The sequence below is a fragment of the Streptomyces sp. SID8352 genome (assembly GCF_009862265.1).
Classification (GTDB): Bacteria; Actinomycetota; Actinomycetes; order Streptomycetales; family Streptomycetaceae; genus Streptomyces.
On sequence record NZ_WWGX01000043.1, the window covers coordinates 56,061 to 170,068 of the forward strand.

General features: G+C 75.0%; 95 protein-coding genes, 3 pseudogenes and 1 riboswitch (2 of these 99 cut by a window edge). Of the genes and pseudogenes, 38 read left to right on the forward strand and 60 right to left on the reverse strand.

Features of this window, described 5'->3' with window-relative positions; translation table 11 throughout:
* Together GTY84_RS34950 and GTY84_RS34955 are read right to left on the reverse strand one after the other, a co-directional pair.
* On the reverse strand, positions 1-446 hold the 5' portion of the coding sequence (locus tag GTY84_RS34950) for a transposase (protein WP_345943435.1). The gene continues 85 nt to the left of window position 1, outside the view; the window shows 446 of its 531 coding nt (coding positions 1-446); the start codon lies at positions 444-446; its stop codon lies beyond the left edge, outside the window.
* 55 nt (positions 447-501) lie between these two features.
* Positions 502-660, reverse strand: a pseudogene (locus GTY84_RS34955) (hypothetical protein); the annotation flags it as partial.
* Between the two features lie 208 nt (positions 661-868).
* On the opposite strand from GTY84_RS34955, the gene GTY84_RS14760 reads away from it, so the two are divergent.
* Genes GTY84_RS14760 through GTY84_RS14770 form a run of 3 tightly spaced genes read left to right on the forward strand, consistent with a single transcriptional unit; the run spans position 869 to position 3,416 of the window.
* Positions 869-1,615 (forward strand): ATP-binding cassette domain-containing protein, encoded by a 747-nt coding sequence (locus GTY84_RS14760; protein ID WP_161226717.1) that lies wholly within the window; start codon positions 869-871, stop codon positions 1,613-1,615.
* Positions 1,612-2,862: a hypothetical protein gene (locus GTY84_RS14765; RefSeq protein WP_161226718.1), complete on the forward strand. Its 1,251-nt coding sequence runs from the start codon at positions 1,612-1,614 to the stop codon at positions 2,860-2,862. Before GTY84_RS14760 ends, GTY84_RS14765 begins: the two co-directional genes overlap by 4 nt.
* Positions 2,859-3,416: a hypothetical protein gene (locus GTY84_RS14770; protein WP_161226719.1), complete on the forward strand. Its 558-nt coding sequence runs from the start codon at positions 2,859-2,861 to the stop codon at positions 3,414-3,416. The genes GTY84_RS14765 and GTY84_RS14770 overlap by 4 nt, the downstream gene beginning before the upstream one ends.
* A gap of 874 nt (positions 3,417-4,290) precedes the next feature.
* On the opposite strand, the gene GTY84_RS14775 is transcribed toward GTY84_RS14770, so the two are convergent.
* Positions 4,291-5,166, reverse strand: a complete 876-nt coding sequence (locus GTY84_RS14775; RefSeq protein ID WP_161226720.1) for an undecaprenyl-diphosphate phosphatase — start codon at positions 5,164-5,166, stop codon at positions 4,291-4,293.
* A gap of 234 nt (positions 5,167-5,400) precedes the next feature.
* Positions 5,401-6,249 (reverse strand): TVP38/TMEM64 family protein, encoded by an 849-nt coding sequence (locus tag GTY84_RS14780; RefSeq protein ID WP_161226721.1) that lies wholly within the window; start codon positions 6,247-6,249, stop codon positions 5,401-5,403.
* A gap of 250 nt (positions 6,250-6,499) precedes the next feature.
* Here GTY84_RS14780 and GTY84_RS14785 point away from each other — a divergent pair, with 250 nt between their 5' ends.
* Positions 6,500-7,345, forward strand: coding sequence for a fused MFS/spermidine synthase (locus tag GTY84_RS14785; RefSeq protein WP_161226722.1), 846 nt, complete (start codon positions 6,500-6,502; stop codon positions 7,343-7,345).
* A 104-nt stretch (positions 7,346-7,449) separates the two neighbouring features.
* Here GTY84_RS14785 and GTY84_RS14790 read toward each other — a convergent pair whose 3' ends face one another.
* Positions 7,450-8,523, reverse strand: coding sequence for a hypothetical protein (locus GTY84_RS14790; protein ID WP_161226723.1), 1,074 nt, complete (start codon positions 8,521-8,523; stop codon positions 7,450-7,452).
* 104 nt (positions 8,524-8,627) lie between these two features.
* Complete coding sequence (locus GTY84_RS14795; RefSeq protein ID WP_161226724.1) at positions 8,628-9,617, reverse strand: hypothetical protein; 990 nt, start codon at positions 9,615-9,617, stop codon at positions 8,628-8,630.
* An 85-nt stretch (positions 9,618-9,702) separates the two neighbouring features.
* Here GTY84_RS14795 and GTY84_RS14800 point away from each other — a divergent pair, with 85 nt between their 5' ends.
* Together GTY84_RS14800 and GTY84_RS14805 are read left to right on the forward strand one after the other, a co-directional pair.
* Positions 9,703-10,158, forward strand: a complete 456-nt coding sequence (locus tag GTY84_RS14800) for a DUF4442 domain-containing protein (protein WP_161226953.1) — start codon at positions 9,703-9,705, stop codon at positions 10,156-10,158.
* A 91-nt stretch (positions 10,159-10,249) separates the two neighbouring features.
* A complete protein-coding gene (locus GTY84_RS14805) occupies positions 10,250-10,900 on the forward strand; it encodes a DedA family protein (RefSeq protein ID WP_161226725.1) in 651 nt (216 codons plus the stop codon).
* Between the two features lie 54 nt (positions 10,901-10,954).
* Here the strand turns inward: GTY84_RS14805 and GTY84_RS14810 are convergent, their stop codons facing one another.
* Positions 10,955-11,482: a gamma carbonic anhydrase family protein gene (locus tag GTY84_RS14810; protein ID WP_161226726.1), complete on the reverse strand. Its 528-nt coding sequence runs from the start codon at positions 11,480-11,482 to the stop codon at positions 10,955-10,957.
* Between the two features lie 107 nt (positions 11,483-11,589).
* On the opposite strand from GTY84_RS14810, the gene GTY84_RS14815 reads away from it, so the two are divergent.
* Positions 11,590-12,414, forward strand: a complete 825-nt coding sequence (locus GTY84_RS14815; protein ID WP_345943436.1) for an acyltransferase — start codon at positions 11,590-11,592, stop codon at positions 12,412-12,414.
* Between the two features lie 559 nt (positions 12,415-12,973).
* Positions 12,974-13,549, forward strand: coding sequence for a YbaK/EbsC family protein (locus GTY84_RS14820; protein ID WP_161226727.1), 576 nt, complete (start codon positions 12,974-12,976; stop codon positions 13,547-13,549).
* Positions 13,550-13,647: 98 nt separating this feature from the next.
* On the opposite strand, the gene GTY84_RS14825 is transcribed toward GTY84_RS14820, so the two are convergent.
* Positions 13,648-14,457, reverse strand: coding sequence for a DUF4232 domain-containing protein (locus GTY84_RS14825; RefSeq protein WP_161226728.1), 810 nt, complete (start codon positions 14,455-14,457; stop codon positions 13,648-13,650).
* Between the two features lie 181 nt (positions 14,458-14,638).
* Here GTY84_RS14825 and GTY84_RS14830 point away from each other — a divergent pair, with 181 nt between their 5' ends.
* Positions 14,639-16,930: a helix-turn-helix domain-containing protein gene (locus GTY84_RS14830; RefSeq protein WP_161226729.1), complete on the forward strand. Its 2,292-nt coding sequence runs from the start codon at positions 14,639-14,641 to the stop codon at positions 16,928-16,930.
* Positions 16,931-17,407: 477 nt separating this feature from the next.
* Here GTY84_RS14830 and GTY84_RS14835 read toward each other — a convergent pair whose 3' ends face one another.
* Positions 17,408-17,818 carry a CoA-binding protein gene (locus GTY84_RS14835; RefSeq protein WP_161226730.1) on the reverse strand — a complete coding sequence of 137 codons (411 nt, stop codon included), beginning with the start codon at positions 17,816-17,818 and terminating at the stop codon, positions 17,408-17,410.
* A 119-nt stretch (positions 17,819-17,937) separates the two neighbouring features.
* Here GTY84_RS14835 and GTY84_RS14840 point away from each other — a divergent pair, with 119 nt between their 5' ends.
* The 4 genes from GTY84_RS14840 to GTY84_RS14855 all read left to right on the forward strand — a co-directional run bounded on the left by GTY84_RS14840 (position 17,938) and on the right by GTY84_RS14855 (position 23,705).
* Positions 17,938-18,648, forward strand: a complete 711-nt coding sequence (locus GTY84_RS14840) for a hypothetical protein (RefSeq protein WP_161226731.1) — start codon at positions 17,938-17,940, stop codon at positions 18,646-18,648.
* 53 nt (positions 18,649-18,701) lie between these two features.
* Positions 18,702-19,328: a YigZ family protein gene (locus GTY84_RS14845; RefSeq protein WP_161226732.1), complete on the forward strand. Its 627-nt coding sequence runs from the start codon at positions 18,702-18,704 to the stop codon at positions 19,326-19,328.
* A 223-nt stretch (positions 19,329-19,551) separates the two neighbouring features.
* Complete coding sequence (locus GTY84_RS14850) at positions 19,552-20,715, forward strand: exonuclease SbcCD subunit D (RefSeq protein ID WP_161226733.1); 1,164 nt, start codon at positions 19,552-19,554, stop codon at positions 20,713-20,715.
* On the forward strand, positions 20,712-23,705 hold the full coding sequence (locus GTY84_RS14855) for an SMC family ATPase (protein ID WP_161226734.1): 2,994 nt from the start codon (positions 20,712-20,714) through the stop codon (positions 23,703-23,705). Before GTY84_RS14850 ends, GTY84_RS14855 begins: the two co-directional genes overlap by 4 nt.
* Before the next feature lie 216 nt (positions 23,706-23,921).
* Here GTY84_RS14855 and GTY84_RS14860 read toward each other — a convergent pair whose 3' ends face one another.
* Positions 23,922-25,610, reverse strand: a complete 1,689-nt coding sequence (locus GTY84_RS14860; protein ID WP_161226735.1) for a DUF885 domain-containing protein — start codon at positions 25,608-25,610, stop codon at positions 23,922-23,924.
* 100 nt (positions 25,611-25,710) lie between these two features.
* Positions 25,711-26,193, reverse strand: a complete 483-nt coding sequence (locus tag GTY84_RS14865) for an Lrp/AsnC family transcriptional regulator (protein ID WP_161226736.1) — start codon at positions 26,191-26,193, stop codon at positions 25,711-25,713.
* Between the two features lie 60 nt (positions 26,194-26,253).
* Here GTY84_RS14865 and GTY84_RS14870 point away from each other — a divergent pair, with 60 nt between their 5' ends.
* Positions 26,254-27,534, forward strand: a complete 1,281-nt coding sequence (locus GTY84_RS14870; RefSeq protein WP_161226737.1) for a PLP-dependent transferase — start codon at positions 26,254-26,256, stop codon at positions 27,532-27,534.
* Between the two features lie 279 nt (positions 27,535-27,813).
* On the opposite strand, the pseudogene GTY84_RS14875 reads toward GTY84_RS14870, so the two are convergent.
* From GTY84_RS14875 to GTY84_RS14895, 5 genes and pseudogenes are all read right to left on the reverse strand, one after another.
* A pseudogene (locus GTY84_RS14875) lies at positions 27,814-28,896 on the reverse strand (GNAT family N-acetyltransferase); the annotation flags it as partial.
* A 723-nt stretch (positions 28,897-29,619) separates the two neighbouring features.
* A pseudogene (locus GTY84_RS14880) lies at positions 29,620-30,783 on the reverse strand (alkaline phosphatase D family protein); the annotation flags it as partial.
* Between the two features lie 93 nt (positions 30,784-30,876).
* Positions 30,877-31,371, reverse strand: coding sequence for a MarR family transcriptional regulator (locus tag GTY84_RS14885; protein WP_237532280.1), 495 nt, complete (start codon positions 31,369-31,371; stop codon positions 30,877-30,879).
* Between the two features lie 450 nt (positions 31,372-31,821).
* Entirely contained in the window at positions 31,822-33,312 is a 1,491-nt protein-coding gene (locus tag GTY84_RS14890; RefSeq protein ID WP_161226739.1) for a PLP-dependent aminotransferase family protein, read from the reverse strand.
* A 335-nt stretch (positions 33,313-33,647) separates the two neighbouring features.
* Positions 33,648-34,538: an alpha/beta fold hydrolase gene (locus GTY84_RS14895; RefSeq protein ID WP_161226740.1), complete on the reverse strand. Its 891-nt coding sequence runs from the start codon at positions 34,536-34,538 to the stop codon at positions 33,648-33,650.
* 314 nt (positions 34,539-34,852) lie between these two features.
* On the opposite strand from GTY84_RS14895, the gene GTY84_RS14900 reads away from it, so the two are divergent.
* Positions 34,853-35,614, forward strand: coding sequence for a GntR family transcriptional regulator (locus GTY84_RS14900; RefSeq protein WP_161226741.1), 762 nt, complete (start codon positions 34,853-34,855; stop codon positions 35,612-35,614).
* A 1,528-nt stretch (positions 35,615-37,142) separates the two neighbouring features.
* Here GTY84_RS14900 and GTY84_RS14905 read toward each other — a convergent pair.
* The 3 genes from GTY84_RS14905 to GTY84_RS14915 form a co-directional block, all read right to left on the reverse strand.
* Complete coding sequence (locus GTY84_RS14905; RefSeq protein ID WP_161226742.1) at positions 37,143-38,297, reverse strand: ROK family transcriptional regulator; 1,155 nt, start codon at positions 38,295-38,297, stop codon at positions 37,143-37,145.
* A 101-nt stretch (positions 38,298-38,398) separates the two neighbouring features.
* On the reverse strand, positions 38,399-39,061 hold the full coding sequence (locus tag GTY84_RS14910) for a response regulator transcription factor (RefSeq protein ID WP_161226743.1): 663 nt from the start codon (positions 39,059-39,061) through the stop codon (positions 38,399-38,401).
* A 14-nt stretch (positions 39,062-39,075) separates the two neighbouring features.
* On the reverse strand, positions 39,076-40,245 hold the full coding sequence (locus tag GTY84_RS14915; RefSeq protein ID WP_161226744.1) for a histidine kinase: 1,170 nt from the start codon (positions 40,243-40,245) through the stop codon (positions 39,076-39,078).
* Between the two features lie 108 nt (positions 40,246-40,353).
* Here GTY84_RS14915 and GTY84_RS14920 point away from each other — a divergent pair, with 108 nt between their 5' ends.
* From GTY84_RS14920 to GTY84_RS14930, 3 genes are all read left to right on the forward strand, one after another.
* Complete coding sequence (locus GTY84_RS14920; RefSeq protein ID WP_161226745.1) at positions 40,354-41,274, forward strand: ATP-binding cassette domain-containing protein; 921 nt, start codon at positions 40,354-40,356, stop codon at positions 41,272-41,274.
* 2 nt (positions 41,275-41,276) lie between these two features.
* Complete coding sequence (locus tag GTY84_RS14925) at positions 41,277-42,002, forward strand: ABC transporter permease (protein WP_161226746.1); 726 nt, start codon at positions 41,277-41,279, stop codon at positions 42,000-42,002.
* A gap of 68 nt (positions 42,003-42,070) precedes the next feature.
* Entirely contained in the window at positions 42,071-42,511 is a 441-nt protein-coding gene (locus GTY84_RS14930; protein WP_161226747.1) for a hypothetical protein, read from the forward strand.
* 61 nt (positions 42,512-42,572) lie between these two features.
* Here GTY84_RS14930 and mug read toward each other — a convergent pair whose 3' ends face one another.
* The 11 genes from mug to GTY84_RS14985 all read right to left on the reverse strand — a co-directional run bounded on the left by mug (position 42,573) and on the right by GTY84_RS14985 (position 55,846).
* The gene (gene mug, locus GTY84_RS14935; protein ID WP_161226955.1) at positions 42,573-43,124 is read right to left on the reverse strand and encodes a G/U mismatch-specific DNA glycosylase; all 552 of its coding nucleotides are present in this window, start codon (positions 43,122-43,124) and stop codon (positions 42,573-42,575) included.
* Positions 43,121-44,563 carry an adenylosuccinate lyase gene (purB, locus tag GTY84_RS14940; RefSeq protein WP_161226748.1) on the reverse strand — a complete coding sequence of 481 codons (1,443 nt, stop codon included), beginning with the start codon at positions 44,561-44,563 and terminating at the stop codon, positions 43,121-43,123. The genes mug and purB overlap by 4 nt, the downstream gene beginning before the upstream one ends.
* Positions 44,564-45,127: 564 nt before the next feature.
* Positions 45,128-45,910, reverse strand: coding sequence for an SGNH/GDSL hydrolase family protein (locus GTY84_RS14945; protein WP_161226749.1), 783 nt, complete (start codon positions 45,908-45,910; stop codon positions 45,128-45,130).
* 567 nt (positions 45,911-46,477) lie between these two features.
* Positions 46,478-47,491, reverse strand: coding sequence for a hemolysin family protein (locus GTY84_RS14950; RefSeq protein WP_161226750.1), 1,014 nt, complete (start codon positions 47,489-47,491; stop codon positions 46,478-46,480).
* Positions 47,488-48,984, reverse strand: coding sequence for a hemolysin family protein (locus GTY84_RS14955; RefSeq protein WP_161226751.1), 1,497 nt, complete (start codon positions 48,982-48,984; stop codon positions 47,488-47,490). The genes GTY84_RS14950 and GTY84_RS14955 overlap by 4 nt, the downstream gene beginning before the upstream one ends.
* 70 nt (positions 48,985-49,054) lie before the next feature.
* Positions 49,055-49,510, reverse strand: coding sequence for a GNAT family N-acetyltransferase (locus GTY84_RS14960; RefSeq protein ID WP_161226752.1), 456 nt, complete (start codon positions 49,508-49,510; stop codon positions 49,055-49,057).
* A 209-nt stretch (positions 49,511-49,719) separates the two neighbouring features.
* Positions 49,720-50,262: a methylated-DNA--[protein]-cysteine S-methyltransferase gene (locus GTY84_RS14965; protein ID WP_161226753.1), complete on the reverse strand. Its 543-nt coding sequence runs from the start codon at positions 50,260-50,262 to the stop codon at positions 49,720-49,722.
* A gap of 130 nt (positions 50,263-50,392) precedes the next feature.
* Positions 50,393-51,622, reverse strand: a complete 1,230-nt coding sequence (locus GTY84_RS14970) for a galactosyltransferase-related protein (protein ID WP_161226754.1) — start codon at positions 51,620-51,622, stop codon at positions 50,393-50,395.
* A 119-nt stretch (positions 51,623-51,741) separates the two neighbouring features.
* Positions 51,742-52,413 (reverse strand): HAD family phosphatase, encoded by a 672-nt coding sequence (locus GTY84_RS14975; RefSeq protein WP_161226755.1) that lies wholly within the window; start codon positions 52,411-52,413, stop codon positions 51,742-51,744.
* 48 nt (positions 52,414-52,461) lie between these two features.
* A complete protein-coding gene (locus GTY84_RS14980) occupies positions 52,462-54,099 on the reverse strand; it encodes an MFS transporter (protein ID WP_161226756.1) in 1,638 nt (545 codons plus the stop codon).
* A gap of 271 nt (positions 54,100-54,370) precedes the next feature.
* Complete coding sequence (locus GTY84_RS14985) at positions 54,371-55,846, reverse strand: amidase family protein (protein WP_161226757.1); 1,476 nt, start codon at positions 55,844-55,846, stop codon at positions 54,371-54,373.
* A 551-nt stretch (positions 55,847-56,397) separates the two neighbouring features.
* Between GTY84_RS14985 and GTY84_RS14990 the strand changes: the two genes are divergently transcribed.
* The 6 genes from GTY84_RS14990 to GTY84_RS15015 all read left to right on the forward strand — a co-directional run bounded on the left by GTY84_RS14990 (position 56,398) and on the right by GTY84_RS15015 (position 63,038).
* Entirely contained in the window at positions 56,398-57,687 is a 1,290-nt protein-coding gene (locus GTY84_RS14990; protein ID WP_161226758.1) for a transposase, read from the forward strand.
* 326 nt (positions 57,688-58,013) lie between these two features.
* On the forward strand, positions 58,014-59,051 hold the full coding sequence (locus GTY84_RS14995) for a 50S ribosomal protein L11 methyltransferase (protein ID WP_237532282.1): 1,038 nt from the start codon (positions 58,014-58,016) through the stop codon (positions 59,049-59,051).
* A 202-nt stretch (positions 59,052-59,253) separates the two neighbouring features.
* Entirely contained in the window at positions 59,254-60,675 is a 1,422-nt protein-coding gene (locus GTY84_RS15000; protein ID WP_161226759.1) for an iron-containing redox enzyme family protein, read from the forward strand.
* The gene (locus GTY84_RS15005; RefSeq protein ID WP_161226760.1) at positions 60,663-60,998 is read left to right on the forward strand and encodes a Rieske 2Fe-2S domain-containing protein; all 336 of its coding nucleotides are present in this window, start codon (positions 60,663-60,665) and stop codon (positions 60,996-60,998) included. The genes GTY84_RS15000 and GTY84_RS15005 overlap by 13 nt, the downstream gene beginning before the upstream one ends.
* 49 nt (positions 60,999-61,047) lie before the next feature.
* Entirely contained in the window at positions 61,048-62,370 is a 1,323-nt protein-coding gene (locus GTY84_RS15010) for an ATP-grasp domain-containing protein (protein ID WP_161226761.1), read from the forward strand.
* Positions 62,367-63,038, forward strand: a complete 672-nt coding sequence (locus tag GTY84_RS15015; RefSeq protein WP_161226762.1) for a LysE family transporter — start codon at positions 62,367-62,369, stop codon at positions 63,036-63,038. Before GTY84_RS15010 ends, GTY84_RS15015 begins: the two co-directional genes overlap by 4 nt.
* A gap of 224 nt (positions 63,039-63,262) precedes the next feature.
* On the opposite strand, the gene GTY84_RS15020 is transcribed toward GTY84_RS15015, so the two are convergent.
* From GTY84_RS15020 to bioB, 6 genes are all read right to left on the reverse strand, one after another.
* Positions 63,263-64,150 (reverse strand): Ada metal-binding domain-containing protein, encoded by an 888-nt coding sequence (locus tag GTY84_RS15020; protein ID WP_237532283.1) that lies wholly within the window; start codon positions 64,148-64,150, stop codon positions 63,263-63,265.
* Positions 64,147-64,716 carry an RNA polymerase sigma factor gene (locus GTY84_RS15025; RefSeq protein ID WP_345943437.1) on the reverse strand — a complete coding sequence of 190 codons (570 nt, stop codon included), beginning with the start codon at positions 64,714-64,716 and terminating at the stop codon, positions 64,147-64,149. Before GTY84_RS15025 ends, GTY84_RS15020 begins: the two co-directional genes overlap by 4 nt.
* Positions 64,717-64,954: 238 nt before the next feature.
* Positions 64,955-65,644: a class I SAM-dependent methyltransferase gene (locus tag GTY84_RS15030; protein ID WP_161226764.1), complete on the reverse strand. Its 690-nt coding sequence runs from the start codon at positions 65,642-65,644 to the stop codon at positions 64,955-64,957.
* 675 nt (positions 65,645-66,319) lie between these two features.
* A complete protein-coding gene (gene bioD / locus GTY84_RS15035) occupies positions 66,320-67,036 on the reverse strand; it encodes a dethiobiotin synthase (RefSeq protein WP_161226765.1) in 717 nt (238 codons plus the stop codon).
* A gap of 1 nt (position 67,037) precedes the next feature.
* Positions 67,038-68,324 carry an adenosylmethionine--8-amino-7-oxononanoate transaminase gene (locus tag GTY84_RS15040; protein WP_161226766.1) on the reverse strand — a complete coding sequence of 429 codons (1,287 nt, stop codon included), beginning with the start codon at positions 68,322-68,324 and terminating at the stop codon, positions 67,038-67,040.
* A complete protein-coding gene (gene bioB / locus GTY84_RS15045; RefSeq protein ID WP_161226767.1) occupies positions 68,317-69,678 on the reverse strand; it encodes a biotin synthase BioB in 1,362 nt (453 codons plus the stop codon). Before bioB ends, GTY84_RS15040 begins: the two co-directional genes overlap by 8 nt.
* 152 nt (positions 69,679-69,830) lie before the next feature.
* On the opposite strand from bioB, the gene GTY84_RS15050 reads away from it, so the two are divergent.
* Positions 69,831-70,958: an 8-amino-7-oxononanoate synthase gene (locus GTY84_RS15050; protein WP_161226768.1), complete on the forward strand. Its 1,128-nt coding sequence runs from the start codon at positions 69,831-69,833 to the stop codon at positions 70,956-70,958.
* 68 nt (positions 70,959-71,026) lie between these two features.
* Here GTY84_RS15050 and GTY84_RS15055 read toward each other — a convergent pair whose 3' ends face one another.
* Together GTY84_RS15055 and GTY84_RS15060 are read right to left on the reverse strand one after the other, a co-directional pair.
* The gene (locus GTY84_RS15055; protein ID WP_161226958.1) at positions 71,027-71,257 is read right to left on the reverse strand and encodes a DUF397 domain-containing protein; all 231 of its coding nucleotides are present in this window, start codon (positions 71,255-71,257) and stop codon (positions 71,027-71,029) included.
* A 21-nt stretch (positions 71,258-71,278) separates the two neighbouring features.
* Positions 71,279-72,139, reverse strand: coding sequence for a helix-turn-helix transcriptional regulator (locus GTY84_RS15060; protein ID WP_161226769.1), 861 nt, complete (start codon positions 72,137-72,139; stop codon positions 71,279-71,281).
* A gap of 213 nt (positions 72,140-72,352) precedes the next feature.
* On the opposite strand from GTY84_RS15060, the gene GTY84_RS15065 reads away from it, so the two are divergent.
* Positions 72,353-72,838, forward strand: coding sequence for an ATP-binding protein (locus GTY84_RS15065; RefSeq protein WP_161226770.1), 486 nt, complete (start codon positions 72,353-72,355; stop codon positions 72,836-72,838).
* Positions 72,839-73,244: 406 nt separating this feature from the next.
* On the opposite strand, the gene GTY84_RS15070 is transcribed toward GTY84_RS15065, so the two are convergent.
* Positions 73,245-73,718, reverse strand: a complete 474-nt coding sequence (locus tag GTY84_RS15070) for a C40 family peptidase (protein WP_161226771.1) — start codon at positions 73,716-73,718, stop codon at positions 73,245-73,247.
* Positions 73,719-73,753: 35 nt separating this feature from the next.
* A riboswitch (cyclic di-AMP (ydaO/yuaA leader) is annotated at positions 73,754-73,815 on the reverse strand.
* A complete protein-coding gene (locus tag GTY84_RS15075; RefSeq protein ID WP_161226772.1) occupies positions 73,801-73,974 on the reverse strand; it encodes a hypothetical protein in 174 nt (57 codons plus the stop codon). (Overlaps the previous riboswitch by 15 nt.)
* A gap of 458 nt (positions 73,975-74,432) precedes the next feature.
* On the opposite strand from GTY84_RS15075, the gene GTY84_RS15080 reads away from it, so the two are divergent.
* Positions 74,433-76,115: an alpha/beta hydrolase gene (locus GTY84_RS15080; RefSeq protein WP_161226773.1), complete on the forward strand. Its 1,683-nt coding sequence runs from the start codon at positions 74,433-74,435 to the stop codon at positions 76,113-76,115.
* Positions 76,116-76,193: 78 nt separating this feature from the next.
* On the opposite strand, the gene GTY84_RS15085 is transcribed toward GTY84_RS15080, so the two are convergent.
* The gene (locus tag GTY84_RS15085; protein ID WP_345943439.1) at positions 76,194-76,997 is read right to left on the reverse strand and encodes a lysophospholipid acyltransferase family protein; all 804 of its coding nucleotides are present in this window, start codon (positions 76,995-76,997) and stop codon (positions 76,194-76,196) included.
* A 293-nt stretch (positions 76,998-77,290) separates the two neighbouring features.
* Between GTY84_RS15085 and GTY84_RS15090 the strand changes: the two genes are divergently transcribed.
* Positions 77,291-78,721 (forward strand): helix-turn-helix transcriptional regulator, encoded by a 1,431-nt coding sequence (locus GTY84_RS15090; protein WP_237532284.1) that lies wholly within the window; start codon positions 77,291-77,293, stop codon positions 78,719-78,721.
* A gap of 229 nt (positions 78,722-78,950) precedes the next feature.
* Positions 78,951-82,157 (forward strand): M20/M25/M40 family metallo-hydrolase, encoded by a 3,207-nt coding sequence (locus GTY84_RS15095; RefSeq protein WP_161226775.1) that lies wholly within the window; start codon positions 78,951-78,953, stop codon positions 82,155-82,157.
* A gap of 124 nt (positions 82,158-82,281) precedes the next feature.
* On the opposite strand, the gene proP is transcribed toward GTY84_RS15095, so the two are convergent.
* Positions 82,282-83,718 carry a glycine betaine/L-proline transporter ProP gene (gene proP, locus GTY84_RS15100; RefSeq protein ID WP_161226959.1) on the reverse strand — a complete coding sequence of 479 codons (1,437 nt, stop codon included), beginning with the start codon at positions 83,716-83,718 and terminating at the stop codon, positions 82,282-82,284.
* 294 nt (positions 83,719-84,012) lie between these two features.
* Here proP and GTY84_RS15105 point away from each other — a divergent pair, with 294 nt between their 5' ends.
* The gene (locus tag GTY84_RS15105; protein ID WP_161226776.1) at positions 84,013-84,468 is read left to right on the forward strand and encodes an RpiB/LacA/LacB family sugar-phosphate isomerase; all 456 of its coding nucleotides are present in this window, start codon (positions 84,013-84,015) and stop codon (positions 84,466-84,468) included.
* Positions 84,469-85,118: 650 nt separating this feature from the next.
* Here GTY84_RS15105 and rocD read toward each other — a convergent pair.
* From rocD to GTY84_RS15120, 3 genes are all read right to left on the reverse strand, one after another.
* Positions 85,119-86,339 carry an ornithine--oxo-acid transaminase gene (rocD, locus tag GTY84_RS15110; protein WP_161226777.1) on the reverse strand — a complete coding sequence of 407 codons (1,221 nt, stop codon included), beginning with the start codon at positions 86,337-86,339 and terminating at the stop codon, positions 85,119-85,121.
* Positions 86,336-87,190: a dimethylargininase gene (ddaH, locus tag GTY84_RS15115; RefSeq protein WP_161226778.1), complete on the reverse strand. Its 855-nt coding sequence runs from the start codon at positions 87,188-87,190 to the stop codon at positions 86,336-86,338. The genes rocD and ddaH overlap by 4 nt, the downstream gene beginning before the upstream one ends.
* Before the next feature lie 95 nt (positions 87,191-87,285).
* Positions 87,286-87,819, reverse strand: coding sequence for an Lrp/AsnC family transcriptional regulator (locus GTY84_RS15120; protein WP_161226779.1), 534 nt, complete (start codon positions 87,817-87,819; stop codon positions 87,286-87,288).
* Positions 87,820-87,968: 149 nt separating this feature from the next.
* Here GTY84_RS15120 and GTY84_RS15125 point away from each other — a divergent pair, with 149 nt between their 5' ends.
* From GTY84_RS15125 to GTY84_RS15140, 4 genes are read left to right on the forward strand one after another with little or no spacing between them, the layout of a single operon-like run.
* Positions 87,969-88,757, forward strand: coding sequence for a LytTR family DNA-binding domain-containing protein (locus GTY84_RS15125; protein ID WP_161226780.1), 789 nt, complete (start codon positions 87,969-87,971; stop codon positions 88,755-88,757).
* Between the two features lie 3 nt (positions 88,758-88,760).
* Entirely contained in the window at positions 88,761-89,156 is a 396-nt protein-coding gene (locus GTY84_RS15130; RefSeq protein ID WP_161226781.1) for a hypothetical protein, read from the forward strand.
* 52 nt (positions 89,157-89,208) lie between these two features.
* Positions 89,209-90,969, forward strand: coding sequence for a cation acetate symporter (locus tag GTY84_RS15135; protein WP_161226782.1), 1,761 nt, complete (start codon positions 89,209-89,211; stop codon positions 90,967-90,969).
* Complete coding sequence (locus GTY84_RS15140; protein ID WP_161226783.1) at positions 90,966-92,171, forward strand: histidine kinase; 1,206 nt, start codon at positions 90,966-90,968, stop codon at positions 92,169-92,171. Before GTY84_RS15135 ends, GTY84_RS15140 begins: the two co-directional genes overlap by 4 nt.
* Positions 92,172-92,196: 25 nt before the next feature.
* Here GTY84_RS15140 and GTY84_RS33010 read toward each other — a convergent pair whose 3' ends face one another.
* The 5 genes from GTY84_RS33010 to GTY84_RS15160 form a co-directional block, all read right to left on the reverse strand.
* On the reverse strand, positions 92,197-92,367 hold the full coding sequence (locus tag GTY84_RS33010; protein WP_202551150.1) for a hypothetical protein: 171 nt from the start codon (positions 92,365-92,367) through the stop codon (positions 92,197-92,199).
* 148 nt (positions 92,368-92,515) lie between these two features.
* Positions 92,516-93,466, reverse strand: coding sequence for a cytochrome c oxidase assembly protein (locus GTY84_RS15145; protein ID WP_161226784.1), 951 nt, complete (start codon positions 93,464-93,466; stop codon positions 92,516-92,518).
* Positions 93,467-93,649: 183 nt separating this feature from the next.
* Positions 93,650-94,675 (reverse strand): 6-phosphofructokinase, encoded by a 1,026-nt coding sequence (locus tag GTY84_RS15150; protein ID WP_161226785.1) that lies wholly within the window; start codon positions 94,673-94,675, stop codon positions 93,650-93,652.
* Between the two features lie 218 nt (positions 94,676-94,893).
* Entirely contained in the window at positions 94,894-95,622 is a 729-nt protein-coding gene (locus GTY84_RS15155) for a glutamine amidotransferase (RefSeq protein WP_161226786.1), read from the reverse strand.
* A 25-nt stretch (positions 95,623-95,647) separates the two neighbouring features.
* On the reverse strand, positions 95,648-96,886 hold the full coding sequence (locus tag GTY84_RS15160) for a MurT ligase domain-containing protein (protein ID WP_161226787.1): 1,239 nt from the start codon (positions 96,884-96,886) through the stop codon (positions 95,648-95,650).
* A gap of 168 nt (positions 96,887-97,054) precedes the next feature.
* On the opposite strand from GTY84_RS15160, the gene def reads away from it, so the two are divergent.
* The gene (gene def / locus GTY84_RS15165; protein ID WP_161226788.1) at positions 97,055-97,606 is read left to right on the forward strand and encodes a peptide deformylase; all 552 of its coding nucleotides are present in this window, start codon (positions 97,055-97,057) and stop codon (positions 97,604-97,606) included.
* Positions 97,607-97,814: 208 nt separating this feature from the next.
* On the opposite strand, the gene GTY84_RS15170 is transcribed toward def, so the two are convergent.
* Complete coding sequence (locus GTY84_RS15170) at positions 97,815-98,471, reverse strand: TetR family transcriptional regulator (RefSeq protein ID WP_161226789.1); 657 nt, start codon at positions 98,469-98,471, stop codon at positions 97,815-97,817.
* Positions 98,472-98,644: 173 nt separating this feature from the next.
* On the opposite strand from GTY84_RS15170, the gene GTY84_RS15175 reads away from it, so the two are divergent.
* Positions 98,645-99,871: an acyl-CoA dehydrogenase family protein gene (locus tag GTY84_RS15175; protein WP_161226960.1), complete on the forward strand. Its 1,227-nt coding sequence runs from the start codon at positions 98,645-98,647 to the stop codon at positions 99,869-99,871.
* A gap of 27 nt (positions 99,872-99,898) precedes the next feature.
* On the opposite strand, the gene GTY84_RS15180 is transcribed toward GTY84_RS15175, so the two are convergent.
* The 5 genes from GTY84_RS15180 to GTY84_RS15200 form a co-directional block, all read right to left on the reverse strand.
* Positions 99,899-101,113, reverse strand: coding sequence for a cytochrome P450 (locus GTY84_RS15180; RefSeq protein WP_161226790.1), 1,215 nt, complete (start codon positions 101,111-101,113; stop codon positions 99,899-99,901).
* Positions 101,114-101,964: 851 nt separating this feature from the next.
* Positions 101,965-102,201 carry a DUF6213 family protein gene (locus tag GTY84_RS15185; protein ID WP_161226791.1) on the reverse strand — a complete coding sequence of 79 codons (237 nt, stop codon included), beginning with the start codon at positions 102,199-102,201 and terminating at the stop codon, positions 101,965-101,967.
* Positions 102,202-102,228: 27 nt separating this feature from the next.
* Entirely contained in the window at positions 102,229-103,614 is a 1,386-nt protein-coding gene (locus tag GTY84_RS15190; RefSeq protein ID WP_161226792.1) for an NADP-dependent succinic semialdehyde dehydrogenase, read from the reverse strand.
* Positions 103,615-103,694: 80 nt separating this feature from the next.
* Positions 103,695-104,156, reverse strand: a complete 462-nt coding sequence (locus GTY84_RS15195) for an NUDIX domain-containing protein (protein ID WP_161226793.1) — start codon at positions 104,154-104,156, stop codon at positions 103,695-103,697.
* Positions 104,153-105,691, reverse strand: a complete 1,539-nt coding sequence (locus GTY84_RS15200; protein WP_161226794.1) for an ATP-dependent DNA ligase — start codon at positions 105,689-105,691, stop codon at positions 104,153-104,155. Before GTY84_RS15200 ends, GTY84_RS15195 begins: the two co-directional genes overlap by 4 nt.
* A 342-nt stretch (positions 105,692-106,033) precedes the next feature.
* Between GTY84_RS15200 and GTY84_RS15205 the strand changes: the two genes are divergently transcribed.
* The gene (locus GTY84_RS15205) at positions 106,034-106,624 is read left to right on the forward strand and encodes an XRE family transcriptional regulator (RefSeq protein WP_161226795.1); all 591 of its coding nucleotides are present in this window, start codon (positions 106,034-106,036) and stop codon (positions 106,622-106,624) included.
* Positions 106,625-107,137: 513 nt separating this feature from the next.
* Positions 107,138-107,332, forward strand: a complete 195-nt coding sequence (locus GTY84_RS15210; RefSeq protein WP_161226796.1) for a hypothetical protein — start codon at positions 107,138-107,140, stop codon at positions 107,330-107,332.
* A gap of 12 nt (positions 107,333-107,344) precedes the next feature.
* Here the strand turns inward: GTY84_RS15210 and GTY84_RS15215 are convergent, their stop codons facing one another.
* The 4 genes from GTY84_RS15215 to GTY84_RS15230 all read right to left on the reverse strand — a co-directional run.
* Positions 107,345-107,794, reverse strand: coding sequence for a DUF779 domain-containing protein (locus tag GTY84_RS15215; protein ID WP_161226797.1), 450 nt, complete (start codon positions 107,792-107,794; stop codon positions 107,345-107,347).
* Between the two features lie 116 nt (positions 107,795-107,910).
* Complete coding sequence (locus GTY84_RS15220) at positions 107,911-108,294, reverse strand: luciferase family protein (protein ID WP_161226798.1); 384 nt, start codon at positions 108,292-108,294, stop codon at positions 107,911-107,913.
* 338 nt (positions 108,295-108,632) lie between these two features.
* On the reverse strand, positions 108,633-110,663 hold the full coding sequence (locus tag GTY84_RS15225) for a hypothetical protein (protein ID WP_237532285.1): 2,031 nt from the start codon (positions 110,661-110,663) through the stop codon (positions 108,633-108,635).
* Positions 110,660-114,008, reverse strand: partial view of a DUF5682 family protein gene (locus tag GTY84_RS15230; protein ID WP_345943440.1) — the 3' portion only. 620 nt of this gene lie beyond the right edge of the window; 3,349 of the gene's 3,969 nt are visible here — the last part of the coding sequence; its start codon lies off the right edge, out of view — the gene reads right to left on this strand; its stop codon occupies positions 110,660-110,662. Before GTY84_RS15230 ends, GTY84_RS15225 begins: the two co-directional genes overlap by 4 nt.

The window sequence follows — 114,008 nt, forward strand, 5'->3', positions numbered from 1 at the left end:
GAGCACATCGAGACATGGCTGCGCGACCGCAAGATCCGCGGCATCGCAGACCTCGTCGGCTCACCGCGGCGGATCGCCGCCGCGGTCTGGTGGACCGTCAGCAGCGCAATGGGGAGCTCGTTCACCAGCTCCGGTTCACGCTCCAACGCCGCGGATTTCTCAAGCGGTTGAGACCGCGGCCGGTTGATCTGGCGAGTGCGGTCGCGCGTCGGGTCGGTGCGTCGGCCGGTCCGGGTGCGCAGGGCCACGGTGATCTCGTCGCCGGGTTGCAGCCGGCCCAGGTCGCGGCGCACGCGAGCCTGGCCGACGATGACGGAGACGTCCTTGGTGTCCGTCTTGCTCTCGCCCTGGTAGGAGGCCGAAGCAGGGCGCAAGGTCGGACGGGTGACGTAGGCCATCGACTGGTCGTGCCCCAGCGGCAACCCGATCAGCGGGATGGGCTCCACCGTGGTTGAGGTTCACCGCCCACAGCACATCGTCATCGACTGCCATGACGTCCCCGATCGGTTCCAGCAGGGTCGGCTCGTCGCTCAGGATCCGGCGGGACAGCAGCCGTTCGCCGTCCGAGTCGATCACCACGCAGTGGTGATGTTCCTTGTGGATGCCGAATCCGGCCCATGTTCGGGGATGCCTGCCTCCGTCGGCTCGCCGCGCGTTCACGGCTCAGCAGACAACTTCGCCGACGTTGCCCCATGCAGAGGCCGAGTCGTATCTCACGATGGGCTGTCGGGCCGTCGCGGGGCTCAGGGCGGCCAAGCGCTTCCAGCGGTCTCGCGGCGACAGCAGGACAGCCATACCCGGAGCATCTGGGCCCCGCTGATCTTACGAGTGACCAGTTCGAACTTACGACAAGAAAGTAGGGCCGCCCATGACTCTCACCTTCCGTGAATGCACCTTCCGCTATCGGGGAAGTCGTGACGTCATCCAGGGTCTCAATCTGGCCTTCGCCTCCGGAGCCACCGTTCTTCTCGGACCCAATGGAGCAGGCAAGAGCACGCTGCTGTCGCTCGGGGCGAGCGCCCTGCGCCCACGGTCCGGAGACGTGACGTTCGACGGCCTGAGCCCATGGAACCGCAAACAGTCCGCGGCCTACCGCGCGGCAGTGGCGTGGCTTCCGCAGAAGCCCTCGTTCCTCTCGGGGATGACCTGCCGTCAGCACGTCACCTATGCGGGATGGCTCAAGGGCATGACGCAGCGCGACGCGTCGAGCGCGTCCGGCGAGGCGCTGGAACGTGTGGGCCTCGCCAGGCAAGCGGACCGGAAGATCAGTGATCTGTCCGGCGGGCAGCAGCAGCGTGTCGCAATCGCTCAGGCCCTCGTCCATCGCGCCAAGGTCCTGCTCCTTGACGAACCCACCGTTGGCCTCGATCCGAAACAGCGAAGATCTTTTCTCCAGCTCATCGCTTCGCTGCGGAACGAAACACATGTGGTTGTCTCCACCCATGACATCGCCGACATCAGCGAAGTCTTCAGCGACGTCGTAGTATTCAATGCCGGAAAGGTCCTGTTCAATGGACCTGTTCCTTCGTTTCTCGCCTGTTCGGGCACCCAAATTCACTCGGAACGCGCTGCGGAATACGCCTACACCGCTGTCCTCGAAGGAGGATTCCGGTGATCATCCAGCATCAACTGCGGCGTTCGGCGGCTCCATGGGTCATCCTGCCGGCCGCCCTGTTCGTATATCTGTATATGCAGAGTGCGGTATTCACCGTTCCGTCCCGCTATGGAGTCGAGTCGGGCGAGAGCACGATCTATGCTCTCGCCGCGATCGCTCCGGCTGTCGCCGCGTGCGCCGCGTGGGATTCAGGCCGTATACGGCCCGTGCGGCACATGTTGACCACATCCGCACGGTCGCGATGGTCGCTGATCCTGTTCATCGGTACTCCCATCGCCGCACTGGGAGCCGCTCTTCTCGTGCTCGCCGTCGTGCTGGCATGGATCAACACCGGAGTGCTTCCTTCCGGAGCCGGATGGACCGCGCTGGTGCATATGTTCGTTGTCCCTGCCGAGTGGGCTGTGATCGGTTGGTACGTCGGCGGACGTCTCCCCAGGAGCTTTGCCGCGCCGGCCGCGGCAGCCCTGTGCTGGGCTTGGCTGACGATGCCACACGCCATGTCCAACGCATGGCTGAGACACCTCGGCGGGTTCATCGACGGAACATCCACCATCACCGAAGTCCACCGGCCCGAGATCTATTTCGTGCCATGGGCCGTCACCGGCTGCTTTGTGGCTGCCGCATGGCTCCTCACCCGTACCGGCTCCCGCCGTGTCTTCCTCCCTGCCGGTGCAGGTGCCGCAGCAGCGGCACTCCTCGTCGGACACACCGCAGTCAGCGGATGGGGCTACGGCAACCCGGCAAGCATCCGTGCCGTTGATTCCCTATGCTCCGGAACCGACCCGCAGATCTGCGTTCCGCCTGAGTACCGTTCCTATATTCCGCAGATCCGCCGCAGCACCCAAGGCCCACTCGGCGCTCTGGTCGCCGCCGGCGTCACACGTCCGAAGCGGATGGAAATCCTCTCGCCGTCGGTGAAGCCCGCACCGGGCGTATGGCGGCTGCACTGGTCACTTCCTGCCGTTCATCAGCAGGCCGCCTACCACACGGCAGCTGATGTCATGGCAATATCGGCTGTCGAGGGAACGGCGGCCCAGCACGGAAAGCAGTCCTGCGCAGGCCCGTCCGCTCCGGAACTCGTGTGGGCCACTGCTGTTGCAGGCGACAGGGAGGCGGTACGCCGGGGAACCGCTCCGCAGTTGTGGAGCCTGGTAGGTCCAGTCCTCGACGAGCCAGTGAAACAGCAGTCCGCCTGGTTCACGCAGCAGGTTCTCAACCACGCCTGCCCAGTGCAGGGAGCGCGATGAGGCTCTATGTGATATCAGTGCGGAAATGGTGGACCACGGCGGTAGCCGTCATCTTTATGGCGGTGGTATGTCAGCTTTCCGGCAAGAGCAGTATCGAGTTGCCCGCACTCAACGGCAGTGGCGTCACTCCCTTGGCCTACTTCACTCCCCTGCTGGTGTCTTCCGCGGTCCTCTACTGTCTCAACCGGCGCGCAGATCACATCGAGAGGACCGCCGCGGTCGCTGTCGCTGTGATCGATGCGGCCTTCGTGGCATTCGTCTTCGCTCTGTGTCTGACAGCCGGTTTCGTCACGGGCTTCGACACCGCCCGCAACGTCATACTGCTGACCTGCATCGGCATCCTGGTCGCCCAGGTGGGCAACAGCGCATCAGGTATCGCCACGGGCATGATGCTGCTGATCGCCGGCGTCGTCGCGGGACGTGGCCCGGCAGGAAGCCACGCCTGGTGGGCGGTGGTCCTGTATCCGTCGAGCAGTGTTCCCGCGTGGTCCCTGACCGCGGTACTGCTGGCAGCCGCGGGCATCCGTTCCGTCAAATCCTCCGGGAAGCCGTAGCCCTTCCTCCGAGGCCACCGGGAACCTCAACGGGCCATGCCGGGCCCGTACCAGCCGGGCCTTCGTCGCCCAGGCCACCGATTCCGGGCAAACCGTGAACCGGCCAGGCGGGAGTCGGCCCTTCGAGTCGTACTGACCGGACCTCGGCGACGAAACAGGTAGACCCGCACGTCTATGGGTGCAGTCCTGGCCGGCCGGACTTCTTCGGTGGAAGAGGTGCGGCGGGATCGGCGGGTGACTCGGAGAATCCGTGCCGGAAGGCCTTCCGTGGATATGTCCATGGCAATCCACAGGACGAGAGCCCCGGCCCGGTCTGCTGCCCGGCTGCGGCGCGGAGTCTCGGTGGTCGCTCTCGGAGCGTCCGGCAGCCTGGCTCTTGGCACCGCGCGGACCTCGGCACGCCGCGGTCCGCGCGGTGCCGGGTTCTGAGCGGACCGGATCATGGCGACGCGCCTCGGCTGCCAGTCCTGACGCTCGGTGGCGCAGTACGCCGACGGGCCCGGGTACCGTCTGTACTCGGCCGCTGTGGTCCGGGGGGTGCCCGGCATCGGATTCATGGCCGACGCTGCACTGCAGCGCACCCTGCCTGCCGCTTCGCGGCGAGACGCGGCTCTGATCGACTTCACGAGGTATGGGGGCCGGTGCCGCTGGAGCTGGGCCGGACATGACCTCGGGCCGACCCGCTCCACCTTCTGCCCGGATGGGCCCGCACGGCCGTGCGGCCCCATCCGCGTCATCCCTTGCTCTGCGGACGCACGCGCCCCGGGGGAGTGCGTCCCGCCTCCCCGGTGGGAGACGAATGGGACGTGATCATGGCGTGCTGACGCGGTCGGACGCTGGGAAGCGCCGGATGGCGCTGCACGTGTGCACTGCGTCAGCCCGCGGACTCCGCCGCGTGCGGGCTCAGCGCACCCGTCGCGATCAGCGCGAGGATCACGACGCCCAGCGCCACGCGGTACCAGACGAACGGCATGAAGCTCTTGGTGGAGATGAACTTCATGAACCACGCGATGACCGCGTACCCGGAGGCGAAGGCGACGATCGTCGCGAACAGCGTCGGTCCCCAGGACACATGGCCGCTGCCCATGGCGTCCTTCAGCTCGAACAGCCCGGAGGCCAGCACCGCGGGGATCGCCAGCAGGAACGAGTACCGGGCGGCGGCCTCGCGGCGGTAGCCCATGAACAGGCCGCCGCTGATGGTCGCTCCGGAGCGGGAGACGCCCGGGATCAGCGCCATCGCCTGGCAGGCGCCGTAGATCAGGCCGTCGCGCACGCCGATGTCGGTCAGCTCCTTGCGCCGCCGGGGCGCGCGGTGCCGGCCGCCCTGCTCGTCCCGGGCCGCGAGCCGGTCCGCGACGCCGATGACCACACCGACGACGATCAGCATCGTCGCGGTCAGCCGCAGATCGCGGAACGGGCCCTCGATCTGGTCCTTGAGGGTCAGGCCGAGCACCCCGATCGGGATGGAGCCGACGATCACCAGCCAGCCCATCCGGGCGTCCGGGTCGCGGCGCATCGAGCGGTCGGTGAGCGAACGCGTCCAGGCGGCGAGGATGCGTCCGATGTCCTTGCGGAAGTAGATGAGGACGGCGGCCTCGGTGCCGATCTGGGTGATGGCCGTGAAGGCCGCCCCGGGGTCGTGCCAGCCGGAGAACGCCGCGGTCAGCCGCAGGTGCGCGCTGGAGGAGACGGGAAGGAACTCGGTCAGCCCCTGGACGAGTCCGAGGACGAGGGATTCAAACCAAGACATGGAGTTAAGGAGTCCAAGTGCCGATCGAGGAGCGAAGACGACGGGCACACCCGGACGGCGTACAAGCGTGCGCCCAGGCGTGTCGAGGGGCAGCGTAGCGCCCGAAAGTAAAGACGGGGCCACAGGGGTGAACGGGCCCTGCGGCCCCCTGCCCGGCCCGGTCCCCGGCCGCCGTCCGGAGCGTGCCGGGCGCGGCCGTCAGCGCCCGCGTCGCCATCCGTGACCGCGCGGCCGTCAGCGCCCGCGCAGCCGGTGCCGCTTGCGCCAGGCCACCACGGCACCGGCGATGCCCGGCAGCGCGATGCAGGCCAGCGCGATCAGGAAGGCGGGGGAGGTCGGTGCCGAGGCGCGGGCCCCGGCGACCACGTAGGCGGCGGTGTTCGGCACCGAGCCGAGTGCCGTGGCCAGCAGGAACGGCAGCAGGCCCATCCGCGAGACGGCCGCGCAGTAGTTGACCGCGACGAAGGGCACGCCCGGGAAGAGCCGCGCCGCCAGCACCGAACGGAAGCCGTGCCTGCTGAGCTGCCCATCCGCTGCCCTCAGCCACCGGCCCCGCAGCAGCGGACGCAGCGCCTCCTGGCCCAGGACCCGGCCCAGGCAGAAGGCGGTCCCGGCGCCGAGCACCGTACCCGCGAGGGCGGCGGCCAGGCCCAGCTGCGAGGCGAACAGGGCCCCGGCGGCCAGGTTCAGCAGCGGGCGCGGCACGAAGGCCACGGTGCACAGCCCGTACGCCACCGCGTAGGCCAGGGCGGCGGCGGCTCCGCCGAGGTGCGGTGGCCAGCCCCGGGTCAGCATGTCCTGCGGCTGGTACAGCACCACGGCGGTGGCGGCCGACGCGAGCAGGACGACGAGCAGCGACAGCCGGGACCACGGGGAGAGCAGTGCTCTCGTCACCCGGGCGGCGGCGCCGGCGGACGCCCCGGCACACGGTCCCGTGACGGCGGCGGGGCCCGCGGTGGTGACGGCGCTTCCGGCGGTGCCGGTCATCGTCGCCGTGATGGTCGTGGTGACGGAGAACCCCGTCCCGGCGGTCCGGGAAGAGACCGCGGCGGTGCCCCCAGAGCGGGTGGTGGCATCGAGCATCCGGTGACAGTAGCCGACATCCGTGTGTGATCGCCGTATGGTGCCGCGCCGCAACCGTTCCGCCGCGCCGCCGCGCGCCCCCTGTGCCGCGCCCGTCCCACCCCGCCCCGCGCCGCCTGCTCCGTCTGCGCCGCGCCGCCCCGTCTCGCGCTGCCTGCTCCGCCCCGCCCCGCGTCCCCCGCCCCGCGCAGCCCCCCGGCGTCCCTGCCCTCCCCGCCGCGCTCCCGGCCCGCCCCGGCACAATGGCCCGGTGAACGAAGCCGTGCCCGTCTCCCTCGTCACCGGACAGGGGACCGTCAAGCTGATGCCCGACGTCGACCGCGAGCGGGCCTGGCTGCTCACCGTCGACGGTGCCCCGCAGTCCTACGTGGACCTGGACGACCCGGAGCACCTGGAGTTCGAGTACACCCGCCGGATCGGGCACGCCCTGGACGTCCTCGCCGCACCGGGCCGCCCGCTGGACGTGCTGCACCTCGGTGGCGGCGCGCTCACCCTGCCCCGGTACGTGGCCGCCACCCGGCCCGGCTCCCGGCAGGACGTGGTCGAGGCCGACGGAGGACTGCTCGGCCTCGTCCTGGAGCATCTGCCGCTGCCGGAGGGCGCGGGTGTCACCGCGCACGCCGCCGACGCCCGAGCCTGGCTGGAGGAGGCCCCGGACGACTCGGCCGACGTGATCGTCGCCGATGTCTTCGGGGGCTCGCGGGTACCGGCGTCGCTCGCCTCGGCCGGATACGCCCGCGCGGCGGCACGGGTGCTGCGGAGCGGCGGGGTGTACCTGGCCAACCTCGCGGACCAGGCGCCGTTCGGCTTCCTGCGGTCCCAACTCGCCGGTTTCGCCCAGCTCTTCGCGGAGGTGGTGGTCGTGGCGGAACCGGGGGTGCTGCGCGGCCGCCGGTTCGGCAACGCCGTGGTCCTGGCCTCCCGGCAGCCCCTGGACACGGCCGCGCTGGCCCGGTGCTGCGCGGCCGACGCCTTCCCGGCCCGGGTCGTGCACGGACCGGCCCTGCGGGAACTGGTCGGGGGCGCCCGGCCGGTGCGGGACGAGGACGCGCGGCCCTCGCCCCCGCCGCCGGACGGGGCGTTCGGCATCGGCTGACGGGGCGGCGGGGCCGGACGGGGCGCGGGCGCGGGCGGACTTGCCGCCGGTCCACGGTCGACGGTCCGCGGCGTCCGGAGCGCCGGTCCGGACGCGTACGGGGGCTATCCCTCCGTCGGGGGCTCCTCGGTCAGCCGCACCGTGCTCAGGATCTTCTGGACCGTCTCGTCCGGCACCTCGTCGGTGACGCCCTTGGCGCCGTACAGGTTCCAGGTGACGAAGTCGCCCGCGCCGTTCTTGAAGGCGAAGGTGGTGGCCTTGCCCTCGCTGTCGCACTTCCCCTTCTGGGGGGTGCCCTCGGAGTGGGCCGTGATCACGCTGCCCTCGATGCCGGAGGCGGTGGTGTAGGGCTTGGCCTTGCCGTACTTGACGCTCTTCTTGTCCGGCTGGGTGTAACCGCCGTAGATCCACCACGGCACCCGGGTCTCGGCGGCCATGTCGGTGTCCTTGGCGCCGTTCTCGCCGCGGGTGCCCGCGGTGGCGAGCGCGGTGTTCTCCTTGCGGCCGTCCTTGTTCTCGTCCGCCGAACACCACTTGGACTTGAGGTAGGCGGGCGCGGTGACGCTGGTGCGCTCCGTCTTGCCCTTCTCCTCCCACTCGAAGCCGACGCTGGTGTCGGGCGTCTCGATCTCCCAGTCGGCGGGCACGTCGAAGAGGGTGCCGAAGCGCGGGTTGGCGACGACCTTCCAGCCGGGGACGGTCGCCTCCAGCTCGCCGTCCCCCCGCTCGCTGTCGCCGCCGCGCGGGTTGCCGCCGGAGACCGGCGCGCTCGGATCCGGCGACTCCTGCGAAGGGGACGCCGAGCCGGTCGCCGATCCGCTCGCGACGGGCTTGGGGTCCTTGCCGTCGTCGGCCTTGTCGTCCTTGTCGCCGCCCAGCACCAGGAAACCGGTGACACCCGCCGCCACGACCACGGCGAGGGAGGCCACGACGGCCACCAGCCTGGTCCGGTTCCTCCCGCCGCCGCCGCCGTCGCCGCTCCCGCCGCCGACGACGGTGGGCGGCTGCGGGGTGCCCGGCGCCTGCGGAGCGCCCCACTGCGGCTGCTGCCCATAGGGGTTCGGCTGCTGGTAACCGGGCTGCTGGTACGGATTCGGCTGCTGGTATCCCGGCTGCTGGTACGGGTTGTTCTGCTGCGGGTTCTGCTCGCCCCCGGGCGGCTGCTGTCCTGGCCACATGCCCAGCACCCTAGTGGGGCCCGGGAAACGATTCGGTCACCGGCCCTTGTCAGGGACGTACCGAAACCGGGGGCGTACGGGTGCCCCCGGCCGCCCCGGCGCGGTCAGGTCTCCGACGGCGTGTACTCCCGCACGGTGGCGGCGATCCGCCGGACCGTGCCGTCGGGCACCTCGTCGCCGACCCCGGCGGCGCCGGTGAAGGACCAGGACACCAGGGCGCCGTCCCCGCTCCGGAAGGCGAAGGTCGTGGCCTTGCCCTCGGTGCCGCACCGGCCCTTCTTCGGCGCGCCCGCGGAGCGCGAGGTGGCGATGCTGCCGGTGATGCCGGAGGTGGTGGTGAAGGAGGAGACCGGGCCGGTCGTGACGGCCCCGCGGTCGGGCTGGGCGTACGAGCCGAAGACCCACTCCGAGGAGTCGTGCCGCGCGATCTCCTCGGTGGTGCGGGCGTCCTTGTTGCCGCGGGTCCCCGCCGCGGCCAGCCCCGTGTGCTCGACGCGGCCGTCGCGGTCGGCGTCCTCGCCGCACCACTTCTCCTTGAGCACAGCCGGCGCCTTCATGCCGACGAGCATCTTCTCGTCGGGGTCCTGGTCGTCCGTGACCCAGCTGACCCAGGTGACCGGCTTGAGCGCCCAGGCGGCCGGCACGTCGAAGGCGACGCCGAGAGCGGGGTTGACCACCGTCTTCCAGCCGTCGACCGTCGGGCGCGGCCCGTCGTCGCCGTCCCGGCGGTCGTCGGCGGCAGGCGACGCGGACGCCGGCGGCTCCGGCGCCGCCGAGGAGGAGGCGGGCGGGGCCGGATCGGCCCGGTCGTCCCCGCCACCGCCCAGCAGGACGATCCCGGTCACCGAGGCGGCGACCACGACGGCCGCCGCGGCGACGGTGGCGATCACGCCGGTCCGCCCGCCTCCCGGCCGGGAGGGACCGCCGCCGGCCGGGGGAGCGGTGGTGGCCGCGGGGACGGCGGTGACCGTGGGCGCGTTCCAGGGGGCGGGTCCCCCTCCGGCGGGGGGAGGGGGCTGCTGCTGGTATCCGGGCTGGTGGTACGGGTTGGGCCGTCCCGGCCCCCCGGCGGACGACTGCTCTCCTGGCCACATGGGCGGCAAGCATACGGTGATCACCGGTCCGCGCCGGCCCGCGGATGCTACTCACTGGTAACATGTCGTCATGAGCGCAGACCAGATGTCGATCGGCGAGCTGCTCGCCGCCACGGTGCCCATGGTGCGGACCCTGGGCCTGGAGTACCTGGAGACCACCCCGGAGCGGGCGGTCCTCGCCCTGCCCGACCGGAGCGAGTACCGCAACCACGTGGGCGGCCCGCACGCCGGGGCCATGTTCACCCTCGGCGAGTCCGCCAGCGGTGCCGTCGTACTGGCCGCCTTCGGGGACCAGCTCTCCCGGGCCGTCCCGCTGCCGGTCAACGCCGAGATCGCGTTCAGGAGGATCGCCCTGGGGCCCGTCACCGCGACCGCCACGCTCGGCCGCCCGGCGGCCGAGGTCGTCGCGGAGCTGGACGAGGGCAGCCGCCCGGAGTTCCCGGTGAGCGTCGCGATCCGCCGCGAGGACGGCACGGTGACCGGGGAGATGACGGTGACGTGGACCCTCCGGCCCAGCGAGCGGGCCGAGGCGACCCGGTAGGCTTTCTCGGGAGACGCCCGGACCAGGGCGCACCCCGGGAAGCGGCGCGCCGCGCCCGGAGCGGAGGGCACGCGAATCGGAGGGGGCTGCGTTGCACGTCCAGGAATGGCTCGACACGGTTCCCGCGGCGGCCGTCTACGCCGTCGTCGGCCTGGTCATCGGTCTGGAGAGCCTGGGCATCCCCCTGCCGGGCGAGATCATCCTGGTCTCGGCGGCGCTCCTCTCCTCCCAGCACGGCGGGATCGACCCGTTCGTCCTGGGCGCCTGCGCCACCGCCGGCGCGATCATCGGCGACTCCATCGGCTACGCCATCGGACGCAAGGGCGGCCGGCCCCTGCTGGCCTGGCTCGGCCGGAAGTTCCCGAAACACTTCAGCGAGGGGCACATCGCCACCGCCGAGCGGTCCTTCCAGAAGTGGGGCATGTGGGCCGTCTTCTTCGGCCGCTTCGTCGCCCTGCTGCGCATCTTCGCCGGTCCGCTGGCCGGTGTGCTGCGCATGCCCTACTGGAAGTTCCTGACCGCCAACATCCTGGGCGGCATCCTCTGGGCGGGCGGCACCACGGCCGTCATCTACTACCTCGGCGTCGTCGCGGAGTCCTGGCTCAAGCGCTTCTCCTGGCTGGGCCTGGTGGCCGCGGTCGCCATCGGCATCGGCTCCATGCTGATCGTCAAGCGCAAGGCGGCCAAGGCGCAGTCCGCCCAGCGGCAGCCCGAGACGGAGCCGGTCGCGGCCGGCGACTGAACCCGGCCGTTCAACGCTGCGGCGGGGCAAGGGTCCGGCGCACCGGCCGCACGCTCAACCGTGGAGCGCCCGGTGCTCCCGCGCCAGTTCCCCGTAAGCCGTGCCGTTGCGCGTGATCCCCTCGCGCTCCTCGGCGGTCAGCTCCCGGCGGACCTTCGCGGGCACCCCGGCCACCAGCGACCCCGGCGGCACCCGCATCCCCTGCGGCACCAGCGCCTGCGCCGCGACCAGCGAACCCGCGCCGATCTCCGCGCCGTTGAGCACCGTGGCGCCCATGCCGATCAGGCAGTCGTCCCCGACGGACGCGCCGTGCACCACCGCGTTGTGCCCGATCGACACCCGCTCCCCGACCGTCACCGGGAAACCGGGATCGGCGTGCAGGGTGCAGTTGTCCTGCACGTTGCTGTCCGCGCCGACGGAGATCCGCTCCGTGTCGCCCCGCAGCACCGCCCCGTACCAGACGCTCGTCCCCCGGCCCAGCGTCACGTCGCCGAGGACGGACGAGGTCGGTGCCAGGAAGGCGGCCGCGGCCACCTCGGGCCGCTTGCCGCCGATCGCGCCGATCAACGCCTTGTGGGTCATGCGTACCTCCCGTTCGGATGATGCACGGCACCGTACGCCACCCCGTGGGGTGAAGATCACAGGAGTCCGGCACCGCGCCCGGAGCGGGCCCTGAGTACGGTGAGCGGGTGCCCAAGCGGAAGAACACGTTCTCGTCCTGGCCGAGCCGTCTCGCGCAGCGGGCCGTCCACGCGGGCTGGGACTGGGTGCGGCGCACCGGTTCCGTCACCGCCGAGCACCCCGGCCGCCTCCGCTTCGGCGCGCTGGGCACCGGCACCCGGCTCGCCTTCCCCCTCGGCACCGTCTTCGGCGAACCCTGGATCCACCTCGGTGCCCACTGCGTCATCGGGGAGCAGGTCACCCTGACCGCCGGTCTGATGCCCGACCTCGACCTCGGCCCCGAGCCGATCCTGCGCGTCGGCGACGGGGTCGTCCTGGGCCGGGGCAGCCATGTCATCGCGGACACCTCGGTCACCATCGGCAGCGACTGCTACATCGGCCCCTACGTCTACGTGACCTCCACCAACCACTCCTACGACGACCCCCACCAGCCCATCGGCAAGCAGTGGCCCCGGATGGAACCGGTGGAGATCGGCCCCGGCTGCTGGATCGGCACCGGCGCGGTCGTCCTGCCCGGCGCCCGGATCGGACGGAACGTGGTGGTCGCCGCCGGGGCCGTGGTGCGGGGCACGGTCCCCGACCACGCGGTGGTGGCGGGCGCCCCGGCCCGTGTCGTACGGCGCTGGACGCCGGACGGGGGCTGGCGGCCGCCGCTGCGGACCCCGGCGCCGGTGCCGCTGCCGGAGGGGATCACCCCGGAGCAGTTGCGGGCGCTGTCGGCGCTGGAGGAGGGCGCGGCGGCGGACGTGCCCTCCACCACCGCTCCCGCCGCGCCGGACGCCCGGGGCGGGGGGAAGGCGGCGGGGTCGGCGGAACCGACGGCGGACGACTGACCGAGGCCGGCGGAACCGGCGGCGGACGGCTGACCGGGGCCGCCTCGGGCCGAACCGGGGCTGCCTCGGGCCGGGCGGGGACCGCCTGGGCCGACCAGGTCATTCCGGGTCGGGCGGGCGCGCCCTGAGACGAACCGGACCGCCTCTGGCCGGGCGGGCCCGCCTTGAATCGACCGGGAACCGCCCGGGCGGCGCCGTGCCCCCGCTCCCGCCCCGCGTCCCCGCACTCGCTCCCGTTCCAGGGGACCTCCGCGCTCGTCGTCGCTCCGGTGCGCCTGCGTCACCGGCTCCTGCGGCGGGCCCGGACCTCCCCGTTCGGGTCGACCTCGGCTTCGCCGGGTCCCCCGCGGTCCCGTCTCCCGTCCACGCCGCAGGGCGCCCGGCTCCCGGTCCGGCTCCGGGTGCCCGCCCGGTCCGCGCCGCCCCCGCCCCGACTCCGCCCCGCCCGGGCCCGCCAGGTCCGCTCCCGGCTCCGGGCGTCCGGGGCCGCGCGGTCGTCGTGGCGCCCGTCCCCTGAGACGGCGGGCCGTCCGAGGGCGCCGGTTGCTAGCGTGCGGCCATGCGCGCACCCATCGGTGACTTCGACCACGCCACGCCCGTCCCGGACTGCCTCGACGAACTGACCGCCCCGGTCGCCACCGCCGTGCGCGGCTGGAGCGGCGCCGTCCCGGTGGAGCGGATCCTCTACGTCGACACCGACCCGCGGTGGGCCGACACCGCCGTCTTCGTCGAGCACTACGGCCGCGACCTGCTGGAGCGGTCCGCGAACTGCGTGGTGGTGGCCGGCCGGCGCGGCGGCGGGACCACGCTCGCCGCCTGCGTGGTGCTCTCCACCACCCGGGTCGACGTCAACGGGGTCGCGCGCCGCACGCTCGGAGCCCGCAAGGCGTCCTTCGCCCCGATGGACACGGCCACCGGCGAGAGCGGCATGGAGTACGGCGGCATCACGCCCGTCGGCCTGCCCGACGGCTGGCCGGTCCTGGTGGACTCGGCCGTCGTCGACCTGCCCTACGTCCTCGTCGGCAGCGGTCGCCGCCGGGGCAAGCTCCTGGTGCCGGGCAAGGCCCTCGCGGAACTGCCGGGCGCGGAGGTGGTCGACGGGCTCGGGGTGCCCCTGGCTCCCCCTGAGGGCTGAGCACCGGGCCGCCCGGCGTGCCCCGGGGCGGGCGGACGGTCCCGGACCGGGGTGGGCGGACGGCCGTGGCCCCGTCCGGTGACGCTCCCGAGGGGCCACTACCGCTGCCGGGTGTCGGCCTGCCGCATCGAGGCGACGGCGCCGTCCACCGTCGAGTCGTACAGGCCGAGCCGGGGGACGGAGACGCGGACCCGGGAGCCGAGGGGGACGCTGCGGATGTCGGCGGCGGCCATGTGCGCCGGGCTCAGCAGGATGTTCATCTCGTTGACACGCTTCCGGGCGCCGCTGGCCCTCCCGCCGGGGGCCAGGTCGAGGACGGCGTACGCCTTCGCACCCGCGGGCAGGGCGTGATCCGGGCCGCCGATGCCCCCGGGGACCAGGGGCCGGAGGTTGCGCTCCCGCCCGGAGCCGCCCCGGTTGCCGAGGCCGACGTCGGGGATCTGGTCCAGGACGCACGCGGTGGTCCCGGTGTTGGCCACCTCGATGATCCGCCGCGACCCGTCCGGGCGGACGTTCAGGGCGAGTTGCCCCATGGTGCAGGAGTCCTCCAGGGGGCCCTCCTCCGCGTTGCCCGCCGTGTCGTCCGCCGGGGAGCCGTTCGACGCCTCGGGCGCCCTCGTGCCGAGGAGCGCCTGCGGGCTCCGGCCCCGGCCGTCGTCGGGAGTCTCCCCGGCGGAGGACGGGCCGTCCGGCTCCGGTGTCCCGACCGGGGGTACGGAGGGGCCCGGCTCCGCTTCCACCGTGTCGGCCACGGAGGCGGAGGCGCTCGTGCCGGCCGCGGAGGCACTTCCCTCCGGCCGGACCGGGGCGGAGACCGACCCGTCGCCGCCCGAACAGGCGGTGAGACCCAGGGCCAGGGCCGCGGCGGTGACGGCGAGCGGGACGCGGCGCTGAGGTCGGGTAGGCATGAGAGGTCCTCAAGGGGTGTGGGGGAAGACCGGATTCAGGTCAACTCCACCACCGGGTGCCGCGCCGTCACCAGGAAGTCGCACCGGCAGAAGTACGGTCCTGCATACTTCTGCCGGACCCGGAACCCGCCCGCGCGCGCCCGGGGACGCACCGGCCACGGCACTCACGGGAGACCGCACGATGAGCACCGGCACCGCCGATTCCGCCCGCGGGGAGTTCGCGTCGCTGCTGCGCGGCCTGCGCGGGCGGGCCGGGCTCAGCCAGGAGGAACTGGCCCACCGGGCCGGACTGAGCGTGCGGGCGGTCGCCGACATGGAACGCGGACGGACCCGGGGCCCGCAGCGCCGCACGGTGGCCGCGCTGGTGGCGGCGCTCGCGCCCGGCGAGGCCGGGGCCGAGGCGCTGGAGCGCGCCGCCGCCGGGGGCCGGCCCCGCCCGAGGGCGACCCCCGCGGCACCCGCCGGGCTGCGACTGCCGCGCGACGTGGGGGACTTCACCGCCCGCGACGCGGATCTCGCCCGGCTGCGCGCGCTGGCCGTCGACCCCGGCACCGGGGACCCGCCGGTGGTCCTGGTCACCGGCCAGCCGGGGCTGGGCAAGACGGCCTTCGCGGTGCGGGCCGCCCACGGCCTCGCAGAGCGCTACCCCGACGGACAGCTCGCCGTCGACCTGCACGGCACGCGGACGCCCCCGGCGGACCCGCGCGAGGTCCTCTTGGTGCTCCTGCGGGCGTGCGGGATCGCCGAGAACACCGTGCCGCAGGACACCGAGGGCCGCGCGGACCTGTTCAGGACCGTGGCCGCGGAGCGGAGGATGCTGCTGCTCCTCGACGACGCCGCCGACGAGGACCAGCTCCGGCCGCTGCTGCCCGCCGCCGGTCCGGTGCTGACCCTGGTCACCAGCCGCAACGCCCTCACCGGGCTGGAGGGCGCGCACCGCTTCTCGCTCGGGGTGCTGCGCCGAGAGGAGTCCGTCGCCCTGTTCAGCCGGGTCATCGGTCCGGAGCGGGTGGCGGCCGAGGCGCAGGCGGCGCGTGATCTGGCCGATCTGTGCGGGCAGTTGCCGCTGGCGGTGCGGATCGCCGCCCAGCGGCTGGCGGCCCGGCCGCAGGAGCGGCTCGCCCGGCTCGCGGCCCAACTCGCCGATGAGGGAAGGCGGCTGGACGCCCTGCGGGCCGGGGACCTCCAGGTGCGGGCGACGTTCGCCCTCTCCTACGGGCTGCTGGACCCCCTGGCGCGGCGGGTGCTGCGGCGCGCCACGCTGGCCGCCGGTCCCGACTTCTCCCCGCAGACCGCCGCGCTGCTCGCGGGGACGACGCTGCGGGAGGCCGAGCGGTGCGCGGAGGAACTGGCCGACCGGGGGCTGCTGCAACCGGACCCGGCCGCCGAGCGCTACCGCTTCCACGACCTGCTCCGCCTGTTCGCCGCCGAGCAGTTGGCCGAGGACGACCCCGCCGGACTCGCCCGGGCCCAGGAGACCACCGCCCTCTGGACCCTGGCGCGCGCCACCGCGGCGGCGCTCCACTTCGACCCCGAGCGCTCCCCGGCCGGTGACCCGGACCGGGCCACCGCGCCCCACGGGACCGAGGAGGCGCGAAGCTGGCTGGAGGAGGAGCGGGCGCAGTGGCTCGACGCCCTGGGCCGGGCGCTCGCCGACGGGCACCACCGGGAGGTCCTGGACACGGCGGAGGCCATGCACTGGTTCTCGGACCGCGCCCAGGAGTGGGAGCAGTGGGCGCGGGTGTTCCTCGACTCGGTGGCCGCCGCCCGGGCGCTGGGCAGCAGGAGGGACGAGGCCGTCCACCTCAACTACCTTGCCTGGGCATACAACCTGTGCGTCCGCGACCCCGCCTCCGGGCTGGCCACGGCCCGGGCGGCGCTGGCCGTGGCGCGCGAGGTGGGCGACCTCCTCCAGGAAGGCTGGGCCCACGGGTACGGGGCGGGCGCGCTGCAGCGGCTCGGGCGCCACGAGGAGGCGGAGACGTGGCTGGAGGAGTCCGCCGACTGCCACCGCCGGAACCCCGCGCCGCAGGCCCGGCTGGCGGAGCTGTCCACGCTCAACGCGCTGGGCGCGCATCTGCGGTCCATGGGGCGGGCCGGGGAGGCGCTGGACCTCCACCGGCGCAGCGAGGCACTGTGCCGGGTCGGGATCCCCGGTCAGTCCGCCGAACTCCTGGCGCTCTACCGGGACAACACGTTCCACCACCTCGCCCGCGACCTCGGCGGGCTGGAGCGCTGGGCGGAGGCGGAGCCGCTGCTGCGCCGCGCCCTGGTCGGCTTCGAGACGGCCGGGATGGCCGCGTGGAGCGAGCCGGTCCGCCTCGACCTCGCCATCACCCTGCGGCGGCTGGGCCGTTCGGCGGAGGCCCGCGCGATGCTGGAGGCGGCCCGCCGGGGGCTGGCCGAGCAGAGCCATCCCCGGCAGGCGGAGGCCGAACTGGAGCTGATGGAGGCGATCAGGTCCGGTTCCTGACCCGGGCCGTCCTCCCCGCCGCCGGGCGGCCCCCGGGCCCCGGAGCCGGCTCCGGAGCCGGCCCCGGAGGCCGTCGCCCTCCGCGGTGCCGGGCGGGACCGGAGCGCGGGCCCTCGCGGACCGTGCCGTGCCGGGGCGGGCGAGGGCACGGCACGGCCCACGGGGCGAGCCGGACCGGGGGGGCTCAGCGCGAGCCGGACCGGGCCGATGGTGGTGCGCACGCCCGGCGGTCGCCCCGGTCCGGGCCGTCCTCGCCGCGCCGCGCCGCGCCGCGCCGCGGCGACGGACACCGGACGGCCGGGCCGTCCCGCCCGCCGTGCCGGTACCCCGTCACCGGAACGGCCCCCGGTCACCAGCCCGCTTCGGCCGCCGGTCCCCTCGCCCACCGGGTCCCGCGAGCCGCCCGTCCGCCCGCGCCTGCCCACCCCTGAACACCGTCCGCGGACGCCCGTCCCCGGGCCAGGGGACTCCCCGGGGTCACCCGTCCAGGCGGGGGATCTCGATGGCGGGGCAGCGGTCCATGACCATCTCCAGCCCGGCCGCGCGGGTCCGGTCGTAGGCGGCCCCGTCGACCACCCCGAGCTGGAACCAGACCGCGCGGGCGCCCTTGGCCACCGCCCCGTCGGCCACCGCGCCGGCCTGCTCGCTGTTGACGAACACGTCCACCACGTCGACGTCGAACGGGATCTCCGCCAGCGAGGCGTACCCCCGCTCGCCGTGCACCGTCTCCGCCTTGGGATGCACGGGCACGACCCGCTTGCCGAAGCGCTGGAGCACCTCCGCGACGCCGTACGCCGCGCGCTGCCGGTTGGACGACAGGCCGACGACGGCCCAGGTGTCGCCCAGCCCGGTCAGAATCCTGCGGACGGTCGCCTCATCGCCGTACACGTGCGGCCTCCTCGTATGTCGCGGACGGCACCGGTTCGTCCCGTCCCCACCCCGGACAACCGACGGCACGGTGCGGGGATTCCCGCGCGCCGTGCCCCCGGGGCGCCTACGCTCGGCACGTGCTGCGCATCATCGACGCCCGGAGCGGGGAGCCGGTTCCCGCCGCCCCCGCCCGCCGTGCCCCGACCCGCGTCATGGCCCACGTGCCGGACGGCGATCCCACCGGCCTGCGGGTGCTGCTCGTGGCGGACCTCCTGGTCCGTGCCCTGGAACTGGGCGGCACCCCCGTGTGGGCGGTGCTCCCGCCCGGCGCGCGGCCCCGCCCGGACGCGACCCGGCTGGGCGTCCGGCCCTTCGAGGACGGCGCGGACGGCGCCCCCGACGGGACCCGCACGCTCCATGTCGCGGCGGAGGGAGCCGCGCCCCCGGACGGCCCCGTCGTCGCGGTCGCCCCCGTCCGGGCGGCCGACCCGGACCCGTCGGCCGCCGCCGATCCGGACGCCCTGCGGGCGGCCCTGCTCCGACGCCACCACCACACGCCCCTGGAGCTCGGCGCGGACGCACTCGACACGGCCCGCGGCGCGCTGCTGGACCGGCGCCGGGCCGTCGCCGACTGGGCCCGCCACCCCTCGCGCCCCGTTCCGGACACCGTGCGCGAGCGGCTCCGCGCCGCCTGGAACGACGACCTGGACGCCCCCGGCGTCCTCGCCGTCCTGACCGAGACCGCCGCCGACCCCGGCCTCCCGGAGGGCGCCCGTTTCGAGATCCACGCCCACGCCGACCGCTTCCTCGGCCTCGGGCTGACCGCCGCCGTCGGCACCCCGCCGTGACCCCGCCCGACCGCGCCGTGGGGGGCCCGGCGGCGGACGCATAGGCTGGGCGGATGCAGGACGAGTACCGGACGGTCGCCCGCGCGGGCGTGCACGAGACCGAGATCAACCGCTCGCGCTTCCTCTGCGCCCTCGCCCCCGCGGCCACCGAGGAGGAGGCCCAGGCGTTCATCGCGGGGGTGCGCAGGGAGCACGCCGCCGCCACCCACAATTGCTGGGCCTACGTCATCGGCGCCGACGCCTCCGTGCAGAGGGCCAGCGACGACGGAGAGCCCGGCGGCACCGCGGGCGTCCCCATGCTCCAGATGCTGCTGCGCCGCGACATGCGGTACGTCGTCGCCGTCGTCACCCGCTACTACGGGGGCGTCAAGCTCGGCGCGGGCGGTCTGATCCGCGCCTACGGCGGCGCCGTCGGGGAGGCCCTGGACGATCTGGGCACCCTCACCCGCCGCCGGTTCCGCCTGGCCACGGTGACCGTCGACCACCAGCGGGCCGGGAAGCTCCAGAACGACCTGCGCGCCACCGGACGCACCGTGCGCAACGTCCGCTACGCCGAGGACGTCACCCTGGAGATCGGGCTGCCCGACGCCGACGTGGACGCCTTCCGCGGCTGGCTGGCGGACGCCACGGCGGGCACCGCCACGTTCGAACCGGGCGGCGAGGCGTACGGCGACGCATGAGACCCGCCGTCCCCGCGCGGCCCGCCTCCCGCCCGGAAGGTGCCGGTCGGCCCGAGGGAAACCCCGAAACGGGACGGATTCGGGCAAAGTCCCCGTGTGTGCGGGGAGAGGGCCGCGGAGGCACTAGCGTGGTCGGGGGCCGGCTCCCAGCCGGTCCGGCGGACGGACGCGGCCGACGGCGGCCGGGAGCGGTGGGGGCGGACATGCGGGGCGGAGCGTACCGGTGAGACTGCTGCACACGTCCGACTGGCATCTGGGCCGGTCGTTCCACAGGGTGAACATGCTCGAAGCCCAGGCCGGATTCATCGGCCATCTGATCGCCACCGCGCGCGAGCGCGAGGTGGACGCCGTCGTCGTCTCCGGCGACGTGTACGACCGCGCGGTGCCGCCGCTCGCCGCCGTCGAGCTGTTCGACGACGCCCTGCACCGGCTGGCCGCGCTCGGGGTGCCCACGGTGCTGATCTCCGGCAACCACGACTCCGCCCGCCGCCTCGGCGTCGGCGCCGGGCTCATCGACCGGGCCGGCATCCACCTGCGCACAGACCCGGCCGGCTGCGGCACCCCCGTCGTGCTGCGCGACCCCCACGGCGACGTCGCCCTCTACGGGCTGCCCTACCTCGAACCAGCCCTGGTGAAGGACGAGTTCGGCGTCGAACGGGCGGGGCACGAGGCGGTGCTCCGGGCCGCCATGGACCGGGTCCGCGCAGACCTCGCCACCCGGGCGCCCGGCACCCGCTCCGTCGTCCTCGCCCACGCCTTCGTCACCGGCGGAGAGACCAGCGACAGCGAACGGGACATCACCGCAGGAGGCGTCGCCTCCGTGCCCGCCTCCGTCTTCGACGGCGTCGACTACGCCGCCCTCGGCCATCTGCACGGCTCCCAGAGCGTCACCGACCGCGTCCGCTACTCCGGCTCCCCGCTGGCCTACTCCTTCTCCGAGCACCGGCAGCGCAAGAGCGTGTGGATCGTGGACCTCGGCGCCGACGGCTCCGTCACCGCCGACCGCGTCGACTGCCCCGTCCCCCGGAGGCTGGCCCGGCTGCGCGGCACCCTGGAGTCCCTGCTCACCGACCCCGCCCTGGAGCGGCACCGGCCGGACTGGGTCGAGGCCACCCTCACCGACCCGGTGCGCCCCGCCGAACCCATGGCCCGCCTCACCACCCGCTTCCCCCACACCCTCGCCCTCGTCTTCGACCCCGAACGCGCCTTTGACGACCCGGCCGTCAGCTACGCCCGGCGTCTCGCGGACCGTGACGACCAGCAGATCGCGGAGGACTTCGTGGCGCACGTCCGCGGCACCGGACCCGACGACCTCGAACGCGCCGTGCTGCGCGACGCGTTCGACGCCGTACGCGCCGACGAGACCCTGAAGGAGACGACCGGGTGAGACTGCACCGACTGGACCTCACCGCCTTCGGGCCCTTCGGCGCCACGCAGAGCGTCGACTTCGGCGCCCTGTCCTCGGCCGGGTTGTTCCTGCTGCACGGCCCCACCGGCGCCGGCAAGACCTCCGTCCTGGACGCCGTCTGCTACGCGCTCTACGGGGCGGTGCCCGGCGCCCGCCAGAACGGCCAGGGCATGACCCTGCGCAGCGACCACGCCGCCCCCGGCAGCCGCACCGAGGTCCGCCTCGACCTCACCGTCGCCGGGCGACGCCTGGAGATCACCCGGCAGCCGCCCTGGGAGCGCCCCAAGAAGCGCGGCGCGGGCACCACGGTCGACAAGGCCCAGAGCCTGCTGCGCGAGTACGACGCGACCGCCGGTACCTGGCGCGCCCTCAGCCGCTCCCACCAGGAGATCGGGGAGGAGATCACCCAACTCCTCGGCATGAGCCGGGAGCAGTTCTGCCAGGTCGTCCTGCTGCCCCAGGGCGACTTCGCCCGGTTCCTGCGCGCCGACGCCGAGGCCCGCGGCAAGCTGCTCGGCAGGCTCTTCGACACCCGCCGCTTCGCCGAGGTGGAGAAGCGGCTCGCCGAGCGCCGCCGGGCCGGTGAGGCCAGGATCCGCGAGGGCGACGCCGGACTCCTGGCCGACGCCCACCGCATGCAGCAGGCCGCCGACGGGGCCATGGAACTCCCCGAACTGGCCGCCGGGGAGCCCGGACTGGCCGAGGCGGTGCTCGCCGCGGCCGCCGTCGCCCGCACCACCGTCGCCGAACGGGTCACCCTCGCGCGGTGCCGGCTCACGGCCGCCGAGACCGACGCGGCCGACGCCGACCGGGAGGCGACGGCCGCCCGCGAACTCGACCGGCTGCAAAGGAGGTTCGCCGAGGCCGAGGAGCGCGCGGCGCGGCTCGCCGAACGGGCCGGGGAGTACGAGGCCGACCAACGGCGCCTGGAGCGGGGCCGAAAGGCCCGGGAGGTGGCCCCCGCGCTCGACCTCAGGACCCGCGCCGAGGAGGAGCACCGGCGGGCCGCCGCCGCCGAGACCGCCGCCCGCGCACCGCTCCCCGCCGACCTCGCGGACGCCGGGGCCGACGGGCTGGCCGCCGCCGCCCGCCGGACCGCCGAGGAACTCGGCGGCCTGGAGTCCGCCCGTCGTGCCGAGGCCCGTCTCACCGAACTGGCCGCGGAACGCGCGGAACTGGACCGCCAGGAGCGTGCCGACGAGGAGGCCCTGGACGAGGCGGACGCCTGGCTGGCCGACTGGGAGGAGACCCGCGCCGCGCTGCGCGCCCGTGTCGACGCCGCCCAGGAGGCGGTCACCCGCGCCGAACGGCTCGACGCCCAGCGGGAGCCCGCGAGGCGGCAGCTGACGGCCGCCCGGGAGCGCGACCGGCTCACCGCCGGGGCCGACGAGGCCCGCGTCCGGGCCCTCGGCCTGGCCGAGGACGCCACCCGCGCCCGCGAGCACTGGCTCGACCTCAAGGAGCGGCGGCTGCGCGGCGCAGCCGCCGAACTCGCCGCCCAACTCGCCGACGGCGCCCCCTGCGCGGTCTGCGGGGCGACCGAACACCCCGCCCCCGCCCGCAGGGACACCGGACACGTCGGCCGGGAGGCCGAGGAGGCCGCCCTCGCCGCCCACCAGGCCGCCGAGCGCCTCCGCGACGAGGCCGAACGGCACCGCGGCACCCTCCGTGAGGCCCTCGCCGCCGCCACCGCCGAGGCCGGCGACGCCTCCGCCGCCCACCTGGCCGAAGAGGCGGACGCACTGGAGCGGGCCCACGCGAGGGCCCGCGCCGAGGCATCCGGACTGCGTCCCGCCCAGGAGGCGCTGGCCCGGGCCGAGGCGGAGCGGGAACGGCGGACCGGGGCACGCCAGTCGGCCGCCGTCCGTACCGCCACCCGGATCGGCACCCGCGACCGGATCGACCGCGAACAGGACGCCCTGGAAAGCGAGTTGGCCGAGGCCCGGGGCACCGCCGACAGCGTCGCCGCGCGCGCCGCGAGCCTGGAGCGGCGCGCCGCCCTGCTCACCGGCGCGGCCGACGCGGTCCGCTCCGCCGCCGACGCCGCCGCACGCCTCAAGGACGCCGACGCCCGCCTCGCGCACGCCGCCTACCGGGCCGGGTTCACCACCCCGGAGGAGGCCGCCGGGGCCCTGCTGGACGACGCCGCCCACCGCGAGACCCAGCACCGCCTGGACGCCATGCGGACCGAGGAGGCCGCCGTCCGCGCGATCCGCACCGACCCGGCCACCGCCGCCGCCGCGCTCCGCCCCCCGGCCGACCCCGCCGCCGCCGAACGGGCCGCGGCCGACGCGGGCCGCCGGCTGCGCGAGGCCGCATCCGGCCACGACGCCGTCGTCCGCTCCCACACCGAGCTATGTGCCCTGTCGGAGCGGGCCGCGACCGCCGCGCGGCTCCTCGCCCCGCTGCGCGAGGAGTACGACCGGGCGGCCCGGCTCGCCGCCCTCGCGGCCGGCACCTCGGCCGACAACGACCGCCGGATGCGCCTGGAGTCCTACGTCCTGGCCGCGCGGCTGGAGCAGGTCGCCGCCGCCGCGACCGCGCGGCTGCGGCGCATGTCGGCCGGGCGCTACACCCTCGTCCACTCCGACGACCGCAGCGGACGCGGGCGCAGCGGCCTCGGACTGCACGTCGTGGACGCCTGGACCGGGCGCGAGCGGGACACGGCGACCCTGTCCGGCGGCGAGACCTTCTTCGCCTCCCTGGCCCTGGCCCTCGGCCTCGCCGACGTCGTCACCGACGAGGCGGGCGGGGTCCGGCTGGACACCCTCTTCATCGACGAGGGCTTCGGCAGCCTCGACGACCAGACTCTCGACGAGGTCCTCGACGTGCTCGACTCCCTGCGCGAACGGGACCGGAGCGTCGGCATCGTCAGCCATGTGGCCGATCTCCGGCGCCGGGTGCACGCCCGGCTGGAGGTGGTGAAGGGGCGGTCGGGTTCGACGCTGCGCCTGCACGGGACCGGCTGAGCCGCACCCACCGGGCCCACGGCGGCCCGGCCCCCGACGCCCCCCCGTGCGGCGTGCCGTCGTCGAGGCGTGCCCGTCGTGCGGCGGACGGGCCCCCGGTGGGGAGCCGCGGCGCCGGGAGCCGCGGCGCCGGGCCCGGGTCGGGCGGGGGCCGCGACCGCCGGGCCCGGGTCGGTGTCCGTCGGCACCGACCCGGGGCGGGGAGCGGACGCCGGGTCAGAGACCGGCCAGTTCGTCCACCAGGTCGTCCAGGCCCAGCGACCCCAGCGACAGCGCCGCCATGTGCCAGGACTTCGCGTCGAACGCGTCCCCGTGCCGCTCCCGGGCCTTCTCCCGGCCCAGCAGCCACGCCCGCTCGCCCAGCTTGTAGCCGATCGCCTGGCCCGGGATGGTCAGGTACCGGGTCATCTCGCTCTCCACGAAGTCCGCCGGACGGCTGCTGTGCGCGCCGAAGAACTCCTGCGCCAGCTCCGGCGTCCAGCGCTCGCCCGGGTGGAACGGCGAGTCCGCCGGGATCTCCAGCCCCACGTGCATGCCGATGTCCACGATGACCCGGGCCGCCCGCATCATCTGCGCGTCCAGGTAGCCGAGCCGCTGCTCCGCGTCGGTCAGGAAACCCAGCTCGTCCATCAGCCGCTCCGCGTAGAGCGCCCAGCCCTCCGCGTTGGCACTGACCATGCCGACCGACGCCTGGTAGCGCGAGAGGTCCTCGGCCACGTGCGCCCACTGCGCGAGCTGGAGGTGATGGCCCGGCACGCCCTCGTGGTACCAGGTGGAAACCAGGTCGTAGACCGGGAAGCGGGTCTGGCCCATCGTCGGCAGCCAGGTGCGGCCCGGACGGGAGAAGTCCTCCGACGGCGCCGTGTAGTAGGGCGCGGCGGCGCCCCCGGGCGGGGCGATGCGCGACTCCACCCGGCGCACCCGCTCCGCCAGCTCGAAGTGGGTGCCGTCCAGCGCCTCGATGGCCTGGTCCATGAGGCCCTGCAGCCACTCGCGGACCTCCTCGACGCCCTCGATGTGCCGGCCGTGCTCGTCCAGGTGCGCCAGCGCCACCCACGGGGTCTCGGCACCGGGCAGGATCTTCTCCGCCTCCTGCCGCATCTCGCCCAGCAGGCGGTGGTACTCGGCCCAGCCGTACGCGTACGCCTCGTCCAGGTCCAGGTCGGTGCCGTTGTAGTAGCGCGACCAGCGGGCGTACCGCTCGCGGCCCACCGTGTCGGGGGCGTCCCGGACGGCGGGCGCGTACACGTCCCGCATCCAGTCCCGCAGCTCGGCCACGGCGGCGCCGGCGCCCCGCGCCGCCCCGTCCAGCTCCGCGCGCAGCGCCTCGGGGCCGTCGGCCGCGAAGTCCTCGAACCAGCTCCGGCCCCCGCCCGTGTCGGCCCACTCGTCGAGCTGCTCGACGAAGGTCGCGGTCGGACGCGGGCCCGCGTGCAGGCCGCGCTCCAGGCCCAGCGCCAGCGACTCGCGGTAGCCCGCCAGCGCCGCCGGCACGCCCCGCAGGCGCTCCGCGATCCGGGACCAGTCCTCGTCGGTCCCGGCCGGTGTCACCGTGAACACCTCACGGACGTAGTGCGCGGCGGTGCCCATGTTGCCGACCGAGCGCAGCCCCTCGCCCGCCTCGTGGACCGCGATCTCGGCGGTCAGCCGCTCCCGCAGCAGCCGGGCGCAGCGGCGCTCCACGTCGCTGTCGCCGCCGGGACGCCGCTCCGCCTCGGCGAGCCGGGCCAGCGTGTCCCGGGCGAGCCGGGCGACGGCCTCCTGACCGGCGGGGGAGAGGTCGGGCAGACGGCCGGAACTCTCGGCCACACCGAGGTACGTACCGGTGACCGGGTCGAGGGCGATGAGTTCGTCGACATAGGCGTCGGCGACCTCGCGGGGCAGCGGGGTCTTGGTCTCTGACATGCGAACATCCTCGTACGGATACCGGTGCCGCGTCAGCCCGCAATCCCCCGCGCCGGGGCGGGGGCGGCCGGATTTCGCTACGGGCGTGGCCGCCCCGGACTCAGGAGGCGGCCCCGGGCGGCAGCAGCGGGCCGCACTCCCACTGCTGGAAGATCAGCCGCGTCTCGACCCGCGCCACCTCCCGCCGGGAGGTGAACTCGTCCAGCACCAGCCGCTGGAGGTCCGCCATGTCCGCCACCGCGACATGGACCAGGTAGTCGTCCGGACCGGTGAGGTGGAAGACCGTGCGGGACTCGGGGAGCGCCCGGACGCGGTCCACGAACGGCCCGACCAGCTCCCGCCGGTGCGGACGCACCTGCACCGACAGCAGCGCCTGGAGCCCGCGCCCCAGCTTCGCCGGGTCCAGCTCCAGCCGGTGGCCGAGGATCACCCCCGCCCGCCGCAGCCGTGCCACCCGGTCCAGACAGGTCGACGGGGCGACCCCGACCCGGGCGGCGAGATCCCGGTAGGTGGTCCGGGCGTCGTTCTGCAGCAGCCGCAGCAGATGCAGGTCCACCGGGTCCAGTACGACGGATTCGCCCATCCGGCGAACGTAGCACGGCAGAGAGGCTCGAAGACCCGTTCATTGTTCACCCTTCGGGCCATGGACTCTGCGAGCATGCCCACGTCACCATCCGCCGACGTACGCGCCCCCGCTCCCGGAAGCAGGGCGCTGGCCACCGAGGCGGTGCACGCCGGCCGCGACGACCTCGCCGGCCAGGGGCTGCACGCCCCGCCCATCGACCTGTCCACCACCTACCCCTCCCACGACAGCCGTGGCGAGGCCGCCCGCGTCGACGCCTTCGCCGCAACCGGCGCCGACCCGGACGGCCCGCCCGTCTACGGGCGCCTGGGCAACCCCACGGTCGCCCGCTTCGAGACCGCGCTCGCCCGGCTGGAGGGCACCGAGGCGTCGGTCGCCTTCGCCAGCGGCATGGCCGCGCTCAGCGCCGTCCTGCTGGTACGCGCCTCGATGGGGCTGCGGCACGTCGTCGCCGTGCGCCCGCTGTACGGGTGCAGCGACCACCTGCTCACCGCCGGGCTGCTCGGCTCCGAGGTCACCTGGACGGACCCGGCGGGCATCGCGGAGGCGCTGCGCCCGGACACCGGGCTGGTGATCGTCGAGTCCCCGGCCAATCCCACGCTGGCCGAGGTGGATCTGCGGGCCGTCGCCCATGCCTGCGGCTCGGTGCCGCTGCTCGTGGACAACACCTTCGCCACCCCCGTCCTCCAGCGGCCCGCCGGGGACGGCGCCCGGCTGGTCCTGCACAGCGCCACCAAGTACCTGGGCGGCCACGGCGACGTGCTCGCCGGGGTCGTGGCCTGCGACGAGGAGTTCGCCGGGCGGCTGCGGCTGGTCCGTTTCGCCACCGGCGGCGTCCTGCACCCGCTGGCGGGATACCTGCTGCTGCGCGGGCTGTCCACGTTGCCGGTACGGGTCCGGGCCGCCTCGGCCAACGCCGCCGAACTCGTCCGGCGGCTCACCGGCGACCCGCGCGTCACCCGCGTGCACTACCCGCGCGTCGGCGGCGCCATGGTCTCGTTCGAGGTGCGCGGGGACCCGCACGAGGTCATCGCCGGGGTCCGGCTGATCACCCCGGCCGTGAGCCTCGGCAGCGTCGACACCCTCATCCAGCACCCGGCGTCCATCAGCCACCGCATCGTGGACGCCGACGACCGCAGGGGGGCCGGGGTGAGCGACCGGCTGCTGCGGATGTCGGTGGGGTTGGAGGACGTCGACGACCTGTGGGCCGACCTCGACCGTGCCCTGGGGGAGCGGCCCGGTGCCGGGGCGGGGGCCGGGACGACGTCCGGCGCGGAGGCCGGGCGCGGTGCCGGGGCTCCCGGGGCGGTGGCGAGCGGAGCCCGGGGCGGCAGGGGCTGACGGCGGCGGGTGGGACCGGCCCCCGGGCGGGGACGGCCCCCGGGCGGGGACGACGGGCCCTCCGCCCCCGCCCGCCGCGTGGAGGGCGGGACCACGGCACCGGCTGCCGGTGGTGAGGCGGACCATGGGGCCGGTGGCCGGTGGCCGGTGGGCCCGGCGCCGCGCGGGGTGCTTGCGGGCGGCTCGGCGGACGGACCGCCGAGCGCCGTGGGTGCGGTGGGCGGACGGCCCGGGCGGCGGCGGCCGGGGCCCCGGCGGTACGGCGCCGCCGCGGGCCGGTCAGGGCAGCGTCCAGGCGCTGTCGGCCCGTTCCTCCGCCCTCACCGCCGGTACACCGTCCAGACGGGCGGTGATCACCAGGGTTCCTTCCTCCAGTTGGTAGTCCAGGGGGAGGCCCAGCCCGCGCATCGCCGCGACCATGCCGGTGTTGGTCGCCCGCGTCACCGCGTACACCGCGCCGCAGCCCGACTCGATGGCCAACGCCACCAGTCGGCGCAGGAGTTCGCCCCCGACGCCCCGCCGCTGCCAGTCGTCCTCGACGAGCAGGGCGATCTCCGTCTCGTCGCCGTCCCACAGCAGGTGGCCGAGGGCGACGATCCGTCCGGAGGCGGTCCGCGCGGCCAGGGTGCGGCCGTGGCGCGGGCCCAGCAGATGGTCCAGGTACCGGTCGGCGTCCCCGGCCGGACCGTGGTAGCGGCCGCGCAGCGTCTCCGGCGAGCACCGCTCGTGCATCGCCCGGGCCGCCCGCAGATCGCGGCCGTCGGCGTGCCGGACGGTGACGCCGCCGTCCTCGGGCGGCGGCACCTCCCGGCCGGGGCCACCGCGCCGGCCGAGCCGGGCGTCCAGCCCGACCAGTGCCCTCGCCCGCGCGAACTCGGTCGGCGTGAACGGGGGACGGGGCCGTTCGACGCTTATCACTCCGCCCCCGGGCGTCCGCAACCGCATCAGCGTGTCCTCCAACGTCCCCTCCTCCGGAATGCCGCCGTCCTGCCCGGTCTCGGCCCCGGGCTCCGACCGGACGGTGCAGCGGCCGAGCAACTGCCTGAGGGCGACGGGAAGTTCCGCGCCGTCCAGCGCGGTGCGCGCCGCAAGGCCCAGGACCCGGGTCGGGGCGTCCACCAGATCGTGGGTGTCGGCCCGCTCCGTCCAGGTGTCCTGGCCGCCCGCCGCCGCGACCGCCGTGGTCAGCTCGGCGCCCGAGAGCGCGGCCGGCGCGCGGAGCAGGAACTCGTCGACGGTGCCCTCGGCCAGCGGGTGCGTCTGGAGGCCGAGGATGTCGACCTCCCGTTCGGCCAGCACCGCGCACAGGGCGGCGAGTGACCCCGGGGCGTCCTCGACCGTCGTCCGCACCCGCCACAGCACCCGGTCACCGGGCGGTACGGGCGCGGAGGGCGTGAACTCCTCGTACGGGACCGGGAAGCCGGGGGCGGAGGCGTCCCGCGGGGCGTGCGCCGCTCGGGGCGCGGGGGTGCGGGCGGGGGAGGGTACGTGCGGGGGCGTCACGGAGGGAGCGGGTGGGAACGTGCGGGCGGACGGGGCGGGGAGCCCGGACGTACCCGAGCCCGAGCCCGGGGCCCGGCTCCCGCCCTGGCCCGTGACCAGGGCGGGAGCCGACTCCGGGGCGGCGCCCTGGGCCGTGCGGGGAAGCCCGCCCCCGGGGGTCCCGGGTGCGCTCCTCCGGGCGGCTCCGGGGGCGTCCTCCGCGCCGCGCGCCGCCCGGGTGCCGCCCGCCGACGTCCCGGGCAGTCCGCCCCGGCGGCCGTCGGCCGGTGGGCGGAGTTCCGGCTCGCTCACGGGGGGCGCGTTGCCCGAGCGGCGTGTCCGCCGTGTGCGCAGACCCGCCGTGGCGGCCAGGGCGATCACGGAGGCGGCGAGCATGGCGGGAACCCCGGGGCCGTGCTCGAACAACTGGGCCACGGCGTTCGTCACGTCGGACATGTCTCGACTCATGCACCTACTGTGCGGGAGGCGTGTTGCGCGATCACTAAGCCTCTGTGACCGATGGGTAAAAACCGGCCGACCCACCGCGCACCGGAGGATGACGCCGGTGCGCGGCACTTCCCCCAGCGTACGCGAGTCCTCCGGACCGACCCGGCCCGGCCGCAGGACCTGGGTGAACAGGACGGTGCCGTCCTGTTCGCGCGCCCGCACCGCCAACTCCCCGCTCTCACCGCCGATCCGTACCTCGCCGGAGGACTGGTGGCCGTCCGAGGGCGGGACGTCGGCCGCGGCGGGCGCCTTGACGAACACCCGCTCCGGCCCGAAAGTGCCGTCCAGCGCGCTCGCCGGGAACGCGCCCGCGTTCAGCGGCCCGGTGACGAACTCCAAGAAGGGCTCGAAGTCGGTGAAGGCCGCGCGAGACGGCTGATAATGCTGCGCCGAGGTGTGGTGCACGTCCGTCGTCAGCCACACCGTGCCCGTGATCCGCCGGCGCTCGATGAACCGCAGCAACTCCGCGATCTGCGGCTCCCGCCCCAGCGGCGCCCCCGGATCACCCTGGGCGACCGCCTCCACGTGCGCCCCGCCCTCTGCGGCGTCGGGCACCACCGGGCCGAGCGGCAGATCCGCCGCGATCACCTTCCACACGGCCCGCGACCGTGACAACCCGGCCTTCGGCCATTGCGGTTGCTCGCGTCCCAGGATGCCCTGCGGATCGGTCCGCCGGTCGCCCGGCGAGGTGGCGTTGCGGTAGGTGCACATGTCCAGGACGAAGACGTCCGGCAACGGCGCCCGGCGCAGCACCCGGTACATCCGCCCCTGACGCGCGCCGGAGCGGAGCCCCGGGAGCGGGAAGTACTCCCCGAACGCCCGCCGGACCCGGGACCCCAGCAGATCCACGCTCCTGACCGTGCAGCGGTCGTCCGTGTCGGCGATCCGCCGGCCCGGGTACCAGTTGTTCCGCATCTCGTGGTCGTCCCACTGGACGATCGACGGCACCTGGGCGTTGAAGGCCCTCAGACGAGTGTCCAGCAGGTTGTGGCGGAAGGCGCCGCGGTACTCGTCCGGGGTCTCGGCGACCTCGGACTTCTCCTCGGTGGTGATGTTCCGCCGGACGCCGCCGCCGGGCAGCGCCTGTGTCGCCGTGAACGGGCCGTCGGCGTACACGGTGTCGCCGCTGAACGGGAAGAAGTCCGGGTCCGGCGCGTGCATCGACGCGAAGATGCGGTATCCGCCGTGGTCCGGGCTGATGCCCCGGCCCTGCCCGGCCGGATCGCCGGACCACACGAAAAGCACCCCGTCGCGCCGCCGCGGCAAGGGCGCGAGCGGCGGCGGGAACGTCACCGCGGAACCGGGCCCGGTGGTGGGCGCCGACGATGGTGCGCGTCGTGCTCGTGGCGCTCGTCATGCGGGGGTGGTTTCTCCGTCGGCGGTGAGGTGGGTGGTGATGCGCTGCTGGTTCTGGACGAGACGCAGGCAGAGGTGGCGGAGCTGGTGGAGTTCGGTGTCGGTGAATCCGTCGAACAGCGCCGCCATCGCCTTCTGCGTCGGTGTCCGGAAGTCGTTCAGCCACGCCAGGCCGGCGGGGGTGATGCGGGCGACGACGGACCTGCGGTCCTCGGGGTCGGGGGCGCGCCGTACGAGTCCCTGGCATTCGAGCGTGTCGACCAGGCCGGTGGCGTTGCGGGCGGTCATGCCACCGGAGCGCGCGAGGTCGCCGGGACGCGCGCCGGCCGCCCCGAGAGCGCGCAGCCGGATCAGGACGTCGACGGCTCCGGCGCTGAGTCCCCGGCCTTCCGAGCCATGGGCGCGGAGCCGCTCGACGGACCGGTGCGCGGCACGCGCGGCGGCCGCCGCCTCCAGACGGAGAGTGTCGTCTCCTGCCGTGAACTCGGCCATCGATGCGCGGGCTTGGGAATCATGGAGCAGTCCGTCCGCGTCACGGACGAGCTCAACGGAATTAGTTACGTGCTTCATAATGAAGTAATACCGAGTCTCTTGGGTCCGGGTCAAGAGGGAAGATGTACTCGGGGATGGTGTCCGGGGGCGGAGCCCGTCCTCGGGTGGCCGACGCCTTCCCCGGTCGGGGCAAGAGGAAGCCGGCCCGGAGGGCAACGGTGCACATGGGCGCGGCTGTCGGGGGTGTGCTTGCTTGCGCGTGCCGTCCCGCCCTGCCGCCTGCCTCCCCGGGGGTTGGGCGAATCGTTGTGACGGGGCGTGGCCCGGATGGTGCGCCGGGCAGCGGCGGCCCGGCGCGTGCGCGGGGGCGGAGCCGGGTCGCCGGAGCCGGACGGCGCGAGGCCGGGAGGGGGAGAGCGTCCGGTCGGCCCCGGCGGGCCGCGCCTTCCGTCAGGCGTCCCCGTCGCGCACGGCCCGCGCCATCTCCCGTACTCCCGAGCGGATGAGTGCCGGGGACCGGTGCGCGTACCCCAGCACCAGCCGCGTCCGCCCGTCGGAGCCGCCCGGGTCGTTGGAGCGGCCGGGGGCTCGCGCTCCGGCCGAGTCCGGGTGGGCGTACGACGACAGCGGGCGGACCGCGATCCCGGCGGCGGCAGCCCGCGTCAGGAACCGCCCCTCGGGGCCCCAGCGCTCGGGAAACGTCGCGATGGCGTGCAGCCCCGCGGCGATCCCGGAGACCTCCGTGCCGGGGAAGTGCTCCTCCAGCGCCCCGGCGAGCGCGTCGCGCCGCTCCCGGTAGGCGCGCTTGCAGCGGCGCAACTGCCGGTCGTAGTCCCCGCGTTCCACGAACCGTGCGAACACCGCCTGGTCCAGCGAGGGATGACCGAGGTCCATGGTCCGCTTGCGTTCCACGACGGCCTCCGCCAGCGAATCCGGCACCAGCAGCCAGCCGAGACGCAGGCCGGGTGCCAGGGACTTGCTGACCGAACCGGTGTAGGCGACGTGCTCCGGGTCGAGCCCTTGGAGGGCGCCCACCGGGGAACGGTCGTAGCGGAAGTCGCCGTCGTAGTCGTCCTCCAGCACGACGCCGTCCACCGACCGTGCCCAGTCGAGGAGTTGGGCCCGGCGCCGGGCGGAGTAGGCGATGCCGGTGGGAAACTGGTGGGCGGGTGTCGTCACCACGGCCCGTACCCCCGAGTCCAGCAGCGGGCCGAGGGCGAGTCCCTCCGCGTCCAGCGGCAGCGGCATGGCGCGCACCCCCGCCGCCGCGTAGAGCGAGACGTGCTGCGGGCTGCCGGGGTCCTCCACCCCGACGACGGTCGTGCCTCGCCCGTACAGCACGCTGCCGAGCAGGGCCGACGCCTGGGCCACCCCGGACACCACCACGACGCGCTCCGGATCCGCCACCACGCCCCGGCGCCGCGAGAGGAGCCCGGCCAGGGCCGTGCGCAGCCGGGGCAGCCCCCGGGGGTCGGGATAGCCGAGGTCGTCGTGCGGCAGCTCCGCCAGCACGTCGCGCTGCGCCGCGACCCACGCCGAACGGGGGAACAGCGACAGGTCCGGGGTCCCCGGCACGAAGTCGCCCGCGGTGCCCGGGGTGCGCGGGGCGAGGTCACGCACCGGGGGCGGTGCGGCGGCGCGTACCGCGTCACCCACCCACGTACCGGCACCCCGCCCACTGCGCAGATACCCCTCGGCGGTCAACTGCTCGTACGCCTCCGTCACCAGTCCGCGAGAGACGCCCAGGTCGGCGGCGAGATCCCGGCTGGACGGCAGCCGGGTGCCGGACGCCAGCCGGCCCGCGCGCACCGCCTCCCGCAGCGCCTCCCTGAGCGCGCGGCCCCGCGAGCGCGCGGGCGCGGAGGCGGCGGGCAGCAGCAGTTCCCAGGCGGGCGCGGGTCCGGGGTGAGGCGCGGCAGCCGTCGGTGCCGGGCGCGTCATCGGCGCCGGGGGCGCCGGGGGTGCTGAAGGTGCCGGAGGCTGTTCGGGAGCGCGCGGCTCGTCCGGGTCCGGCATCATCCGCGAGGTCCCCCGAAGTTCGGAGCGGCACGATTCCACCGCCCCACCCTAGAGACCCGGAGCGGAGCCGGGCCTCCGGCCGGGTGGTGGAAGCCTGCCGGGGGTGGCGGGGCCGCCGTCCGGCGGGTCCTGCGGCCCCGGTCCGGGCCGGGTTCCGGGGCGGGCGCCGCGTCGTGGACCGCGTGGACATCCCCGTCCGTCCCCTCGCGCGGGCCCGCGCCGCGGTCAAGACCCCGACGCTCTCTCCCCGGTCGCCCCTACGGGGCTCCGGCCGCACGGAGCGCGCCGTCCGCCGGGGCTCCGGCGTCCTGTGCCCGGCTGCCGTCCAGGATGACGCGGGAGACCAGCGCCGGGTCGTCGCTCATCGGGACATGGCCGCAGCCGGGCAGCCGCACCAGCCGGGCGAGCGGCATGATCCGCTTGGCGCGCACCCCCTGTCGGGGCGGCAGCACCCGGTCCCGGGCGCCCCACGCCACCGTGACCGGAACGTCCCGCACGTCGTCGGTGAACAGTGTGTGCCGCCCCGCCCGCAGCGTCTCGAAGAACCCCTCGGTGTGGGCCAGCGCCAGCGTGTCCGCCACCACCGCGTCGGCGGAACGGCGGCCCGGCCGGGCGTGGACGGTGGAGGTGAGGACCACGCGCCCGGCCACCGTCCGGGACAGCCTCTCGACCAGGGGGAGGGGCACCCGCTCGGCGATCCTCCGCATCCCGGTCAGGAGGCCCGCTGCGTAGCGCCACTCGGCGGGTGTCCAGAATCCGCCCGGGGACAGGGCCGTGACGGACCGGGCGGCACCGTCCCGGCCGAGTGTCAGGGCCAGCAGCCCGCCCAGTGAATTGCCGGCCACATGCGGGCGGTCCAGTTCCAGCGCCTCGCAGAACGCCCGGAGCACCGCGACCGTCGTCGGCAGGTCGTACGGCAGCCCGTGGGGCAGGGCGGGCGACCCGCCGCATCCCGGCAGGTCAACCGCGATCACTTCGCGCTCGGTGGCGAGGATGTCGGCCACCGGGTCCCACGCCTGGCGGTGGTGGCCTATGCCGTGCAGCAGGAGCAGCGGCTCACCGGCGCCACGGCGGGTGTACGCCAGTGCGACGTCGCGCGGGCCGTGTCGGGTCGGAACCACGAACGAAACAGTGGTGGAATAGGGCATGGCGCTCCTTGCCGGTACGCGCTGACGCTGACGACTGCTGTGCGGAACAGGGTGTCAGCAGGGGCTACCGATCGGTAGCCCTCATGTCCCGCGTCACCGGTTCCGGGGGCCCGTTCGGGATGGTGACACCCGGGCGGCCCCGTGCGAACAGCCCGTGAACGCTTCATCGCATGGCGCCGATATGGAGCCGAACCGGTCCAGGATTGGTCTTGACCAAGGGTGTGGTGCGCTTTATCGTCGCAGATAAGTGCAACAACCTTTAATAAAGAAGGGCGCCAAATGGGCGCCGAAGCAGGGCGATTGCGGAGGACAGGGTGGGGACCACGCAGTTGGAAGCGGTCGCGGAGCCGAAGTACTGGCATCTGCGAACCGTGCTGACAGAGGCACTGGAGTCGGAGTTCTCGGTGGGCGAGATCCTGCCCAACGAACGCGACCTCGCCGCACGCTACGGTGTCGCTCGCGCCACCCTCCGCCAGGCCCTGGAGCAGCTCGAACTAGAGGGCAGGCTCCAGCGCCGCCGCGGTGTCGGCACGACCGTCGCCCCGCCGCGCGTGGGCGTGGCGGTCGGCAGCGAGCAGCACGCCTGGCCGGGCATGCCCGGTGACGGCTGGGAACCGGCGGACTCCGAGCTCGCGGTGCCGCCCGCCCACGTCGCCGCCGCGCTGGACATCGACGGGAGCGCGCTCGTCCACACCGTCCGCCGCTTCCGGGTCTCGCACGGCCAGCCCGTCGCGGTGGAGGTGCTGTACATCCCGTCGCCGTCCGTGCCCGAGCTCTCGGCCATCGACGCGCCGTCCGGACCGGTCCGCGCCCGGGCCGTCCTGCGCGAACTGCACCGCCTGGCCCTGGAACGCCAGGAGAACGCGGTCGAGTTGGGCTCCGCCGGCGCCGATGACGCGAAGGCCCTGGACCGGCTGCCGGGTGCGCCCGTCCTCATGGTCACCACCCGGTACCTGACCGCCGGCCGCACCGCCGCACTCTCCGTCGCCACCTACCGTGCCGACACCTGCCGGCTGACCTTCGGGGAGTCGGGCGGCCTGGAGATCCACCACGGCCCGGAGGCCCGCGCGTCCTGAGCTCGCGCGGACCGACACCCGCCCGGATTGGCCCCTCGGGGAATCGCACGGCCCGGAGAACACCACGGCCCACGTCCACGCGTCCTGAGCTCGCGCGGACCGCTCGGCCCGGCAGCCCTCCGGCTCCCTCGACCCACCCGGCTCCCGGCTCCGGAACCCCGGGGCCGGGGAAGAGCCCGACCGGTCCGGTGACCGGCCCCGGCACGTACGTCATTTCGTACTCCGGCTTGGCGTACTCCCGGCCCTTGTGCGGGGGCATCCCTCCTCCGAGGGGTGCCCCGCACGCATGTGCCGGGTGCCCCACACGTGTTTCGCCCGCTGCCGGACCTGCTCCGTCTTCCTCCACCGCTCGGCGCGTTCCCCCTGCCGTGCCCGTCGTCCCTTGGCGCAGGTCGGTGCCGTCCTGCCTCGGCGGCTCCCTCCGTACGTACCGGCCGCGTCCGTGCGGGAAGGGGCGGGGGAGCCTGGGTAGGCGGGTAGGCGGGCGACTGGGCGAGTGGGACGACGGCGCGTGCTGCCGTCAGCTCCGGGCCCCCGTCTTCTCTCGGTGGCCCACACATGCCTGTCGGGGCGCCCTACGCCGGTCTCCTCCCCGGGTGGCCGCTCCGGCCGGGCGAGAATGCGGGTGAGAGCAGCGAGGTGCCGGACGTTCGCTCCGGCCCCTGCGATTCCCCTGCGCTTCCCCTGGGTGGCCCCCGCAGAGCCCGGCAGGGGCCCCTGAGCCGTTCCGCCCGCACCGTTGGTGTTCGGGGGCCGGGGATGCTCCACGGCGGCTCCGTGGCCCTTCTGCGCGATTCCTGAACAGACCCCGGTTCGGCCCGTGACCACCGCCGCGCCGTGCGCTGTCCCGCCTCATCCCGGCAGGGGTGCCGTGGCGTACTTCCCTCCGCGCCGACGGCGTCTCGACCGGTGCCGCCCCGTGGAGCCAGGGATCGCTCTCGGCTCCCGAACCGAACCGGCGCATCAACCATCCCCGCACCGGCTCCGCACCACCCCCCGCACCGGCCTGCTTCGCTCCTGGGCCGAGGCGCGCCGGGTCCGGAACCAGTCGAGCGTCCGCTCCCGGAGGGAGGCCACTCAGGCCGTGCGGCTCGGCTCCGCGTGGGCGGGGACCGGGAGAGGGCCGGTGGAGCGGCCGTGACCGGCCCCGGCGTGGTGCCATGGCCAAGTTGCCACCCATACCCTGCACGGTCCTACCAGTACCCATGCCGGGCCTGAGGTCCTGTGTCACCCCCCCGAAGCGGGACTCGCGATGCCTGGGCCAAGCCGCGCACCAGTCCCCTCACGGGTGGGGGCCGCCCCCGTCGCGGACCGGCGGCCTCTCGACACCCACACGACCCCATCCCGACCGGACATGGCTCCGTCTCGGTAACCGTCCCGCCGTGGTCCCGTCGCAGCTCGGCGCAGGTGCCGTGTCGCCGGCGAGATGAGTGGCGAGCGGCGTGCACCGGGCCACCGGCCCGGCAGCGCTGCCGGGCCTGGCAGCGGTGTCGGGCCGGCACACCGCCTCGGCTCCGGCGCCCGTCGCTCAGCGCCGGGCCGTCGCTCCTCCCACCGCGAACAACTGCTCCTCGACATGGTCCAGGGCCAGCCGCAGCGCCCCGGTCGCCACCGCCGCCTCCCCGAGCATCGACAGGGTGACCCGTGGCGGACGCAGGCAGAAACGCGCCAGCTCCTCCCGCAACGGCCCCAGTACTCCGTCCAGACCCGCTGCCCAGCCGCCCACGACGACCAGCTCGGGGTCGAGTGCCAGCACCAGCGCCGCCACATCGTGCACCAGACGCTGCAGGAAGCGCTCCACGGCCGCCTGAGCCCTCTGGTCGCCCCCACGGGCGTCCTTGAACACCTGGGCCACCGCCTGCTCGTCCAGCGGATGGAGCGGCTCGTCCGTGGTGGACAGCAGTGTCTCCGGCGTCACCCCCCGTCCCAGCAGGTGCAGCGCCCCGATCTCGCCGGCCGCCCCGCCGTACCCCCGGTGCAGCCGTCCGCCGATCAGCGCCCCGGCGCCCGGACTCAGCCCGGCCAGCACGAACACCACGTCGTTGGACTCGGTGGCCGCGCCCTTCCAGTGCTCGGCGACCGCCGCCGCGTTGGCGTCGTTCTCCACCAGCACCGGGCACTTGAAGGAACGGCTCAGCCGCTCACCCAAGGGCAGCCCCGACCACTCGGGCAGCGCGGTGCTCAACCGCACCATGCCGTCCGCCTCGACGATGCCGGGCGTCGCCGCCCCCACCGCGCGCAACGAACCCCTCGGCACACCCGCCCGGCGCAGCAGCTCCGCGACCGCCGTGCGCAGCCGCTCCAGCCGCTCGTCGGCCGTGGCCGTCACATCGACCTCCTTGGCCTGCGCGCCGATCACCCGCCCGTCCAGCCCGGACAGCAGCGCGGCCACCCGGTGCGGGCCGATCTCCAGACCCAGCAGATGCCCCGCCTCCGCCCGGAAGCGGAACCGTCGCGCGGGCCGTCCCTGCCTCCGGGCCGTGCCCTCGTCGGGCGCCGTCTCCACCACGAGGCCGGATTCGATCAGCCCCTCGACGACCCCCTCGACGGTCGGCCGCGACAGACCCGTCACCCGGGTGATCTCGGTGAGCGTCGCACAGTCCGTGGTCCGCAAGGCGTGCAGCACCACGGCGGAATTGATCCTTCGCAGCAACGACGGATCTCCGCCGGTCAGCCCTCCCAACGTCCGTCCTCCCAGCTCGTGCGCGTGTTGGCCGGATGGTACTCGTCCCGCACCACCCCGGCGAGTGCCGGACCGGCCGTGCTGCGGGTACCCCGCCTGCCTCATCCCGGTGAAACGAATCCCGACTCGTAGGCGGCGATGACCGCCTGGGTGCGGTCCCGGGCCCCCAACTTGGCCAGAACCGAACTCACATGGGACTTCACCGTCTCCGCGCCGACCACCAGCCGGGAGGCGATCTCCGCATTCGACAACCCGCGTGCCATCAGCCGCAGAACCTCACCCTCCCGCTCCGTCAGACGCGCCCGCTCCAGCCGTGCACGGGCCGCCCGATTGCCCCCGCCCTCGCCGTACTCCGCGGCCAGTCGCCGTACCGAGGCGGGGAACAGCAGCGACTCGCCCTCCGCGACCAGCCGTACCGCGTGCACGATCTCGGTCGGCCGGGCACGCTTCAGCAGAAACCCGTCGGCCCCCGCACGCAGTGCCTCGTACACATACTCGTCGTTCTCGAAGGTCGTCACCACAAGAATCTTCGGCGGCTCGGGAACCGTCCGCAGCAGCGCGCGGGTCGCCTCGATCCCGTCCATCAGGGGCATGCGCACATCCATGGCCACCACATCGGGTCGCTTCTGCCGCACCAGGGGAATGACCGCCGCCCCGTCCGCCGCCTCACCGACGACCTCCATGTCCGGCTGTGCCTCCAGCACCGCTCGCAGACCAGCGCGGACGAGGGGCTCGTCGTCGACGAGAAGTACGGTGACCGGCATCCGGTCAGCGTAGATCAGCCGAGCGGCAGCTCCACACGGACTTGCCATTCCCCGTCCCCGTCCGGTCCTGCCAGCGTCCTCCCTCCCAGCATCGCGGCCCGCTCGCGTATGCCCCGCAACCCGCTGCCGCCCCGGCCCGAGCCCGGTCGGCCCTCGGGCAGCGGATTGCGTACCTCCAGATGGACCCGGTCGTGGTCCGCCCGCACCCGGACCCTCACGGGCACCGGACCCGCGTGCCGGAGCACATTGGTCAGTGCCTCCTGGAGGATGCGGTATCCCTCGCGGGAGACCGGCCCCGGCACCCTCGCCAGAACGCCCGTCACCTCGGCGTCGACCGAGGCCCCCGAGGCGCGGGCCGACTGGAGGAGACGGTCCGCGTCCGCGAGCGTCGGTCTCCCGGTCGCCGGCCGCTCCACCTCCCTCAGCACGGCGAGGACCCGCTCCAGATCCTCCAGCGCCGCCCGGCCCGTCTCCTCGATGGCGACCAGCGCCCGCTCGGTGAACTCCCGGCTGTTCGCCGCGCGGGCCGCGCCGGCCTGCACCACCGCGACGGTCAGCGCGTGACCGATGGAGTCGTGCAGTTCGCGCGCGATGCGATTGCGTTCGAGGAGCTGCTCGGTGCGTGCCTCCAGGGTGGTGAGCCGCTCGACCGGGGAAGGACCGAGGAGCCGGAGGGCCAGCTCGGTGATCAACCGGCCCGAACCGACGACCACCGCGCCGAGCACCACCAGCGGCAGTGGAGAGAGCAGCGCGTACCACCCGTGATGGCCCGGGACGGGGAAGAGGGAGCCGTCGGCCCGCCCTCCGCCCCGTGCCAGGGTCAGCAGATCGACCGTGAGCAGCGGCAACTGGACGGTGAGCAGCGCGACGAAGAAGCCGAGGAACAGCCGGATTTCCAGCCAGACGACGGTCCGTCCCCGATCGCCCCAGGTGACGGACGGCATGGCCACGATCCTTCCGTCGGCGCCGTCGGGCCGGTGACCGGTCAGCAACAACCGTGCCTGCATTCCCTCGATCATCCGGGCGGCCGGGACGAGCCCCGCCGCCGCCAGCACCGCCACGGAGGCCAGGGCCCAGCCGTCGGCCACGTACATCCACATGGCGGGCCACACGACGGCCAGGAACAGATGCAGCCACCGCGTGTACGTCACCGCCCGGCGAAACGGGCGCAGCAAGTCGGACATGGCCACATCGTTCCAGCCGCCGCCGGGGCCGGTCCTCCCCCGCCGGGGGGAGACGATCCCCTCCGGCGGGGGAGGACCCGGTCGGCCCGGGGCGGCCACGCTGAAGCCATGAAAGACATCGATGTGCGGCACCTCAGCAAGGACTACGGCGGCCGACGAGCCGTCGACGACCTCACCTTCACCGTGCGGCCCGGCCGTGTCACCGGATTCCTCGGACCCAACGGCGCGGGGAAGTCCAGCACGATGCGGCTCGTGCTGGGCCTCGACCATCCCACCTCCGGCACCGCCACCGTCGGAGGCCGCCCCTACGCCACGCTCCGCGAGCCCCTGCGGCATGTGGGCGCCCTGCTGGACGCGGGCGCCGCGCACGGTTCCCGCACCGGACGGGACCATCTGCGTGTCCTGGCGGCGAGCAACCGCCTCTCCGTACGCCGGGTGGACGAGGTCATGGAGGAGACCGGGATCGCCCGGGTGGCCTGCCGCCGGATACGGACGTACTCGCTGGGCATGCGTCAGCGGCTGGGCATGGCCGCCGCCCTGCTCGGGGACCCGGAGGTGGTGATGCTGGACGAGCCCTCCAACGGACTCGACCCCGAGGGCATCGTCTGGATCCGAGAACTGCTGCGCCGGCTCGCCGCCGAGGGCCGCACGGTCCTGGTCTCCAGCCACCTCATGAACGAGACCGCGTCGTTCGCCGACCATCTGGTGATCCTCGGTCGGGGCAGCCTGCTGGCCGACACACCGTTGCGGGACTTCATCGACGCACGGGTGCGCCCCAGCGTCCGTGTCCGCACCTCCGACGCACCGGCCTTGAAGGAAGTTCTCGCCCGCCATGGCCACGTTGCCGTGGAACACTCCGACGGGTACTGGACCGTGCCCGACGCCCGAGCGGACGACATCGGCCCGGCCGTGTCGGCCGCGAGGGTGCCGATCCTCGAACTGACGTCGGACGGCGGGACCTTGGAGCAGGCGTATCTCGACCTGACTGCCGCCGAAGCAGAGTTCACCGCACGTCCACGGAAGGCCTGACCATGGAGTTCACGCCTGTCCTCCGCTCCGAGGGGCTCAAGCTCCTCACCCTGCGCTCTCCGAGAGGAAACCTGCTGGCTCTGTTCGTCGTCACTGTCGTCTTCTCCGCCCTCGCCGCCTCCTCGGACACCTCCGCACCGGACTTCGATCCGCTGTTCACCGCCCTGTCCGGGGTCCTGCCCGGCCAGATGGCGGCCATGGCCTTCGGGACCGTGGCCGTGTCATCCGAGTACCACGGCAACGGCATACGGACCTCCCTGGCCGCCGTTCCCCGTCGTGGCCGTTGGCTCGGGGCGAAGCTGCTGGTCGTCGCCGCGCCGGTGCTGGCGGTGGGGCTGCTCGCGGCGCTCGCCGCCCTGCTCGTGGCCCGGTCCGTCCTCGGCCCGGCGGCGTCGACGCTCACCGTGGGGGAGCAGATACGCGGAGCCGTTGGCTGCGGCGTCTACTTCACCCTGATAGCCCTGCTCGCGGCCGGGCTCACGGTGCTGTTCCGCAGCGGCGTGGCCACGCTGTCCGTTCTGATCCCCTTCATCCTCATCGTCTCCTTCGTGGTCGGCGACGTGGTCGGCGGTGTCGTCGGATACCTGCCCGACCGAGCGGGACAGGTCGTCATCCATCAGACGTCCATGGGGGCTCCGGGTCCCTGGACGGGCCTCGCCGTGACAGCGTTGTGGGCCGCCGCGGCACTGGCCACCGGGGCGTGGAGGCTGCACCGGCGGGATGCGTGACGGAGGTGGGAGGGGGCCGGGCACTGATGATCCGCCACTTGTCAGTGCCGGGCGGTTTACTGGAGGACATGGACATCGCGCGGCACCTCGCCCTCATCGACGAGCTGTGCTTCCGCCCCTTCCCGGCGGAACACGGCCCGGAGGGCGAGGGGGAGCGCGTGCCCGGCGGGTTCGCCGTCGTGCTGGCGAGCAGCCAGGACCTGTGTACCCGGGATCCGGCGGAGCGCGCACCGACGGTGGGCGAGTACGAGACGCACCGGGACGCCTTGCGGGAGCACCTGGCCGGGCGATGGGGGGAGACGGACCCGTGGAACCTGCAGACGGTCCTGCTGCGGACCGAGCGGGAGGAGATACCGGAGCCCTGGGCCGGTCTCTGCGCCCATGCCCGCATGGCCCATCTGTGGGCGGTGGAGGGCACCGGTCGCTGGGTCGCGCTGGCGGTGGCCGACCGGGATCCGGCGGACGAGGTGCGGCTGCTGGCCGTGGTCACGGAGATCGACCCGCCCTGACCCGGCCGGCCGGGGAGGCAGCAGAGGCGGCTGGCCGAGCGGTGCGCACGGGAGCGGAGGGTCAGGATGTGGCCTCTGCCGCGGCGCGCAGCCTGGCGTACTCCTCCGCCATCGTCTCGGCCGTCCAGTGGGCGTTCAGACCGCTGGGGTTGGGCAGTACCCACACCCGGGTGCCACCGATCGTCCGGTTCTGCGGGCCGATCTTGGCGTGACGGTCGTCGAAGGCCACCCGGTACGCGGTCACGCCCACCACGGCCAGCCAGCGGGGGCGCAGCCGCGTCACCCTCCGAGTCAGCGACCGGCCGCCCTCGCGGTACTCCTCGGTGGTCAGCTCGTCGGCCCGTGCGCTCGCCCGCGCCACGACATTGGTGATGCCGAGCCCGTACGACAGCAGTTCGCCCTGCTCGGAGGGTTGGAGCAGTCGGGGAGTGAATCCGGACCGGTGGAGGACCGGCCAGAAGCGGTTGCCGGGGCGGGCGAAGTGGTGGCCTGTCGCGGCGGTCATCAGCCCGGGGTTGATGCCGCAGAAGAGCACGTGGAGGCCGTCCGCGACGACGTCCGGCACGAGACGGTCGCGGGCGGCCTCCAGTTCGGCGCGGGTGAACCGGGTCAGAGGATAGCCCCGGGGGTGTATCCGGCGGCTTCGGGGCACTGCTTGACGATCTCCTCGATCCGTCCGACGACGGTGTCGACCTGGGCGGCGGCGGCGCCGGTGAACGAGAGCTTGTCGGCCATCAGGGAGTCCAGCGCGGCGCGGTCCAGGGGGAGGCGCTCATCGGCGGCCAGCTTGTCCAGCAGTTCGTTGCGCTCGGCGCCCTGCTCCCGCATGGCGAGCGCGCAGGCGACGGCATTCTCCTTGATCGCCTCGTGTGCCACCTCGCGGCCGACACCCGCGCGCACCGCGCCCATCAGGACCTTGGTGGTGGCGAGGAAGGGAAGGTAGCGGTCCAGCTCACGGGCGACGACGGCGGGGAAGGCGCCGAACTCGTCGAGCACGGTCAGGAAGGTCTCCAGGAGACCGTCCAGGGCGAAGAAGGCGTCGGGCAGGGCGACGCGGCGCACCACGGAGCAGGAGACGTCGCCCTCGTTCCACTGGTCGCCCGCCAGCTCGCCGGTCATCGAGGCGTAGCCGCGCAGGATCACCATGAGGCCGTTGACGCGCTCGCAGGAGCGGGTGTTCATCTTGTGCGGCATCGCGGAGGAGCCGACCTGGCCGGGCTTGAAGCCCTCGGTGACCAGCTCGTGCCCGGCCATCAGCCGGATGGTCTTCGCAAGCGAGGACGGTGCCGCCGCGAGCTGCACCAGCGCGGTGACGACCTCGTAGTCCAGCGAGCGGGGGTAGACCTGGCCGACCGAGGTGAAGGCCTGGGAGAAGCCGAGGTGTGCCGCGATCCGCTGCTCCAGCTCCGCCAGCTTGCCGGCGTCGCCACCGAGCAGGTCCAGCATGTCCTGGGCGGTGCCGACGGGGCCCTTGATGCCGCGCAGCGGATAGCGGCCGAGCAGTTCCTCCACCCGGCCGTGGGCGACGAGCAGCTCGTCGGCGGCGGTGGCGAAGCGCTTGCCGAGGGTCGTGGCCTGGGCAGCCACGTTGTGCGAGCGCCCGGCCATGACCAGCTCGCCGTATTCGCCCGCCAGCTTTCCGAGTCGCGCCAGGACGGCCACGGAGCGGTCGCGGATCAGCTCGAGGGAGAGCCGGATCTGCAGCTGCTCGACGTTCTCCGTCAGGTCGCGGGAGGTCATGCCCTTGTGGACGTGCTCGTGCCCGGCGAGGTCGTTGAACTCCTCGATGCGGGCCTTCACATCGTGCCGCGTGACCTTCTCGCGCTCTGCGATGGAGGCCAGGTCGACCTGGTCGAGGACGCGCTCGTAGTCGGTGAGAGCGGCGTCGGGCACCTCGATGCCCAGGTCCTTCTGGGCCCGCAGCACGGCGAGCCAGAGCCGGCGCTCCAGCCTCACCTTCTGCTCGGGGGACCAGAGCGTGGCGAGCTCGGTGGAGGCGTAGCGTCCGGCGAGGACGTTCGGGATGCGGGGCTTGGCGGGAGCGGAAGTCACGGGTACGGAGTTTACCCGGCGCCCCCGGCGACGCCGAACCGTCCACCCGGTCCGGAAAGCCCAGGTCGGGCGCCTTCCGGACGAGGCTCCCCGGGGCTCGCGCGTGATGTGTGGGGGAGGACGGGCCGCAGTCCCGGCGGGGGGCCGGGGCGCGGGACTCCGCGAGGACCGGTGCCGCGGGCGTGGACGCACAGCGGGAGGGGCTCACCCGTCGGAGCGGTGCGTCGGTGGAGACGACGGCCGTGCGGCGACGGCACCTGACGTCGGTGCCGCCTGTGCGCGCCGAGGTGGGACGGAACCGAGCGCGGTCTTCGGGCAGGGCGACGGCTCCGGTTCCGTCCGGCGGGCCGACCCGGGACGGGGCACAGCAGGGTCCGGGGCCCGGGCCACCGCCGGGGGCGGAGCGCGGTCGATCCGGGCCGGTTTCGGCGGTGCGGCCGGGGGCGGCGTCGTGGTGCGGGCCCGTGCCCGTCGCCCACCTGCCCGGGGTCGGCCGATGGTCCGGTCGCCGGGGCCGTTGGCAGGGGTGGGGGCGCGTGCTGTTGGGTTGGGGGTGCGGTGGGATCAGGGCGCCCGGTCCTCGTAGGGCAGCAGGTCCGGGCGTTTGGGCGGGAGACCGTCGCCCGAGGAGCGGCCGGTCAGCCGTCGGCCGATCCACGGCAGCAGGTGCTGCCGGGCGAACCGGGCGTCGGAGGTACGGCGGTCGAGCCAGCCTGGCGGCGGGGACGGGGGCATCGGGGTGTGCCATCCGTCGTCCTCCGGCGGGTAGCCGAGCGTCTGCCACACGGCCTCCGCGACCCGGCGGTGCCCCTCGGCGGTCAGATGGAGCCGGTCCACGTCCCAGAGCCGGGGGTCGGCCAGTGAGGGGGCCCCGTAGAGGTCGACGACCAGGGCGCCGTGTCGCGTGGACAGCTCGTCGATGATGGTGAAGAGGGACTCCATGCGTGGCCGGAAGCGTTCCAGCACCGGACCCCGGCGGCCGGGGCTGCGCATCAGCACCAGGTGCTCGCAGCTCGGTGCCAGCCGCTCCACGGCCTCGGTGAGGAGGTCGCGTACCCGGACCATGTCGCACTTGGGGCGCAGGGTGTCGTTCAGCCCGCCGACCAGGGTGACGACGTCGGCGCGCATCGCCGCCGCGGTGTCCACCTGCTCCTCGACGATCTGCCCGATGAGCTTGCCGCGCACCGCGAGGTTGGCGTACCGGAAGCCGGGGGCGCGGGCGGCCATCCGCGCGGCCAGGAGATCGGCCCAGCCCCGGTAGGAACCGTCGGGCAGCAGGTCCGACATGCCCTCGGTGAAGGAGTCGCCGACGGCGACCAGGCTGGTGTGGGTGGGGTTCGTCTGCATCGCGTCAGCGATGGTAACCCGATGGCATACCCGCCGGTAGGTCGCCCTGGTCCGGCTCCGGTACGACTCCCTTCCGGCCCTGGTCGGGCCTGCGGGTAGCCACCCGGCGCCCGTCCCGAGGCACCGAGGCCCCGGGGTCCGGTCGGGATCGGAGCGGCGCGGGTCCGTCCTCGGGCCGGTCGCCGGTTCGATCGCGGTCCTGTCGCGATCCGCCCCCGTTTCGGTCCGGTCCGGGTCGACCGTCGGCCTCGACCGCCGTTCTTGCCTCCGGCCCGGGGGACAGGGGCCCGGCTGTCCCCTCGTCCCGTCCCTTGCACATCTGAGCCCGGCGTGAACACCCACTCGCCATCTGTTCACGGATTCCGCCAGGCAGGACGTGCGCCCCGCCGTCCCAAGAACCGTCGGCCGCCCCGGTGGGCAGCGAGCCCTGGCCGTTCCGTCTGTCCGCGTCCGGCCACGGCACGGCCACAGCTCGACCGGGCGACCGTGCACCCGCCCCGGATCCGGCGCGCCCCGAGGGGTACCGCTCCGTAGCCGGTACCCCCGCCCTCCTCCGGCTCGCCCGGGTCACACGGGGCGGCCGAACAGTTCGCGGAGCACGTCCTCCATGGTCACCAGTCCGGCCAGCCGGCCGTCCGCGCCCAGTACCGCCGCCAGATGGGTGCGGCTGCCCCGCATCGCCGTGAGGACGTCGTCCAGCGGGGTGTTCTCCCGGACCCGGGCGATGGGGCGCATGTCCTGCGGACGGAAGGGTCGATCGCGCGGTGCCGCGTCCAGGGCGTCCTTCACATGCAGGTAGCCGACGATCCGGAGCCCGTCGTCCACCACCGGGAACCGGGAGAACCGTGTCTCCGCCGACAGCCGCTCCAGCCGCTCCGGGGTGATGCCCACCCGTGCCTGCACCACCCGTTCCAGGGGCAGTACCACGTCGCGCACCGGGCGGCGACCCAGTTCCAGGGCGTCGTACAGTCGCTCGCGCGCACGGTCGTCGATCAGCCCGGCCTCGCCCGCGTCCTTGACGATCTCGGCCAGTTCGGCGTCCGTGAAGGTGGCCGAGACCTCGCTCTTCGCCTCGACGCGCAACAACCGGAGCAGTCCGTTGGCGAAGGAGTTCACCGTGAAGATGACCGGGCGCAGAGCCCGGGACAGGGCCACCAGGGGCGGGCCGAGGAGCAGGGCGCTGCGCACCGGTTCGGCCAGGGCGATGTTCTTCGGCACCATCTCGCCGAACAGCATGTGCAGATAGGTCGCCAGGGTCAGCGCGATCACGAACGACACCGCGTGTCCCGCGCCCGGGGGTACGCCCGCCGCGTGGAAGACCGGTTCCAGCAGCCGTGCGATCGCCGGTTCGGCCACGATGCCGAGGACCAGGGTGCACAGGGTGATGCCGAGCTGGGCCGCCGCCAACAGCGCGGAGACGTGCTCCAGTCCCCACAGCACCCGCACGGCCCGCCGGTCGCCCTCCTCGGCGTACGGCTCGACCTGGCTGCGCCGTACGGAGATCAGGGCGAACTCGGCGCCCACGAAGAAGGCGTTGACCACGAGGGTCGCCAGTCCGATCAGCAGTTGTACGACCGTCACCGTTCCCCCTCCCCGTCATGGAACGCGGCGCCGTCCGGACCGCCCCGGGAGCGGCCGACGCGGAGGCCACCGGACCCCGCGCCACCGGGCCCGGTACCGCCCGACCTCCTGCCACCCGATCCGGTCCCGCCGGGGCCCGTTCCCCCGGGCCCCGTTCCCTCGGATCCTGTTCCCTCGGACCCCGTTCCCCCGGGTGGCGCGTGCAGCAGCACCACGGCCGCCCGGTGGCCCGACGCGTCCTCAACCTCCAGCCGCCACCCGGCCACCTCGACGTCGTCCCCTACCTCGGGGATGCGTCCCAGCTCGGCCGCGACCAGCCCGGCGACCGTCTCGTACGGCCCCTCCGGCACCCGCAGCCCCAGGCGCGCGAGCCGGTCCACCCGGGCCGAGCCGTCGGCCCGGTACAGGGCACGGCCCCGTTCGTCCGCGCCGGCCGCGGCAAGCTCCGGGGTCTCGTGCGGATCGTGCTCGTCGCGCACCTCCCCGACGACCTCCTCGACGATGTCCTCCAGCGTGGCCACGCCCGCCGTGCCGCCGTACTCGTCGATCACCACGGCCATCGTGCGACGCCCGGAGAGCCGGTCGAGGAGCCGGTCGACGGTGAGCGTGCCCGGGACGAGCAGCGGCTCCCGCATCAGGTCCGCGACGGGGGTGAGGGGCCGCCGCTCGGCGGGCACCGCGAGGACGTCCTTGATGTGCACCGTGCCGACCACCGAGTCCAGCCCGCCCCGGTGCACCGGGAACCGGGACAGCCCCGTCGCCCGGGTCGCGTTCGCCACGTCCTCGCAGGTCGCGTCCGCGTCCAGGGCGACCACCTGGACGCGCGGGGTCATCACGTTCTCGGCGGTCAGGTCGGCCAGGTTGAGGGTGCGCACGAAGAGTTCGGCGGTGTCCGCCTCCAGCGCGCCCTCCTTGGCGGAGTGGCGGGCGAGGGCGGCGAGTTCCCGGGGGCCGCGCGCGGACTCCAGTTCCTCGGCGGGCTCCACCCCGAACCGCCGCACCACCCGGTTGGCGGTGTTGTTCAGATGGCCGATGAAGGGCCGGAACGCCGCGCTGAACCAGCGCTGGGGGCCGCCGACCCGCCGGGCCACCGCCAGCGGGGCGGAGATCGCCCAGTTCTTCGGCACCAGCTCGCCGACGATCATCAGGAAGACGGTCGACAGTGCGGTGCCCAGGACCAGGGCCAGCGAGGAGGCGAGCGAGGGCGACGCGCCGAGGGACTTCAGCGGCCCCGCGAGCAGCGCCGCCACCGACGGCTCCGCGAGCATGCCGACCACCAGATTGGTGACGGTGATGCCCAACTGCGCCCCGGAGAGCTGGAACGTCAGGTTCCGTACGCCCTTCAGCGCGCTGGCCGCGCCGCGTTCCCCCCGTTCGGCGGCCCGCTCCAGCTCGCCGCGTTCGACCGTGGTCAGGGAGAACTCGGCGGCGACGAACCCGCCGCACGCCAGCGAGAGCAGGATGGCCAACAGCAGCAGGAGCACCTCGGTCATCGCCTCACCTCGGCTCCATGATCGGCCAGGTGGCCGGGGTCCGCTCGGTGTCGTGGGCCCGGATGCCGTCTCATGTGCCGGTGCGCACCGCCTCTCCGTCGGCCGGGGACAGCGGTCGCACCCAGCGCCGCCACCGCTCCTGCGGCGCATACCCGGCGGCCCGCCAGGCATGCTCGGCCCGTTCGTTGCGCACCAGCACCATGGCGTCCGCGCGACGCCCGCCGAGCCGGACGAAGCGTTCCTCCGCGGCGGCCAGCAGGGAACTGCCGATGCCCCGGCGGCGGTGCTCGGGGTGGACCGCGAGCCGGTACAGGTGGCAGCGCCGGCCGTCGAAGCCCGCGATCACGGTGCCGAGCGGTGCGCCGCCGCGGTCGGCCAGGAGCAGGGACCCGGGGTCGCGGCCGATCAGGCGTTCCACCCCGGCGCGGTCGTCGCTGATGCTGGTGCCCGCGGCGGCCGTCTTCCAGAAGGCCGGTACGGCGTCCAGGTCGTCGGGGCCGGCAGGGTGTATGCGCAGTTCGCTCATGCGGCGATCCCACCATTCGCGTCGGACGGCCCGTCCTGATTTCCGGTATGCGGACATCGGTGCACGACCGTGGCGCGCGAGCCGGACCGTGGGCCCGGGGGCCGGGGCCCGGAAGGCGGGCGGGGCCGGTTCCCGGGTGCAGGCGGGGGAGCGCGGGGGACGGCGGCCGCCGGGCCGGTGCGACGGACCGCACCGGCCCGGCGGCGGTGTCAGAACAGCCGTGAGGCGCTCTCCGCGTCGGGCTCCTCCAGGGCGAGCAGTGCCCGCTTGCGGGCCAGACCGCCCGCGTACCCGGTGAGGGAGCCGTCGGCGCCGACGACCCGGTGGCAGGGGACCAGCACGCAGAGCGGGTTGGAGCCCACCGCCCAACCGACGCGCTGGGCGAGGAGCGGATCACCGAGTCGGCGGGCGATGCCCCCGTACGTCGTGGTCCCGCCCCGGGGAACCGCGCCGACGAGGTCCCAGACGGCGTGCTGGAAGGTGTCGCCCTCCGCCGCGAGGGGCAGCGCGAACGCCGTGCGGCGCCGGGTGAGGTACTCCCGGAGCTGCGCCGACGCCTCGGCGAGCAGGGCGTCCTCCTGCTCCGCGACCGCGGGCCCGAAGGTCTCCCGGGCGGGCCGGCGGACGTGGTCCGCGAAGTACAGGCCGGTGAGGGCCGGGCCGCGGGCCACCACGGTGAGGGGGCCGAGCGCCGAGTCGGTGACGGTGTGCCGGGGGTCCGGCCGCCGGGCGTCCGTGAGGGGGATGTCCATGGTGGTCCTGGGGGTGCGGGGAGAGGGGGACGGAGAAGGGAGGTACGGGGGAGACGGAGGTACGGGGGACGGAGGTACGGGCAGGGCGGGCCGCCGGGGGACGCGTGTTCCCGGACGGCCGGACGGGTGCTCAGGCCCCGGCGAGGTGCGCGGCGTTCCGGTCGAGGCGGCCGAAGTCGGCGTCGCAGGGCCAGCTGCAGAATCCCGCGCGCTCGACCTCCTCGTAGAAGGGGGTGCCGTCGTCGCCCCGGTGGGCCGCCCGGTCGTGGTGGAGGTGGACCAGGGGGTCGCGGTGGCGGTCCATCGGGCCGTACCGTTCCGCGCGCCACACGAAGTCCTGGTCCTCGCCGCCCCAGCCGCAGAACCGCTCGTCCATGCCGCCGATCCGGGTGAACAGGTCCTCGCGCAGCCATACGCAGCCGCCGGGGGGCCGGCGCAGGTGGACGCCCCGCAGCCGCTCCTGGCCGGGCTCGGGCGCTCCTTCCAGACAGCGGGTGCGGACGGCCCGGACGCTGGCGGCGGGGTCGAGGAAGAGCAGGTCCTCGAAGGGCCAGTGGGCCTGGGTGCCGGGCCGCCGGAACCGCTCGACGGCGCGGGCGACGAAGTCGCGGTCGACCAGGATGTCCCCGTCCAGGACGCACACCAGCTCGGCGGGGCGCGCCCCGTGGACCACGCCGACGTTCACCGTCCAGGACTTGTTGAACCGGCCGGGGTCGGGTGCGAACACATGGCTGTCGCAGGCGGGGGCGAACAGGTCGCGGTGGCGGGGCACGGAGTCGCTCTCCACCACGACGACGCGGTAGCGCTCGCGGGGGTGCGACTGGTCCGCGAGCGCGTTGAGGACCGCCGCAAGGTTGCGGAGCCGTCCGGTGGCCCCGGCCGGGGCGCGGAACGGGATGACCACGGCGGCGTCCACGGGGTGGGTGTCGCGGTGCGGCGCGCCCGCGAGGGAGCCGAGCAGGGCGGCCGGGCCCGGGGCCTCCCCGGCGGGCTCGGCGAGGGCCGGGTCACCGGGCTGGACGATCAGCCGGGACAGCGACTCGGTGCGGGCGGCGGCGGCCCGCAGCCCGTCCACCGCCGGACCCCCGCCACCGGGGCCGCCCAGCAGTTCGGTGAGCCTGCCGGTGAGCGCCGCCGCGGCTGCGTCGTCGGCGGGGTCCTTGGCGAGCCGGTCTGCGGCGGCCCGGACCAGGGCGTCGTCCACGGCGCCGAGCGCCCGCGCGGCGGCGTGGTGGGCGTCGGCGGACCAGTCCCAGTAGTCGGGGGCGACCGCCCGTGAGACCGGGTCGTGGACCAGGACCAGGCTGCCGGTGAGCGCGGTGGCGAGCACGGCGGGGTCGGACGGGCGGGCGGCGGACATGGCGGGCTCTCCCAGCGGTGTCGGACGGATGCGGTGGCACGGGGACCGGAGCCCCGGCGCCGCGGGGGCGGACCGGAGCGACCGGGCGGGGGAGCCGGTCCGGGCCCCGGCGGGCGGGATCAGCCGGCGTCGGCCGTCCGGGCCCAGCGCACCGGCGTGAGGTCGGGCAGGATCAGGTCGGCCCGGGCGAGGTCGGCCGCGTCGTGCGTGGTGGTGAGGGCGACGCAGCGCAGACCGGCGGTCGAGGCGGCCCGCACTCCGGCCGGGGCGTCCTCGAAGGCGACGCCGTCGGCGGGGTGGACGCCGAGTGCCTCGCAGGCGGCCAGATAGCCCTGCGGGTCGGGCTTGCCGGCGCTCACGTCCTCCGCGGTGACGATGACCTGGAACAGCTCCGCGCCGCCCACATGGCCGAGCAGTTCCACCGCGTGCTCGCGCAGCCCGGAGGTGACCACCGCCAGCGGCACGCCCCGGCCGCTGAGGTCGGCGAGCAGTTCGGCGGCGCCCGGGACGGCGAACGGGGGCGGGCTGTCGGGACCCATCAGATAGCCGCAGGCCTCCTCGAAGAGTTCGTCGACGGTGTGCCCCGGGAAGCGGTGGACGTGGTCCGCGAGGGCCTCCTGCCCGCGTCGTCCGACGAAGGTCGCCAGCAGCGCGTCGTCGCAGGGCAGCCCGTGGGTGGTGAACAGGCGCGTCCACGCGGCACGGCTGCGGTGCTCGGTGGCCACCAGTGTGCCGTCCAGGTCGAACAGCGCGGCCTTGGCCTGGAGGTGGTGGAGTTCGGGCTTGGTCATGGCGGGTCCTTCGTGGGTCGTTCGTCGGTGGAGTGCCGGGACGGCCGGTCAGTCCGCGGAGGGGGTGGCCCGGCCGGGTGGCTCCTTGGTGGTGAACACCGCGGTGGCCGGACCGGTTGCGGCACCCGTGTTCCCCGGCCCGGGGAGCCCGTCGGCGCCGGGGTCCGCGGCCGCCGCCCCGCCGGAGGTCCCCGTTCCGCCGGAGACCTCCGTTCCGCCGACGGCACCCGCCCCGCCAGAGACCACCGCCCCGTCGGCGGCCGTCGCGCCCTCGTCGCCGGGAGCCGCGGCGACGGCCCGCAGCGCGGCGAGGGCGCACAGGGCGGTGATGACGGCGAGCCCGGCGCAGGTGAGCGTCCAGGCCATGGCGGGCCCGGCCCAGGAACTGCGGCCGAGCCACGGGTAGGCGGCCCCGAAGAGGGCGACGCCGGTGACCCCGACGACGGTGGACAGGGTGTTGACGGTGCCGCTGAGCGTCGCCGCGTAGCGGGGCGGGACGGCGGTGGTGAGCACGTTGAGCAGCGATGTGTGGGTGAGCCCGAGGCCGAAGCCGCCGACGCAGAGCACGGCGGTGAGCGGCCAGACGGCGGTGCCCGTACCGGCGGGCACGACGGGGGCGAGGGCGTAGGCGGCGGTGAGCAGGACGCAGCCGGCGAACGGGAGGAGGCGGGCGACGGACCGCGGGGACCGGCCGAGGACGGGACCGGCGAGGCCGAAGGCCAGTACCCAGCCGAGCGGGACGAGCCCGGCCTGCCAGGCCGGGAGGCCGAGTTCCCGCTGGAGGTGCAGGGAGAGCAGGTAGAGCATGGCGATATAGGCCAGCGTGGTGCCCGCGTAGGCCGCCAGCGACCAGCGCACGATGGGGGCGGCGAGCGGGCGCAGGTCGAGCGCGGGCCGGCCGCCGCGGGCGATGACCCGGCGCTCGGTCCGCACGAGCTGGGCGGCCAGCGGCACGGCTGCGGCCAGCAGCACCCAGATCCAGTCGGGCCGCTCCAGGCTGAGCGGGATGAGGACCGCGAGGGTGGCGGCGGCGAGCAGCACGGTGCCGGGGACGTCGTTGTCGCGCCGCCCGGCGGGGGCGTCGGCCGGATCCGGGCGGTCGTGGGGGAGCAGGGCCACGCCCATCAGCAGCACCAGGACGCCGATGGGGCCGTTGAGGAGGAACACGGCACGCCAGCCGGTGCCGAGCAGGTCGGCGGAGACGATGGTGCCGCCGAGTACCTGCCCGAGCGCGGCGCCGCCGGAGAGGGTGACGGCGTTCCAGCCCAGGGCGCGGGCACGGCCGGACCCGGTGAACCAGCGGTGGATGCCGACCAGGACCTGGGAGGTCATCAGGGCGGTCGCGGCGCCCTGGACGCAGCGGCCCGCGATCAGGACACCGGTCCCCGTGGCGAGTCCGCAGGCGAGGGAGGCGAGGGTGAACAGGGCGAGGCCCCACAGGTAGACCCGGCGCACCCCGTGGTGCTCGCCGAGCCGGGCCGCCGGGGCGAGGAGCACGGCGGAGCACAGCGCGTAGGAGGTGACCATGAGGGTCAGCTCGGAACTGCCCACGTCGAGGTCGGTGCTGATGGCGGGCGCGGCCAGATTGACGATCGCCAGGTCGATGTTGGCCATCGCCTGCCCGATCAGCAGGACCAGCAGGGCACTCCCGCCGGGTCCGGCGCGCCCGCCGGTGGTCGCTCGCACACTGTCTCCCCTCTGGACGGCCTCCCGTCGGGGAGGCCCGCTTCACGGGGTGGAACACCGGCCGCCCCGGTCCGGTTGCGCCGGGCCCCGGCCGGCGGCACGCGACCGCGCCCACGGTATCCGGCCGTGGGGCGGGCCACCTCGGAGCCGTGAGGGGGGCGCCCCGGGGCCGTGAAGGCGGGGCACCCCACCGCACGGGGCACCGCACCACGCGGCATCCCACGGCACCCCACTCCCCGCGCGCCGCACCGGACCGGCCGATGGGCCCGGGTCAGGCCGCCGCGGCGTCCAGGTCGAGGTCCCGGTAGGACGCGGCCCAGGGGAGGCGGGCCTCCAGCGCGGCGGAGGCGCGGATGACGAGGGCGTCCTCGCGTCGGCGGGCGGCGATCTGGAGGCCGACGGGGACGCCGTTGGCCGCCCGGCCGACCGGCACGGAGGCGGCGGGGCTGCCGATCAGGTTGAAGGGACTGGTGAGGGACCAGCCGACGAAGGGGTCGACGGCCTGGCCCTCGACGCTGCTGGGCCCGACGGTGTCGCGCCCGTCGGAGTTGGGGATGCCGGAGACGCAGTTCACCGGGCTGACCACGAGGGAGTACCGGTCGAAGAGTTCCTCGAAGGCGTACAGCACCCGGGTGCGCTTGAGGTCCTCCAGCCGGAACTCCACGGCGCCGAGCGCGTCGCCGACCCGGATGGAGTCGAGGTAGCCCCGGTCGATGGAGCCCGCGTAGTCGCCCAGCAGGTCGATGCCGTTCTCGCGGGAGATGGCGGCGGACTCGGCGTGGGCGACGGACAGGTAGCGGCGCCAGGTCGTGGTCAGCTCGGCGTGCGGCAGGGGCAGCCGGAAGTCGACCTCCTCGACCGTGGCGCCCGCGTCGCGCAGCGCGGGCAGCGCGGCCCTGACGGCGGCCTCGACCTCGGGCTCCACGGGGTAGCCGCCGAGGTCGGGGCTGTAGGCGACGGTGAGCCCGGTGAGGTCGCCGTGGAGTTCTTCGGTGAGCCGGCCGGCGGACGGGAAGGAGTACGGGTCGTAGGGATGGGCGCCGGACATCAGGTCGACGCCGAGGGCGGCGTCCGCGACGGTGCGGGCGAGGGGGGCGTAGCAGATCATCGGGTTGAGGCGGCGGAACGCGTTGGGCCTGGCCGGGACGGGGACCCGGCCGAAGGACGGCATCAGGGCGAAGACCCCGCAGAAGGCCGCGGGGACCCGCAGCGACCCCCCGCCGTCCGAACCCTGGGCGAGCGGCACCATGCCGGCGGCGACGGCGGCGGCGCTGCCGCCCGACGAACCCCCCGCGTTCATGGCCGGGTTGAAGGGGGTGGAGGCGGGGCCGTGGAGGGCGCTGTCGGTGGTGGCCTTGAAGCCGAACTCGGGGGTGTTGGTCTTGCCCACGACGATCGCCCCGGCCTCTTCCAGCCGCTCGACGCAGAGGACGGTCTCCTGCGGGACGTCCTCGGCGAAGACCAGGGAGCCCCGTCCCGTCCGGACGCCGGCCACGGGGTCGAGATCCTTCACCCCGATCGGCACCCCGTGGAGCGGACCCAGTTCTGCGCCCGCGGTGACGGCGCGCTCGGCGGCGGCGGCGCGCTCCAGGGCGCGTTCGGCGCAGACGGTCACGAAGGCGTTGACGGCGGGGTTGGTCTTCTCGATCCGGTCCAGCGCCGCTCGCACCGCCTCGACCGGGGAGACCTCCCGCCGGCGGACGGCCGCGGCGAGTCCGGTGGCGCTCAGTTCGGTGGTTTCGCTCATCTCACGCCTCGCACTGATTCGTCGGATGCCCCTTGTCGAGCCGGCGTGAGGGGGAACACCGGGCGCGGCCCCCCGGTTGCGGGCGGCACGGTCCCCGGCTCCCGGACTGCGGGCGGCGCGGGGCGCGACCGGGAGCCGGAGCGGGCGCCGGTGCCGTCCCGGCCTCCCCGGTGGGCGGCCCGGGGCGGGGTTACCGCACGCTGGGTGGTCGACTAGTGTCCTTGCGGAGTTCTAGGTCTAGACCTATCGGAGATCCGGTCATGGTTCTTGTACCCAGCACCCCGGTCGCTCCGCCGGCCATCCCGCCGGCCCCTGGCGACCCGCCCGTCCCGGCCACCGCACCCGCTCCGGCCGCCCCACCCGTCCCGGGCCCCTCCACCGCTCCGGTCACCGCACCGGTCCCGGGCGCCCCCACCACTCCGGCGGGCACCCCCTCCGCCCCGCTGCGCACCCCCGCCGCAGCGCCCGGTCCGTTACCCGCCCCCGCACCCCCCGCACTCCCCTCGACCGCCCCGGACGCCACCGGCGGGGTCGGCGGGGCCGGCGCGGTCGTGCGGGAGGGCGCGGCGCGGGCGGGGGGCTCCTCGGCGGGCATCGGGGCCCCGCCCGTCCTCCCCGGTGCCGCCGGGGAGGAGGGCACCCCCGGCGTACCGGACCCACCGGGCGTCCGCCTTCTCCCACCGGCCGTCCCACCGGCCACCCCGCCCGAGGCCCCCTCCACGGGCCCGTCCGCCGTCCCTCCCGGCGGAGCCGAGGGCCCCCGCCCCCACCTGCTGGGGCTGCTGGGGCGGCACTTCACCCGTGCCGAGTCCAGGGACCGGGCGCTGGCCTACGTCCGCGCCCTGCTGGCCGATCCCACCCGGGGCAGCGCGGCGGAGATAGCGGAACGGACCGGGGCCGACAGCGCGTGGAGCACCCAGAGACTGCTCACCCGCACGGTCTGGGACGCCGACCTGCTGCGCGACAGCCTCCGCGCCCATGTCGTGTCGCTCCTGGGCGCGTCCGGACCGTACGCGGTGCTCCGCCGCCACGAACGGACCCGGGTGGGGACGGGAGTCGTCGCGGTCGGCCCCGGCCGGTCCCGGACGGCGGGCCGGGACCGGGGCATCCAGGTCGCGGCCCTGCTCTGCTACGTCTCACGGGACGCGGGCGCCCTGATCGACCGGGAGCTGTACCTGCCGCCCAACTGGACCTCGGACCCGGCGCGCTCGGCAAGGGCCGGGGTGCCGCCGGAGCGGCTGGGCCGCCGCAGCATGGCGGAGCTGGGCCGGGAGATGCTGGAGCGCGCCCTCGCGGCCGAGGTGCCCGTCGGATGGGTGGTCGGAGGCCCGGACTTCGCCGACCCGGCGCTGCGCCAGTGGCTGTGCGTCCGGCGGCTGCCGTTCTGTGTCGAGCTGCCCCAGCTCCCCCGCCCGGGTGAGGAGCCGGAGACCGCGCCGATGAGGGCGGAGCCCGGCCGGGAGGAGAGCTGGCAGTTGCTCGGCCGGGGCCTGGGGCCGGCCTACGGGCAGCCGGCACCGGGGTTCCGGCTGACCCTGCTGGCCCGCCGCCGTCCCTCGGGGCGGACCACGCGCTTCCTGCTCCACGCGCCCGGCACCACCCCGGAGACCGCCGCGGCCCGCGGAGCGGCGGCAGCCGCCGCCACGGCCGGCCGGGCGGTCGGGGAGGCCGACACCCGGGCCGGGCTGAGCAGCCATCAGGTGCGCCGCTGGGTGGCCTGGTACCGGCACACCACCCTGGCGATGGCCGCGGCCGCGCTCCGGCTGGAGGACGCCCCCGGCAGCGCCGCCCCGAGGGCCCCCGGAAACGGCCGTCCGGCCCCCGACGACCCGGACCGGTGAATTCCCTTTCCGTCCGGAACCCCGGCCCCCGCACGCAAGTACCGTTCCCTTCCGGGTGTGCTTGCTGCTCCGAGCGGGTGCGTGCTCTAATCGATCGCGGCGGAAATCCAGCAACACGGTGGGAATCCCACCGTATTCCGCCCCCGTATCTGCTCTGCCGAATCCATTCGGTGCCGGGAATGCCTTCTGTTCGCATGCGGACCCCCTCGATGAACTCCGAATGACATTTCGGAGGGAATGAGGGTTCCCTTTGGGGCCGCGCGGTCCCGGCGTCTGTGCACGCGTGTCTCGACAAGACTGTTCCTACCAGGAGTCTGCGAAGTGACATGCCCCAATTGACGAGTGTGACCGGTCTGACGGCCGAGGGAGAGGTCCGGCTGGCCCTGGCCGGGCTGCGCGCCCGGGCCCAGGAGCTGAGCAGGGTGGCGGAGGCGACGGCCAGGGTCCTGGCCGCGCCGGAAGGTCTGTCGACGGAGGTCCCGGCCTTCCGGGAGTTCGCTCGGGAGTCGGTGCCGCGCTGGCACTTCGCCATGCTCAACGACCACGAGCGCAACGACGCGCTGGCCACCGCCCTGGAGCGGGTCGTCCCGCAGGACGGCACGGTGCTGGACATCGGCGCCGGCACGGGTCTGCTGGCCATGATGGCGGTGCGGGCCGGCGCCCGCCACGTCTACAGCTGCGAGACCAATCCGCTGATGGTCGAGGTGGCCCGGCAGGTGGTGGCGGCCGAGGGCTACGCCGACCGGGTCACCGTGCTGCCCTGCCGCTCCGACGAACTGGTGGTCGGCCGGGACCTGCCCCGCCGGGCGGACGCGCTGGTCTCCGAGATCGTGGACTGCGGCCTCATCGGCGAGGGCATCCTGCCCTCCGTCCGCCACGCGCGCCGCGAACTGCTCGCCCCCGACGGGGTGATGCTCCCGCGGAGGGCCCGGCTGCTCGGATCCCTGCTGCACAGCGAGAACGCGATGAACCTCAACCGGGTCGGCCGGGTCGGCGGGTTCGACGTGTCACGGCTCAACGTCTTCGCCACGCCCGGCCACTTCCCGTTCCGGCTGCACACCTGGCCGCACCGCACCCTCTCGGACCCGGTCGAGCTGCTCTCCTTCGACTTCACCGAGGGCCCCCTCGGGCCGGGCCGCCGCGCCCTGGCGATCCCCGCGCGCGAGTCCGGGACCGTGCACGCGATGGTCGCCTGGTTCGAACTCGACCTGGGCGGCGGGGTGATCCTGCGCAACTCGCCGGAGAACGTGGGCTCCCACTGGATGCAGGCGCTGATCCCGCTCGCCGAGCCCGTCGAGGCCGTGGCCGGGACCACCGTCCCCCTCGACCTCGTCTGGAGCGAGACCCGCCTCTCCCTCGCGTGAGACCCGGGGCCGCGCCGCCCCGCCGCCCTCCCGGACCCGGAGCGCCGGGCCGGGCCCGCGGCCCCGGCGAGACCCCGCTCCGGGCGCGCCCGCCACCCGCGCGACGCCCCCGACCGCGACGCCCCCGACCGCACCGCGCGCGACCCCGGCGCCCGGCCGCCAGGCCCGCGCCCCCACCGACCAGCGGAAGGCAGACCCGACCATGGCGCACGCATCTGCTCCGTTCCAGCCGTTCGCACTGCGCGGTGACGCGCTGCGCGAGGCGATCCTGGCCTACGCCGCCAACCCGCTGTACCGGGACAACGAGGAGTGGGAGAACTCCGACAACCCCTACCGCCGACAGTTGCGCCCCCAGGTCCTGCCCCATCTGGACTTCGACCGGGTGCCGGGCCGCGACAGCGTCCTGGAGTACAGCAGCCTGGCCGCGCAGCGCCTGCTCACCAGCATCTACGAGGCCGACTTGGTCTTCTTCCCGAGAGCCGGACTGGGCGGGCTGGGCGAGGACTTCCGCAGCTTCTACAGCCCGGACAACCGCGCCCGGGGCGAGCTGATCCGGCCCGCGCTGGAACGGTTCGCCTTCGGCTTCCTCGACGAGGAGGTGGAGGTCAGCGGCGACTGGACCACCGAGAGCCTGCTCGCCTACCTGGACGGGCTGGACGTCCACGCCCGGGGAGGGGCCTCGCCCGCCGAGAAGGCCGTCCGCGACTCCTCCGACCCGCGCCGCGCGGCCCGCATGTGGCTCATCCAGTTCGCCCCGGACTTCCTCTCCGAGGCGTCGCCGATGGCCCGGAACATCCTCGGGTGCTACGGCGCCGAGCAGTCCGAATGGTTCAAGATCCTGATCGACGAGTACGGCTACGGAGTTCATCGGACCAAGCACAGCACGCTGTTCGAGTCGACCATGGAATCCGTGGGCCTCGCCCCGGATCTGCACCGGTACTGGCAGTATTACCTGGTGTCCAGTCTGGCATTGAACAACTACTTCCATTACCTCGGAAAGAACCACGAGTATTTCTTCCGCTACGTCGGCGCGCTCTACTACACGGAGAGCACCCTCGTCGACTTCTGCCGCCGCGCGGACGGACTTCTCACGGACGTCTTCGAGGGCGGCGCGGACACCCGCTACTTCTCCGAGCACGTCCACATCGACCAGCACCACGGCCGTATGGCGCTGGAGAAGCTGGTGAAGCCGCTCATCGAGAAGCACGGCACACAGATCATTCCCGAGATCGTGCGCGGCATCGAGGAGTTCCGGCTGCTGGGCGCCATCGCCGACGAGGACTTCGCCACCCAGATCGCGTGGATGGACGACGCCGACCGCTACAAGGAACTCCACGGCCCCGTGCACGCGGCCATCCAGGAGGGCCGGGTGACCGCCCCCGTGGCCGACATCGTGGAGCCGCACGGCGAGCTGTCCAACACCCACAGCCACGAGGGCGACGAACTCTGCCACATCGTCAGCGGCACGATGCGCTTCGTCAGCGGCTTCGACTCGTACCGCATCCTGGAGGCCGGGGAGGGCACCGTGATCCAGCGGAACCGCCTGCACGGCGCGATCATCGAGTCCGAGGAGTGCGTCTACCAGATCCACTCGGTAGGGGACCACCGCGCATGCCTGTCGTGACCTTCCGGGCCGCGGGCGCCGGCAACTGCGTCCGCGTCGCCGACCTGCCCTACGTGTACGTCCGCACCGGGGCCGGCGGCGCCGTCCTGCCCGCCTCCTGCCCGCACCGGGGCGGTCCCCTCAACCTCGCCGAGGTGGACCCGGCCGGGCGCCGCCTGGTCTGTCCCTGGCACGAACGGGGCACCTCGCTCGCCCGGCTGCGCCGCCAGGTGCCCGCGGTCCGCTCCGCGGACACCGTCACCGCGGTCCTGCCCGGCCCGGCCGACGCGCCCGTGGAACTCTGCCACCTCCCCCTGTCCCCGGCGCTCGACGCCGGGACGTGACCCGCCCGGGGGCGGCCCCGCGAGGCCGCCCCCGGGAGACAGGAACCCCGTGAACCCCACGCCCTCCCCACGGGCCGCCGTCATCGTCGACCCGTTCTCCTCCGGGGCCCGCTACGCGCCCGAGTTCGCCTCCCTCGGCGTCCCCGCGGTCGCCGTCGGCTCCCTGCCCGAGGTCCCCGCCGTCTACGCCGACTCCTGGGAACCCGCCCGCTACCAGCGGGTGTTCTCCTTCGACGGCGACCTCGAACGACTGGTCGCGGCGGTCCGCCCGCTCGCCCCGCGCTGCGTGCTGGCGGGCGCCGAGAGCGGCGTCGAACTCGCCGACCGCCTCACCGAGCGGCTGCTCCCGGACCAGGCCAACACCCCGGCCCTGGCCGCCGCGCGCCGCGACAAGGGCGCCATGGCCCGGGCGCTGCGCGCCGCCGGGGTCCCGGTCATCCCCCAGATCTGCACCGACGACGCGGAGGCCGTACGGGACTGGATCGCGCGGGAGGGGCTGCACGGCCGCGACCTGGTCGTCAAACCGCCCCGGAGCGGCAGCACCGACGGCGTCACCCGGGTCCGGGCCGGTGCGGACTGGCGCGTCCCCTTCGACGCCCAACTCGGCCGGATCAACCAGTGGCACAACCTCAACGACCGGATGGTGGTCCAGGAGTACGCCCGCGGCACCGAGTACGTCGTCGACACCTTCAGCCACCGGGGGCGGCACACCGTCGCCGACGTCTGCCGCTACGGCAAGACCGACAACGGCGGCCAGATGGCCGTCTACGAACGGCTCACCTGGACCGCGCCCGACGACCCGGCGGTGCCGGTGCTGGCCCGCTACGCGGAGGCCGTCCTGGACGCGGTCGGGCTGCGGAACGGCGCCGCCCACATCGAGATCATGCTGACCGCCGCCGGCCCGCGCCTGATCGAGATCAACTCCCGCCCGCACGGCGGCGGCCACCCCCTCTTCAACCTGGCCGCCACCGGCGACAGCCAGGTGCGCCGCGCAGCCCGCTGGTTCGTCCGGGAGGAGGCCCCGCCGCGCGGCTACCGGCTGCTGCGCCACATGTCCGTGGTCTTCCTGATCGCCCGCGTCTCCGGCACCGTCTCCGGCACCGGGGTCCTCGACGGCATCCGTGAACTGCCCTCCCACCACCACTCGGCGGTCGGACTCCGCGACGGCGACCGGGTGGAGGCCACCCGCGACCTGCTGGGCACCCTCGCCCTGGGCTTCGCCGTGCTCGCCCACCCGGACCCCGCCGTGGTCGAGCGCGACGTGGCCGGCGTCCGTGCCATGGAGGCCGCCCTCGTGGTGACCCCCGACCCCGACCCCGGCCGCGCCTCGGCCGCCGGGCCGCCGGCCGTCGGACGCGGCACGCCCCGGTGACCTCGGGCGCCCTCGCGATCGCCACCGGCCCCGTCTTCCTGGCCAGTTGCGCCGCCGTGGTGTGCGGCCCGGGTCCGGACAGCATGCTGGTGCTGCGCCTGGTCAGCAGGACCCGGCGGCGTGCTCCGGTGCTGGCCGCCGCCCTGGGCATGCTGCTCGCCGGGACCGGATACGCGGCGCTGGCCGTCAGCGGGAGCATGGCGGTGGTCGCGCTGAGCCCCGGGCTCTTCCTGTTGTGGCGGGCGGCCGGGGCGCTGGTGCTGGCCTTCACCGGGGCGCGCGCCCTGTGGGAGGCCCTGCGGCCGCCGTCGGCGCCCGACGGACCGGCCGACGCCGGAACGGAGAGGCCCGGCCGACTGCCGAGGCACCTGCTGCTGGGGTTCCTCAGCACCGCCGGAAACCCCAAGGTCGGGCTGTTCCTCACGGTCTTCCTGCCGCAGTTCGTGCCGGCCGGGCGTCCCCCGGCCGGGACCCTGCCGCTGCTGGCCGCCGTCTACCTGCTGATCGGCGCCCTCTGGCTGCTGCTGCTCACCGAGGTCGGCGTGCGCCTGGTGACCGCGGGGCGGCGGGGCGGCCGGGCCGCGTTCCCGCCGTACGCCGCCCGCGCCGGGAACGCCGTCGCGGGACTGGTCCTGCTGGGGCTCGCCGCCGCCCTGGTGCTCCGGTGACCCGGCCCCGGGCGAACCGGGCCGGGGCGCGGGGCCGTTCACCCCTCGCGGCGGTCCGGGGCCGACGGGCACCGGTGGACGGATCACCGGAGGAGGGCGCCGGACCCCGGCCGTCTCCCGGGGGCGAACGCTGACCGGCGGTGCCCGTACGGGCCCGGAAGCCGCCCCGGCCCCGCGTGCGGAGGGCGCCCGTACGCCGGTGGAGCCCGCGGACCGGCGCCCCGTCAGGCCGCCACGGGGCGGCAGCTCAGGCATTCCCGGTATCCGGCCGCCCGCGCCGCGTCCACCGAGGCGAACGGCACCCGGTGGCGTTCGGTGATGCGGCGGGCGTGCGCACAGGTCGGGTAGCAGAAGATCCGGGTCGTGTCGCTGCCCAGGTAGCGGGTTCCGTCGGCGGAGAACCGGTCCAGCCGCTCCTCGTCGACGCCCTCGTGGGCGCGCAGCCGGTCCACCAGCTCCGGCGGCAGACCGCAGGCCAGGGGACGGCCGTCCGGACCGCCCAGCCGGTGCACCGGGATCAGCACGGGAGCGGGGTTGGCCCGGACGGCCGCCAGCAGCTCCGCCGCGCTCGCCCCCGGCAGTCCCGCCTCCCGGCCCAGCCAGCCCAGGGGGCGCACCTGGCCGCGCGGGATGCCCCGCACCGCCTCCAGGACCCGCCACCGCTCGGGGGGCAGGGCGCCGTAGTCGTAGCGCAGCATCCGGTCGCGGCCGGTCCGCAGCGCCCCGGCGACACCGGGCAGCGGACGGGCGGTGCGCAGCGGGCTGTGCCCCGTGCGGCGCAGGTGCGCCTCCTCGAACTCCTCCGGAGTGCCGTACCGGTCGGCCGGCGCCGTCCCGGTGACCGCGCCCCGGCCGTGGGCCACGTAGAGCGCGGTGACCGGGCCCGCGACCAGGGTGTAGCGGTCGTACGCGTGGTCGGGGACCCCGGCCCGCCGCATGATGCGGAGGGCCAGGTCCGCCGGCATCGGCACGTTCAGGGAGCCGAGGCCGGGGGGAGCGCCGTCACCGGTCCCGGCGGAGGGCGCGCCGGGCGCGGCCGACCCGTTCACGGAGCGGTGGGCCGGGTCGCGGGGCCCGTCGGGGCCGCCGGACCCGCGGTGGAGCCGGCTCATCCGATCACCTCCTCTTCCGCCAGGTGGGGCGCGGCGCGCAGCGCGGCCAGCCCCCGCGACACCTGGGCCTTGACGGTGCCGACCGGGCACCCCAGCAGTTCCGCGATCTCGGTGTAGCTCAGTTCCCCCATGTGGCGCAGCACCACCGGCACCCGGTGGTGCTCGGGCAGTCCGGCGAGCGCGGCCACCAGCCGCTCCCTCGCGAACGCGTGCTCGGTCAGTCGTTCGGGTCCCGGACCGGTGTCCGTCAGGGGCAGCTCCTGGACGTCCACGCCGTCGTCCGGGGCGGGCCGCCGGGTCAGGGTCCGCACGTGGTTGCGCCACACATTGGTGCCGATCGCCAGCAGCCAGGCCCTCGGCCTCAGCGCCCGCCGCCGCTCCGGCACGTAGTCCCGCAGCGCGGTGTAGGCCCGCAGGAACGTCTCCTGCGTCAGGTCCTCCACGTCGCGCGGGGCACCGGACAGCCGTAGCAGCACCGAGTACACGGCACCGCCGTGGGCGCGCACCAGTTCCGCGAACCCGCGGTCGAGGTCCGCCGCCAGTAAGTCGGTGAGCGGAGAGGGCATCGTGTCCATCACCTCCCTGAACACCGCCGTCCGTCGAACGGTTGCGCCCGCCGGCACCGGCACCGCGCCGGGGACGGACGCCGGACCGCCCCGTCCGCCCGGCGGGCGGACCCTGCGGCGTCAGGCGCGGGCTCCCGGGCCGCCCCGACGCCGCTCCGGCCGTCCGCGGACCGGGGCGCGGTGCGGCGGGGGCGCGTGCGGGGCGCCGCGGGGCGGACGGGGCCGTGGCGACGAGGGCCTACCGTCCGCCGGGTCCCGGCCGCCACGCGGTGCCGAGCACGCAGTACGACACCGGCAGGGCCGGGCCCCGCTCGGGGAGCCGCATCCGGCGGTAGGGGCCCAGGGTGAACCCGGCCGACCGCAGGGCGGCGACCGGCTCCCGGGACAGATGGCAGCCGCCGGCCACGGCGGGCCAGAGCGTACGGTCCAGCGCGCGCTGGGCGAGGTTCATCGCCCGGCCGCCGCCGAGGCCGTGCTCGAAGAAGCGCACCTGGCCGCCCGGCCGCAGCACCCGGCGGACCTCCGCGAGCGCCCGTGGCAGGTCCCGGACGCTGCACAGCACCAGGGAGAACACGGCCGCGTCGAACGCCTCGCCCTTGACCGGGAGCGCCTCCGCGACGCCCGGCACCATGTCCACCGGCACCTCGGCGCGCACGGCCGCCTCCAGGGCCAGACGGCGCAGCAGCCGCTCGGGTTCGATGGCCACGACCTCCGAGACGGCGGCGGGGTAGTGCGCGAAGTTCAGGCCGTTGCCCGCGCCGATCTCGATGACCCGCCCGGACAGCCCGGCCAGCAGCCGCTCCCGCACCCGGCCGATGCCGAGCCGGGTCTCGGCCCGGGTGCCCGCGCGGGCGTAGCAGCGGGCGAACAGCGGATGACGCACGGCGTCCCGCGCCGTGCCGCGGTCCCGCACCGGTCCCCGGACCATGAACCCTCCTCCGCGGGCGCCCCCGCCCCGCCATCCTGCCCCCGGTCCCCGCCCGGCGCCCGCGCAAACCGGCGCCGTCGTGCGTCCCGGTCGCCCCGGTCGCCCCGGTCGCCCCGGGTCCGCCGTGGCCGCCGTGCCGCCCTCCGCGCCGGAGCGGCGGCGGGGCGAACTCCGGGCGCGTCCGGACTCCCCGGCCACGCGGTGCCGTACGGGCGCTTGCGCCGTGCTCCCCGCGCCGCGCAGGGGCCTCGCGGGTCCCCGTCCGCGCTCACCGCCCACGCCGGGCGGTCCGGCCTCCCGCCCCGGGCGGCTCACCGGTCCTGGTCCCCTTGGCGCGGTGCCGGGGCCCCGGTCCCGCCGACGTGGCGCTCCGGGAGGGGGTTCGCCGGGCCGGGTGACGGAGGTCCGGCTCCGGCGGAAACGGCCCCGGCCGGGGCGGGCACCGAACGGCGCTCCGTCCACGGAGACCCGCCCCGCCGGGGCCGTGCCCGGGGCCGTGCCCGGGGCCGTGCCCGGGGCCGTGCCCGGGGCCGTGCCCGGGGCCGTGCCCGGGGCCGTGCCCGGGGCCGTGNCCCGGGGCCGTGCCCGGGGCCGTGCCCGGGGCCGTGCCCGGGGCCGTGCCCGGGGCCGTGCCCGGGGCCGTGCCCGGGGCCGTGCCCGGGGCCGTACGCCGGGTCAGGCGCCCTCCCGGGCCCGGAAGGCGTCCGCGTCCCACGTGCCGCGCAGGGCGGGAGCCAGCCACTCCGGGGCCGCCGTGCGGAAGGCGCCCGGGTCGAGCCCGCCCGCCCCGGCGGGTACGGCGCCCAGCAGCGGTGCCCCCGCGACCTCCGGCAGATCCGCCAGGTTGCAGCGGGAGGCCAGGTCCGGGGTGCCGGGCCAGCTCCCGATCACCACGCCCGGCAGCCGCAGCCCCCGGGTCCGCAGCTCCCGCGCCGTCAGCTCCGTCGTGTTCAGGGTGCCGAGCCCGGCCGACGCCACCACCAGTACCGGCGCGGCCAGCGCCCCGGCGGCGTCCGCCAGGGTGCCCCCGGCGTCGTCGAAGCGGACCAGCAGCCCGCCCGCACCCTCCACCAGCACCAGATCGTGCTCCGCGGCCAGCCTGTCCGCGGCCTCGGCCACCTCCCACGGACGCACCGGCGCCCGCCCGGCCCGCCGCGCCGCCGTGCCCGGGGCCAGCGGTTCCGGGTAGCGGGCGACCTCGGCCACCGTCACCGCCCCGGCCAGCCGGGCGGCCTCCAGGGCGTCCCCCGGCTCGTCCGGCGCCACCCCGGTCTGCGCGGCCTTGAGCACGGCCACCGACTCCCCGGCGGCCAGCGCCGCCGCGGCGACGGCGGCGGTCACGACCGTCTTGCCGACCTCCGTGCCCGTGCCCGTGATCACCAGTACCGGCATGTCATCCCTCCCGGGCCGCCGCGCGGACCGCCGAGGCGATCCGCGCCACGTCCGTGTCGCCCGTGACGTACGGCGGCATGGTGTAGATCAGGTCCCGGAACGGCCGCAGCCACACGCCCTCGCGCACCGCCGCGGCCGTGGCCGCCGCCATGTCCACGGGGTGGTCGAGCTGCACCACCCCGATCGCGCCCAGCACCCGCACGTCCCGCACCCCGGGCAGTCCGGCGGCCGGTGCCAGCCCGTCGCGCAGTCCCGCCTCGATGCGCTTGACCTCGGCGAGCCAGTCCTGGCCGAGCAGCAGCCCGATCGAGGCGCAGGCCACGGCCGCGGCCAGCGGATTGCCCATGAACGTCGGCCCGTGCGCCAGCACCGGCACCTCGCCCCGCGAGATGCCCTCGGCCACCCGCGAGGTGCACAGCGTGGCCGCCATCGTGAGGTACCCGCCGGTCAGCGCCTTGCCGACGCACATCACGTCCGGCGTCACCGCCGCGTGCCCGGCCGCGAACAGGGCGCCGGTGCGGCCGAACCCGGTGGCGATCTCGTCGAGGACCAGCAGCACGCCGTGCGCGTCGCAGGCCTCCCGCAGCACCCGCAGATACGCGGGGGAGTGGAACCGCATCCCGCCCGCGCCCTGCACCACCGGCTCGACGATCACCGCCGCCAGCTCGTCGGCGTGCCGCTCGACCGTCGCCCGAAGGTGCTCGGCGTACGCCTCCTCGAACCGCTCGGGCGGGGCGTCCGCGAAGACCTGCCGGGGCAGCGCCCCGCTCCACAGCTCGTGCATCCCGCCCTCGGGGTCGCACACCGACATCGGCTGCCAGGTGTCGCCGTGGTAGCCGCCGCGCCAGGTCATCAGGCGGCGCTTGGCGGGGCGGCCGAGCGAACGCCAGTACTGCAGGCACATCTTGACGGCGACCTCGACCGAAACCGACCCGGAGTCCGCGAGGAAGACGTGCTCCAGGCCGTCGGGCGAGATGTCGACGAGCAGCTTCGCCAGCCGCACGGCGGGCTCATGGGTGAGCCCGCCGAACATCACGTGGCTCATCCGCTCCAGCTGCTCGCGGACGGCCTCGTTGAGCACCGGGTGGTTGTAGCCGTGGATCGCCGACCACCAGGAGGACATGCCGTCGACCAGTTCCCCGGAGCCGTCGGCCGGGCGCAGCCGGACCCCGCTCGCCGACTCCACGACGAGCGGGTCCTGCCGTCCGGGCATCGGACCGTACGGGTGCCACACGTGCCGCCGGTCCAGGTCCAGCAGTTCGGCCACCGTCGAAGCGTGCTCAGGCATTGGGCGCGAGGTCCGTCCCGGCGCCTCGGCGGCGCACCGCGACCAGATCGGGACGCGGTGCGGCGGCCGGACCCGCGGCGGTCTCCGGACCGGACCCGGCCGCCCCGCCCTCGCCCGCCCCGCCCTCGCTCGTCCCGGGCGCCGCGCCGTCGGCGGCCCCCGGAGCCGCCGCGGAGGCCGACGACCTGGCCGACGAGGGGGCCGTCCCGTAGATCCCGTGCCCCTCGCGCCCGCCGTCCGCGCCGTGCGGCCCGCAGGCCCCCTCGCCCCCACCACCGGAGCCGCAGGCCCCCGCTCCGCCGTGCCCTCCGCAGCCCCCGGCGCCCTCCGGCGCCCCGTGGCCGCCGGCCACCCGGTGCTCCGGCAGGGTCACCCGGTCGGTGCCCTCGACCTCGAACCCGGCGTCCGCGATCATCTCCAGGTCGGCCCGGCCCGCCTGGCCCTCACTGGTGAGGTAGTCCCCGAGGAAGACGGAGTTGGCCAGGTGCAGCGCCAGCGGCTGCATCGTCCGCAGATGGACCTCGCGCCCGCCCGCGATGCGCACCTCGACGTCCGGGCAGACGAACCGGGTCATGGCGAGGATCCGCAGGCAGCGCTGGGGGGTGAGGTTCCACTCCTTGGCCAGCGGCGTCCCCTCGAACGGGATCAGGAAGTTGACCGGCACCGAGTCCGGGTCCAGCTCGCGCAGCGAGAACACCACGTCGACGAGGTCCGCGTCGCTCTCGCCCATGCCCGCGATCAGCCCCGAGCAGGCGGACAGCCCGGCCGCGTGCGCCTTGCGCACCGTGTCCACCCGGTCGGCGTACGTGTGGGTCGTCGTGATGTCCCCGTACGTCGCCTCGGAGGTGTTCAGGTTGTGGTTGTAGGCGTCGGCGCCCGCCTCGCGCAGCCGCTCCGCCTGGCCGTCCGAGAGCAGGCCGAGGCAGGCGCACACCTCGACGCCCTCGTTGCCCTCCTTGATGGCCCGGATGGTCTCGGAGACCCGCTCCACGTCCCGGTCGGTCGGGCCGCGCCCGCTGGCCACCAGGCACACCCTCTTGGCCCCGCCCGCCACTCCCGCGGCGGCGGCGTCGGACGCCTGGCCGGGTTTGAGCCAGGTGTACTTGAGGATGCCGGCCCGGGAACCGAGCCGCTGCGAGCAGTACGAGCAGTCCTCGGGGCACAGGCCCGACTTGAGGTTGACCAGATAGTTGAGTTTCACCCGTCGGCCGAACCAGTGCCGCCGCACTCTGCCGGCCGCGGCCACCACGTCCAGCAGGTCGTCGTCGGAAGTCGCGAGGACGGCCAGCGCCTCCTCGCGGGTCGGCGGCTCGCGCCGAAGTCCCTTGTCCACCAGCGTGTTCAGCAGGTCCATGGGAACTGATCCTGTCCTACGCGGAGGCTCCGGGCCAAGGAGGCTTCGCACAACAGTGGCCGATCGACGTGTGGGTATGACCACACCTCGTACGGGTGAACGGACGGCTAGGGTCTGTTCACTGCCTACAAAACCCCTGCGGAGGACGGCCCATGGCGTTCGGCTGGATCGACGAGGCGGCGGAGCGGCGCGCCCGGGCCGGACTGACCAGGACCCTGCGCCCGCGCCCCGCCGACTCGCCGCTGCTGGACCTGGCGAGCAACGACTACCTCGGCCTCGCCCGGCACCCGGAGGTCACCGGGGCCGCGGCCCGCGCCGCGGCGGTCTGGGGCGCCGGTGCCACCGGCTCCCGCCTGGTCACCGGCACCACCGAGCTGCACGCCGAACTGGAGCGCGAACTGGCCGCGTTCTGCGGCTTCGAGGCGGCCCTGGTCCTCTCCTCCGGCTACGCGGCCAACCTCGCCGCGGTCACCGCGCTGGCCCCGCACGGCAGCCTCCTCGTCTCCGACGCCGGCAACCACGCCTCGCTGATCGACGGCTGCCGCCTCGCCCGGGGCGCCACCCAGGTCGTGGGGCACGCCGACCCCGAGGCCGTGGCCAAGGCCCTCGGCACCCATGGAGGCCCGGCCGTCGCCGTGTCCGACACGGTCTTCTCGGTCGACGGAGACGCCGCGCCGGTCGCCGCCCTCGCCGCGGCCTGCCGGGAGCACGGCGCCGGGCTGATCCTGGACGACGCCCACGGCCTCGGGGTGCTGGGTCCGGGAGGGCGGGGCGCGGTCCGCGCGGCGGGGCTCGCGGGCGCCGACGACGTCGTCGCGACTGTCACCCTCTCCAAGTCGCTCGGCAGTCAGGGCGGCGCCGTGCTGGGCCCGGCGCGGGTGATCGGCCATCTGGTCAACACGGCCCGGACGTTCATCTTCGACACCGGGCTCGCCCCCGCCGCGGCCGGGGCGGCCCTCGGCGCGCTGCGCCTGCTGCGCCGCGAGCCGTGGCGGGCCGAGCGGGCGCGGGAGGTGGCGGCCGGGCTGCACGCGCGGCTGACCGCCGCGGGTCTGGACGCGGTGCGTCCGGACGCCGCGGTGGTCTCCGTGCGTGCTCCCTCCCCGGAGGAGGCCGCGCGGTGGTCGGCCGACTGCCGTACGGCCGGCCTGGCCGTGGGGTGCTTCCGCCCTCCGTCCGTGCCCGATGGCATCTCGCGGCTCAGGCTGACCGCACGCGCGGACCTCTCCGGGGATCTGGTCGACCGTGCCGTACGGGTGATCAGCGAGACGCGGCCGTGAGTCGGCGGAGCACGGTCGTGCGTCGCGTGGTGCCCGTACGCGGTGCGTGATGCGGGATCGCGGCCGGGTCAGCCCCGGTGGACCGCGGCGGTGAACGTCGACCAGCTCACGGGGGAGAAGAGCAGGGCGGGTCCGGCCGGGTCCTTGGAGTCGCGCACGGCGAGCCGTCCGGCCCAGGGGCCGGCCGACGGTCGTGCCGTCTCCACGCAGTTGTTGGCTCCGGTGCTGTAACTGCTGCGCAGCCACCGGACCTCGTGCAGATCGGTACTGGCGGGAACACTCCGGGTGAGTGGGGACATGGTGCCTGACATGGTGCCTCCTTACGCGCCGGCCGCGGTCGCGGCAATGAAGTCCAACGATTCCTCGGGCGAAAGGGCATGGAGCAGAAGGGCGTTGAAGGCCTCGGTGTAGGCCTCCAGGTCTTCTTTCCGTTCGAGGTAGAGGCTACTCGTCAAGTGGTCGAGAACTACTACGTCAAGATCGGACGTGGTCGAAAACGACAGGATGACGAAAGGCCCGGTGACGCCGATGTGTGCCCCGGCGGCGAACGGCAGCACGCGCAGCCGGACCTGCGGCAGTCGCGCCGCCTCCACCAGCCGCTCCAGCTGGCGGGCCATCACGCCCGGTCCGCCGACCTCCCGCCGCAGCACCGCCTCGTCCAGCACCGCGTTCAGCCGCAGCGGCGGACTCGCGCGCAGCACGTCCTGCCGGGCCAGCCGGACCGCGACGAGGGCGTCCAGCCGCTCCTCGGGCAGCGCCTCCACCGCCGCGCGGGTCACCGCGCGGGCGTACTCCGGCGTCTGGAGCAGGCCCGGGACCACCGTGGTCTCCAGTGTGCGCATCGCCGTGGCCTGCGACTCCAGGCTGATGAAGTCCCGGTAGGTGGGCGGCAGTACACCGCGGTAGGCGTGCCACCAGTGCTCCCGGCCCACCGCGTTGTCGGAACCGGCCAGCACCACCAGCAGCTCCCGCAACTGGGTGTCGTGCACCCCGTAGGCGTCCAGCAGGAGCCGCACGTCGGGCGGCTTGACCCCGCTGGTGCCGGTCTCGATCCGGCTGACCTTCGACTGGTGCCAGCCCACCAGCCGGGCCGCCTCACCACTGGTGATCCCCGCCGCCGTGCGCAGGGCGCGCAACTCCGCGCCCAGCTTGCGGCGGCGCACCACGGGACCGTGCTGCATGGGTCACTCCCTTACTCCCCACGAGCCGCCCGAATACGGTCCGCCGTCGCGGAGTTCACCGCTTCGAGCGACAGATATATGCATATCCTGGCGGATCGCCCCCTCCGCCGGTGCGGTGATGGCAGTCTGACGGCGAAGCACCAGTCCGGGACCGTACTCGAACCCCACGCTTCATGCCGGACCGCGGTCCCGCGGGAAAGGGGCGACATCGCCATGGCAGACCATCTGGAAGCATCCGTCACTCTGCCGAGCGAGCCCGCGTCGGTGGCCGTGGCGCGCACCTACGCGCTCGGCACGCTGGCCGAATGGGGGCTGGCGGCCGACGCCGACGTCGTGGAGGCGGTCCGGCTGATCGTCTCCGAGCTGGCGACCAACGCGGTGCAGCACACCTCGGGACTGTCGCCCACCTTCACCGTGGACCTCGTGCTGGACCGGCACCAACGGCTGAGCGTCGGCGTCACCGACAGCCACCCGTGCTTCCCCAAGCGGCTGCGGGCCGCCCCCCAGCAGGACAGCGGACGGGGCATGGTGATCGTCCGCCGGCTGGCGGCGGAGGGCGGTGGGAGGCTGCTGGTCCGCTCCACGCGCGAGGGCGGCAAGACGGTCCGGGTCGAGCTGCCCCGGCCCCCGCAGGAGCCGTCGGCGGCCGAACCGTTCCCGGTGCCGGTCGCGGCCCCCCACCAGGGCCGGGGGGACTGAGCTGGAGCGGGCCCCCTCCGGGGCCACCGGTCCACCGGGGCGACCGGAGGCCGGGCAGCGCCGCAGGAGTCCGCCGGGGCCCGGGCCGGAGGCCCCGGAGGGCGCGCATCCGCGAAGCGTCATGCCGGAGGCCCCGGCCAAGGACCCGCCGGAGGCCGGGGCGTCGGCACTCCGGGCACCCACGCCGGGGGCGCGGACCGGCGCGTCGGCACCCGGAGCGCCCACGCCGGGCACGCGGGCCCGGCGCACGGGCCCGACGTCCCGGACGGCCCCGTCCCCCGGCCGGACAGGGCGCCAGGGCCCGGACCAGGGGCGCTCGGAGCACCGAGCCCGGGGCGCCGTCACCCGGGGCACCGGTGGTCCGCCGGACCGTCACCGGTGCCCGGGACGCCTCACCCCGGTCGCCTCACTTGACCCGGCCGTACCAGACGCTGTTGGTCCAGATCTTCTCCAGCCGCACCACGGCGCCCGTCTTCGGCGAGTGCCAGATCTTGCCCTGCCCCGCATAGATCCCGACGTGGTAGACGTTCGGGCCCGCGTGGAAGAACACCAGATCGCCCTGCTTGCGGCTGGAGGAGCTGATGTGACGGGTGCTGTTGTACTGCTGCGCGGCGGTGCGCGGCAGCTTCTTGCCCGCCTTCTTGAACGAGTACTGCGTCAGGCCCGAGCAGTCGAACCGGCTCGGCCCGGTGGCGCCCCACTGGTACGGGGAGCCCTTCTTGGACGCCGCGACCTGGAGCGCCTTCGTGGCATGGCCGGCCGCGGCGGCCCCAGGGGCCGCGCCGGGGACCACGATGGCACCGCCGACGGCGGCGATGGTGAGGGCCGAGGCCGTACCGGCACGGGCCATGAGGGACGGGACGCGATTGAGCGCAGTCATGCGCAACCCTTCGTCAGCCGCCTGTGAAGGATGACCTGTCGGATTCGGGCTGGCGAAGTTGCCCGGCCGCGTCTGCGCGGCTTCACCCCAAGGGCTGCTCGGCCCGGCCGTGGCGCGACCGTACCGGCGACCCGTCGTGCTCGGGTCCTCCACTCCTGCCGATCCACTCCTCGTCGACCGTTCGTCCGGGCGGCGGCAGGACTCGGCGTCCGCCCGGACCGCCCCGCCGCTGCGGCGGGGTCTTGTCGTCAGTCACGGATCTTGTCGTACTCAAGTCGGAAAATCCCAGTGGAATCGGGCCTCTGTGTTGTTACTCACCGCTGACCCGTCCGGGTGTAAGGGGCTGATCCGGCGTCAACCCCGGGCCCTCCCGGCCCCCGCGACCCGCTGCCCGGCCCGCCTCCGCGCGGGACGCACCGGACGGCCCGGGGCGCAACTCCGGGGGGCCGGAAACCGGGCCGTTCCTACGCCGAAAGGCGGTCCGCCGTTCGGCCCGCCCCGCCGCCCGGGCGCGTGCCTCCCGTGCGGGCCCGGCTTCCGGCGGCGGACTCCCGGCCTCCGCGCGCAGGCCGGGGTGCGCGGCGCCCCTTCCCGACGATCGAACACGATTGTCCATTTATCGGATTGGCAAAGAAGTCCTGCCGCCCCTGTCTGCGGGTGACGCACAGCCGAAAGGATGCCCCTGTTCGTCACCATCCATATACGGAGGGCCAGTTGAGGAAGACAAGACGGGGACGGAGGGCGGCGGCGCTCGGCTCGGCCGGAGTGCTCGTCACCGCCACGCTGATAGCCGGCGCCGTCTCGGTACCCGCGGCGAGCGCGGCCCCGGCCGCCGGAGCCCCGTACGCGGACCGGAGCGGCCGGAGCGACGACCACCAGGGCGGGAACGGCAACGGACACGGCGGGAACGGCAACGGCCGGGACGGCGGCCGAGAGGCGCGGGGCGTCGCCGTCGCCGCCGCCCGCGCCGCGCGGGCCGGCGTCGACTGGAAGGACTGCCCGGCCGACTGGAACCTGCCCCGCCCCATCCAGTGCGGCTGGGTCACCGTGCCCGTCGACTACGCGCGGCCGGACGGCCGGACGATCCGGCTGGCCGTCGACCGCATCGGCAACACCGGCACCGCCGCCGAGCGCCAGGGCGCCCTGGTCTACAACCCCGGCGGCCCCGGCGCCTCCGGGATGCGCTTCCCGACCCGCGTCACCAACAGGAACGCGATCTGGGCCAAGGCCGCCAAGGCCTACGACTTCGTCGGGTTCGACCCGCGCGGCGTCGGCCGGTCCGCGCCCGTCTCGTGCGTGGACCCGCAGGTGTTCGCCGCCGGCCCGAAGGCCGACCCGGTGCCCTCCTCCGAGGCCGACAAGCGCCTCCAGCGCCGGCTCGCCCGGGAGTACGCCGAGGGCTGCGGCGAGCGCGCCGGAGCGCTGCTCCCGTACCTGACCACGCCCAACTCCGCGCGCGACCTCGATGTCATCCGCGCCGCCCTCGGCGAGAGCGGGCTCAACTACCTGGGCGTCTCCTACGGCACCTACCTGGGCTCCGTCTACGCCACGCTCTTCCCGGGCCATGTGCGCCGCATGGTCGTCGACAGCGTCGTCAACCCCTCCCGCGAGAAGATCTGGTACCAGGCCAACCTGGATCAGGACGTCGCCTTCGAGAAGCGGTGGAAGGACTGGCAGGACTGGGTCGCGGCCAACGACGCCGTCTACCACCTCGGGACCACCCGCGCCCAGGTCCAGGCCCAGTGGCTGGCCCTGCGCGCCACCGCCGAAAGGGCCCCCATCGGCGGGGTCGTCGGCCCGGCCGAGCTGATCGGCTTCTTCCAGAGCGCCCCGTACTACGACTCGGGCTGGGCGCCCGTCGCGTCCGTCCTCAGCCGCTACGCCGCCGGTGACACCCGGGCGGTCGTCGACGCCGCCGCGCCCGACCCCGCCGACACCGCAGGCAACATCGCCTCGGAGAACAGCAACGCGGTCTACACGGCCGTCGAGTGCGCCGACGCCAAGTGGCCCACCGACTGGCGCACCTGGGACCGCGACAACACCCGGCTGCACCGCGACAACCCGTTCATCACCTGGGCCAACGCCTGGATGAACCTGCCCTGCGCCACCTGGCCCGGCCCGCAGCGCACGCCCGTCGACGTGCGGACCGGCAAGGGCCTGCCGCCCGTCCTCATCGTCCAGTCCGAGCGGGACGCGGCCACCCCGTATCCCGGCGCCGTCGAACTGCACCAGCGGTTGAGGGGCTCCCGCCTGATCACCGAGCGGAACGCCGGTTCCCACGGCGTCACCGGGCTGCTCAACCCGTGCGTAAACGACCGGGTCGACGCCTACCTCCTCACCGGCGGGCTCGACGCCCGGGACGTGACCTGCGACCCGCACGCCACGCCCAGGCCGTAACCTCCTGAGCGCGACGAGGGGCGGCCGGAGCCACCGGCCGCCCCTCCCGCATGCCCGGCCCCGCCGCCCGTACGGCCGCTAGCGGCCCGGCGGCCCCGCCTCCCGCTCCGCCGCCCCGGCGGCCTCGGCGTCCGCCTGGGCCGTCTCGGCGTCCTCCCGGGCCGTCCCGGCGTCCTCCCGGGCCGTCTTGGCGTCCGCTCCGGCGGTCTTGGCGTCCGCCTTGGCCTCCGCCGCGTACCGGTCGACGTACTCCTGCCGCGACAGCGTCATGACCGCGTACATGATCTCGTCGGTGACGGCGCGCAGCACCGCCTTCTGGTTCTCCATACCGGCGAAACGGGAGAAGTCCAGCGGCTCCCCGAACCGGATCACCACCGGGTGCAGCCGGGGCAGCCGCCGCCCCGGGGGCTGCGCCTCGAAGGTGCCGATCATCGCGCAGGGCACCACGGGCACCCCGGCCCTGAGCGCCATCACCGCGACCCCCACCTTGCCCTTGTAGAGCCGCCCGTCGTGCGAACGGGTGCCCTCCGGGTAGATGCCGAGCAGCTCGCCCCGGCCCAGCACCCCGAGCCCCTCGCGGATCGCCGCCCGCCCCGCCTCCTTGCCGCTGCGGTCCACCGGGATCTGTCCGATGGACCGGAAGAAGAAGGCGGTCAGCCGCCCCTTCAGCCCCGGGCCGGTGAAGTACTCGGCCTTGGCCAGGAAGGTGATCCGGCGCCTGAGCACCGCCGGCATCAGGAAGTGGTCGGAGAACGAGAGGTGGTTGCCCGCCACGATGGCGGGCCCGGTGTCCGGCACGTGGTCCAGGCCCTCGATCCGGGGGCGGAAGACCAGCTTCAGCAGGGGGCCCAGCAGAACGTACTTGAGCACGTGGTAGAACACGCCCGGTCTCCCCGTCTTCCGTCGCCCGCCGGGCCCTCCGGCACGGCGCCGCGGCGCGTGGTGCCGCGCCGCGCCGCCCGGCGGGCGGCGGCCCGCCCGGGGCCCGGGAACCGATCGTAGCCCGGCCCCTCCGCCGGGCGCCGCCGGGCGCGGTTCGGACGCTCTTCGGTCAACTCGATTGACGCGGCGGGTGCCCTCCCTTGTGCTGTCCCCTAGCAGCGGGCTACGAAGCCCGGATGTACGGCTCCCGAACGGAGCCCGGCAGGGGAGGGGACATGACCGGGGGAGGGGACATGATCACAGGTCCGGCGAGAGCGGGCGAGGCGTCATGGGCGGAGTTCGGAAGACAGTTGCGCTCCCGGCGCAGGGCCGCCGGGCTCACCCAGCTGCAGCTCGGCCTGCGGGTGGGCTACCACCACTCGGTGGTCAGCAAACTGGAGGCGGGGCTGCGCGAGCCGCCCATCGGCCTGGTGCGCCGCCTCGACTCCGTCCTGGAGACCGGTGGCGAGCTGGCCGCGGTGATCGCCGCGCCCCGCGACGTGCCGCACGGTCCCGGCCGTTTCCTGGCTGACCCCGGGCTGTTCTCCCCCCTGCCCGGCGCCGACAACACCGAGGGCCACGGTGCCCTCGACCCCCGGCACTGGCCCGACCGGCTGCCCGCCGAGGGGCTGGCCTGCCCCCTGCACGGCACCGCGGGCTGCGCCGTGCCCGACCGCTCCGAGCTGCCCGCGCTGCCGGAGCTGCTGGGCGCCTCCTCGACCCTCGTCGCGGGGGCGGCGCCCCCGTGCGGGGCGGACGCCGAGCCGGATCTGCTGCACGGGCTCACGGCGGTGCTCGCCTGTCTGATCCGCGAGACCTTCCAGCAGCCCCCCGACGACCACCGGGTGGCCGTCGTCGAGGGACTGCTGCGGGCCCTCGCCCGGTGGGCCGACGCCGTCAACGCCACCGGGCGGCTGCCCTACGGACAGCTCCGGCTGGCCGCCCAGTACGCCCAGGTCGCCGGGCGGCTGCGGATGGACCGGGGGCAGAGCGCCGTCGCCATGGCCTGGTTCGGCCACGGGCTGCGCTGGGCCGATGCCGTGCAGGACGCGCCGGCGCGGGCCACCCTGCTGAGTGACACGTGCACCCTGGTCCGGCTCGACGGGGACACCCACTCGACGCTCGCCTACGCGGTGGGCGTCGGCGCGGTGGACACCGGCCGCCGCTGGATGACCACCCTGTCCGGCCTCTACCAGGCCCGCGGCCACGCCATGGCCGGGAACGCGGTCGAGTGCCGGCGCCACATCGCCCTGGCCCGGCGCAAGTTCGCCCGGCTGGACCGGCGTGATCTGCTGGAGGCGCCCTGGCTCGCCGGGGCCGAGGGCGAGATGCGGATGGACTCCGCGATCGGCGGCGCCCTGCGTGATCTGGCCGTCGCCACCGGCGACCGGTCGACCGCCCGGCGGGCCGTCTCCGCCACCGCCCGCTCCTGCGCCAGCGTGCCGCCCGAGATGCGCACCACCCGGTTGCTGCTGACCCTGCGGCTCGCCGACAGCTGGGCCTGCGCGGGCGATCCCGCCGCGGCGGCGGCCCTGGCGGGAGAGGTGCTCGCGGACGCCCTGCGGGCCCGTGAGTCCATGGTCAGCGCCGAGCTGCGGGGGCTCCACAGTCGGCTCGCCGGACAGTGGCGCGACGTTCCGGAAGTACGGGCCTACCGGGAGCGTTTGCTGGACGCGGGCGGGTAACTCGACGCGTCCTTCTTCCACTTGCCGGATTTTGCCGGGACCGGACGTTGCTGGTGGGGCAGTTGACCCTGGCGCGGCGCGGTGTGAGGGTTCAGCCGCCCACGACATGACATGCAACCGTCACTGTGTCGACGGGTGTGCCGTCGCGACTCCCGAGCCCGCGCGGACCCGGCATGACCGGGCCCGGGCCGGCTCACCGGAGCCTCCACACCTCTCACAAGGAGCAATGATGCTCAGAACGACCGCGGTGGCCGGGATATCCTCCCTGGCCCTGACCATCGGGGGGGTGGTGGTGCCGGCCTCCCTCGCCTCGGCCTCGGCGGCGACCGCGTCCGCCCCGGCCGAAACCTCGTCCGTCGCCAGAGCCGTCGCCGCCGCCGACCGCGCGGTCAACAGCGGCCTGGACGCGCTCGTCGCGGGCGGTGCCGAGGAGCAGTACGACCGCACGGACGTCACCCCCTGGGGCGGCAAGGACCTGTACTCGGTCGCCTACGAGCGCACCTACCACGGCCTGCCCGTGGTCGGCGGTGACGCGGTCGTCCTGGCGGACGGCCAGGGCAAGGTCCGGGCCGTCCGGTCCGCCACCGAGGCCACGATCGCGGTGCCCACCGAGGCCCGGGTCAAGGCCGACCGCGCCGAGCGCACCAGCCGCGCCCGTGTCGCCAAGGTGACCAAGAACGAGGCGCCGCGGCTCGTGGTGCGGGTCAAGGACGACGTCCAGACCCTCGCCTGGGAGACCGTGGTCACCGGTTCCGCCAAGGACAACCGGCCCACCAGGCTGCACGTCTTCGTGGACGCGCTCTCCGGCAAGGTCGTCGACAGCTACGACGAGGTCCGCGCCGGCACCGGCCGCAGCGAGTGGAACGGCCCGAGCCCGCTGACCATCGACACCTCGCGCTCCGGCAGCAACTACGTGCTGCGCGACACCACCCGCCCGGGTCTGCAGTGTTCGGACTACAGCGGCGGCCTCTTCACCAAGGCGACCGACGACTGGGGCACGGGCAGCGCCACCAGCAAGGAGACCGGCTGCGTCGACGTCATGTTCGCTGCGCAGAAGCAGTCGGACATGCTCCGCGACTGGCTCGGCCGCAACGGGCACAACGGCAACGGCGGAAGCTGGCCGGTCCGGGTCGGTCTGAACGAGCTGAACGCCTACTGGGACGGCTCCACCGTCACCATCGGCCGCAACACCGCCAACAAGTGGATCGCCGGCATCGACGTCGTCGCCCACGAGTTCGGCCACGGCCTGGACTCCTTCACCCCCGGCGGCGCCAACCACGAGAGCGGCCTGGGCGAGGCGACCGGCGACATCATGGGCGCCCTCACCGAGGCGTACGCCAACGAGCCGGCCCCGTACGACACCCCCGACTTCACCGTCGGCGAGATGATCAACCTCCAGGGCCGCGGTCCGATCCGCAACATGTACAACCCGAGCCAGGTCAACAACGACCCCAACTGCTACTCGGCCTCGATCCCGAACACCGAGGAGCACGCGGCGGCCGGTCCGCTGAACCACTGGTTCTACCTGCTCTCCGAGGGCTCCAACCCCGGCGGCGGCAAGCCCTCCAGCCCCACCTGCAACAACCAGCAGATCACCGGCGTGGGCATCCAGAACGCCGGCAAGATCTTCTACGGCGGCATGCTGCTCAAGACCAGCGGCATGACCTACAAGCGGTACCGCACCGCGACCCTCACCGCGGCGAAGAACCTGGACGCCTCCTGCGCCCTGTTCAACACCACCCGGGCCGCCTGGGACGCCATCAACATCGGCGCGCAGACCGGTGACCCGACCTGCACCAGCCGGGACGCCGACTTCTCGCTGGCGCTCAGCCCGTCCAGCGGCAGCGTCGACGCCGGCGCCACCGCCACGGCCACGGTCAACACCTCGACCACCGTCGGTGACGCCCAGCAGGTCTCGCTGACCGCCTCCGGCGCCCCCGCCGGCGTGAGCGTCACCTTCAGCCCGGCCACCGTCACCTCGGGCTCCAGCTCCACCATGCGCGTCGCCACCTCGGCCGGCACGGCCGCCGGTGCGTACACGATCACGGTCCAGGGCGCCGCGGGCGGCAAGACCCACACCGTCCAGTACAACCTGACCGTCGGCGGCGGCACCACGCCGAACAACCCGCCGGACGTGGACGTCGCCCAGGTCCAGGCCCACCTGTCGCAGCTCAGCACCATCGCCGCGCAGAACGGCGGCAACCGCCGCTCCACCAGCGCGGGCTACCGTGCCTCCCTCGCCTACGTCAAGGGCAAGCTGGAAGCGGCCGGCTACTCGGTCTCCGAGCAGACCTGCACCTCCGGCTGCACCGCCGGCGCGGGCAACAACCTGATCGCCGAGTGGCCCAAGGGCGACGCCAACAGCGTCTACATGTTCGGTGCCCACCTCGACGGCGTCTCCGCCGGTCCGGGCATCAACGACAACGGCTCCGGCTCCGCCGCGCTGCTCGAGACCGCGCTGACCCTGGCCAAGACGGACCCCACCATGAAGAACCGCGTGCGGTTCGCCTGGTGGACCGACGAGGAGCAGGGCATGAAGGGCTCCGACTTCTACGCCCGGTCCCTCTCCACCACTGAGCGCGCCAAGATCAAGGCGTACTACAACTTCGACATGGTGGCCTCGGTCAACGGCGGCTACTTCATCAACAACCTGAACTCGGCCGCCTCGGCGCCGATGAAGGAGTACTGGACCTCGCTGGGTCTGGCCCCGCAGGAGAACGTCGAGGGCCAGGGCCGTTCCGACGACTACTCCTTCCAGAAGGTCGGCATCGCCACCTCGGGCTACGCCACCGGTGCCTCCGCGGTGAAGTCCGCCGCCGAGGCCACGAAGTGGGGCGGTACCGCGGGCCGTGCCTACGACCCCTGCTACCACTCCTCCTGCGACACCACGTCCAACATCAACGCCACCGCCCTGAACCGCAGCGCGGACGGCATCGCGTACACCATCTGGAAGACCGCCGTCGGTGAGGTCTCCAACCCGACGGACGACTTCTCCGTCTCCGCCGACCCGGCCTCCGGCACCGTCGCTCCCGGCGCCTCCGCCTCGGTGACCGTGCGCACGGCCACCACCACCGGCAACGCGCAGACCGTGCGGCTCTCCGCCTCGGGCGCGCCGTCCGGCGTGAGCGTCTCCTTCTCGCCGGCCTCCGTGACCTCGGGCCAGTCCTCGACCGCCACCGTCCAGGTCGCCGCCGGCACCGCCGCCGGGACCTACACCCTGACCTTCACCGGTTCGGGCTCGGTCGCGCACACCACCACCTACACCCTCACCGTGAGCGGTGGCGGCGGTGGCGAGACCACCTGGCAGCTCGGCGCGACCTACGCCGCCGGTGACATCGTGACCTACAACGGCGTCCGCTACCGGTGCCTCCAGGGTCACACCGCCTACCCGGGCTGGGACCCGCCGAACGTGCCCGCCCTCTGGCAGGCCATCTGACCCGGCCCCGCACCACTGATCGACTGATCCACTGATCCACCTGCCGCGGGGCGGGGGACGGGCGCTCACCGCCCGTCCCACCGCCCCGCGGTGCGTTCCCGCCCCGGGACGTCCGGGGCGCCGCTCAGAACTTCGGCGTCTGCGCCTGGGACTCCACGATGGCCGCCGCCTCCTCCTCCGTCTGCACCGACGGGGGCGACCCCTCCAGCGGGCGGCGGGCGGTCTCCTTCATGCAGGCCACCGCGACCACGCCGACCAGGGCCGCGGCCATCGCGTAGTAGGCGGGCATCATCTCGGAGCCCGTGGCGCCGATCAGCGCGGTGATCACCAGCGGGGTGGTGCCGCCGAACAGGGACGCCGACAGGTTGTAGCCCACAGACAGGGACCCGTAGCGGACGTTGGTCGGGAACATCGCCGGGAGCGCCGCCGACATCGTCCCCAGCAGGCACACCAGGGACAGACCCAGCATCAGCATGCCGCTGGTGACCGCGATCATCCCGCCCTCGCGCACCAGCACGAAGGACGGCACGGACAGCACGAAGAAGCCGAGCATGCCCGTCATCAGCAGCGGCCGGCGGCCGAAGCGGTCCGACAGCCGCCCCACCTGGTTGATGATCAGCATCAGCAGCACCATCGTGGCCACCAGGATCAGCAGCCCGTGGGTCACGCTGTAGTCCAGCTCGTCCGACAGATACGTCGGCATGTACGACAGCAGCATGTAGTCGGTGATGTTGTACGCGCCGACCAGCGCGATGCACAGCACCAGCGGACGCCAGTGGGAGCGGAAGATCTCGGCGAGATCGCCCCGGGCCGTGGTCTCCACCGCGTCCGCCGCGTCGGAGACGTGGACGGTGGAGTCCTCCAGTTTGAGGTAGGCGGGGGTGTCGTCCAGCCGCAGCCGCAGATAGATGCCGATCATGCCGAGCGGCGCCGCCGCGAGGAACGGCACCCGCCAGCCCCAGGAGTCCATGCCGTCGTGGCCCAGCCAGGCGGTGAGCCCGGTGACCAGGGAGGCCGCGGTGGCGTATCCGGCGAGGGTGCCCAGCTCCAGGAAGCTGCCGAAGAAGCCGCGCCGCTTGTCGGGCGCGTACTCGGCGATGAAGGTGGACGCCCCGCCGTACTCACCGCCGGTGGAGAAGCCCTGGAGCAGGCGGAAGACGATGAGCAGCACCGGGGACCAGTAGCCGATGGTGGCGTAGCTGGGGATGAGGCCGATGGCCGAGGTGCCGATGGCCATCAGGATCATGGTCAGCGCCAGCACCTTCTTGCGGCCGATCTTGTCGCCCATCGGCCCGAAGACCATGCCGCCCAGCGGCCGCACCAGGAAGGCGACGGCGAAGGTGGCGAAGGACGACAGCAGCTGCGCGGTGTCGCTGCCGGACGGGAAGAACACCCGCCCGATCGTTCCGGCCAGATAGGCGTAGATGCCGAAGTCGAACCACTCCATGGCGTTGCCCAGCGAGGCCGCCTTCACCGCGCGCCTGACCGCGGCCTCGTCCGTCACCGTGATGTCGGAGCGGCGCAGCCGGGGGTTCTGCCGGCGCCTGATCGCACGGAACAGGGTCGGATGGCGCTTGACGGCGGCCGAATCGGGGACCTGACCGTTCTCGGGGGAGGACGTGGCGACTTCCTTTCCGGGGGCATACCGCTCGCCTGCGGAGCTGACGCTCGTACCGGGAGCTTCTGCGGGTACCGATGGTTCTCAGGTCGTACTGTTCCCCGGATCGGGCGTCGTATTTTCGCGACCTCGCTCACGGGGAGCGCCGAACGGGTGGCGGGCCGGTCGCATTCGGCTCACACGGAGGTCCCCGCCGGAGCCCCGGACATACCTGCGGGAGGCCCGTAGGCTCGTTCCATGCGGATCTCCGTCTCCTCCGACATGGACGAACCCGTGGCCCGCCTGCTCGTCGAGGAGCTGCGCGGCCGCGGACACGAGGTACTGGCGCACGGCGCGCTGCGGCCCGGGGCCGACGCCCGGTGGGCGGTGTGCTCCGAGCGGGCGGCCCGGGACGTCGCCGAGGGCCGCGCCGACCAGGCCGTGGTGTGCTGCTGGACCGGCACCGGCGCTTCGATCGCCGCCAACAAGGTGCGCGGCGTCCGGGCCGCCCTGTGCACCGACGCCGGGACCGCGGACGGGGCCCGCCGCTGGAACGACGCCAATGTGCTCGCCCTGGGCCTGCGGCTGACGTCGGGTCCGCTGCTCCGGGAGATCCTCGACGCCTGGTTCGCGGCCGGGCCGAGCCGGGACGCCGAGGACCGGGAGAACGTACGGCACGTGGAACGGCTCGACGAGGACCGCGGCCCGGCCTGACGCCCGCCGGGAGCTGGCCGCGCCCGGGGCACGCCCGCGCCCGGGGCACGCCCGCGCCCGGGGCACGCCCGCGCCCGGGGCACGCCCGCGACCCGGGGTGGAGTGCGACCGGGGCGGGGCGGCGAGGCCCGGGACGGGGACGTCGGACCCGGGGGAGGGGCGTCGGGCCGGACGCCCCTCCCCCGGGGTGGGGAAGGGCCGGAGCCCCGGTCGATGCGCCGGGACCCGGCCGGGACACGGAGCCGTCGGGTCACCGGACCGTCCCGGCTCGTGGCGCGCGGGGGACACCGGGCGGCCGGGCGTTCGAGTTCGGGCCGTCACCCGGCCCGGCCAACGTGCCGGGACCCCGGCCGGGCGGGCGGAGCCGCCGGGCGCCGGGGCGACTCCGTGTGCGGCTCGCGGGGGACACCTTGCGGGGCCGGGTCACGGGCCGACGCCCGCCCGGTGGCCTCGGGACCCCCGACGCCCGGAACCCGGACGCCCGGAACCCCACGAGGCCGGAATCCCCGGGCGGCCCGGGTGATCCCCTGGGACGGGACCGGGGCGCCGGGACGGCCGCTCCCGGGACCACCGGATCCGGTACCGCCGGACGCGGTACCGGACCGGCCCGCCGGTACCGGCGGGCCCCAGGGCGGGCGGTATCGCCGGGCTCAGGTGGTCAGGACCTTCTCCAGTGTCGCCAGCGCCCCCCTCAGCTCCTCCTCGGTGATCGTCAGCGGCGGGGCCAGCCGGATGGTGGACCCATGGGTGTCCTTGACGAGCACGCCCTCGCGCAGCAGTCGCTCGCCGATCTCGCGGCCGGTGCCGATCTCCGGGTCGACGTCCACCCCGGCCCACAGGCCCCGCGCGCGGAAGCCGGTCACGCCCCGGCCCACCAGCCCCCCGAGCCCCTCGCGCAGCACCCCGCCCAGCTCCGCCGCCCGAAGCTGGAAGCCGCCCGTCTCCAGCAGTTCCACCACCGCCGTGCCGACCGCGGCGGCCAGCGGATTGCCCCCGAACGTCGAACCGTGCTCGCCCGGCCGCAGCACCTCCAGCACCTCGCGGCGGCCCACCACCGCCGACACCGGCACGATGCCGCCGCCCAGCGCCTTGCCGAGCAGCACCAGGTCCGGGGCGACCGACTCGTGGTCCACCGCCAGGGTGTGCCCGGTGCGGCCCAGCCCCGACTGGATCTCGTCCGCGACGAACAGGCAGCCCGCCCGGCGGGTCAGATCCCGCACTCCGGCCAGATAGCCGTCGTCCGGGATGTTGACCCCGGCCTCGCCCTGGATCGGCTCGATCAGCACCGCCGCCGTCGTCGCGTCGACCGCCTCCTCCAGGGCCGCCAGGTCGTTGTACGGCACCACCCGGAAACCGGGGGTGAACGGGCCGAAGCCGTCACGGGCCGTCGCGTCCGTGGAGAAGCTCACGATCGTCGTCGTGCGGCCGTGGAAGTTGTCCGCGGCCACCACGATCGTCGCCCGGTCCGCGGGGACGCCCTTGACGTCGTAGGCCCACTTGCGGGCGATCTTGATGCCGCTCTCCACCGCCTCGGCGCCGGTGTTCATCGGCAGGACCATGTCGGTGCGGGTCAGCGCGGCCAGCCGCTCGGCGAAGGAGGCCAGCCGGTCGTTGTGGAAGGCGCGCGAGGTCAGCGTGAGCCGGTCGAGCTGGCGGTGCGCGGCCGCCACCAGATCGGGATGGCGGTGGCCGAAGTTGAGCGCCGAGTACCCGGCCAGCATGTCCAGGTAGCGGCGGCCCTCCACGTCCTCCACCCACACGCCCTCGGCGCGCGCCACCACCACGGGCAGCGGGTGGTAGTTGTGGGCGAGGACCGAGTCCTCCACGCGGATCAGCGCGGCGGAACCGCGGGTGTCGGCGGACGGTGTCATGAACGGGCCTCCCGGATCTCCTGGGTGCAGCACTTGACGCCGCCCCCGGCCTTCAGGAACTCGGACAGGTCGACGGGGACGGGGACGTAGCCCCGGTCGGCCAGCCGCCCGGCGAGTTCCCCCGCGCCGGGCGACAGGAACACGTGGCGGCCGTCGCTGACGGAGTTCAGCCCGAACGCCGTGGCGTCCTCCCGGGTGGCCGGGACCGCGTCGGGGAAGAGCCGCTCCAGCGCCTCCCGGCTGCCCGGCGAGAACGCCTCCGGGTAGTAGGCGATGTTCCCGTCGCCCGACCCGGTGCCGTCCGGGCCGCGGCCGTCGTCGAGGACGAACAGCGCGGTGTCCAGGTGGTAGAAGTACGGGTCCACCAGGGTCAGCGAGACCACCGGGCGGCCGAAGAACTCCTGCGTCTCGTCGTGGGCCCCGCGGGAGGTGCGGAACCCCGTCCCGGCGAGGATCAGCCGCCCCACCGGCACCAGGTCCCCCTCGCCCTCGCAGGTGGCGGAGGGATGGTGGACCTCGAAGCCGGCGTCCTTGAACCACGCCTCGTAGGGGGCCGACTCGGGACGCCGCTCCGGCGCGTGGAACCGCGAGCCCAGGACCCGGCCGTCCACCACGAGCGCCGCGTTGGCGGCGAACACCATGTCCGGCAGCCCGGGCACCGGAGCCACCCGGTCCACGGTGTGGCCGTGCGCGAGGTAGGCGTCGACCAGGGCGCGCCACTGGGTCAGCGCCAGGCCCACGTCCACCGGCGCGGCGGGGCGCATCCACGGGTTGATGGCGTAGCGCACGTCGTAGAACCTGGGCTCGCAGACCAGGAAACGCCGGTGGCGCGGCACGAGGGGGTCGGGCACGAGGGGTCCCTCCGGTTCCTCACGGAACGTGACGGTGTTATGACACCACGGTAGGAACCGGCCCCGGCGGGCGACAAGCGTGATCGGCTGCGCGTTCACGCACGAATGCTGCGTGGTCCGCCCGCCCGGCGCAGCACTGCTGCGTCGTCCGGCGCGGGCTGGCTGGCCGCGGCCTCCGGACTGTCCTGGATCAGATGGGACAGCACCATCACGCTGATGGTCTTCCGGATGAACGGCTCCGCCCGGATGCGCTCCAGCACCTCCTCGAAGTGCTCCACGTCCCGCGCCCGCACGTGCAGCAGCGCGTCCGCCCCGCCCGTCACCGTCATCGCCGCCGTGATCTCCGGATAGCCGCGCACCACCTCCGCCAGCCGCCTCGGCGGGGCCGCGCCCTCGCAGTACACCTCCACGTACGCCTCGGTCCGCCAGCCCAGCGCCGACGGCCGCACCGTCGCCGTGAAGCCGGTGATCACACCGGTCTCCCGCAGCCGGTCCACCCGGCGCTTGACCGCCGTCGAGGAGAGCCCGACGTCCGCGCCGATCTCGGCGAAGGAGGCGCGGGCGTTGTCCATCAGCGCGGTGACGATCTTCCGGTCGAGCTCGTCGAACGGGGCGGGCCTGCTGCTCATGCCCGCACTGTAGCCAGCGCCCTCCGGCCCCGGGGGCCGTCCGCGGCGGCTGTCCGGAGCCTTGCGGGGCCCCGCTCGGGCGCACCGGGAGCGGAGCGCCCCCGCCGGCGCATGTCCACCCGTGCGGATTCCACCTACACTCCACGTTCATGCTGCGCGCCCTCGCCGTCGACGACGAACGCCCCTCCCTGGAGGAACTGCTCTATCTGCTCAACGCCGACCCGCGCGTCGCCGGGGCGGAGGGAGCGGGCGACGCCACCGAGGCGCTGCGCCGCATCAACCGCGCCCTGGAATCCGGACCGGACGGCCCCGAGGCCATCGACGTGGTCTTCCTCGACATCCAGATGCCCGGCCTCGACGGCCTCGACCTCGCCCGGCTGCTCGGCGGCTTCGCCCGGCCCCCGCTGGTCGTCTTCGTCACCGCGCACGAGGACTTCGCCGTCCAGGCCTTCGATCTCAAGGCCGTCGACTACGTCCTCAAACCCGTCCGCCGGGAACGGCTCGCCGAGGCCGTGCGCCGCGCCGCCGAGCGCCAGGGCACGGTCACCGGCACCGGTCCCGGCGGCGACCCCGCCGCCACCGCCCCGCGCGTCCCCGTCCACGAACCGGACCCGGACCACATCCCCGTCGAACTCGGCGGCGTCACCCGCTTCGTCGCCGTCGACGACATCACCCACGTCGAGGCCCAGGGCGACTACGCCCGGCTGCACACCGGCCGGGGCAGCCACCTCGTCCGGGTCCCGCTCTCCACCCTGGAGGAGCGCTGGCGGGCCCGCGGCTTCGTCCGCATCCACCGCCGCCACCTCGTGGCCCTGCGCCACATCGGCGAACTGCGCCTGGACACCGGCAGCGTCAGCGTCCTGGTCGGCGCCGAGGAGCTCCAGGTCAGCCGCCGCCACGCCCGCGAACTGCGCGACCTGCTGATGCGGAGGCCGTGAACCGTGCCCCCGGAACCCGCCGAACGCCGCGTCGTCGTCACCGCCCCGCCCCGCCGCACCCCGCCGCACACCCGGCTCCGCGCGCGCGGACGCCATCCGCACGCCCCCGGCCACTACCGGCCGCGCACCGAGATCGACGAGCAGACCACCCTCGGCCACACCTACGTCCGCTCCCTGATGCGCAGCCAACTGCGCGCCGGGCTCACCGCGTTCGCCGTGCTCGGCCTGCTGGTCGGCCCGCTGCCGCTGCTGTTCGCCGTCGTGCCCGGCGCCCGCCGCCTGGAGTGGGCCGTCCTCGGCTTCGCCCTGTACGCCCCCCTCGTCCTGCTCGCCCGCTGGTACGTGCGCCGCGCCGAACGCAACGAACGCGACTTCGTCCGCCTGGTCGAGGACCGGTGACCGCCCCGGCCCCCCGCCGCGGCGCCACCGCCCACCGCCCGCAGAGCCGCCCGTGAACCCGAACTACGCGATACCCGCCGTCGCCCTCGTCGTCGTCGCCACCGTCCTGGTCGGCGCCTTCGGCCTGCGCGTCTCCCGCACCACCTCCGACTTCTACGTCGCCTCCCGCACCGTCGGCCCGCGCCTCAACGCCGCCGCCATCAGCGGCGAGTACCTCTCCGCCGCCTCCTTCCTCGGCGTCGCCGGACTCGTCCTGGTCCAGGGCCCCGACATGCTCTGGTACCCGGTCGGCTACACCGCCGGATACCTCGTCCTGCTGCTCTTCGTCGCCGCCCCGCTGCGCCGCTCCGGCGCCTACACGCTGCCCGACTTCGCCGAGGCGCGGCTCGCCTCCCAGGGCGTGCGGCGGCTGGCCGGCGCCTTCGTCGTCGGCGTCGGCTGGCTCTACCTCCTGCCCCAGCTCCAGGGGGCCGGGCTCACGCTGACCGTGCTCACCGGGGCACCCGACTGGCTCGGCGGTGTGATCGTCGCCCTCGTCGTCATCGCCATCGTCGCCGCCGGGGGCATGCGCAGCATCACCTTCGTCCAGGCCTTCCAGTACTGGCTGAAGCTCACCGCCCTGCTCGTCCCCGCCCTCTTCCTGGTCCTCGCCTGGCAGGGCGACGGCGCCCCCGGCCGCGCCTTCGACGAGCCGGTCACCTTCCGCGAGCAGCGCTCCGTCCGCGTCGACAGCGCCCTCGCCCTGCGCCTCGACCGGCCGCTGACCGTCACCGTCGACGGCACCGTGGACGGCCGCGCCCACGACGGCACCCGGCTCACCCTGGCCGAGGGCCCCCACCGCATCGCGGCCGGCACCCGCCTCACCTTCGCCCCGGGCACCCCCGTCCCGGCCGCCGGGCGCGGGGCCGACGACGCCCTGTCGCCCTCCCGCGCCGAGAGCCGCACCGAACGCCCGCTCTACGCGACGTACGGGCTGATCCTCGCCACCTTCCTCGGCACCATGGGCCTGCCGCACGTCGTGGTCCGCTTCTACACCAGCCCGCACGGCGTCGCCGCCCGCCGCACCACCGTCGCCGTCCTCGCCCTCGTCGGCGCCTTCTACCTGCTGCCGCCCCTGTACGGCGCCCTCGGCCGCCTCTACGCCCCCGAACTGACCCTCACGGGCGAGGCGGACGCCGCCGTGCTGCTGCTGCCCGACCGGGTCGTCGGGGGCGTCGGCGGCGACCTGCTCGGCGCGCTGGTGGCCGGGGGCGCCTTCGCCGCGTTCCTGTCCACCGCCTCGGGGCTCACCATGGCCGTCGCCGGCGTCCTCACCCAGGACGTCCTGCCCTCCAGGGGCGTCCGGCACTTCCGGCTCGGCACCGTCCTCGCCATGGCCGTTCCGCTCGGCGCGAGCGCCCTCGTCGGGGGGCTGCCCGTCGCGGACGCCGTCGGCCTCGCCTTCGCCGTCTCCGCCTCCTCCTTCTGCCCCATGCTGGTCCTGGGCATCTGGTGGCGCCGCCTGACCCCGCCCGGCGCCTCGGCCGGGATGCTGGTCGGCGGCGGCTCCGCGCTGCTCGCCGTCGCCGCCACGATGGGCGGCTTCCCGGGCGGTGGCGGTGCCCTGCACGCGCTGCTGGCCTGGCCCGCGCTGTGGTCGGTGCCGCTGGGCTTCCTCACCATGGTGCTGGTGTCGCTGGCCACCCCGGGCCGGGTGCCGTCCGGGACGGCGGCGATCCTGGCCCGCTTCCACCTGCCCGAGGAACTGCGGGCCGAGGAGCTGCGGGGCGACGAACCCCGGGGCGCCCGGCAGCGGACGGAGAGCGCCCCGTGAGCGATTTCGTCGCCGGACTGGTCGTCGCCGTGCTGCCGCTGCTGGCCGCCGGGTTCTGGCTGGGCCGCCGCACCGCCCGCACCCCGCACCTGGGCGGGCTCGGCACCCCGGTGGAGCACGCCACCTTCCAGACCCTGCACACCGCCTCCCTGGCCGCGCCCCCGCTGCGGGCCGGACTGACCGAGGAGACCGCCCGCAAGTCCGCCCGCAAGCTGCGCTCCCTGCTCGGCACCGACGCGCTGTGCCTCACCGACCTCACCGAGGTCCTGGTCTGGGACGGGGTCGGCGCCCACCACCGCACCGAGATCATGGAGCGGCTGGCCGGGCCCCTGGAGAGCGGCCGGGGCGAGGCCTTCCCCCTGACCTGCGGGACCCCCGACTGCGCGGTGCGCTGGGCGGTCGTCGCCCCGCTCACCGTCGACGACCGGGTGCACGGCGCCCTGGTCGCCTGCGCGCCCCGGGAGTCCGCCGTCCTGGTCCGCGCGGCGGGGGAGGTGGCCCGCTGGGTCTCCGTCCAGTTGGAGCTGGCCGACCTGGACCAGTCCCGCACCCGGTTGATCGAGGCGGAGATCAAGGCGCTGCGGGCCCAGATATCCCCGCACTTCATCTTCAACTCGCTGGCCGTGATCGCGTCCTTCGTCCGCACCGACCCCGAGCGCGCCCGCGAACTGCTGCTGGAGTTCGCGGACTTCACGCGCTACTCCTTCCGGCGGCACGGCGACTTCACCACGCTCGCCGACGAACTGCACGCCATCGACCACTACCTGGCGCTGGTCAGGGCCCGCTTCGGCGACCGCCTCTCGGTCACCCTCCAGATAGCCCCCGAGGTCCTCCCGGTGGCGCTGCCCTTCCTCTGCCTCCAGCCGCTGGTGGAGAACGCCGTCAAGCACGGCCTGGAGGGCAAGGCCGACCGCTGCCGCATCCAGATCACCGCGCAGGACGCGGGCGCCGAGGCCCTGGTCGTCATCGAGGACGACGGCGCCGGCATGGACCCCGGCCTGCTGCGCCGCATCCTCGCCCGGGAGGTCAGCCCCTCGGGCGGCATCGGCCTGTCCAACGTCGACGACCGGCTCCGCCAGGTGTACGGGGACGATCACGGGCTGGTCATCGAGACCGCCGTCGGAGCGGGCATGCGGATCACCGTGCGGGTGCCCAAGTACCAGCCGGGGGTCCACCCGGCCGGCCCGCCGGGACGCCCCTGAGCGGCGCCCCGGGACGGGCCGCGGCTCACGAGCCGCGGGTGGCCACCATGCCGAGGGTGATCAGGACCAGGAGGACCCAGCCGAACCACAGCCAGCCGTTGCTCCCGAGCGCCACCGTGTAGCCCGTCACGGCGACCAGGCCGCCGACGGTGAGCACCCCCATGGTCTTGGTCGAACTGTCCGTGGAACCGGGCATCGCGACACCCTCCTCGTGGTCCGTTGCCCTCCATGGTGCCCCGGTTCCGCCCGAACGTCAGACCCTGGTGCGAACGGATGTGCGCGAGGGGCGCGCGGACACCCCTCGGGTGCCGCGCGCCCCTCGCCGCTCCGGTGGCCCCCGGTGCTCAGGTGCCCCGGGCGTTCAGCGAGGCGAGATAGGCGTTGTACGCCTCCAGGTCCTTGTCGCCGTCCCGGTCGGCGGCCCGGTCGGTGCGCCGGGCCTGCCGCTGGTCCGAGGCGTACCACTGGAACAGCAGCGCGATCAGCACCAGCACGGACGGCACCTCGCTGAACGCCCAGGCGATGCCGCCCGCCGCGCTCTGGTCGGCCAGCGCGTCCAGGCCCAGCGAGGCGGGCGGCTCGCGGAAGGTCTCCACCAGCGGCTCGGTCGCCATCATCACCGCGATGCCGAAGAACGCGTGGAACGGCATGCCCGCGAACAGCTCCAGGATGCGCATCAGATGGCTGGGGCGGTGCGGCCCCGGGTCGACGCCCATGATCGGCCAGAAGAAGACCATGCCCACCGCGAAGAAGTGCACCATCATTGTCACGTGCCCGGTGCGCGAGCCCATCAGGAAGTCGAACAGCGGGGTGAAGTACAGCGCGTACAGGCTCGCGATGAACATGGGGATGGTGAAGCCCGGGTGCGTGATCACCCGCATGTAGCGGCTGTGCAGCAGCATGAGCAGCAGCTCGCGCGGACCCTTGCGGCCCCGCCCGGCCGGCGGCAGGGCCCGCAGCGCCAGTGTCACCGGGGCGCCCAGCAGCACCAGGATCGGCGCCACCATGCTGATGACCATGTGCTGCGCCATGTGCACGCTGAACATGACCATGCCGTAGTCGTTGAGCCGGGTGCACATCACCGCGCCGATGCTCAGCACCCCGATGACGAACGCGACGGTCCGGCCCACCGGCCACCTGTCGCCGCGCCGCACCAGACGGACCACGCCCCAGCCGTACAGGCCCAGCCCCAGGAGGCAGGCGACCAGGAAGAACGGGTCCGCCGACCAGGCGAGACCGCGCTCCAGCGTGAACGGCGGCAGATCCGTCGTCATGCCGTGCCCGCTGTGATCCATCCGCCGGCTCCGTTTCGTGGGGTTTGAGCGCCGTCTGTCCGCCCCCAGACTAGAACCGCCCCCGGCGGCATCCGTCACCGGGGGCGGGCCGAACGGCCCCGTGCGCGGACGGCCCGGCCCGGCGCCCGCCGACGCGGGCCCGCACCTGTCCCGCGGGCCGCCGGGCGGCCGGTCAGCGGCGGCTCACAGCACGCACTGCGCCTCGTCGTACCGCGAGTCCGGCACCGTCTTCAGCGACTCGACCGCCTCCGCGAGCGACACCATCACGATGTCCGTCCCGCGCAGTGCCGTCATCTGCCCGAACTCCCCGCGCCGCACCGCCTCCACCGCGTGCCAGCCGAAGCGGGTCGCCAGCACCCGGTCGTACGCCGTCGGCGTCCCGCCCCGCTGCACATGGCCGAGGATCACCGGCCGGGCCTCCTTGCCGAGCCGCTCCTCCAGCTCCACGGAGAGCTGGCGCGCTATCCCGGCGAAGCGCTCGTGGCCGTAGACGTCCTTGCCGCCCTCGTCGAAGTCCATGGTGCCGGGCCTCGGCTTGGCGCCCTCGGCCGCGACCACGATCGCGAACCGCTTGCCCGCGGCGAACCGGGCGCCGACCTTCGCGGCCAGCTCCTCGATGTCGAACGGCCGCTCCGGGACGACCACGGCGTGCGCCCCGGCCGCCATGCCCGAGTGCAGCGCGATCCAGCCGGTGTGGCGGCCCATGACCTCGACGATCAGCACCCGCTGGTGGGACTCGGCGGTGGTCTTCAGCCGGTCCAGCGCCTCGGTGGCGACGGTCACGGCGGTGTCGAAGCCGAAGGTCACGTCCGTGACCGCTATGTCGTTGTCGATGGTCTTCGGCACGCCGACGATGGGCAGGCCGTTGTCCGACAGCAGCCGCGCGGCCTTCAGAGTGCCCTCGCCGCCGATCGGGATGATGGCGTCCAGACCGAGTTCCCGGACGTGGCCGCGAGCGCGCTCCACCCCGTCCCGCAGCTGCTCCGGGCGGACCCGGGAGGAGCCGAGAATGGTGCCGCCGCTGGCCAGGATGCCGCTGACCGCGTCGAGGTCGAGCTTGAGGTAGTCGGACTCCAGCAGGCCGCGCCAGCCGTCCCGGAACCCGATGACCTCGTCCCCGTGATCGACGACGGCGCGGTGGACCACCGACCGGATGACGGCGTTCAGACCGGGGCAGTCACCGCCGGACGTGAGGACACCAATGCGCATAGCCCGAGATACCTTCTCCGCGTGGGCACGAGGACCGGACCGCGCTGTCCGGTTCGGATCCCCGCCACCCTAGCGGTACGGAAGGGCGGTGCCGTACTGTCCGTCCGCCTGCTGGACGAACCCCCGCTCACCTGTGCGGATGCGATATCAGACGGGCTCTCGACGGCATCCCCGGACGGTCTTCGGGACGTTGACGCGGGTGTTGACGCGGGCGGGCCTCAGGCGGGCTGCTGGGCGGCGGCGATCCGCTCGTTGCGCAGCGCCTCGTACCAGCGGTCGTCGGTCGGCGGCAGCGCGTTGACGTCGAGGGCCAGCTTGAGCAGGTGGTCCGCGATCAGCGGGTTGCGCGCGAGCACCGGGCCGTGCATGTAGGTGCCGAAGACCGTGTCGTTGTACGCGCCCTCGCCGCCGTCGCCCGTGCCGTTCCCGTTGCCGAAGCGGACCTGGGCGAAGGGCCGGGCGGTGGGGCCCAGATGAGTGACGCCCTGGTGGTTCTCGAAGCCCGTCAGCGGCGGCAGGCCGAGCCGCGGGTCGATGTCCGCGAGGACGTCGCCGACGCAGCGGGCGCCCTCGCCGCGGGTGGAGACCACGTCGAGCAGGGCGAGGCCCGGCTCGCGCTGGCCGAGGTCGTTGATGAACTCGTGGCCGAGGATCTGGTACCCGGCGCAGACCGAGAAGACGATCGCCCCGTTCTCCACGGCCCGGTACAGCCCGCCGTCCCGGCGCAGCCGCTCGGCCGCCAGCCGCTGCGGGCGGTCCTCGCCGCCGCCGATCAGGTAGATGTCCCCGGACGTCGGGATCGGCTGGTCGCTGCGCACGTCGAGCCGGGCCACGTCCAGGCCGCGCTGCCGGGCCCGGCGCTCCACCACCAGGGCGTTGCCCTGGTCGCCGTAGGTGCTGAGCAGGTCCGGGTAGATCCAGACGATCCGCAGTTGGTTGTCGCTCACGTCCACTCCCTGGGAGGTCGTACGGTCAGTTGCCGACGCGGCGGCGCAGGTCCTGGAAGGCGGTGTAGTTGGCGATGACCTCGATGCGTCCCGGCGGGCAGAGCTGCACCGCCTGGTCGAGGGTCTCGCACACCTGGAACTGCTGGCCCGCCACCTCCAGGCGCACCGCGAGGTCCAGCTTGCGGTCACCGAGGACGCAGATCGGGTGGCCGGTCAGCCGGGTGTAGTCGACGTCCCACAGCCAGGAGGTGTCCGTGCCGTCGGCGCCGCGCGCGTTGACCGAGAGGATCACCGGGGCGGGCGGCGGGTCGATCAGGGAGAACGTCTCCAGCCAGCCCGCCGGGTTCTTGGCGAGCAGCAGCCGCAGGTCGCGGCCCTGGAACTGGACCACGTCGTAGCGTCCCGCCACCGCCTGCACCTGGTACATCCGTTCCAGGGCGACCTGCGGCGGAACGCCGAAGACGGCGGCCACGGCGGCCGAGGAGGCGGCGTTGGCCTTGTTGGCGCGGCCCGGGAGCTGGAGGTGGATCGGCCAGGCCGAACCGTGCGGGTCGAGGACGTGGTCGCCGGAGAGCGCCCAGCTCGGCGTGGGGCGGCGGAAGCCGCACTCGCCGCAGAACCAGTCGTCGCCGGGGCGCTGCATCACACCGCCGCAGGAGGGGCAGGACCAGGCGTCGTCCTTCCACATCTGCCCGGCGGCGACCCAGATCACGTTGGGGGAGGAGGACGCGGCCCACACCACCAGCGGGTCGTCGCAGTTGGCCACGATCACGGCCTTGGAACCGGCCAGGCCCTCGCGCCAGTTCTCGGCGAGCATGCGGGTCTCGGCCGCGCGGTCGAGCTGGTCGCGGGAGAGGTTGAGCAGGGCGATGCACTTGGGGGCGGTGTCCCGGGCGACGCCGGCGAGGTACTTCTCGTCGACCTCGATGACGCCGAACCGGGCGTCGGACCCGCCCGCGAGGGCCGAGGTGATGCCGGCCGGCATGTTGGCGCCGAGCGCGTTGGAGACGACCGGGCCGGCCGCCTTGAGCGCCTCGGCGATCAGCCGGGTGGTGGTGGTCTTGCCGTTGGTCGCGGAGACCAGGGTCACGTCCAGGTGCTGGGCGAGCCGGGCGAGGAGGTCGGGGTCGAGCTTCAGCGCGACCCGGCCGCCGATCACCGAACCGCTGCCGCGCCCCGCGGCGCGGGACGCCGCCGCGACCGCCTTGCCCGCGGTCACGGCCAGCTTGGCCCGCGGCGTGAGCGGGTCCGAGTTGCCTGCCATCAGTTCTCGATCCTCCTTGCGTACGCGCCGCGCCTGAAGCCTGCCGGCCACGTGGTGTGAACGTCAGCCTATCCAGATCCCTTCGCACTCCCGAATCGCGGCACCGGCCGCGCGGCCCCGGCGGAGGGCGCTGACCGCCGTGGACACAGGGACCTTACTCTGGCCCGTATGCGACAAGGCCCCATCCCCGGCGTCCGCGGGCGCGTACGGCCCCTCCGGCTCCTCGGCGACCCCGTCCTGCACGCGCCCTGCGCGGAGGTCACCGACTTCGGTCCGCAACTGGCGGCGCTGGTGGAGGACTTGTTCGCCACCATGTACGCCGCGAACGGGGTGGGGCTGGCGGCCAACCAGACGGGTGAACCGGTCCGGGTCTTCGTCTACGACTGCCCGGACGACGAGGACGTCCAGCACCGGGGCCATGTGGTGAACCCCCGGCTGGTGGAGCGCGGCGGGATGGTGCTGCGCGGGCCCGAGGGCTGCCTGTCGCTGCCGGGTCTGGAGGCCGGGACGGAGCGGTACGACGAGGCCGTGGTGGAGGGGTTCACCGTCAGCGGTGAGCCGGTGCGGGTGCGCGGCACCGGGTTCTTCGCGCGCTGCCTCCAGCACGAGTGCGACCACCTGGACGGCGGTGTCTACAGCGACCGCCTCACCGGGTGGCGGCGGCGCAGGCTGCTGCGGAGGGCGGCCCGGGCGCCGTGGAGCGGGGGCACCCCGGGGTAGGGCGCCCCGTCGGGGGCGATGCCCCTGCGGTCAGGGCGAGCCGGGCCGGACTGCGCCGGGCCGGACTGCGCCGGGCCGGACTGCGCCGGGCCGGACCGTGCCGGACCGGGTCGGGTCGGGGGCGCGGGGCCGCCCGCCGTCGCCTCCCCTCTCCGCCACCGCCGACCGCCGCCGGACCCGGGTGCCGTCGCCACGGCCCCGGCCGCCGTCAGAACCCGGGGCCGCCCACCCGGTCGCCCGCCCCGGCCAGCCGCCCCCACAGCAGGTCGGCCAGGCTGCGCACCAACACCTCCCGGGAGCAGGGGCGTTCGCCGAGCCACCAGTCCCCGGCGGCGTGCATCATGCCGACGATGCCGTGTCCCCACACCCGGGCCCGCAGCGCGGTGTCGGGGCCGAGGTCGAGCCGTTCCTCGACGACCTTGCCGAGTTCCTCGCCCATCCGGCGCAGCAGGGGCGCCAGGTGCCTGCCGACGTCGAAGCCCTGCTCGCCCTGGTCGCCGGGGCCGGTGGCACCGTCGGCCGGGTGCATCAGGAAACGGTAGACCTGGGGGCGGGCCTCGATGGCCGCGAGATAGGTGTCCAGGGTGGCCTCGACCCGGCTGCGGCGGTCCGCCGGGGCGTCCAGCGCGGCGCGCAGCGAGTCGAGCAGGGCGTCGGTGTGGCGCTGGGCGAGGGCGGCATAGAGTCCGCTCTTGTCACCGAAGTGCCGGTAGAGGATCGGCTTGGTGATGCCGGCCTCGGCGGCGATGGCGTTCATGGAGGCACGCGGTCCGTCGCGCAGCACCACCCGGTCGGCGGCCTCCAGCAGTTCGCGCCGTCGGCGGTCGGCGGACCGTTGCTGCTCGGTCCGCTGCGTGGTGTCCATCCTGCTCTCCCCACCCCGTGCTGTTTCGGTGACGCCTGCGCAAACTAGCACTCGGCGGACGGGGTCCGGCGAACCGGATGGGGCGCCCCGGCGCGGGTTGACTTTCTCTACCAGCCGGTAACAGACTGCGAGTTACCGTAGGTAACATGTTCAGGCGCGTCACTGGAGGGGACATGTCCGGGTTCACCATGGAGCTCAACGACGAACAGAAGGAGGTCCGGGACTGGCTGCACGGCTTCGCGGCCGACGTCATCCGTCCCGCGGCCGCCGAATGGGACGAGCGTGAGGAGACTCCCTGGCCGGTCATCCAGGAGGCGGCCAGGACCGGCGTCTACTCCCTCGACTTCTACGCGCGCCAGTACTTCGACCCCACCGGCCTCGGCATCCCGCTGGCGATGGAGGAGCTGTTCTGGGGCGACGCCGGTATCGCCCTGTCCATCGTCGGCACCGGCCTCGCCGCCGTCGGCGTCCTCGCCAACGGCACCGAGGAGCAGATCGGCACCTGGATCCCCCAGATGTACGGCGACGCCGACGACGTGAAGCTCGCCGCCTTCTGCTCCTCGGAACCCGACGCGGGCTCCGACGTGGCCGCGATGCGCACCCGCGCCGTACACGACGGGGCGAGGGACGAGTGGGTGCTCGACGGCACCAAGACCTGGGCCACCAACGGCGGCATCGCCGACGTCCACGTCGTCGTCGCCGTGGTCGACCCGGAGCTGGGCTCCAAGGGCCACGCCTCCTTCATCGTCCCGCCCGGGACCCGGGGGCTGTCCCAGGGGCAGAAGTTCAGGAAGCACGGCATCCGCGCCTCGCACACCGCCGAGGTCGTCCTGGACGGCGTCCGGGTCCCCGGTTCCTGTCTGCTCGGCGGCAAGGAGCGGCTGGACGAGCGCCTCGCCCGCGCCCGGGAGAAGGCCCGCCCCGGGGGCGAGCGGGTGCGGAACGCCGCCATGGCGACCTTCGAGGCGTCCCGCCCGGCCGTCGGCGCCATGGCCGTCGGCACCGCCCGCGCCGCCTACGAGGTCGCCCTCGAATACGCCCGCACCCGCGAGCAGTTCGGCCGGCCCGTCATCGACAACCAGGGCGTCGCCTTCCAGCTGGCCGACATGCGGACCTCCATCGACGCGGCCCGGCTGCTGGTGTGGCGGGCCTCCTGGATGGCGGCCAACGGACGCCCGTTCACGGCCGCCGAGGGCTCCATGTCCAAGCTGTTCGCCGGCGAGACGGCGAAGAAGGTCACCGCCGGGGCCGTGCAGATCCTCGGCGGCAACGGCTACACCCGGGAGTACCCGGTGGAGCGGATGCACCGGGACGCCGCGATCTACACGATCTTCGAGGGCACCAGCGAGATCCAGCGGCTGGTCATCGCCCGCGCCCTGTCGGGCGTGCCCATCCGGTAGGGCCTCCGCAGCCGTCACCCGGCCCGCTCACCACGTCACGGGCAGGGCCTCGGGACCGCGGATCAGCGCGCCACGCTTGAAGGGGACCTCCTCCGGCGGCACCGCGAGCCTCATCCCCGGCACCCGCTCCAGCAGGGTGTCCAGCAGCAGCTCCGCCTCCAGCCGGGCCAGCGTCCCGGCGGGGCAGTGGTGCGGGCCGAAGCCGAAGGAAACATGCGGATTGGGGCTGCGGGAGAGGTCGATCGCCTCGGGGTCGGGGAAGACCCCGGGGTCGCGGTTGGCGGCCAGGTACGACACGTAGACCGCGTCGCCCGCCCGGATCCGCACCCCGTGCAACTCCACGTCCTCCAGCGCGATCCGGGACAGCCCCACCGCGTTGCGGTGCGGGATCCAGCGCAGCAGCTCGTCGACGGCGGCAGCCCGCGGCTCCGGAGCCGACCTCAGCCGCTCGGCCAGCTCGGGCCGGGTGAGCAAGAGGTGGAACATCTGGCCGCTGTTGTTGGTGACCGCCTCGCCGCCGATCTGCAGCAGCACCGCGAGGCCCACCGCCTCCTCCTCGGTGATCCCGCCCCGCCCCACGGCGGCACCGAGCAGCGAGGTGACGTCCTCGGCGGTGCTCCGGGCGCGCGAGCCGATCAGGTCCGCGAAGTAGGCGCTCATCTCCCGCGTGGCCCGTTCGCTGACGTCCGCGCCGTGCGCGGCGGACAGGACGAGCCGCGTCCAGGTGTGCAGCGAGCCCCGGTCGGCGTCCGGAACCCCCATCAGCTCGCAGATGACGGCGACGGGGAACGGTCCCAGTACGGCCGCGGTGAGGTCGGCGGGCGGGCCCGCCGCCACCATGCCGTCCACCAGCCCGGCCAGCAGGGTCCGCGACCGCTCCCGGACCCGCTCCACGCCCCGGGCCGTGAACGCGGCGGCCACCGCGCCGCGCAGCCGGGTGTGGTCCGGCGGGTCGAGGAAGCCGACCGCGCCGCGCGCCGGGACGAAGTGCGGGGCGAGCCGGGTGACCTGACGTTCCATCACCGCCTCGCGACCGAACCGCGGGTCGTCGGTGACCAGCCGCACATCGTCGTAGCCGGTGACGAGCCAGGCCCAGCCCTCGCCGTCGGGCAGGGCGATCCGGGTGACCGGGCCCTCGCGCATCAGCCCGGCGAGGACCGGGTCGAACTCCGAGCCCGGCAGGTCGGCGACGGGCCACTCCCGTACGGGCGGCAGCGGCCGGGAGACCGTCTCTTCGCTCATGTGTTCCTCATGTCCTGTCTCGGGTCCGCGGTCCGCGGTCCGTCGGTGGCCGGGCGGCATCTCCGCGGTGATGCCCGGCCCGAGGCCGGCCGGCGCTCCGCGGGCCCGGGCCGACGGCACCGCCCCCGTCGAGGAGCCGGCGCGGCGAGTCCGGGGACGGAGGCGCCGGCGGTGTCGCCGTACTCGGTGAGCGTCGCCCGGCCGCACCGGAGGGCGCCCGGATCGGCCCCGAGGAAGGCTGCCGGATCGCCCGGGATCCTCGGCCCGCCCGCGTGGACGACGGAGAGTCCGGGTCGCTCGTGTCCCGACCGAGCCGTCCGGCCGGCTCCGCGAGGGCCGGCGCGAGCGGCTCCGCGGTCGTCGGCGCCCATCTGTACGGCAGGAAGCGGAACCCGGTCGCCCCGGCCTCGTGGAGCCGGCCGGTCCTCGAAGCCGGGGGACCGGGATCTCCCCGACGGACCGCACGAGGTGCCGGGTGCGGCCCCCGTGTCCGCGGTCAGCCCCGGGAACAGGGGGAGTCGGGGGCGACCGGCGTGACGTTCCGGTGCCGGCGCGAGCGTCTCCTCCATCGTGGTCGCGCACTCCGGCACGGAACCCGGGGGGTCTGCGCAACGTCGCCATGAGCCGTGCCTGCTTTCGCCTCGCGGAAGGCCCTGCGCCCACCGGCGGGAGGGTCGCTCACCTCGTCCGGAGGTGTCCCCCCACGATCACCCGGCCGGACGGCGATCTCTCGTCGGGATACTCCGTACCGGGGAGCGCGAGCGGGTCCCTGCGGCGCGGACCGCGCGCCCGGCGGACGGGAGGGGGCCGCGCCGGCCCGGCACGGCGCGGGGCGCGCGGCACGGCACCGGTCAGGAGGACTGGCCGCTGCTGTGGGCGATGCAGGCCACGTCGATCCGGTCGGCCAGCTTGGCCAGCTCGATGGTCAGGGCCGCGACGGTGTCCTCGTCCAGACCCTCGTCACCGGCCTCCACCAGCCGCAGCCACCGGCCGCCGACCGTGCGCAGCAGCTTGCTCACATCGGCCGCGGACACCCGCAGGGTGCCGCGGTGGTCGACGATCAGAGGCAGGGTCACTTCGCGCGTCACAGGAAGGGATCGTAGACCCGCCACCCCCTACGCCCCGTGCCATACGGTGGTGATGTTGCAGAACTCCCGGATTCCGTGCCCGGACAGCTCACGCCCGTAGCCCGACCGCTTGACCCCGCCGAACGGGAACGCCGGATGGGACGCGGTCATCCCGTTCACATAAACGCCGCCCGCCTCCAGGTCCCGCACGAAGCGCTCCACATCGGCCTCGTCACGGGTCCACACGTTCGAACTGAGCCCGAAGTCGGAGTCGTTGGCGATCAGCACCGCCTCGTCCAGGTCGGCCGCCCGGTACAACGTGGCGACCGGCCCGAACGCCTCCTCGCGGTGGATCCGCATCTCCCGGGTGATGTCCGCCAGCACCGTCGGCGGGTAGTACCAGCCCGGCCCGTCGGGGCGCCCGCCGCCGCACAGGACGGCCGCGCCGCCGCGCACCGCGTCCTCGACCAGCTCCGCCAGATCCGTCACCCCCTGCTCGCTGGAGAGCGGTCCGACGTCCGTCCCCTCGTCCATCGGATCACCCACCCGCAGCGCCCGCATGCCCTCGGTGAAGCGCTCCGCGAACGCGTCGTACACCTCGGTGTGCACGATGAACCGCTTGGCGGCGATGCAGGACTGCCCCGCGTTCTGCACCCGGGCGGTCACCGCCACCCGCGCGGCCCGGTCGAGGTCGGCCGAGGGCATCACCACGAACGGGTCGCTGCCGCCCAGCTCCAGCACCGTCTTCTTGATCATCTCTCCTGCGGTGGAGGCGACCGCCCGCCCGGCGGGCTCACTGCCGGTGAGGGTGGCCGCCCGCACGCGCTCGTCGCGCAGGACGGCGTCGACCGCGGCCGAGCCGATCAGCAGGGTCTGGAAGCAGCCCTCGGGAAAACCCGCCCGGTGGAACAGGTCCTCCAGGTACAGAGCGGTCTCCGGCACGTTCGAGGCGTGTTTGAGCAGTCCGACGTTGCCCGCCATCAGCGCCGGGGCGGCGAACCGGATCACCTGCCAGAGCGGGAAGTTCCACGGCATCACGGCGAGCACCGGGCCCAGCGGCCGATAGCGGACCAGGGCCCGGGAGGCGCCCGAGTCCGCCACGTCCGCGGCCCCGGGCTCCTCGTCCGCGAGCAGACCGGCCGCCCGGTCGGCGTACCAGCGCATCGCCTTGGCGCACTTGGCGGCCTCCGCGCGGGCCTGGACGACGGGCTTGCCCATCTCCGTGGTGATGACCCGGCCGATCGTGTCCCGGTCCTCGTCCAGCAGGTCGGCGGCGCGGCGCATCAGCCGGGCACGCTCGTCGAAACCCGTGGTCCGGTACGTGCGGAAGGTGGCCTCGGCGAGCCGGAGCCGCCGTTCGATCTCCTCCTCGCCCATGGCCTCGTAGGTCCGAAGCGTGTCGCCGGTCGCCGGGTTCACCGTCGCGATGGGCATGGCCGTCCTCCCTGGGTGCGCGTGTGTGACTCGACCCTGCCCCGCGGCGCGGCGCACCGCGACGCGGACGGGTCGCCTCGTCACCGGGACGAGTGCTCAGCCAGCCGGTCGAGAAACGCGGACTGCGCCCCGACGATCACCTCGCGGGCCCGTTCCAGCCCGAACCACGCCACCCGGTCCAGCTCCGGGAACTCCGCCGTCCGGCCCGACCGGGGCGGCCACTCCATGCGGAACGTCCCGGGGACGACGGCGGCCGGGTCCAGATCCGCCTCCACCGCCCAGGCCGTGACGATCTTGCCGCCCGCCTGCCGGACCTCCCCGAGCGGCACGGCGGGCCCCTCGGGCGGCGGCAGCCCCAGCTCCTCGGCGAACTCGCGCCGGGCCGCGTCCCAGGGGCTCTCCCCGCCCTCGTACTCTCCCTTGGGGAGGGTCCAGGAACCTGCGTCGCGGCGGGCGTGGAAGGGGCCGCCCATGTGGCCGAGCAGGACCTCGGTGCCCTCCCGGCCCGCCCGGTGCAGCAGCAGCCCCGCGCTCCGCCTCACGGCGCGGCCCCGGGGTGGGCGGCGAGCAGCGCCTCCACCGTGTCCGCCTCCTCGGGGCGCTTGTCCTCCCGGTAGCGCAGGACGCGGGCGAAGCGGAGGGTGACGCCGGCCGGGTAGCGGGTGGAACGCTGGAGGCCGTCGTAGGCGATCTCGACGACGAGTCCGGGCCGGACGGTGACCCCCCAGGGGTGCTCCGCCACGGCCAGCTCCCGCAGCCGCCCGGTCTGCCAGGCCAGCAGGGCGTCCGTCATCCCCTTGAACGTCTTGCCCAGCATCACGAAGGAGCCGTCGGCCGCGCGGGCGCCCAGATGCAGGTTGGAGAGCAGGCCGGTGCGGCGGCCGTGCCCCCACTCGGCGGCCAGCACCACCAGGTCGAGGGTGTGCACGGGCTTGACCTTCAGCCAGGAAGCGCCGCGCCGCCCCGCGCTGTACGGGGCGTCCAGGGCCTTGACGACGACGCCCTCGTGGCCGCGCTCCAGTGCCCCGGCGAGGAACCGCTCCCCGGCGGGCGCTCCGTCCGGCCCCCGAACCACCGCGCGGCGCACCCGGGCGGCCTCCGGCACCAGCCGGGCCAGCTCCGCGTGCCGCTCCGACAGCGGCAGGTCCAGCAGGTCGCGGCCGTCGACGGCGAGGGCGTCGAAGAACACCGCGGAGACCGGCACCGCTCGCGCCGCCGTGGCCACGTCGGCACGGGAGCCGACGCGTCCGGCGGTCTCCTGGAAGGAGCGGGGCCGCCCACCGGCGGTCAGCGAGATCACCTCGCCGTCCAGGACGAACCGCTCACCGGCAAACGACCGGGCCGTCGCGGCGACCTCCGGGAGCCGGTCCGTGATGTCGTCCAGGGTCCGGGTGTACACGCCCACGTCCCCGCCGTCGCGGTGCACCTGGACGCGGATGCCGTCGAGCTTCTCCTCGACCGCGCAGCCGCCCAGCCGCTCCACCGCCTCCGTGACCGAGGACGCGCCGCGCGCCAGCATCGGCAGCACCGGGCGGCCCACGGTGAGCCGGAACCGGTCCAGGGCCCCTGGGCCGTCGGCGAGCAGCGCCCCGGCCACCGCGGGCAGCGAACCCGCGAGCATCACCGCGCGCCGGACCCCCTCCGGGGGTGCCCCGGTGGCCAGCGCCAGGCCCTCGACGGCCACCGCCTCCAGGGCGCCCTGGCGGACCTCACCGGTGAGCAGGCCGCGCAGGAAGCGCTGCTCCTCCGCGGTCGCCGCGCCCATCAGCTCCTCGACCAGCCGGGCCCGCCCGGTCTGCGAACCGGGCCCCGACACCCCGGCGAGCCGGGACAGCAGGGCGTCCACCGCGCGCACCGTCAGCGACGGCCCGGCGGCGGGCTCCACCGGCCGCGCCAGCGCCTTCCATCCGACGCCGATGCGGCCCTGGGGGAGGCGACCCGCCAGATACGGGATGACGACGGGCACGTCCTCGGGGTCCGCCTCCCGGAACAGCTCCGCGAGCAGCGCGGTCTTGCGCGACCGGGCCGACACCGCGCCGACCTCCCGCGACACCTCGGCCACCCGGGCGAACAGCATGCCCCCATGGTGCACCGGTCCCGCCGGGTCCACATCCCCGCCGGTGCGGTGCGGTGCGGTGCGGTGCGGTGCGGTGCGGTGTGCGGTGCGGTGCGGTGCGGTGCGGTGTGCGGTGCGGTGCGGTGCGGTGCGGTGATGCGGTGTGCCGTGCCGCGCGGTGCTGTGCCGTGCGGTGCGCGCGGCGCCGGGGCGGGGCCCGGACGGGGCAGGCGGGTCCCCGGGCGGGCGACGCGGTGCGGGCCGGTGCCGGGGTGGCACGGCCGGGCGGTGATGGCCGCGGGTCGCCGCCGGTCCGGGGTTCCGGGGTGACGGGCGTCCCCGCCGGTTCCGCACAATGGGGTCATGACCGCAGACGACGTCCTCGCCCGGGTCGGCCCCCGGCTCCGGCAGCTCCGCAAGGAGCGCGAGATCACCCTCGCCGCCCTGTCCGAGGCGACCGGGATCTCGGTCAGCACCCTGTCCCGGCTCGAGTCCGGGCTGCGCAAACCGACCCTGGAACTGCTGCTGCCCCTCGCCGGGGCCCATCAGGTGCCCCTGGACGAGCTGGTCGGCGCGCCGCCGGTCGGCGATCCCCGGGTGCGCGCCGAACCGGTCGTGCGCGAGGGGCGCACCCACTGGCCGCTCACCCGCCAGCCCGGCGGCCTCCAGGCGTTCAAGGTGCTGGAGCCCCGCCGCTCCCGTGAACCGGACCCGCGCAGCCACGAGGGCTACGAGTGGCTGTACGTGCTCTCCGGACGGCTGCGGCTGGTCCTCGGCGAGCACGACGTGGTGCTGGGCGCGGGCGAGGCCGCCGAGTTCGACACCCGGGTCCCGCACTGGTTCGGGTCGACGGGGGAGGGGCCGGTGGAGTTCCTCAGCCTGTTCGGCCCGCAGGGCGAGCGGATGCACATCCGCGCCAGACCCGCCCGTCCCGAGGGCACCGCCGGTCAGTGACGGTCCCGGGGCGGACCGGCGGCGGAAGGGGGCGTGCGGGGCGGACCCGGGCGGGCCGACCGGGGCCGGCCGTCGGGCCGGGGCGCGGTGGGGTTCTCCCCGGAGCCGGAGCCGGAGCCGGAGCCGGGGCCGGGACGCCGACGCGGGCGCCGTGTCCGGGCGGGGCGGCGACCGGCGTGCCGCCCCTGGGGCGGTCGGCCGGCCTGCCACGGGCGGGAGCGGGTCCGGCGCATGGCCGGGACCCGGCGGCGAAGAGCGGCGCATCGCGAACTCTCCCCAACACCAGTCTTCCGCAAGGGAGTTGCGCCCACGGGTGAGCGCCCGCCGTCGCCGCACGGGCCGGGTCCCAAGGCCCCGCCGCCGTGCCCGGCCCGTGCGGGAGCCGTTCACGGGCGGGTGAGCGGCGCCGGACACCACACGTTCGGCGGACAGGTCATCCGCCCGGACGAACCCTCCGCTGGGCCACACTTGCCGCCGAACGCCGCGAAGCGGACGTGGTGAAGGAGGCGGACGATGGCCATTTCCATCTCTGTGGTGCTGTTGCTGTTCATCTTCGCGGTGATCTTCCTGCGCAACGGCGGGCTGAAGATCTCGCACGCGCTGGTCTGCCTGCTGCTCGGCTTCTATCTGGCGAGTTCCAGCATGGCCCCCACCATCAGCAGCGGCCTGGCGGCGACGGCGGACATCGTCAGCAGCCTGAGACCGTGACACGGGGCGTCGTCAGGCGCCGACGAGCCGGGAGCGGATGAGGAAGCGGACCCCTTCGGGGGCCTCCAGGGAGAAGCCGCTGCCCCGGCCAGGCACCACGTCCACGGTCAGTGCGGTGTGGCTCCACACCGCGAACTGGGCACGGGACATCCAGAACGGCACGGGCTCGGCCACGCCCTCCACCGCCAGCTCAGCCAGCAGCACGTCCGCGGCGCCGGTACGGAACTCACCGGCCGGAAAGCACATGGGGGCGCTGCCGTCGCAGCATCCCCCGGACTGGTGGAACATCAGCGGACCGTGTTCCGAGCGCAGTCGGCGCAGCAGCCCGGCGGCCTCCGGGGTGAGCGCGACACGCGCGGTGTCGCCGGACGTCCCCGGGGCCCTGGACGGACCGGGTGCCTCGGGAGCCTCCGACGGGCGGGGTGTCTCGGGTGTGGGGGGTGTCTCGGGGATGTGGGGCATGCGGTGCATGCCACCACGGGGGACGTTGCGACGGCGTTGCGGTCCCGGTGGTGCCGACGGCCCCGGCGGTACTGGTGGCCCGAGGTGGTCGGCGCGGGCCGCGGGCGGCCGTCGGATCAGCGGACGCCGTCGCGGCGCAGGACGGTGACGCGGCCGTAGTTGCAGCCGGACGGGGTGTCGGTGGGCGGGTAGGTCAGATGGGCCTTGAGCGCGACGCTCGTCAGGCTGAGCAGCAGGTCTATGTCGGTTCCGCAGTCCAGGTGCACGGTCGCCCACGGGGAGTCCGGCACCAGGCGTATCGCGCTGGAGCCCCCGAGGTCGTAGTGGAAGCGTTGGATGGCCCGCCGGGTGAGATGGAGGTCCACATCCCGGTCCGAGTGGAAGTGGACGATGTCGTCGCGGACGGAGCGGAGAGCCCGCCCCGTCCCGCAGCTGGCCCGGCTCGTGGTGAGGTCGGGCCAGGCCTGCAGCCGCTCCAGGGCGTGCTGAGCCAGAGTCATGCCCCCATCGTGGCCGGATCACCGCCCGGCAACCAGGGGTTGAGCGATTCGTAACCGGCATGTGAGGCCGGACGCCCCGCGCCCCCTCCGGCGGAGGCCGGAGGGGGCGCCGCGCGGAGGCCGCGCCGCGCCCCTCCCGGGGCCCCGGCGCCAGCGGGCCGAGGGCCCCGCGGAAGCCGTCGCCCGCGGGGGCCGGGGCGAACCGGGACGCGGCGGAAGCCCCGGGCGTCGAGGCGAACCGGGACGCGGCGGTGGGGCCCGTACGTCCCGCTGTCGGCCCGCGGGACGGCCCGGTGGTCCGCGACGCGGGCCCCGACGCGGCCTGTCGCCCCCGCCCGTCAGCCGTCCGTTCCCGGCACCGCCGACCGCGGTGCTCCGGCCGGACCCGGTGCCGTGTCCCGCCCCGCCGGAACGGGGGCCGCCGGATGGAGGGCTGCCGTGCCCCAGGAGGCGGCGCAGAGCGCGCGGTCCAGCTCCTCGGTGTAGACCGAGGCGGCGAGCCACGCCCGGGAGAACCGCCCGGCGTCGGCGGGCAGCAGCCGGCCGAAGGGGTCCCGCCCGCGGTCCGCGGCGGCACCGCGCAACTCGTCCAGGAGGTCACCGGCGGTCGTGAGGCCGTTGCGGCGCAGCCGCGCGCCGTCCGCGTCCTCGCGGTGGCCGGAGAAGGCCAGCACCCGCCGTCCGCCGGAGACGGCCTGATGGACCCGGCGGCGCAGCAGATGCAGGGGCGCCTCGTCGCCCGGCGGCGCGAGGGGTGCCCCCGGTGCCGGGGAGGGCGGGAGGTCCGCGCGGCGCAGCCGGTCGAGCCCCAGGTCCACCCGGACACCGGGATCGGTGGGATGACTTGCCGCCAGCAGCAGTGCCCGCGGCACCGGACCGGGGGTGAGACGGGCGATCACCCGCAGCCGGAGGCCCCCGGCCGAGGCGAGCAGCCGCAGGTTCTCCCGGTACGGCAGCGCCGGGTCGTCGTGGGCGGCGGCCAGCCGCACCGCCACCCCGCCGCAGTGGGCCACCAGGCACTCGCCCGCCGCCTCGCGCACCGTCCCGGCCGTCGTCACGTCGAGGAACAGCAGGTCCTGACCGGACGTCAGGGCCCGGGAGACCTGCTCGGCCACCGGCACCGCCCACAGCCGGTCCAGCGGCTCCTCGTGCCAGCCGGCCCCGGAGGCGCGCACCGCCCGTACGCCCGCACCCGCTCCGAGCCGCCCCGTCGGGGAGACCGTCGCGCCGGACACCGCGAGCCCCGCGCGGGAGAGTTCCCGGTGGGTCAGGGTGGTGTCCCCGATCCGCACGCCGCGGTCGGCGGCGCCCGTCGCCCGGCCCGCGCCGCCCGGTGCGACGTCGGACACCGTGCAGAGCCTGCCCCGGGCGTCGGCGGTCCAGGTGACCGCGCCCGCGTACCCGCTGGTGGTGAGGACGGGTTCGGAGAACAGGCCGTACAGCCGCAGCGAGCCGTCCGGGGTGTACGGCTGCCGCGCCGCGCCGCGCAACTCGGCCAGCTCCGGGCCGGTCGCGAGGGGGAGGCGGTGGGCGGCGGCCAGGACGTCGCAGAGCCCGGCGGCCAGGTCCGCCAGCCGGTGGGAGGGATCGCCGCTCCGTGCCGCGCGCACCGCCGTCACCACGGCGACGGCGCGTCCGGCCGCTCTCGGCAGCCCCGCGAGCCGCGCGGTGTGCGCCGCGCGCAGCAGCTCGGCCTGGAGCACGGCACCGGCCCCGTCCGCTCCGGCCTCCAGGACGGCGGTCGCCGCGTCGCGCAGGGCCCGGGCGGCGTCCCGCTGCGCGGGGGTGGCCCCGGGGTCGGGATCGGGGTCGGCCGGTTCCGGCCCGGGGGAGCCGGGACGAGCCCGGCCCGCCGGTGCCGCGTCCGTGGCCGGGGCGGCGGGCGCCCGCCCGGGCGCCGTCGGCGTCGCCCGGTCCGGGGACGGCGCGCTGTCGGCCGGACCCGTCCCGGTGGCCGCGGACTCCCCCGGGCCGGGGGCGGTCCCGTCCGGGGGGCCCGGCGGCCCGGACGCCGGAGGCCCGGCCGCCGGGGGACCGTCCGCGTCCCCTCCCGTGCCGTCGGCGGCCGGGTACTCGGCGGGGTCCGCGACCGGCGCCGCCGAGGCCGCCGCCGCGCGGTGCAGGCAGTCCGGCGCCAGCAGGCACCCGCAGCGGATCGCCCCGGCGTCCGTCACCGCGCCGCCGGGCGCGTGGAGTTCGAGGTCCGTGTCGTCGTCGACGGCGATCCGCACCATGTCCCCGTCCCGGACCGCGGGCCGGGCGGCCACCTTGGCGACCCCCGCGTCCAGCCGCTTGCGCAGCCGGGGCGTCAGCGCCGCGACGAGTCCGGCGGTGACCGCCGGATCGACCGGCGGAAGGTGCGCGTTCATGAGATCTTCTCCCCTACCCAGCGGGCGAGTTCCAGCGGACTGAGGGCGGCGACCGGCATGCCCGCCGCGACGAGCTGCCCCGCCACGCCGGTGGAGTACCGGGGGCGTCCGGAGTCGTCGAGGCTGGCGCAGCCCAGCACCTGGCACCCGGCCCCGACCAGTGCCCGTACCTCGGCGAGCAGTCCGCCCAGCGGATATCCCTCCTCGAAGTCGCTGACGACCACGACGAGCGTGCGCGAGGGCACGGTGACCAGCTCCCGGGCGTGCCGCAGCCCCGCCGCGATGTGGGTGCCGCCGCCCACGCTGACCTCCAGCAGCAGCGACAGCGGGTCCTCGACGTGGTCGGTGAGGTCGATGACCTCCGTCGAGAAGGCCAGGAAGTGCGTGGACAGGGTGGGCACCCCGGCCAGCACCGACGCCGTCAGCGCCGCCCACACCGTGGACGCCTCCATCGAGCCCGACACGTCCGTCACCAGCACCAGCCGCCAGTCGGCGGCCCGCCGGGCCCTGCTGCGGAAGACGGGACGCTCCGGGACCACCCTGACCGTGCCGTCCGGCGCGCGGCGCGCCGAGGCCAGGTTGGCCCGCAGCGTCCTGGGCAGGTCCAGACCGCCGCCCGGCCGACGGCTGGGGCGCGGCAGCACCGTGCCGTGCAGCGCGGGGCGCAGCCGGGTCGACAACTGCCGGGTCAGCGCCTCGACCAGCCGCCGCACCAGGGGCCGCAGCGCGGCCAGCCGTGCCTCGGGCAGGCCGCCCGCGTGCCGCAGCACCGTGCGCAGCAGGTCGACGGAGGGGCGGACGCTCTCCGCGTCCAGTTCGGCCAGCACGTCCGAGCGGCCCGCGTCGGCCGCCGCCGCGAGGACCTCCTCTCGGATGCCCGGGCCGAACAGCGCCGCCAGCTCCTCCGACCACTCGCGCACCCCGGGGTAGGGGGCCTCCCGGCCGCCCGGGCCCCCGCGGCCGGTCAGCTCGCCCCGGCTGCCCTCGCCGCGGCCGTTGCCGTACAGCTCGTCCAGGGCGGTCGCCAGGGCCGCCGCGGACGGCGGCAGCCGGTCGGAACGGCGGCCCAGCACCAGCCGCCAGCGGTCGGCGGGGGCCAGCCACCGCTCCTCGGCGGCGGCACCCGCGGCACGCCCGGCATCTGCGGCGTCGGGGCCGGGGGCATCGGCGGCCCCGGGCCCGGGGACACCGGGGTCGGTCCCCTTTGGACCGGCGGACGCGCCGGGGACGGTGGTCGTACCGGGGGTGCCGGGGGCGGCGGTCGTGTCAGGAACGGTGGCCGTACCGTGGCCGGTGGCCGTGCCGGATGGGGTGAAACCGCCCGACCCGCCGGGCCCGGCGGGAGGAGCCCCGGCGGTGGCGGCCGCCCCGGCGGCGACGGTCCCGGCGGGCGCGGTGCCCGGGGCGGATGCCGCCCCGTCCGCCCCGTCCGCGTCGCCCGCCGGACCGGTCCCGGCGGTGGTCGGCGCGGGCAGCAGCCCCAGGGTGCCGAGGGCCGTCCGCGCGGTGAGGTCCGCCCCGGTCCACAGTGCCAGGGCGACGGGGTCCACCCCCGCGGTGTCGGCGAGGCGGCCGGTGTCCAGCCGCTCCTCGACGGCGGACAGCAGCCGCTCCCGGGCGGCCGGGCTCAGCGTGTCGAAACCGCCGCGCAGCGCCGGGAGCCGGTCCAGGAACTCCCGGTCGGCCAGCTCGGACACCCGGTCGAGCAGCGGGTCCAGCGCGGGGGCGGCCGACTCCAGCAGCGGACCGGCGGCCGTCAGCAGCCCGGTCAGCCGGGCGGTCAGCGCCGACCGCGACGCCGCGTCGCCGGCCGTGTCGAGCCAGGCGGCGACCCGGTCGCCCAGGACCCGGGGGTCCTCGTGGCCCAGCAGCACCCGGACGGCACCGGCCGCGCCCCGCATCAGCGGGGAACCGTCCCGGGCCAGCCGGGCCAGCGCGTCGGCCAGCCGCACCCCGCCGGACACGTCCGCCCGGTGGGCCAGCTCCAGCAGGGCGTGCGCGTCCGCCGGGTCCTCGGAACCGGTGAGACCGTCCACCTGGCGCACCGCCGCCGCCGTCAGCAGCTCGGCCAGGGCGACGGCCCGCACCGTCCGCTCCCCGGACGCGGGCAGCCCGGCGACATGGCCCGCCCGCAGCCGGTCCAGCAGCGCGAGCCCGCCCAGCAGTCCGGACAGGGAGGCCGCCCGGGGCAGCACCTCGACCGCCTCCGCGAGCCGCGCGTCCGTCAGCTCCGGGAGGCCGCACTCGGCGGCCCGGTGGAGGCCCTCCAGGGTCTGCTCCGCCGTCGGGCCCCCCTCGTCCCGCTCCGCGCGCCACCGCTCCCGCAGGACGCCCTCGGCCGCCTGCGCGGGGGTGACGCCCCGGACCCCGGCCGCCGACAGCATCGCCGCGGTCGCCGGTGTCCAGCGCACCTCCCAGCGGGTGGTCAGCGCCTCCGCGCCGCCCGCCCCGACCACCTCCTTCGGCTCCGCGTACGGCACCCCGCACACCGACAGCCGGCGCAGCAGCAGATCGCGCCGCCGGTCCGTGCCGGACCGGAGCGGGTCGAGCCGCAGATCCCGGGCGGGGCCGGTGGTGCCGGGGCCGGGCAGGCCCAGCTCCGCCACCTCGGCCTCCACCGCGGGGGCCAGACCGCTGCGGGGCGCGCCGGGCGCGGGGCGCCCGGTGCGGGTGCCGACGAGCACCCGCTCCATGGCCCGCGCGACGGCGCGGCCCCTGCCGTAGGGCTCGCCCTGGGCGAGCACCGTCTGCACCGCCTCCACCAACTCGCCCCGGCCCGCCGCGGGCAGCCCCCGCAGCCGGGCGAGGTCGGCGGCGAAGCGGGCGATCTCCCGCGCGTCCGCCGGCCCCGAGGGGTGGCCGAGACCGCGCAGCTCCGCGCACACCCGCACGGCGGCGCCGGTCAGCGCCTCCTCCAGGGCGGTCGGATCGCCCGCGGCCCGCAGCACCCGGTGCTGCCACTCCGGGTCCCGGATTCCCGCCGGATAACCCGACCGCTCGTCCAGCAGCGCGTAGGCGTACGGGATCAGCGAGGTGGTCCACCCCGCCTCCCGGGCGGCGCCGGGGACCCCGGCCCCGGGCTCCCCGGCCCGCGCCTCCTCCGCCTCCTGGACCGCGGCGGCCGCCAGGGCCGGGGCGTGGAAGGCGCCGACGACGACGGCGGCGCGCTCCCCGCGCGCGGTGGCGGCGGCCAGCCGGGAGCGCATCCACTCCTCCCGGCGCAGGTCCAACTCGGGCACCCCGCCCGCCGCCGCGGCCTCCTCACGCAGCGCCCACCCGGTCAGGAGGGCGGCCCTGCGCAGCGCCTCGGGCGGCGACCCCGGGGCGGTGGCCTCCACCAGCCGG

What these genes read in the sequence shown, in the direction of transcription:
- GTY84_RS15175 (WP_161226960.1), top strand. Translation starts at nt 98,645, where the DNA reads ATGTCCGGGTTCACCATGGAGCTCAACGACGAACAGAAGGAGGTCCGG.
- GTY84_RS14760 (WP_161226717.1), top strand. Translation starts at nt 869, where the DNA reads ATGACTCTCACCTTCCGTGAATGCACCTTCCGCTATCGGGGAAGTCGT.
- GTY84_RS14885 (WP_237532280.1), bottom strand. Translation starts at nt 31,371, where the DNA reads ATGGCCGAGTTCACGGCAGGAGACGACACTCTCCGTCTGGAGGCGGCG.
- GTY84_RS14960 (WP_161226752.1), bottom strand. Translation starts at nt 49,510, where the DNA reads ATGAGCGAACTGCGCATACACCCTGCCGGCCCCGACGACCTGGACGCC.
- GTY84_RS15180 (WP_161226790.1), bottom strand. Translation starts at nt 101,113, where the DNA reads ATGAGCGAAGAGACGGTCTCCCGGCCGCTGCCGCCCGTACGGGAGTGG.
- GTY84_RS15105 (WP_161226776.1), top strand. Translation starts at nt 84,013, where the DNA reads ATGCGGATCTCCGTCTCCTCCGACATGGACGAACCCGTGGCCCGCCTG.
- GTY84_RS15220 (WP_161226798.1), bottom strand. Translation starts at nt 108,294, where the DNA reads ATGACTCTGGCTCAGCACGCCCTGGAGCGGCTGCAGGCCTGGCCCGAC.
- GTY84_RS14800 (WP_161226953.1), top strand. Translation starts at nt 9,703, where the DNA reads ATGTCGATCGGCGAGCTGCTCGCCGCCACGGTGCCCATGGTGCGGACC.
- GTY84_RS14770 (WP_161226719.1), top strand. Translation starts at nt 2,859, where the DNA reads ATGAGGCTCTATGTGATATCAGTGCGGAAATGGTGGACCACGGCGGTA.
- GTY84_RS14845 (WP_161226732.1), top strand. Translation starts at nt 18,702, where the DNA reads ATGCAGGACGAGTACCGGACGGTCGCCCGCGCGGGCGTGCACGAGACC.
- GTY84_RS15070 (WP_161226771.1), bottom strand. Translation starts at nt 73,718, where the DNA reads ATGACTGCGCTCAATCGCGTCCCGTCCCTCATGGCCCGTGCCGGTACG.
- GTY84_RS14955 (WP_161226751.1), bottom strand. Translation starts at nt 48,984, where the DNA reads ATGACCGAGGTGCTCCTGCTGCTGTTGGCCATCCTGCTCTCGCTGGCG.
- GTY84_RS15225 (WP_237532285.1), bottom strand. Translation starts at nt 110,663, where the DNA reads ATGAACGCGCACCTTCCGCCGGTCGATCCGGCGGTCACCGCCGGACTC.
- bioB (WP_161226767.1), bottom strand. Translation starts at nt 69,678, where the DNA reads ATGGACCTGCTGAACACGCTGGTGGACAAGGGACTTCGGCGCGAGCCG.
- GTY84_RS14890 (WP_161226739.1), bottom strand. Translation starts at nt 33,312, where the DNA reads ATGACGCGCCCGGCACCGACGGCTGCCGCGCCTCACCCCGGACCCGCG.
- GTY84_RS14780 (WP_161226721.1), bottom strand. Translation starts at nt 6,249, where the DNA reads ATGCTCGATGCCACCACCCGCTCTGGGGGCACCGCCGCGGTCTCTTCC.
- GTY84_RS15205 (WP_161226795.1), top strand. Translation starts at nt 106,034, where the DNA reads ATGACCGCAGACGACGTCCTCGCCCGGGTCGGCCCCCGGCTCCGGCAG.
- GTY84_RS33010 (WP_202551150.1), bottom strand. Translation starts at nt 92,367, where the DNA reads ATGCCCGGTTCCACGGACAGTTCGACCAAGACCATGGGGGTGCTCACC.
- GTY84_RS14895 (WP_161226740.1), bottom strand. Translation starts at nt 34,538, where the DNA reads ATGCCCTATTCCACCACTGTTTCGTTCGTGGTTCCGACCCGACACGGC.
- GTY84_RS15200 (WP_161226794.1), bottom strand. Translation starts at nt 105,691, where the DNA reads ATGCTGTTCGCCCGGGTGGCCGAGGTGTCGCGGGAGGTCGGCGCGGTG.
- GTY84_RS15025 (WP_345943437.1), bottom strand. Translation starts at nt 64,716, where the DNA reads ATGCCCTCTCCGCTCACCGACTTACTGGCGGCGGACCTCGACCGCGGG.
- GTY84_RS14775 (WP_161226720.1), bottom strand. Translation starts at nt 5,166, where the DNA reads ATGTCTTGGTTTGAATCCCTCGTCCTCGGACTCGTCCAGGGGCTGACC.
- GTY84_RS14985 (WP_161226757.1), bottom strand. Translation starts at nt 55,846, where the DNA reads ATGAGCGAAACCACCGAACTGAGCGCCACCGGACTCGCCGCGGCCGTC.
- GTY84_RS14920 (WP_161226745.1), top strand. Translation starts at nt 40,354, where the DNA reads ATGAAAGACATCGATGTGCGGCACCTCAGCAAGGACTACGGCGGCCGA.
- GTY84_RS15030 (WP_161226764.1), bottom strand. Translation starts at nt 65,644, where the DNA reads ATGGTCCGGGGACCGGTGCGGGACCGCGGCACGGCGCGGGACGCCGTG.
- GTY84_RS14860 (WP_161226735.1), bottom strand. Translation starts at nt 25,610, where the DNA reads ATGTCAGAGACCAAGACCCCGCTGCCCCGCGAGGTCGCCGACGCCTAT.
- bioD (WP_161226765.1), bottom strand. Translation starts at nt 67,036, where the DNA reads ATGCCGGTACTGGTGATCACGGGCACGGGCACGGAGGTCGGCAAGACG.
- GTY84_RS15060 (WP_161226769.1), bottom strand. Translation starts at nt 72,139, where the DNA reads ATGCAGCACGGTCCCGTGGTGCGCCGCCGCAAGCTGGGCGCGGAGTTG.
- GTY84_RS14915 (WP_161226744.1), bottom strand. Translation starts at nt 40,245, where the DNA reads ATGTCCGACTTGCTGCGCCCGTTTCGCCGGGCGGTGACGTACACGCGG.
- GTY84_RS15055 (WP_161226958.1), bottom strand. Translation starts at nt 71,257, where the DNA reads ATGTCCCCACTCACCCGGAGTGTTCCCGCCAGTACCGATCTGCACGAG.
- GTY84_RS14925 (WP_161226746.1), top strand. Translation starts at nt 41,277, where the DNA reads ATGGAGTTCACGCCTGTCCTCCGCTCCGAGGGGCTCAAGCTCCTCACC.
- GTY84_RS15210 (WP_161226796.1), top strand. Translation starts at nt 107,138, where the DNA reads ATGGCCATTTCCATCTCTGTGGTGCTGTTGCTGTTCATCTTCGCGGTG.
- GTY84_RS14825 (WP_161226728.1), bottom strand. Translation starts at nt 14,457, where the DNA reads ATGCCTACCCGACCTCAGCGCCGCGTCCCGCTCGCCGTCACCGCCGCG.
- def (WP_161226788.1), top strand. Translation starts at nt 97,055, where the DNA reads ATGCGACAAGGCCCCATCCCCGGCGTCCGCGGGCGCGTACGGCCCCTC.
- GTY84_RS15000 (WP_161226759.1), top strand. Translation starts at nt 59,254, where the DNA reads ATGGCGCACGCATCTGCTCCGTTCCAGCCGTTCGCACTGCGCGGTGAC.
- GTY84_RS14865 (WP_161226736.1), bottom strand. Translation starts at nt 26,193, where the DNA reads ATGGGCGAATCCGTCGTACTGGACCCGGTGGACCTGCATCTGCTGCGG.
- GTY84_RS14970 (WP_161226754.1), bottom strand. Translation starts at nt 51,622, where the DNA reads ATGTCCGCCGCCCGCCCGTCCGACCCCGCCGTGCTCGCCACCGCGCTC.
- GTY84_RS14965 (WP_161226753.1), bottom strand. Translation starts at nt 50,262, where the DNA reads ATGGACATCCCCCTCACGGACGCCCGGCGGCCGGACCCCCGGCACACC.
- GTY84_RS14930 (WP_161226747.1), top strand. Translation starts at nt 42,071, where the DNA reads ATGGACATCGCGCGGCACCTCGCCCTCATCGACGAGCTGTGCTTCCGC.
- GTY84_RS15120 (WP_161226779.1), bottom strand. Translation starts at nt 87,819, where the DNA reads ATGAGCAGCAGGCCCGCCCCGTTCGACGAGCTCGACCGGAAGATCGTC.
- GTY84_RS15160 (WP_161226787.1), bottom strand. Translation starts at nt 96,886, where the DNA reads ATGGCAGGCAACTCGGACCCGCTCACGCCGCGGGCCAAGCTGGCCGTG.
- GTY84_RS14790 (WP_161226723.1), bottom strand. Translation starts at nt 8,523, where the DNA reads ATGTGGCCAGGACAGCAGCCGCCCGGGGGCGAGCAGAACCCGCAGCAG.
- GTY84_RS15190 (WP_161226792.1), bottom strand. Translation starts at nt 103,614, where the DNA reads ATGCCCATCGCGACGGTGAACCCGGCGACCGGCGACACGCTTCGGACC.
- GTY84_RS14810 (WP_161226726.1), bottom strand. Translation starts at nt 11,482, where the DNA reads ATGACCCACAAGGCGTTGATCGGCGCGATCGGCGGCAAGCGGCCCGAG.
- GTY84_RS15170 (WP_161226789.1), bottom strand. Translation starts at nt 98,471, where the DNA reads ATGGACACCACGCAGCGGACCGAGCAGCAACGGTCCGCCGACCGCCGA.
- GTY84_RS15005 (WP_161226760.1), top strand. Translation starts at nt 60,663, where the DNA reads ATGCCTGTCGTGACCTTCCGGGCCGCGGGCGCCGGCAACTGCGTCCGC.
- GTY84_RS15095 (WP_161226775.1), top strand. Translation starts at nt 78,951, where the DNA reads ATGCTCAGAACGACCGCGGTGGCCGGGATATCCTCCCTGGCCCTGACC.
- GTY84_RS14870 (WP_161226737.1), top strand. Translation starts at nt 26,254, where the DNA reads ATGGACTCTGCGAGCATGCCCACGTCACCATCCGCCGACGTACGCGCC.
- GTY84_RS15125 (WP_161226780.1), top strand. Translation starts at nt 87,969, where the DNA reads ATGCTGCGCGCCCTCGCCGTCGACGACGAACGCCCCTCCCTGGAGGAA.
- GTY84_RS15040 (WP_161226766.1), bottom strand. Translation starts at nt 68,324, where the DNA reads ATGCCTGAGCACGCTTCGACGGTGGCCGAACTGCTGGACCTGGACCGG.
- GTY84_RS15020 (WP_237532283.1), bottom strand. Translation starts at nt 64,150, where the DNA reads ATGAGCCGGCTCCACCGCGGGTCCGGCGGCCCCGACGGGCCCCGCGAC.
- GTY84_RS14830 (WP_161226729.1), top strand. Translation starts at nt 14,639, where the DNA reads ATGAGCACCGGCACCGCCGATTCCGCCCGCGGGGAGTTCGCGTCGCTG.
- GTY84_RS15150 (WP_161226785.1), bottom strand. Translation starts at nt 94,675, where the DNA reads ATGCGCATTGGTGTCCTCACGTCCGGCGGTGACTGCCCCGGTCTGAAC.
- GTY84_RS14995 (WP_237532282.1), top strand. Translation starts at nt 58,014, where the DNA reads ATGCCCCAATTGACGAGTGTGACCGGTCTGACGGCCGAGGGAGAGGTC.
- GTY84_RS15065 (WP_161226770.1), top strand. Translation starts at nt 72,353, where the DNA reads ATGGCAGACCATCTGGAAGCATCCGTCACTCTGCCGAGCGAGCCCGCG.
- rocD (WP_161226777.1), bottom strand. Translation starts at nt 86,339, where the DNA reads ATGACACCGTCCGCCGACACCCGCGGTTCCGCCGCGCTGATCCGCGTG.
- GTY84_RS14820 (WP_161226727.1), top strand. Translation starts at nt 12,974, where the DNA reads ATGCGCGCACCCATCGGTGACTTCGACCACGCCACGCCCGTCCCGGAC.
- GTY84_RS14910 (WP_161226743.1), bottom strand. Translation starts at nt 39,061, where the DNA reads ATGCCGGTCACCGTACTTCTCGTCGACGACGAGCCCCTCGTCCGCGCT.
- GTY84_RS15215 (WP_161226797.1), bottom strand. Translation starts at nt 107,794, where the DNA reads ATGCCCCACATCCCCGAGACACCCCCCACACCCGAGACACCCCGCCCG.
- GTY84_RS15145 (WP_161226784.1), bottom strand. Translation starts at nt 93,466, where the DNA reads ATGGATCACAGCGGGCACGGCATGACGACGGATCTGCCGCCGTTCACG.
- GTY84_RS14795 (WP_161226724.1), bottom strand. Translation starts at nt 9,617, where the DNA reads ATGTGGCCAGGAGAGCAGTCGTCCGCCGGGGGGCCGGGACGGCCCAAC.
- GTY84_RS14975 (WP_161226755.1), bottom strand. Translation starts at nt 52,413, where the DNA reads ATGACCAAGCCCGAACTCCACCACCTCCAGGCCAAGGCCGCGCTGTTC.
- GTY84_RS15090 (WP_237532284.1), top strand. Translation starts at nt 77,291, where the DNA reads ATGATCACAGGTCCGGCGAGAGCGGGCGAGGCGTCATGGGCGGAGTTC.
- GTY84_RS14945 (WP_161226749.1), bottom strand. Translation starts at nt 45,910, where the DNA reads ATGCAGACGAACCCCACCCACACCAGCCTGGTCGCCGTCGGCGACTCC.
- GTY84_RS15050 (WP_161226768.1), top strand. Translation starts at nt 69,831, where the DNA reads ATGGCGTTCGGCTGGATCGACGAGGCGGCGGAGCGGCGCGCCCGGGCC.